90 protein-coding genes (1 of these 90 running past the window's edge) are annotated in these 114,344 nt (G+C 71.8%); 51 read left to right on the plus strand and 39 right to left on the minus strand.

Translation table 11 applies throughout. The features are described 5' to 3' along the window. Positions 1-121: 121 nt before the first annotated feature. Positions 122-685, minus strand: coding sequence for a dihydrofolate reductase family protein (locus ACGFYP_RS00005; protein WP_393484987.1), 564 nt, complete (start codon positions 683-685; stop codon positions 122-124). Positions 686-935: 250 nt separating this feature from the next. Between ACGFYP_RS00005 and ACGFYP_RS00010 the strand changes: the two genes are divergently transcribed. From ACGFYP_RS00010 to ACGFYP_RS00050, 9 genes are all read left to right on the plus strand, one after another. Then, positions 936-1,019, plus strand: coding sequence for a putative leader peptide (locus ACGFYP_RS00010; protein ID WP_361956324.1), 84 nt, complete (start codon positions 936-938; stop codon positions 1,017-1,019). 159 nt (positions 1,020-1,178) lie between these two features. Further along, on the plus strand, positions 1,179-2,246 hold the full coding sequence (locus tag ACGFYP_RS00015) for an ABC transporter substrate-binding protein (RefSeq protein ID WP_393484988.1): 1,068 nt from the start codon (positions 1,179-1,181) through the stop codon (positions 2,244-2,246). 4 nt (positions 2,247-2,250) lie between these two features. Next, complete coding sequence (locus ACGFYP_RS00020) at positions 2,251-3,114, plus strand: ABC transporter ATP-binding protein (RefSeq protein WP_393484989.1); 864 nt, start codon at positions 2,251-2,253, stop codon at positions 3,112-3,114. Next, positions 3,111-4,022, plus strand: coding sequence for an ABC transporter permease (locus ACGFYP_RS00025; RefSeq protein WP_393484990.1), 912 nt, complete (start codon positions 3,111-3,113; stop codon positions 4,020-4,022). The genes ACGFYP_RS00020 and ACGFYP_RS00025 overlap by 4 nt, the downstream gene beginning before the upstream one ends. Positions 4,023-4,118: 96 nt before the next feature. Then, entirely contained in the window at positions 4,119-5,504 is a 1,386-nt protein-coding gene (locus ACGFYP_RS00030) for an LLM class flavin-dependent oxidoreductase (RefSeq protein WP_393484991.1), read from the plus strand. A gap of 24 nt (positions 5,505-5,528) precedes the next feature. Continuing rightward, complete coding sequence (locus ACGFYP_RS00035; RefSeq protein WP_393484992.1) at positions 5,529-6,428, plus strand: TauD/TfdA dioxygenase family protein; 900 nt, start codon at positions 5,529-5,531, stop codon at positions 6,426-6,428. 222 nt (positions 6,429-6,650) lie between these two features. Further along, positions 6,651-7,208 carry a SigE family RNA polymerase sigma factor gene (locus ACGFYP_RS00040; RefSeq protein WP_393484993.1) on the plus strand — a complete coding sequence of 186 codons (558 nt, stop codon included), beginning with the start codon at positions 6,651-6,653 and terminating at the stop codon, positions 7,206-7,208. After that, positions 7,201-7,614, plus strand: coding sequence for a hypothetical protein (locus ACGFYP_RS00045; RefSeq protein WP_393484994.1), 414 nt, complete (start codon positions 7,201-7,203; stop codon positions 7,612-7,614). The genes ACGFYP_RS00040 and ACGFYP_RS00045 overlap by 8 nt, the downstream gene beginning before the upstream one ends. A gap of 92 nt (positions 7,615-7,706) precedes the next feature. Next, positions 7,707-8,954: a mannosyltransferase family protein gene (locus tag ACGFYP_RS00050; RefSeq protein ID WP_393484995.1), complete on the plus strand. Its 1,248-nt coding sequence runs from the start codon at positions 7,707-7,709 to the stop codon at positions 8,952-8,954. A gap of 29 nt (positions 8,955-8,983) precedes the next feature. Here the strand turns inward: ACGFYP_RS00050 and ACGFYP_RS00055 are convergent, their stop codons facing one another. Beyond that, complete coding sequence (locus ACGFYP_RS00055) at positions 8,984-10,024, minus strand: GlxA family transcriptional regulator (protein WP_393484996.1); 1,041 nt, start codon at positions 10,022-10,024, stop codon at positions 8,984-8,986. A 124-nt stretch (positions 10,025-10,148) separates the two neighbouring features. Between ACGFYP_RS00055 and ACGFYP_RS00060 the strand changes: the two genes are divergently transcribed. Continuing rightward, positions 10,149-11,072, plus strand: coding sequence for an NADP-dependent oxidoreductase (locus ACGFYP_RS00060; protein ID WP_393484997.1), 924 nt, complete (start codon positions 10,149-10,151; stop codon positions 11,070-11,072). A gap of 70 nt (positions 11,073-11,142) precedes the next feature. Here the strand turns inward: ACGFYP_RS00060 and ACGFYP_RS00065 are convergent, their stop codons facing one another. Beyond that, the gene (locus ACGFYP_RS00065; RefSeq protein WP_393484998.1) at positions 11,143-11,814 is read right to left on the minus strand and encodes an NUDIX domain-containing protein; all 672 of its coding nucleotides are present in this window, start codon (positions 11,812-11,814) and stop codon (positions 11,143-11,145) included. A 90-nt stretch (positions 11,815-11,904) separates the two neighbouring features. On the opposite strand from ACGFYP_RS00065, the gene ACGFYP_RS00070 reads away from it, so the two are divergent. The 4 genes from ACGFYP_RS00070 to ACGFYP_RS00085 all read left to right on the plus strand — a co-directional run bounded on the left by ACGFYP_RS00070 (position 11,905) and on the right by ACGFYP_RS00085 (position 15,766). Next, complete coding sequence (locus ACGFYP_RS00070) at positions 11,905-12,672, plus strand: DeoR/GlpR family DNA-binding transcription regulator (protein WP_393484999.1); 768 nt, start codon at positions 11,905-11,907, stop codon at positions 12,670-12,672. A 125-nt stretch (positions 12,673-12,797) separates the two neighbouring features. Beyond that, on the plus strand, positions 12,798-13,538 hold the full coding sequence (locus ACGFYP_RS00075; RefSeq protein WP_393485000.1) for a class I SAM-dependent DNA methyltransferase: 741 nt from the start codon (positions 12,798-12,800) through the stop codon (positions 13,536-13,538). A gap of 190 nt (positions 13,539-13,728) precedes the next feature. Next, a complete protein-coding gene (locus ACGFYP_RS00080) occupies positions 13,729-15,276 on the plus strand; it encodes an MFS transporter (RefSeq protein WP_393485971.1) in 1,548 nt (515 codons plus the stop codon). A gap of 70 nt (positions 15,277-15,346) precedes the next feature. Further along, entirely contained in the window at positions 15,347-15,766 is a 420-nt protein-coding gene (locus ACGFYP_RS00085; RefSeq protein WP_393485001.1) for a molybdopterin-binding protein, read from the plus strand. A gap of 102 nt (positions 15,767-15,868) precedes the next feature. Here ACGFYP_RS00085 and ACGFYP_RS00090 read toward each other — a convergent pair whose 3' ends face one another. Next, entirely contained in the window at positions 15,869-16,849 is a 981-nt protein-coding gene (locus ACGFYP_RS00090) for an Ig-like domain-containing protein (RefSeq protein ID WP_393485002.1), read from the minus strand. 339 nt (positions 16,850-17,188) lie between these two features. Between ACGFYP_RS00090 and ACGFYP_RS00095 the strand changes: the two genes are divergently transcribed. From ACGFYP_RS00095 to ACGFYP_RS00105, 3 genes are all read left to right on the plus strand, one after another. Then, positions 17,189-18,556, plus strand: a complete 1,368-nt coding sequence (locus tag ACGFYP_RS00095) for a ricin-type beta-trefoil lectin domain protein (protein WP_393485003.1) — start codon at positions 17,189-17,191, stop codon at positions 18,554-18,556. Between the two features lie 86 nt (positions 18,557-18,642). Further along, positions 18,643-20,904, plus strand: a complete 2,262-nt coding sequence (locus ACGFYP_RS00100) for an RICIN domain-containing protein (protein WP_393485004.1) — start codon at positions 18,643-18,645, stop codon at positions 20,902-20,904. A 38-nt stretch (positions 20,905-20,942) separates the two neighbouring features. After that, positions 20,943-22,175 (plus strand): ThuA domain-containing protein, encoded by a 1,233-nt coding sequence (locus tag ACGFYP_RS00105; protein WP_393485973.1) that lies wholly within the window; start codon positions 20,943-20,945, stop codon positions 22,173-22,175. A 66-nt stretch (positions 22,176-22,241) separates the two neighbouring features. Here ACGFYP_RS00105 and ACGFYP_RS00110 read toward each other — a convergent pair whose 3' ends face one another. The 7 genes from ACGFYP_RS00110 to ACGFYP_RS00140 all read right to left on the minus strand — a co-directional run bounded on the left by ACGFYP_RS00110 (position 22,242) and on the right by ACGFYP_RS00140 (position 29,698). After that, on the minus strand, positions 22,242-22,889 hold the full coding sequence (locus ACGFYP_RS00110; protein WP_393485005.1) for an alpha-ketoglutarate-dependent dioxygenase AlkB family protein: 648 nt from the start codon (positions 22,887-22,889) through the stop codon (positions 22,242-22,244). Positions 22,890-22,950: 61 nt separating this feature from the next. Next, positions 22,951-24,156 (minus strand): enoyl-[acyl-carrier-protein] reductase FabV, encoded by a 1,206-nt coding sequence (gene fabV / locus ACGFYP_RS00115; protein ID WP_393485006.1) that lies wholly within the window; start codon positions 24,154-24,156, stop codon positions 22,951-22,953. 141 nt (positions 24,157-24,297) lie between these two features. Further along, complete coding sequence (locus ACGFYP_RS00120; RefSeq protein ID WP_393485975.1) at positions 24,298-24,834, minus strand: AsnC family transcriptional regulator; 537 nt, start codon at positions 24,832-24,834, stop codon at positions 24,298-24,300. Beyond that, the gene (locus ACGFYP_RS00125) at positions 24,729-25,721 is read right to left on the minus strand and encodes a hypothetical protein (protein WP_393485007.1); all 993 of its coding nucleotides are present in this window, start codon (positions 25,719-25,721) and stop codon (positions 24,729-24,731) included. Before ACGFYP_RS00125 ends, ACGFYP_RS00120 begins: the two co-directional genes overlap by 106 nt. A gap of 228 nt (positions 25,722-25,949) precedes the next feature. Further along, positions 25,950-27,362 carry an amidase gene (locus ACGFYP_RS00130; protein WP_393485008.1) on the minus strand — a complete coding sequence of 471 codons (1,413 nt, stop codon included), beginning with the start codon at positions 27,360-27,362 and terminating at the stop codon, positions 25,950-25,952. A 79-nt stretch (positions 27,363-27,441) separates the two neighbouring features. Further along, positions 27,442-28,161, minus strand: coding sequence for a transcriptional regulator (locus tag ACGFYP_RS00135; protein WP_393485009.1), 720 nt, complete (start codon positions 28,159-28,161; stop codon positions 27,442-27,444). A gap of 112 nt (positions 28,162-28,273) precedes the next feature. Further along, the gene (locus tag ACGFYP_RS00140) at positions 28,274-29,698 is read right to left on the minus strand and encodes a nucleobase:cation symporter-2 family protein (protein ID WP_393485010.1); all 1,425 of its coding nucleotides are present in this window, start codon (positions 29,696-29,698) and stop codon (positions 28,274-28,276) included. Between the two features lie 536 nt (positions 29,699-30,234). Between ACGFYP_RS00140 and ACGFYP_RS00145 the strand changes: the two genes are divergently transcribed. The 3 genes from ACGFYP_RS00145 to ACGFYP_RS00155 are packed head-to-tail and all read left to right on the plus strand — an operon-like array spanning position 30,235 to position 34,758. Continuing rightward, the gene (locus tag ACGFYP_RS00145; RefSeq protein WP_393485011.1) at positions 30,235-31,062 is read left to right on the plus strand and encodes an FAD binding domain-containing protein; all 828 of its coding nucleotides are present in this window, start codon (positions 30,235-30,237) and stop codon (positions 31,060-31,062) included. Continuing rightward, positions 31,059-33,782, plus strand: a complete 2,724-nt coding sequence (locus ACGFYP_RS00150) for a molybdopterin-dependent oxidoreductase (RefSeq protein WP_393485012.1) — start codon at positions 31,059-31,061, stop codon at positions 33,780-33,782. Before ACGFYP_RS00145 ends, ACGFYP_RS00150 begins: the two co-directional genes overlap by 4 nt. Before the next feature lie 4 nt (positions 33,783-33,786). Beyond that, positions 33,787-34,758, plus strand: a complete 972-nt coding sequence (locus tag ACGFYP_RS00155) for an antibiotic biosynthesis monooxygenase (protein ID WP_393485013.1) — start codon at positions 33,787-33,789, stop codon at positions 34,756-34,758. A gap of 15 nt (positions 34,759-34,773) precedes the next feature. On the opposite strand, the gene ACGFYP_RS00160 is transcribed toward ACGFYP_RS00155, so the two are convergent. After that, the gene (locus ACGFYP_RS00160; RefSeq protein ID WP_393485014.1) at positions 34,774-36,039 is read right to left on the minus strand and encodes an NAD(P)/FAD-dependent oxidoreductase; all 1,266 of its coding nucleotides are present in this window, start codon (positions 36,037-36,039) and stop codon (positions 34,774-34,776) included. A 139-nt stretch (positions 36,040-36,178) separates the two neighbouring features. Then, positions 36,179-37,291 (minus strand): ABC transporter substrate-binding protein, encoded by a 1,113-nt coding sequence (locus tag ACGFYP_RS00165; protein ID WP_393485015.1) that lies wholly within the window; start codon positions 37,289-37,291, stop codon positions 36,179-36,181. 163 nt (positions 37,292-37,454) lie between these two features. On the opposite strand from ACGFYP_RS00165, the gene ACGFYP_RS00170 reads away from it, so the two are divergent. Continuing rightward, positions 37,455-40,028, plus strand: a complete 2,574-nt coding sequence (locus ACGFYP_RS00170; protein WP_393485016.1) for a PQQ-binding-like beta-propeller repeat protein — start codon at positions 37,455-37,457, stop codon at positions 40,026-40,028. A gap of 162 nt (positions 40,029-40,190) precedes the next feature. Then, positions 40,191-40,535 (plus strand): YkvA family protein, encoded by a 345-nt coding sequence (locus ACGFYP_RS00175; RefSeq protein WP_393485017.1) that lies wholly within the window; start codon positions 40,191-40,193, stop codon positions 40,533-40,535. Here the strand turns inward: ACGFYP_RS00175 and ACGFYP_RS00180 are convergent. Next, positions 40,529-41,554, minus strand: a complete 1,026-nt coding sequence (locus ACGFYP_RS00180; RefSeq protein WP_393485018.1) for a multicopper oxidase domain-containing protein — start codon at positions 41,552-41,554, stop codon at positions 40,529-40,531. The genes ACGFYP_RS00175 and ACGFYP_RS00180 overlap by 7 nt on opposite strands. 195 nt (positions 41,555-41,749) lie before the next feature. Between ACGFYP_RS00180 and ACGFYP_RS00185 the strand changes: the two genes are divergently transcribed. Together ACGFYP_RS00185 and ACGFYP_RS00190 are read left to right on the plus strand one after the other, a co-directional pair. Beyond that, positions 41,750-44,242: a ThuA domain-containing protein gene (locus ACGFYP_RS00185; RefSeq protein WP_393485019.1), complete on the plus strand. Its 2,493-nt coding sequence runs from the start codon at positions 41,750-41,752 to the stop codon at positions 44,240-44,242. Between the two features lie 14 nt (positions 44,243-44,256). After that, positions 44,257-46,476, plus strand: a complete 2,220-nt coding sequence (locus tag ACGFYP_RS00190) for an OmpL47-type beta-barrel domain-containing protein (protein ID WP_393485020.1) — start codon at positions 44,257-44,259, stop codon at positions 46,474-46,476. Positions 46,477-46,579: 103 nt separating this feature from the next. Here the strand turns inward: ACGFYP_RS00190 and ACGFYP_RS00195 are convergent, their stop codons facing one another. From ACGFYP_RS00195 to ACGFYP_RS00205, 3 genes are all read right to left on the minus strand, one after another. Further along, positions 46,580-48,379, minus strand: a complete 1,800-nt coding sequence (locus tag ACGFYP_RS00195) for a SpoIIE family protein phosphatase (RefSeq protein ID WP_393485021.1) — start codon at positions 48,377-48,379, stop codon at positions 46,580-46,582. 178 nt (positions 48,380-48,557) lie between these two features. Further along, positions 48,558-49,802, minus strand: coding sequence for a serine hydrolase domain-containing protein (locus ACGFYP_RS00200; protein WP_393485022.1), 1,245 nt, complete (start codon positions 49,800-49,802; stop codon positions 48,558-48,560). Between the two features lie 145 nt (positions 49,803-49,947). Then, positions 49,948-50,520 carry a dihydrofolate reductase family protein gene (locus tag ACGFYP_RS00205; RefSeq protein WP_393485023.1) on the minus strand — a complete coding sequence of 191 codons (573 nt, stop codon included), beginning with the start codon at positions 50,518-50,520 and terminating at the stop codon, positions 49,948-49,950. Between the two features lie 253 nt (positions 50,521-50,773). On the opposite strand from ACGFYP_RS00205, the gene ACGFYP_RS00210 reads away from it, so the two are divergent. From ACGFYP_RS00210 to ACGFYP_RS00230, 5 genes are all read left to right on the plus strand, one after another. Further along, complete coding sequence (locus tag ACGFYP_RS00210) at positions 50,774-52,129, plus strand: (2,3-dihydroxybenzoyl)adenylate synthase (protein WP_393485024.1); 1,356 nt, start codon at positions 50,774-50,776, stop codon at positions 52,127-52,129. Between the two features lie 48 nt (positions 52,130-52,177). Continuing rightward, positions 52,178-52,378, plus strand: a complete 201-nt coding sequence (locus ACGFYP_RS00215; protein WP_361955630.1) for a DUF5988 family protein — start codon at positions 52,178-52,180, stop codon at positions 52,376-52,378. A gap of 189 nt (positions 52,379-52,567) precedes the next feature. Next, complete coding sequence (locus ACGFYP_RS00220) at positions 52,568-54,466, plus strand: ATP-binding cassette domain-containing protein (protein ID WP_393485025.1); 1,899 nt, start codon at positions 52,568-52,570, stop codon at positions 54,464-54,466. Between the two features lie 52 nt (positions 54,467-54,518). After that, positions 54,519-55,073 (plus strand): GNAT family N-acetyltransferase, encoded by a 555-nt coding sequence (locus ACGFYP_RS00225; RefSeq protein ID WP_393485026.1) that lies wholly within the window; start codon positions 54,519-54,521, stop codon positions 55,071-55,073. Between the two features lie 60 nt (positions 55,074-55,133). After that, entirely contained in the window at positions 55,134-55,715 is a 582-nt protein-coding gene (locus ACGFYP_RS00230; RefSeq protein WP_393485027.1) for a GNAT family N-acetyltransferase, read from the plus strand. A gap of 90 nt (positions 55,716-55,805) precedes the next feature. Here ACGFYP_RS00230 and ACGFYP_RS00235 read toward each other — a convergent pair whose 3' ends face one another. Beyond that, complete coding sequence (locus ACGFYP_RS00235) at positions 55,806-57,179, minus strand: NAD(P)-binding domain-containing protein (protein ID WP_393485028.1); 1,374 nt, start codon at positions 57,177-57,179, stop codon at positions 55,806-55,808. Between the two features lie 135 nt (positions 57,180-57,314). Between ACGFYP_RS00235 and ACGFYP_RS00240 the strand changes: the two genes are divergently transcribed. Together ACGFYP_RS00240 and ACGFYP_RS00245 are read left to right on the plus strand one after the other, a co-directional pair. Then, complete coding sequence (locus ACGFYP_RS00240; protein WP_393485029.1) at positions 57,315-57,674, plus strand: ArsR/SmtB family transcription factor; 360 nt, start codon at positions 57,315-57,317, stop codon at positions 57,672-57,674. Next, positions 57,671-58,171, plus strand: a complete 501-nt coding sequence (locus ACGFYP_RS00245; protein WP_393485030.1) for a GNAT family N-acetyltransferase — start codon at positions 57,671-57,673, stop codon at positions 58,169-58,171. The genes ACGFYP_RS00240 and ACGFYP_RS00245 overlap by 4 nt, the downstream gene beginning before the upstream one ends. Positions 58,172-58,223: 52 nt before the next feature. Here the strand turns inward: ACGFYP_RS00245 and ACGFYP_RS00250 are convergent, their stop codons facing one another. Together ACGFYP_RS00250 and ACGFYP_RS00255 are read right to left on the minus strand one after the other, a co-directional pair. Next, positions 58,224-58,994, minus strand: coding sequence for an aquaporin (locus tag ACGFYP_RS00250; RefSeq protein ID WP_393485031.1), 771 nt, complete (start codon positions 58,992-58,994; stop codon positions 58,224-58,226). Positions 58,995-59,026: 32 nt separating this feature from the next. Continuing rightward, positions 59,027-59,335, minus strand: coding sequence for an ArsR/SmtB family transcription factor (locus ACGFYP_RS00255; protein ID WP_393485032.1), 309 nt, complete (start codon positions 59,333-59,335; stop codon positions 59,027-59,029). 84 nt (positions 59,336-59,419) lie between these two features. On the opposite strand from ACGFYP_RS00255, the gene ACGFYP_RS00260 reads away from it, so the two are divergent. After that, complete coding sequence (locus tag ACGFYP_RS00260; RefSeq protein WP_393485033.1) at positions 59,420-59,836, plus strand: arsenate reductase ArsC; 417 nt, start codon at positions 59,420-59,422, stop codon at positions 59,834-59,836. A gap of 239 nt (positions 59,837-60,075) precedes the next feature. Here ACGFYP_RS00260 and ACGFYP_RS00265 read toward each other — a convergent pair whose 3' ends face one another. From ACGFYP_RS00265 to ACGFYP_RS00275, 3 genes are all read right to left on the minus strand, one after another. Further along, positions 60,076-61,482: a M1 family metallopeptidase gene (locus ACGFYP_RS00265; RefSeq protein WP_393485034.1), complete on the minus strand. Its 1,407-nt coding sequence runs from the start codon at positions 61,480-61,482 to the stop codon at positions 60,076-60,078. Positions 61,483-61,525: 43 nt separating this feature from the next. Further along, positions 61,526-65,431 carry a Pls/PosA family non-ribosomal peptide synthetase gene (locus tag ACGFYP_RS00270; RefSeq protein WP_393485035.1) on the minus strand — a complete coding sequence of 1,302 codons (3,906 nt, stop codon included), beginning with the start codon at positions 65,429-65,431 and terminating at the stop codon, positions 61,526-61,528. A gap of 187 nt (positions 65,432-65,618) precedes the next feature. Next, positions 65,619-67,457 (minus strand): glycoside hydrolase family 15 protein, encoded by a 1,839-nt coding sequence (locus ACGFYP_RS00275; RefSeq protein WP_393485036.1) that lies wholly within the window; start codon positions 67,455-67,457, stop codon positions 65,619-65,621. 227 nt (positions 67,458-67,684) lie between these two features. On the opposite strand from ACGFYP_RS00275, the gene ACGFYP_RS00280 reads away from it, so the two are divergent. Both ACGFYP_RS00280 and ACGFYP_RS00285 read left to right on the plus strand, forming a co-directional pair. After that, positions 67,685-68,869, plus strand: a complete 1,185-nt coding sequence (locus ACGFYP_RS00280) for a serine hydrolase domain-containing protein (protein WP_393485037.1) — start codon at positions 67,685-67,687, stop codon at positions 68,867-68,869. Between the two features lie 100 nt (positions 68,870-68,969). Beyond that, positions 68,970-69,509, plus strand: coding sequence for a hypothetical protein (locus ACGFYP_RS00285; RefSeq protein ID WP_393485038.1), 540 nt, complete (start codon positions 68,970-68,972; stop codon positions 69,507-69,509). Positions 69,510-69,531: 22 nt separating this feature from the next. On the opposite strand, the gene ACGFYP_RS00290 is transcribed toward ACGFYP_RS00285, so the two are convergent. The 6 genes from ACGFYP_RS00290 to ACGFYP_RS00315 all read right to left on the minus strand — a co-directional run bounded on the left by ACGFYP_RS00290 (position 69,532) and on the right by ACGFYP_RS00315 (position 85,089). Beyond that, positions 69,532-69,660, minus strand: coding sequence for a hypothetical protein (locus tag ACGFYP_RS00290; RefSeq protein ID WP_393485039.1), 129 nt, complete (start codon positions 69,658-69,660; stop codon positions 69,532-69,534). A gap of 95 nt (positions 69,661-69,755) precedes the next feature. Next, positions 69,756-70,961, minus strand: coding sequence for a cytochrome P450 (locus ACGFYP_RS00295; protein ID WP_393485040.1), 1,206 nt, complete (start codon positions 70,959-70,961; stop codon positions 69,756-69,758). Then, the gene (locus ACGFYP_RS00300; RefSeq protein ID WP_393485977.1) at positions 70,958-72,640 is read right to left on the minus strand and encodes a phytoene desaturase family protein; all 1,683 of its coding nucleotides are present in this window, start codon (positions 72,638-72,640) and stop codon (positions 70,958-70,960) included. The genes ACGFYP_RS00295 and ACGFYP_RS00300 overlap by 4 nt, the downstream gene beginning before the upstream one ends. Before the next feature lie 47 nt (positions 72,641-72,687). Further along, positions 72,688-74,358 carry a phytoene desaturase family protein gene (locus ACGFYP_RS00305; RefSeq protein ID WP_393485041.1) on the minus strand — a complete coding sequence of 557 codons (1,671 nt, stop codon included), beginning with the start codon at positions 74,356-74,358 and terminating at the stop codon, positions 72,688-72,690. After that, positions 74,348-83,986 carry an amino acid adenylation domain-containing protein gene (locus ACGFYP_RS00310; protein ID WP_393485042.1) on the minus strand — a complete coding sequence of 3,213 codons (9,639 nt, stop codon included), beginning with the start codon at positions 83,984-83,986 and terminating at the stop codon, positions 74,348-74,350. Before ACGFYP_RS00310 ends, ACGFYP_RS00305 begins: the two co-directional genes overlap by 11 nt. A 233-nt stretch (positions 83,987-84,219) precedes the next feature. Further along, on the minus strand, positions 84,220-85,089 hold the full coding sequence (locus ACGFYP_RS00315; RefSeq protein WP_393485043.1) for a sterol desaturase family protein: 870 nt from the start codon (positions 85,087-85,089) through the stop codon (positions 84,220-84,222). Between the two features lie 344 nt (positions 85,090-85,433). Here ACGFYP_RS00315 and ACGFYP_RS00320 point away from each other — a divergent pair, with 344 nt between their 5' ends. The 3 genes from ACGFYP_RS00320 (at position 85,434) to ACGFYP_RS00330 (ending at position 88,525) form a co-directional block, all read left to right on the plus strand. Then, positions 85,434-85,604, plus strand: a complete 171-nt coding sequence (locus tag ACGFYP_RS00320) for a hypothetical protein (protein WP_393485044.1) — start codon at positions 85,434-85,436, stop codon at positions 85,602-85,604. A gap of 274 nt (positions 85,605-85,878) precedes the next feature. Then, positions 85,879-87,246: an FAD-binding protein gene (locus ACGFYP_RS00325; protein WP_393485045.1), complete on the plus strand. Its 1,368-nt coding sequence runs from the start codon at positions 85,879-85,881 to the stop codon at positions 87,244-87,246. A 163-nt stretch (positions 87,247-87,409) separates the two neighbouring features. After that, positions 87,410-88,525 (plus strand): substrate-binding domain-containing protein, encoded by a 1,116-nt coding sequence (locus tag ACGFYP_RS00330; RefSeq protein ID WP_393485046.1) that lies wholly within the window; start codon positions 87,410-87,412, stop codon positions 88,523-88,525. A 23-nt stretch (positions 88,526-88,548) separates the two neighbouring features. Here ACGFYP_RS00330 and ACGFYP_RS00335 read toward each other — a convergent pair whose 3' ends face one another. The 3 genes from ACGFYP_RS00335 to ACGFYP_RS00345 are packed head-to-tail and all read right to left on the minus strand — an operon-like array spanning position 88,549 to position 92,020. After that, entirely contained in the window at positions 88,549-89,259 is a 711-nt protein-coding gene (locus ACGFYP_RS00335; RefSeq protein WP_393485048.1) for a sulfite exporter TauE/SafE family protein, read from the minus strand. Beyond that, positions 89,256-90,734 carry an amidohydrolase family protein gene (locus ACGFYP_RS00340; protein WP_393485049.1) on the minus strand — a complete coding sequence of 493 codons (1,479 nt, stop codon included), beginning with the start codon at positions 90,732-90,734 and terminating at the stop codon, positions 89,256-89,258. Before ACGFYP_RS00340 ends, ACGFYP_RS00335 begins: the two co-directional genes overlap by 4 nt. Further along, positions 90,731-92,020: a uracil-xanthine permease family protein gene (locus tag ACGFYP_RS00345; RefSeq protein ID WP_393485979.1), complete on the minus strand. Its 1,290-nt coding sequence runs from the start codon at positions 92,018-92,020 to the stop codon at positions 90,731-90,733. The genes ACGFYP_RS00340 and ACGFYP_RS00345 overlap by 4 nt, the downstream gene beginning before the upstream one ends. A 388-nt stretch (positions 92,021-92,408) precedes the next feature. Between ACGFYP_RS00345 and ACGFYP_RS00350 the strand changes: the two genes are divergently transcribed. Next, on the plus strand, positions 92,409-93,104 hold the full coding sequence (locus ACGFYP_RS00350; RefSeq protein ID WP_393485050.1) for a 4'-phosphopantetheinyl transferase family protein: 696 nt from the start codon (positions 92,409-92,411) through the stop codon (positions 93,102-93,104). Between the two features lie 62 nt (positions 93,105-93,166). Then, on the plus strand, positions 93,167-94,342 hold the full coding sequence (locus tag ACGFYP_RS00355) for an ROK family protein (protein ID WP_393485051.1): 1,176 nt from the start codon (positions 93,167-93,169) through the stop codon (positions 94,340-94,342). Between the two features lie 77 nt (positions 94,343-94,419). Here the strand turns inward: ACGFYP_RS00355 and ACGFYP_RS00360 are convergent, their stop codons facing one another. Beyond that, complete coding sequence (locus ACGFYP_RS00360; RefSeq protein ID WP_393485052.1) at positions 94,420-94,818, minus strand: VOC family protein; 399 nt, start codon at positions 94,816-94,818, stop codon at positions 94,420-94,422. Continuing rightward, complete coding sequence (locus ACGFYP_RS00365) at positions 94,815-95,336, minus strand: cupin domain-containing protein (protein WP_393485053.1); 522 nt, start codon at positions 95,334-95,336, stop codon at positions 94,815-94,817. Before ACGFYP_RS00365 ends, ACGFYP_RS00360 begins: the two co-directional genes overlap by 4 nt. A gap of 367 nt (positions 95,337-95,703) precedes the next feature. Here ACGFYP_RS00365 and ACGFYP_RS00370 point away from each other — a divergent pair, with 367 nt between their 5' ends. The 6 genes from ACGFYP_RS00370 (at position 95,704) to ACGFYP_RS00395 (ending at position 100,888) form a co-directional block, all read left to right on the plus strand. Continuing rightward, the gene (locus ACGFYP_RS00370) at positions 95,704-96,873 is read left to right on the plus strand and encodes an ATP-binding protein (protein ID WP_393485054.1); all 1,170 of its coding nucleotides are present in this window, start codon (positions 95,704-95,706) and stop codon (positions 96,871-96,873) included. Then, a complete protein-coding gene (locus ACGFYP_RS00375; protein ID WP_361955569.1) occupies positions 96,870-97,271 on the plus strand; it encodes a roadblock/LC7 domain-containing protein in 402 nt (133 codons plus the stop codon). Before ACGFYP_RS00370 ends, ACGFYP_RS00375 begins: the two co-directional genes overlap by 4 nt. Further along, positions 97,268-97,645, plus strand: a complete 378-nt coding sequence (locus ACGFYP_RS00380) for a DUF742 domain-containing protein (RefSeq protein ID WP_361955567.1) — start codon at positions 97,268-97,270, stop codon at positions 97,643-97,645. The genes ACGFYP_RS00375 and ACGFYP_RS00380 overlap by 4 nt, the downstream gene beginning before the upstream one ends. Continuing rightward, positions 97,620-98,213 (plus strand): ATP/GTP-binding protein, encoded by a 594-nt coding sequence (locus tag ACGFYP_RS00385; RefSeq protein WP_393485055.1) that lies wholly within the window; start codon positions 97,620-97,622, stop codon positions 98,211-98,213. Before ACGFYP_RS00380 ends, ACGFYP_RS00385 begins: the two co-directional genes overlap by 26 nt. A gap of 15 nt (positions 98,214-98,228) precedes the next feature. Further along, positions 98,229-99,563: a cytochrome P450 gene (locus ACGFYP_RS00390; protein WP_393485056.1), complete on the plus strand. Its 1,335-nt coding sequence runs from the start codon at positions 98,229-98,231 to the stop codon at positions 99,561-99,563. Positions 99,564-99,667: 104 nt separating this feature from the next. Beyond that, positions 99,668-100,888: a tryptophan dimethylallyltransferase family protein gene (locus ACGFYP_RS00395; protein ID WP_393485057.1), complete on the plus strand. Its 1,221-nt coding sequence runs from the start codon at positions 99,668-99,670 to the stop codon at positions 100,886-100,888. Positions 100,889-100,964: 76 nt separating this feature from the next. On the opposite strand, the gene ACGFYP_RS00400 is transcribed toward ACGFYP_RS00395, so the two are convergent. Then, the gene (locus ACGFYP_RS00400) at positions 100,965-102,314 is read right to left on the minus strand and encodes a flavin-containing monooxygenase (RefSeq protein ID WP_393485058.1); all 1,350 of its coding nucleotides are present in this window, start codon (positions 102,312-102,314) and stop codon (positions 100,965-100,967) included. Between the two features lie 297 nt (positions 102,315-102,611). Here ACGFYP_RS00400 and ACGFYP_RS00405 point away from each other — a divergent pair, with 297 nt between their 5' ends. From ACGFYP_RS00405 to ACGFYP_RS00415, 3 genes are all read left to right on the plus strand, one after another. Then, positions 102,612-103,418 (plus strand): endonuclease I family protein, encoded by an 807-nt coding sequence (locus ACGFYP_RS00405; protein ID WP_393485059.1) that lies wholly within the window; start codon positions 102,612-102,614, stop codon positions 103,416-103,418. Between the two features lie 200 nt (positions 103,419-103,618). Continuing rightward, on the plus strand, positions 103,619-104,869 hold the full coding sequence (locus tag ACGFYP_RS00410) for a serine hydrolase domain-containing protein (RefSeq protein ID WP_393485061.1): 1,251 nt from the start codon (positions 103,619-103,621) through the stop codon (positions 104,867-104,869). A 275-nt stretch (positions 104,870-105,144) separates the two neighbouring features. Then, complete coding sequence (locus ACGFYP_RS00415; RefSeq protein ID WP_393485062.1) at positions 105,145-105,912, plus strand: hypothetical protein; 768 nt, start codon at positions 105,145-105,147, stop codon at positions 105,910-105,912. Between the two features lie 215 nt (positions 105,913-106,127). Here ACGFYP_RS00415 and ACGFYP_RS00420 read toward each other — a convergent pair whose 3' ends face one another. The 4 genes from ACGFYP_RS00420 to ACGFYP_RS00435 form a co-directional block, all read right to left on the minus strand. Next, positions 106,128-106,721, minus strand: coding sequence for a DUF998 domain-containing protein (locus ACGFYP_RS00420; protein WP_393485063.1), 594 nt, complete (start codon positions 106,719-106,721; stop codon positions 106,128-106,130). A 110-nt stretch (positions 106,722-106,831) separates the two neighbouring features. Continuing rightward, complete coding sequence (locus tag ACGFYP_RS00425) at positions 106,832-107,638, minus strand: pyridoxamine 5'-phosphate oxidase family protein (protein ID WP_393485064.1); 807 nt, start codon at positions 107,636-107,638, stop codon at positions 106,832-106,834. Further along, positions 107,635-109,125 (minus strand): globin domain-containing protein, encoded by a 1,491-nt coding sequence (locus tag ACGFYP_RS00430; protein ID WP_393485065.1) that lies wholly within the window; start codon positions 109,123-109,125, stop codon positions 107,635-107,637. The genes ACGFYP_RS00425 and ACGFYP_RS00430 overlap by 4 nt, the downstream gene beginning before the upstream one ends. Positions 109,126-109,382: 257 nt before the next feature. Beyond that, a complete protein-coding gene (locus ACGFYP_RS00435) occupies positions 109,383-111,422 on the minus strand; it encodes a prolyl oligopeptidase family protein (protein ID WP_393485066.1) in 2,040 nt (679 codons plus the stop codon). 357 nt (positions 111,423-111,779) lie between these two features. Between ACGFYP_RS00435 and ACGFYP_RS00440 the strand changes: the two genes are divergently transcribed. The 3 genes from ACGFYP_RS00440 to ACGFYP_RS00450 form a co-directional block, all read left to right on the plus strand. Then, positions 111,780-112,031 carry a hypothetical protein gene (locus tag ACGFYP_RS00440; protein ID WP_393485067.1) on the plus strand — a complete coding sequence of 84 codons (252 nt, stop codon included), beginning with the start codon at positions 111,780-111,782 and terminating at the stop codon, positions 112,029-112,031. A gap of 98 nt (positions 112,032-112,129) precedes the next feature. Continuing rightward, positions 112,130-112,936: an HlyD family efflux transporter periplasmic adaptor subunit gene (locus ACGFYP_RS00445; RefSeq protein ID WP_393485068.1), complete on the plus strand. Its 807-nt coding sequence runs from the start codon at positions 112,130-112,132 to the stop codon at positions 112,934-112,936. Then, on the plus strand, positions 112,933-114,344 hold the 5' portion of the coding sequence (locus ACGFYP_RS00450; RefSeq protein ID WP_393485069.1) for an NHLP family bacteriocin export ABC transporter peptidase/permease/ATPase subunit. The gene runs 859 nt beyond the window's last position; only the first 1,412 of its 2,271 coding nucleotides appear in the window; it begins with the start codon at positions 112,933-112,935; its stop codon lies off the right edge, out of view. The genes ACGFYP_RS00445 and ACGFYP_RS00450 overlap by 4 nt, the downstream gene beginning before the upstream one ends.

Raw genomic sequence — 114,344 nt, forward strand, 5'->3', positions numbered from 1 at the left:
CTCTGGTGCCGTGCATCGCAAGGCGGAGGAGGGCGTCATGGCGGAGCCATGGCAACCGACGACAACGCGGCGAGGCACGGCACCAGAGCCCGCGAGCCCGGCATGATCCAAACGAAAGACCCTAGCGGGTCACGCGGTAGCGGAGGTAGGCGAACTTCGAGCTGAAGGTGCGGGTCTCGACGAGTTCGAGATCCACCCGGCGCTCAGCTCGGGGAAAGAACGGAATGCCACCGCCGACCAGCACCGGGTAGACCACGGCCTGATACTCGTCGATCAGACCCGACGCGGCCGCCTCGGCGGCGAGAGTCGCACCGCCGATCGCGATGCCTCCCTCCCCCGGCTCGGCTCGCAACCGCTCGATCTCCTCAGCCACGCTGCCGGAAGCCAGGCGGGCGTTGCCCTGCACCGTCGACAGCGTGGTGGAGAACACCACCTTGGGAAGCGGATTCCAGATCTCGATCCACTCGCGCGTCGGGGCGTCGAGCGTCGGATCCTGGGCGGCGGTCTCCCAGTACAGCATCGTCTCGTACAGCCGCCGCCCCAAGAGGTGGACGTCGAGCTTTCGCGTCTCGTCGATCCAGAAGCGGAAGACCTCGTCGTCGGGGGCCGACCAGTCGAAGTCGCCGTCCGGCCCGACGATGTAGCCGTCGAGTGAGACGTTCATCGAATAAGTCACGCTGCGCATCAGAAGTCCTCCTCGGAAACGGGCTCGACAGTATGACCACCGGACGCCGCAGAACTCATCGCGGCTCGCGGGTTCCCCTGGGACGAACCACCCCACCTCGTGGAACGATCACCAGAAGAAAGGTTTCTCCGACCCTTTGACGGGCCGGTTGTGAACGCCGTACTTCACCCGTATGGCATGAGATTCAGTATGCGAGACGCAGCAGGACAAGCCGTTGACGTGTCCGGATTCCACTGCGAGTCTCTTGGTCGTGAGCAGTTCCGAGAACCTCGCCGCGCGGCTGCACGTCGATCTTCGACGTCAAGCCAGCGCCATCTGTGCTGTCGGTCGATAGACCCACCGGCAGGCCTCTTTCTCCTGCCCGCCGGAGCATTCCGGCCAGATTCCCTTTCCCGCCGTTCGGCGGTCCCCTTTCCCTTGCCCAGAACCCTGGCGCGCCCTTTTTCGCATGGGCGCCATCCAGCCGTTCCATCGAATGCGAACAGGACTCTCCATGACCACGATGGCGTCGACGCGACGACGGTTCCTCACCCTGCTCGGTCTCTCCGCGGTCGCGGTGAGCTGCGGCACGAGCGCCACAGGGACCGCCGGAAAGGGCCAGACCCGGACGCTGCGCTACCAGGGCTGGGCGGGACAGGTGACCTTGCCGGAGCTGGCCGATGACCTCGGCTATCTGGGGGATGTGAAGCTGGAGTGGGTCGGCAATACGATCAGTGGGCCGCAGGACATCCAGTCCGCGGCCACCGGGCAGACGGATTTCGGCGGCGCGTTCAACGGCGCGGTCGTCAAACTGGCCGCGAACAAGGCTCCCATCAAGGCCGTCGTCAGCTATTACGGATCCGACCAGTACGCCTACAGCGGCTATTACGTCCTCAAGGACAGCCCGATCCGTTCCGCCCGCGATCTGACCGGCAAGAAGGTCGGGATGAACACCCTCGGGGCCCACGCGGAGGCGATGCTCGACATCTATCTCCAGCGTGGCGGTCTGTCCGCGGCGGAGATCGACAAGGTCGAGCCGCTGGTCGTGCCTCCGGTGAACACCGAGCAGTCACTGCGCCAGAGACAGATCGAAGTGGCCGTACTCGGCGGCATTCTGCGGGACAAGGCCCTCGCGACCGGTGGAATACGGCCGCTCTTCACGGACTTCGAACTGCTCGGCGCGTTCAGCGCCGGCACCTACGTGATGACGGACCGCTTCCTCAAGCAGAACCCCGACACGGCCCGGACCTTCGTCACCGCGGTGGGACGGGCCATCGAGTGGTCGCGCACCACTCCGCGCGCGGAGGTCATCGCCCGGATGACGGACATCGTGAAGAAGCGCGGACGCAACGAGGACACCACACCCCTCAAGTACTGGCGGTCCTACGGCGTCGCCGAGACGGCGGGCCGGATCACCGGCAAGGAACTCCAGCTCTGGATCGACTGGTTGGCCGAGCGCGGCGACATCCAGAAAGGCCAGGTCACGGCGGACGACCTCTACACCAACGAGTTCAACACCGCCGGTGAGGGCGGCACAGCGCCCACCTCACCGGCCCCCTCCGCCTCGACGAGCGGGAGCTGATCCCATGCCGACGTCCACTCCGTCCCGTACATCGAGTACACCGACGACACCCACGACACCCAAGATCGTGTTCGAGGGCATACGGAAGGTCTTCACGGTCAAGGACTCCCCGAAATCAAGGGAGTTCACCGCCGTCGACGGCATCGACCTGGAGATGGCGGCGGGCGAGTTCGTCGTCCTGGTGGGCCCCAGCGGCTGCGGCAAGTCGACTCTCCTTGATCTGCTAGGCGGCCTCGCCCGGCCCACCGGCGGACGGATCCTGCTGGACGGCGAACCCGTCACAGGCCCCGGCCTGAACCGCGGCATCGTCTTCCAGCAGTACGCGCTGCTGCCCTGGCGTACGGCGCAGGGAAACGTCGAGTTCGGGCTGGAGGCCACGGGCGTACCACGCCGCGAACGGGGCGCGCGGGCACGGGAGTTCCTGGATCTGGTCGGCCTGACCGGGTTCGAGAACCGGCATCCGCACGAGCTGTCGGGCGGAATGCGGCAACGGGTGGCGATCGCCCGCAGCCTTGCCTACGACCCGGACGTGCTGCTCATGGACGAGCCCTTCGCCGCGCTCGACGCCCAGACCCGTGAGTCGTTGCAGGACGAGCTGCTCCGCATCTGGCAGCGAACAGGAAAGACCGTCGTCTTCATCACGCACAGCATCGACGAGGCCGTCTATCTGGGGCAGCGCGTCGCCGTGATGACGTCCAGGCCCGGTCGTATCAAGCAGGTCGTGCCGGTCGCCCTCGACTCCCGTACCAGCACGGACGACATCCGTTCCACTCCCGAGTTCGCACGCCACCGTCATGAGATCTGGTCGCTGCTGCACGACGAGGTCGCCAGGGCCCAGCAGTTGGAGAAGCAGGAGGCATCCGTATGAGCCTCACGACCCGCACCACCATCACGACCGAGAAGACTCCCCCACCGGTCCCGGCCGGCCTCGACGAAGGCGCCCGCTCCCCCGCCCTGTCGCCCCGAGCTCCCTCCCTGCCGGTCCCCGTCCGCCGGGCGCTCCGGCGGCTGACGTCCCTCCTGGCGACCGGGGTCACCAAGTCCGCCGCGATCGCGGCCCTCCTCCTGCTGTGGGAGACCGCGCCGCGGCTCGGCCTCGTCGACCGGACCTTCCTGCCCCCGTTCAGCGAGGTCGCCCTCGCCTGGTGGGCGCTGGCGGCCGACGGTCAGCTCGCCGACAACACCTCCGCCAGCCTGGTGCGTTCGTTCAGCGGATTCGGTCTGGCCGTGGCCGTCGCCGTACCCCTCGGTCTGCTGATCGGCTGGTACCGGCCCGTCGCCGATCTGCTCGGACCGCTCCTCGAGGTGTTCCGCAACACCGCCGCGCTGGCCCTCCTGCCCGTCTTCGTCCTGCTCCTGGGCATCGGGGAGACCTCGAAGATCTCCATCGTGGTGTACGCGTGCACCTGGCCGATCCTGCTCAACACGATCAGCGCCGTACGCAGTGTCGACCCCACACTCCTGAAGCTCGCGAAGTCGATGGACCTGTCCGCGCCCCGTCTGTTCCAGAAGGTCATCCTGCCGTCCGCGGTGCCCGTGATGTTCACCGGCATCCGGCTGGCCGGAGCGGGGTCGATCCTGGTCCTCGTCGCCGCCGAGATGATCGGGGCCAAGGCGGGGCTCGGCTATCTGATCAACGCCTCGCAGTACAACTTCGCGATCCCGCAGATGTACGCGGGGATCATCACGATCTCCGCCATCGGCGTGACCTTCAACCAGCTCCTGGTGGTCCTGGAGCGCCGGCTCAGCTCCTGGCGCGTGTCCCCCGGCGACTGATCCGGCCCCACCGTCCCCGCATCGCGACCCCATCGCCTTGTCCGCTGCCGCCTCGCAGCCCCGATCGCCTTCACCGCCCCCGATCCGAGGAACCTCATGCCCGCGACCAGCCCCCGCCGACTGCACCTCAACGCCTTCCTGATGAACGCCGGCCACCACGACGCCGCCTGGCGCCACCCCCGTACCCAGCCCGAACGGGTCACCGATCTGCGCTACTTCCAGCAGCTCGCGCAGACCGCCGAGCGCGGGCTGCTCGACTCGGTCTTCCTCGCCGACGGGCTCGCCCTGTGGGGGAACGCCCGGTACAACGCGCTCGGCGGCTTCGAACCGCTCACGCTGCTGTCCGCGCTCGCGGCGGTCACCGAGCGCGTCGGGCTGATCGCCACCGTCTCCACCACCTTCAACGAGCCCTTCCACACCGCCCGCAAGTTCGCCTCCCTGGACCACATCAGCGGCGGCCGGGCCGGCTGGAACATCGTCACCTCCGGCACCGTGAACGAGGCCCGCAACTTCGGCCGGGAGGAGCACCTGGAGCACCGGCTCCGCTACGAGCGGGCCCGGGAGTTCGTCGAGGTCACCACCAAGCTGTGGGACAGCTGGGAGGACGACGCGATCCTGCTCGACCGTGAGCGTGGTGTCTACGCGGACACCGACCGGGTGCGGGCGATCGATCACCGCGGGGAGCACTTCGGGGTACAGGGTCCGCTGAACGTTCCGCGGAGCCCTCAGGGCCACCCGCTGCTGGTGCAGGCCGGTTCGTCGGAGGACGGCAAGGAGTTCGCCGCGCGGTACGCCGAGGCCGTCTTCACCGCCCAACAGACGCTCGCCGACGGCCAGGCGTTCTACAAGGACCTCACGTCACGGCTCGCGCGCCACGGCCGTAGCGAGGACCAACTCCTCGTGCTGCCGGGCATCGCGCCGGTCATCGGCTCGACGGAGGCCGAGGCACGCGCCCTTGAGCAGGAGCTCACCGAGCTGCAGATCCCCGAGTACGGGCTCGCCCAGCTGTCCGGAATGCTCGGCACCGATCTGACGGGGCTGCCGCTGGACGGGCCGCTGCCCGAGCTTCCCGAGGAGCGGGACATCAACGGCAACAAGAGTCGTTTCACGCTCGTCGCCGAGCTCGCCCGCCGCGACGGCCTGACCGTACGCCAGCTCATCGCCCGCCTCGGCGCCGGACGCGGCCACCGCGTCTTCGCCGGCACTCCGGAGCAGATCGCCGACGAGCTCCAGGAGTGGTTCACCGAAGGCGCCGCCGACGGCTTCAACATCATGCCGCCCCTTCTGCCGGGCGGTCTGGAGGACTTCGTCGACCAGGTCGTCCCGATCCTGCAGGCCCGCGGCCTGTTCCGCACGGAGTACGAGGGCCGCACCCTGCGCGAGCACTACGGCCTCGCCCGCCCCACCAACCGGCTGCGAGCCGTCGGCCCGTCCCTCGGAACGGCCGGGGACACGCGCCCCTCACTGCCCATCACATCCTGACCGCCTCCCGAAAGGACCCTTCCCATGACCACCAGTACCGGCTTCGACGTCCGCAGGATCGGAGGGCGTATCGGCGCGGAGATCCTCGGTGTGGACCTCGGCGCCGACCTCGCCCCGGCCGTCGTCACCGAGATCAACTCCGCGCTCCTGGAGCACAAGGCGCTCGTCTTCCGCGACCAGCGCCTCGACGAGGCGGGCCAGCTCCGCTTCGCCTCCCTCTTCGGCGAACTCACCACCGCGCACCCGACCGTGCCGTCCGTCGACGGCCAGCCGCAGATCCTGCCGGTCGACGGCGACGAGGGCATCCGCGCCAACCAATGGCACACGGACGTCACCTTCGTCCGTACGCCGCCCAAGGCGTCCACGCTGCGCGGCATCGTGGTCCCGCCCTACGGCGGCAACACCCTCATCGCCAACACGGGCGCCGCCTACCGGGACCTGCCCGTGCCCCTGCGGGAGCTGGCCGACAAGCTGTGGGCGGAGCACACGAACGCCTACGACTACGCCGCTCCTAAGAGCGAGAAGGCGGCCGAGCACCGCAAGCAGTTCGTCTCCCGGAGGTACCGCACCGCCCACCCGGTCGTCCGGGTCCACCCCGAGACCGGGGAGCGGGGGCTGTTCATCGGCGGCTTCGCCCAGAGCATCGTCGGGCTCAGCCCCTCCGAATCCCGCGACCTGCTGCGCATCTTCCAGTCGTACGTCACCCGCCCCGAGAACATCGTGCGCGTGGCCTGGCAGCCGGGGGACCTCGTCCTGTTCGACAACCGCATCACCCAGCACTACGCCCCCGACGACTACGGCGACCTGCCGCGACTGCTGCACCGCGTGACCGTCGCGGGCGATGTCCCGGCCGGTGTCGACGGCACGCTCAGCCACGTCGTCGAGGGCGACGACGCCAGCCACTACACCCCCGCGGCGGCCTGAGCCCCGCAGGAGATCGGCTTCTGCCAGAAGCCATCCCGAGGCGCCTGACCTGGGCTTTTGCCCGTCAGGCGCCTCGTTGCCGTGTATCCGCGGCAACCGCGGACGCGTGTCCTCCGGGCTCGGTTGCGTGATCACGATCACTCTTGTTCCTGGGTTTCCGTGTCAACCGGCGGGCCCACGGCAGGCGTATGCGGGGTGTAGTCGGAGATCCGGGAGTGTTCGTTGACCGTCGAGGAGTTCGAAGAGTTCTACGCCCACGCGGTGGCGCGGCTCACGGGCCAGTTGTACGTGATGCTCGGCGACCTGCACGAGGCGCAGGACGTCGTGCAGGAGGCCTTCGTCAAGGGCTGGAACCGGCGGCGGCAGCTCGACCGGGACGGCCAGCCCGAGGCGTGGATCCGTACGGTCGCCTGGCGGCTCGCGGTGAGCCGCTGGCGGTTCCGTCGGCGTACGACCGAGGCGTGGCGGCGCGGTGGCGCGCCGCCGTGGGTCGAGGGCCCCGAGCCGGACCACCTCGTGCTCGTCGACGCGTTGCGCGGACTCCCTCCGCAGCAGCGGCGCACCCTCGCCCTGCACTACCTGTGCGACCTGAGCGTCGACCAGGTCGCCGCCGAGACCGGTCTGTCGACCGGCACCGTCAAGACCCATCTGTCCCGCGGCCGGGCGACTCTCGCCCACCGGATCGAGGACCCGCGGGGCGTACGACCCCGTACCGAAGACCAGCGGGGCGCACGCCCCCGTACCGACCACCCGTCCGGCGAGGAGGCATCCGGTGAATGAGTCCCGTGACCCGTCCCACGACGACCCGTCCCACGACCCGCTGAGGTCGCTCTTCGAGGCGGCCGCCGACGCGGGCCGGGCCCACGCCTCCTATGCGCCTGCCGCCGAGATCAGCGCCCGCGGGCGGCGCGTCCACCGCCGCCGCCTCGCGGCACTGGCCGTGGGCGCGTGCCTCGTCCTGGGCGGCGGCGGGGCGGCGCTCGCCACCCTGCTGCCCGGCTCCTCCCAGCCGGTCGTGCCCGCGACCAGCCCGTCGGTGAGCGGCCCGGCTCCGTCGAGTACGAGCACGAGCGCCACCCTCCCGCCCCCGATCGGCACCACCACCTCCCCGCCGCCGACCCCTCCCGGCTCCGTCGCGCCGGGCGCCACGACCACAGCGCCGCCCGGCGGCGCCGAAAGGCCCTAGGGCCGCACCCACCCCCGCCCTTCCGGGACCGCCACCGCACAACAGGCCGTCCCGCGCCCCGTCACGCCCTCCGAGAGAAGCAGACGCCCCCTATGACCCTCATAGACCGAGATGTCCCGAGCACCGCGCCGCCGGCGCCGACCGCTCTCCGCGACCCCGGCCGCCCGTCGACACGGCCACGCCGCCTCCGCCTCCGCCTCCGTCTCCGTCTCCGCCTCGACGCCGGTGACCGCGACGTCCTGACGCTCTATCTGTTCACGAGGGTCGCCCTCCTCCTCACCGCGTACTGCACCGCCTGGCTCTTCCCGCGCGATCCCGAGGCCCACCACCCCGAAACGTTCGGGGCCGTCGTCGGGCAGTGGGACTGGAACCACTACCTGCACATCGCGCGCGACGGCTACTTCCCGGACGACCCCGCGGCCCGGCCCGAACCATGGGACAACAGGGAGGCCTTCTTCCCCGGCTTCCCGCTCCTCCTGAGGGCGCTGCACCCCCTCGTGGGCGACTGGACCGCCGCGGGGCTGCTCATCTCCTTCGTCGCAGGAGCCGTCGCCGTCGTCGCGCTCGGCCGCATCGCCCGGCTCCACCTGCCCCAGGTGGCCGACGCCCGCCGGGCCGTCCTCCTGCTGCTCGTCTCGCCGTGCGCCCTCTTCCTCGCCGTCGGCTACACCGAGGCCCTCTTCCTCGCCTTCGCCCTGCCGGCCTGGCTCGCCGCGCTGCGCCACGACTGGCGGCTCGCCGCGCTCCTGGCGACCTGCGCGACCACCGTGCGCGTGAGCGGGCTCTTCCTCGTCGCCGCGCTCGTCGTCCACTTCGCCCTGACGGCCCATCGGCGCGGCGAGCTGCGCCGACTGCCGTGGCTGGCCCTGCCGGCGCTCCCACCGCTCCTCTACTCCTGGTACCTGTACGGGCACACCGGTGACCGGATGGCCTGGAAGCACGCCCAGGAACGCGGCTGGTACCGCGAGTTCCACACCCCCTGGGAGGCCTGGGGCACCACCTGGGAGGCCGCGTTCGGTCACGGCTACACCGCCCCGTACGCCCTGATGTGGCAGGCCGAGCTCGTCGCCATGGGCGTCGGCCTCGTCACGGTGGTCCTGCTCGCGCGCGCCCGGCGTTGGCCCGAGGCCGTCTACATCGCGCTCAACCTGTGGGCCCTGGGCACCTCGTACTGGTACATGTCCATCCCCCGCGCCACCCTCCTGTGGTGGCCGCTGTGGATCGGCCTCGCCTGCTGGACGCTCCGCAGGCCCCGGCTTTCGGCCGGCTGGCTCTGCCTGTCGGTCCCGCTCTCCGTCGTCCTCGCCGTGGCCTTCTTCTCGGGACGCTGGGCGGGCTGACCCGCCACCGCCGCCGGCGGACGTACCGCCTATCCGTTCCGCTTCGCCGCGCCCGTGCCGACGGGGTCGGACGCGCCGAACGTGCGCCGGTAGGCGGCCGGTGAGACGCCGAAGGCCGTCCGCATGTGCGCGCGCAGGGAGTTGCCGGAGCCGATGCCCGCCCGGTGTGCCACGAGGTCGACGGGGAGGTCGGTGGTCTCCAGGAGCTGTTTGGCCAGTTCCAGGCGCTGGGCCGTGAGCCACTGCACGGGCGTCATCCCGACCTCGTCCCGGAACCGGCGGGTGAACGACCGCAGGCTCATCCGCGCGTGCTCGGCGAGGCGGCCGAGGGTGAGGGGCTCCCCGAGGTGTTCGAGGGCCCAGGCGCGCGTCGCGGTCGTGCTGGCGAGGGTCGGCTCGGGCACGGGCCGGTCGATGAACTGGGCCTGCCCGCCGTCCCGCCACGGCGGTACGACGCACATGCGGGCCGCGCGGTTGGCCGCCGCGGCACCGTGGTCGCGGCGGATCATGTGCAGGCAGAGGTCGACCCCGGCGGCCACTCCGGCCGAGGTGAGCACGTCGCCGTCGTCGACGAAGAGCACGTCCTCGTCGAGCTTGACCGCGGGGTACGCCTGCCGGAACTCGGGGGCCAGATTCCAGTGGGTGGTGGCCGGCCGGCCGTCGAGCAGACCCGCGGCGGCGAGCACGTACGACCCGGTGCAGATGGACACCAGGCGGGTGCCCGGCCGGATCGCGGCGATGGCGGCGGCGACCTCGGGCGGCAGCGGGCCGCCGCGCCCCAGCTCCGGCATGGCGTGCGTCGGCGGGACGACGACGGTGTCGGCGGCGGCGAGCGCCTCGGGGCCCGCCGCCGGCTGGACGACGAAACCGGCGTCGCTCAGGACGGGCGCGCCGTCGGCGGTGCAGACGGTGACCTCGTACAGCGGGCCGCCGTCGGCGTCCTGGACGCTGCCGAAGACGCGGGAGGGGATGCCGAGCTCGAAGGGCGGCACTCCGGGCAGGGCGAGCACCGCGATGCGGTGGACGCGTGAGGAGGTCGCCGGGGTCGTCTCGTCCATGGCCAAGCTCATGGCCAAATCCTGTCACATAGTGGCCTGAGGGCCAATACCAGGAGGGGCCGGGAGACGGGATCGTGAACGGGTCGCCGCCGGAGGGGTTCCGGCGGACCGATCGAGAAGGAACGAGGCGGAGAGCATGCGCGCGGTGGTCGTGGAGCAGTGGGGCGGTCCGGAGCAGCTGGTGGAGCGCGAGGTGGAGCGCCCTGAGCCTGGCCTGAACGAGGTCCTTGTGCGGGTGCACGCCGCCGGTGTGAACCCGGTGGACTGGAAGACCCGCGCGAGCGGCGCCCTGATCGACTGGGACGCGCTGCCGATCGTCGGCTGGGACGTCTCCGGCACGGTCGAGGCGGTGGGGCCGGGCGTCGGGAACCTCCGCGCGGGCGACGAGGTCTTCGGGATGCCGCTGTTCCCCCGGCAGGCGGGCGGGTACGCCGAGTACGTCGTGGCGCCTGCGCGCCACCTCGCGCCGAAGCCGGCGTCCCTCACCCATGTGGAGGCCGCGGCTCTGCCGCTGGCCGCGCTGACCGCCTGGCAGGCCCTGGTCGACGCGGCGGACGTACAGCCCGGCGAGCGTGTGCTCGTGCACGCCGCCGCGGGCGGTGTGGGCCACCTCGCCGTCCAGATCGCCAAGGCGCGCGGGGCGTACGTCATCGGCACCGCCAGCGCCGCCAAGCACGAGCTGCTCCGGGAGCTGGGCGCGGACGAGGTGGTCGACTACCGCAAGGCCCGGTTCGAGGACGTCGTCTCCGACGTCGACATCGTCCTCGACGCGCTCGGCGGCGAGACGGCCGAGCGTTCCCTGAAGGTGCTGCGGACCGGGGGTCGACTGATCACCCTTCCCGGCCCCGACGACGTGCCCGCGGCCCCCGAGGGCGTACGGGCCGCATGGGTCCTGGTCGAGCCCGACCACCTGGGCCTGCGCGAGATCACGGCGCTGGTGGAGAGCGGCGCGCTGCGCCCGGTCGTCGACACCGTCCTGCCGCTGTCCGAGGCCGCGAAGGCCCACGAGCTCGGCGAGCGGGGCCGTACGACCGGCAAGATCGTCCTGTCGGTCGTCTGACGATCGTTCTGTCGGTCGTCTGACGATCGTTCTGTCGGTCGTCTGACGTCCGGCGCGGCGGCCGGGCGGTTCAGCGCTGGGCGGCGAAGGGCCCGCGGAGGGCGGCCCATTGCAGCAGCAGGACCGTCTTGCCGTCGACGATACGTCCGTCGAGGCTCATGGCGAGGGCTTCGGTGAAGGGGAGTTCGAGCACCTCGATGTCCTCGCCCTCGGCCTCGACTCCGCCGCCGGTTCCGGTCCGGTCGGCCGGGGTGTAGGGGGCGGCGAAGAAGTGGAGGCGTTCGGTGACGGAGCCGGGGCTCATGTAGGCGTCGAGGACGTGGGTGAGGGGCCCGAGGACGACACCGAGCTCCTCGGCGCTCTCGCGCCGGACGGCGGTTTGCGGGTCGTCGGCGTCGAGCAGCCCCGCGGCCGCCTCGACGAGCATGCCGTCGGGGTGGCCGTTGACGTAGGCGGGATAGCGGAACTGCCGGGTGAGCAGGACGCACCCGCGGTCGGTGTCGTACGGCAGGACGACCGCGCCGTTCCCCCGGTCGTACGTCTCCCGCTGCTGGGTCTCCCAGCGTCCGTCGCGGCGCCGGTGGTCGAAGGTGGTCCGCCGCAGGACGTGCCAGCCCTGCGAGGTGAGTTCGACGTCGCGGACGACGACGTCGGGGTTGCGGCGCAGGTCGCGTCCGGCCCGGTCGAGGCCGGTGCGGCCGCGGTGGTCGGGGGTGTCGACGCCGGGGCGGGGGGCGGTCACGCGGCCGCACCGATCGGGGTGGGCGTGGGCTTGTCGGTCATGAGGCGCTAGGGTACATGCAGAAACGTGCAAGAACAGGAGAGACCGTGCATGTTGGCTGCTGAGCGCCGCGACCACCTGCTCGCCCTGCTCGCCCGCGAGGGCAAGATCGTCGCCAAGGACGTCGCCGCCGACCTGGGGATCTCGGAGGACAGCGTGCGGCGCGACCTGCGCGACCTCGCCGCCGAGGGACTGTGCCAACGGGTGTACGGGGGTGCGCTGCCCGTCTCGCCCGCGGTGGTCGACTACGCGGCCCGGCGGACGGTCGCCCCGGACGGCAAACAGAAGGTCGCGTCGCTGGCCGCGGGCCTGGTGCGGCCGGGCGGTGCCGTGATCCTCGACGGCGGAACGACCGCCCTGGCCGTCGCCCGCGCCCTCCCGCAGGACCTCGACTGCACGGTGATCACCCACAGCCCCACGGTCGCCGCGGCCCTGCTCGACCACCCGCGGGCCGAGCTCTTCCTCCTCGGGGGCCGCGTCTTCAAGCATTCGGCGGTCACGTGCGGCGCCGCCGCCGTCGAAGCCGCGCAGTACGTCTCCGCCGACCTCTGCCTGCTCGGCGTCACGGGCGTCCACCCCGAGGCGGGCCTCACCACAGGCGACGCCGAGGAGGCGGCGATGAAGCGCGCCTTGTCCGCGCGGGCCGCGGAGACGTACGTCCTCGCCTCCTCCGAGAAGATCGGCACGGCGTCCCGCTTCCGTGTCCTGCCCTGGCGGAAGGTCACGGCCCTGATCACGGACGCGGCCCCGCACGATCCCGTGGTGGAGCAGGTCGAGGCGCTCGGCGTGGAGGTGCTGACCGCCGCCGATGACAGCTAGGGCCTTTCGTTTGGATCAGGCCGGGCTCGCGGGGTCTGGCCTGATCCAAACGAAAGACCCTAGAGCCCCCGAGGGACAGGAAATTGCGTCGACAGGCCCGCTCCGTGCCCGGCAGAGTGCCGCCCGTGACAAGCGGTGAGCTGTGGACCCGCGCGACCGCCGACCGCTACGACGCCGAGGAGACCGAGATGTCGTCGGCCGCCGTCCTCGGACCGACCCTCACCTTCCTCGCCGAACTCGCCGGAGACGGACGGGCGTTGGAATTCGCCATCGGAACCGGACGGGTCGGCGTCCCGCTCCGGGAACGCGGCGTGCCGGTGGCGGGCATCGAACTGTCCGAGCACATGGCAGCGGTGCTACGGCGCAAGGTCGACGAGGACACGCTCCCGGTGACCATCGGGGACATGGCGACGACCGTCGTCCCCGGCGAGTTCACCCTGGTCTACCTCGTCTACAACACCATCTCCAACCTGCTCACGCAGAACGAGCAGGTCGAGTGCTTCCGCAACGCCGCACGTCATCTGGCGCCCGGCGGCCGTTTCGTCGTCGAACTGGGCGTGCCGCCCCTCCGGTTCCTGCCGCCGGGCCAGGTCGCGGTGCCGTTCGACGTCTCCGCGCGACACATGGGCCTCGACACCTTCGACCTGGTCGAACAGATCCTCGTCTCGCACCACTTCACCCGCGACGGCGACGACGGCCGCTACCGCCGCGAGAACTCCCGGCACCGGTACGCCTGGCCGGCCGAGCTCGACCTGATGGCACGGATCGCCGGACTCGAACGGGAACGTCGCGTCGCGGACTGGGACGGGGCGCCGTTCACCCAGGACTCCGCGAAGCACATCTCCGTGTGGCGCAAGCCGGCGTGAGTCGGCGTGCCCTTCCGGGCACCCGTCGACTTGCCTGCCCGGGCACCGTCGACTCCCTCAGCTGGTGCGGAACAGCCCGGACGGGATCAAACTGGGCAGGGTGAGCAGCCGGACGGAACCAGGTCCGGGGCCGCGCGACGCGAGCAAGGCGTCCGCGCGGAGCCCGAACCAGACGGTGGCCCTCGCGGCGATGATGTTCGCGGTGGCGATGACCTTCATCGACCAGACCATCGTGTCCATCGCCGCCCCCGACATCGTGCGCGAGCTCGGCCTTTCGAGTTCGGGCATGCAGTGGGTCGTCAACGCGTACCTCCTCGCCCTCGCGGCGTTCTTCGCCCTGGGCGGCCGCCTTGCCGACCTCTACGGGCCCCGGCGCGTCGTCGTCGTCGGCACGCTCGTCTTCGTCATCGCCTCGGTCCTGTGCGGCTGCGTCCCCTCCGGCGACTACGCCCAGACCTGGCTCATCGCCTTCCGGGCCGTGCAGGGGTTCGGCGCGGCGCTGCTCTTCCCGGCCGCGCTCGCCGTGGTGGTGGCCGTGTTCCCCGTCGAGCGGCGCGGCCGGGCGCTCGCCCTGTTCTTCGGGATCTCCGGCGCGCTGACGGCCGTCGGGCCTCTGCTCGGCGGCTGGCTGACGGCCTCGTGGACCTGGCGCGCCGTCTTCTGGGTCAACGTGCCCGTGGCGATCGTGGCCCTGGTCCTCACCGCCTTCGCGCACATCGCGGACCGGCCGCGCTCCGGGACCCTGGACGTGCCGGGCGCGGTGCTCGTCGCCGTCGGCATGGGCCTGAGCGTCCTCGGCTTCCAGCAGGCCCAGTCGTGGGGGTGGGACAGCTGGGCGACATGGCTGTGCGTCGCGGGCGGCCTCGCGGTCCTCTACGTCTTCGTGCGGTACGAACGCGGCGTCCGCCATCCCCTGATCGACCTGCGGGTCTTCCGGGACAAGGCGTTCGCGGTGGACAACGCCGTGCTGTTCTTCGCGATGCTCGCGTTCGTCCCGGTGTTCTTCTTCTCCTCGGTCTACGCCCAGGTGTCCCTGAGCGCCTCGCCCAACCAGGCGGCCCTGTTCCTGCTGTACTTCTTCGCCGGCTTCGCCCTGGCCTCCCAGTGGGGCGGGCGGATCCTCGACAAGCGGGGCGCGCGCCCGGCGCTGAAGGCCGGAGCCGTCCTGGGCGCGGTGGGCTTCGCCCTGTGGGCGAACGAACTGACCAACCTGTCCATGCACGACCAATGGCCGTACGCGGCGCTCGCCGGCGCGGGCATCGGCTTCATCCTGGCCCCGGCCTCGACGGACGCGGTGAACCGCGCCATCGGGACCTCGTACGGCGAGGTCACCGGCATCACCCAGACCGTACGCAACTACGCGGCGAGCGTGGGCATGGCGGTGTTCGGCACCCTGCTGTCCCGGGCCATGACGGAGAACGTGACGGAGACCCTGCGGGAGCGGGGTTTCTCCCCCGGGGTGGCGGACCAGGTCGCGCGGGGCATCAGCGACTCGGTGTCGGGACACGGGGACTCCACCCCGCCCACGGGCAGTGGCCAGGTCGCCGAGGCGACGCGGGACGCCATGACCGCGATCCAGGCGGACTTCGCCCAGGCCAACCAGTGGGTCTTCTACGGCATGGCCATCGCCCTCGGCCTGGCCTTCCTGTGCGCCGTACGCCACCCGGGCGGCCGAAGCACCCCGGAAGAATCGCCGACGGACTCCGACGCCGACTCCGACGCCGGGAAGGCGGGTTGAGCGAGCATGTGCACCACATCAGGCGTTTGCCTGGTGAAACCGCACCGACTTTCCTGTGAGGCGTGTCTGCATGAGCCTGTCCATCCGCAACCAGATCGCCGGAACCGTCGTCGCCGTCTCCCCGGGCGAGGTCATGGCGACCGTCAAGGTCCGCCTCGCCGGCGGCCAGGACGTGACCGCCGCGATCACCCTGGAGGCCGTCAAGGAGCTCGGGATCACCGAAGGATCCGCGGTCAGGACCCTCGTGAAGTCCACCGAGGTCGCCCTCGCCACCGGCCCGGTCGAGGGCCTCTCGATCCGCAACCAGATCCCCGGCACCGTCGCAGGCGTCGCCACCGGAGGCGCCATGGCCTCGGTCAAGGTCAGCGTCGAGGGAGGCGAGCTGACCGCCGCGATCACCAAGGACGCCGTCGCCGATCTGGGCCTGGCCGAAGGCTCCTCCGTCGTCGCACTGATCAAGTCGACCGAGATCTCCCTCGCCTCAGCGTAGAACCTCCGACGGGCGCCCTCTCTTCGATGGCCGGCGCGGGCAGGGGTCGCGCTCCTGCCCGCGCCGGCGTTCACCGCCGTCGATCCGCCGCCGTCGCCGGAATCAGCGGCACTGGCCGAAGCGCGGACCGTGGACGGTGGTTCCCGGCAGCTCCGGGGCGGGGGTGTTGCCCTCGCACCTCAAGGGTCCTGTGACGGTGGCATCGGACAGCGTGGTGCCGCCCGTGTTGGACGCGAGGGTGACCGGGCCCGTGACCGAAGCGCCGTCGCACAGGGCGGCCGGGCCGACGGTGCCGCGCAGGGTCAGCGGGCCGGTGACGCGCGCATCGCACAGGGACAGGGCGAGGGCGCTGTCCGCGGAGAACGGTCCGGTGAACGCGGCGCCCGATGCCGCGAGCGCGCCGCCGGGCTCGATCCGTACCGGACCCGACTGCCGAGCTCCCTGTGCAAGGCAGAGCGACTCTCCGCCGGCCACCGTGAGCGGGCCCGCGTGGTGTCCGGTCAGGCAGGGACGGCTGAACCCGACGGTGACGGCGAGCGGTTGAGGGCTGCCGCTCGTGCTGTGCAGCGGGTCGCCCTCGTACCGGGCGGTGATGGCGTGGCTGCCCGGCCGCAGCACCGGCGTACGCAGCACGGCCCGCCCGTCCGTCAACGGCACGGTGCCGAGGGGCGTTTCACCGTCGAGGAGGACGACGCTGCCGGTCGGGGTACCTCCGGCGGGAGAGGTGACGTCCGCGGTGAGGGTCGTACGGTGCCCGTACAGCGGGGTGGTGGTGTCCGCGGTGAGGGCGAGGACGGTGTCGTACCGCCAGGTGATGACGGCCCGGCCGTTGCCCCGGTTGACGCCCGGGGTCAGGCCGGCTCCGGTCGCGGTGGGGGCGGCGTACCCGCTGTCACCGCCGCCCCCGGCGCCCGGCAGGTTGTCGGGGTTGCCGCCGCCGGAGCCTCCTCCGCCGGAGCCTCCTCCGCCGCCGAACCAGCCGCCGCCTCCGCCGCCGTTGCCGCCCCGCCCGCCGTTGCCGCCGGGGCCGCCGCTGCCGGGGTTGGGCAGGCCGGTCTGGGGGTCGGTGTCGCCGCCGGGCACTCCGGGGCCGCCCAGCCGGTCCTGTGCTCCGGGGGCGGCGTTGGCCGATCGGCCATGGACAGGGCCATGTCGACGCGGCGTCAAGGAATCAACAACGGCGCACACATGTCGTCAAGACTTCACGTCAACCGGGCGCGAATCCCAACTGGGGCCCTGCCCAGCGGCGTTGCGCGTTCAAGATCTGAATGTGTGGAGTATTGACGCGCTTGGTTCAGACCTTTACTTTCATCGCGCAGAAAGTCGGACGACGTTCACGCACCTGAACAGCGGTCGGCGGCGGGCACCGCCGACCGGCGCCCACGTCCCCCGACGAGCCACCCCCCACCGAGAGGACCCCCCATGCACCGGATCCGCCTGCCACTCACCGTGGCGGCACTCGCTCTCGCCGCCGGTGGAATCACCGTCGCCACCGACGTCCCCGCCCAAGCCGCCGCCGGTAGCATCACCGGGATCGGGGGCAAGTGCGTCGACGTGGCGGGAGCCAACACGGCGAACGGCACCGCCGTTCAGCTCTACGACTGCAACGGCACCGCCGCCCAGACCTGGGACGTGGGCGCCGACGGCACCGTCAAGGCACTCGGCAAGTGCCTGGACGTGACCTCGGGCGGTACGGCGAACGGGACGACGCTGCAGCTCTGGGAGTGCAACGGCTCCGCCGCCCAGCGCTGGACGGTGACCGCGGCCCGCGACATCGTCAACCCGCAGGCGGACAAGTGCCTGGACGCCACCGGCAACAGCTCGGCCAACGGCACCCGGCTACAGATCTGGACCTGCACCGGTGCGGCGAACCAGAAGTGGACGGCTCCCCCGCCCGGCGGGACCGACCCGGGCCCCGGCGGCAACATGGCCGTGGCGCCGTACCTCTACAACGGCTGGGGCAGCCCGCCGAGCCCGACGACGGTCATGAACGCCACCGGCGTCAAGTGGTTCACGCTCGCCTTCGTCCTCAGCAACGGCTACTGCAACCCGCAGTGGGACGGCAGCCGTCCGCTCCTCGGAGGCGTCGACCAGCAGACGGTCAACACCGTCCGCGCGGCCGGCGGCGACGTCATACCCTCCTTCGGCGGGTGGAGCGGCAACAAGCTGGAGAGCTCCTGCTCCAGCGCCGGTGAACTCGCCGCCGCCTACCAGAAGGTCATCAACGCGTACGGCCTGAAGGCCATCGACATCGACATCGAGGCCGCGGCCTACGACAGCCCCACCGTCCAGCAGCGCACGGTGGACGCCCTGAAGACCGTCAGGGCCGACAACCCCGGCCTGAAGGTGTACATCACCTTCGGCACCGGCCAGAACGGCCCCGACACCAGCCTCGTCAACCGCGCCGCCGCGGCCGGTCTGACGGTCGACAGCTGGACCATCATGCCGTTCAACTTCGGCGGCAACGGACAGAACATGGGCACCCTGAGCGTCCGCGCGGCCGAAGGACTCAAGACCGCCGTGAAGAACGCGTACGGATACAGCGACGACCAGGCCTACCGCCACACCGGCATCTCCTCGATGAACGGCGTCACGGACGTCGGCGAGACCATCACCCAGGCCGACTTCCGCACGATCCTCGCCTACGCGCAGCAGCGCCACCTGGCCCGTCTCACCTTCTGGTCCGTCAACCGCGACCGGCCCTGCACCGGCGGCGGCGCCGACACCTGCTCGGGCATCGGCCAGCAGGCGTGGGAGTTCACCCGGATCCTCGCGGCCTACAACGGCTGACCCGCTCGACCACCGCACTCCCCGTACGACTTCTCCCCCGCGGCGCTCCCCCGTGCGCCACCTCCCCACCCCCCACCAAGGAGCCCATGCCCATGCCCCTCACCCCACGGAGCGCCGGACCCCGGCGCCCCGCCCGTGCCCGCCCGCGCCCCCACCGTCTCGGCGCGGTCCTGGCCGCCGGAGCGGTGGTCTGCTCGGCCCTGGTCGCCCTCTCCCCCGGCTCCTCCGGCACGGCCTCGGCCGCGCCCATGGCGGCCGCGGCCGAGGTCCCCACCGGCATCGTCACCGTCGTGAACTCCGGCAGCGGCAAGTGCCTCGACGCCCGCGCGGCCGCGACCGTCAACGGCACCGCCGTCCAGCAGTACGCGTGCAACGGCACCACCGCGCAGCAGTGGAACATCGCGACGACCTCGGACGGCCACGTCAGGATCGGCAGCCGCGCCGACTCCGCCCAGGTCGTCGACGTCAGCGACGTCTCCACCGCCGACAACGCCGCCGTCCACCTGTGGACGTACGGCGGCGGCCTCAACCAGCAGTGGCGGGCCGTCGACGAGGGAGGCGGGGCCTTCCATCTCGTCAACCGCAACAGCGGGAAGTGCCTGGACGTCCCCTCGGCCTCCACGGCCGACAGCGTGCAGCTCGTCCAGTACACCTGCAACGGCACGGCCGCCCAGCGCTTCCAGATCGCCCCCGTCAGCACCGCGCCCGGCGACGTCGACCTCGGCCCCAATGTCGTCGTCCTCGACCCGTCGATGCCCTCGGCGACCATCCAGAGCCGCCTCAACACGATCTTCCAGCGCCAGGAGACCAACCAGTTCGGGTCGGACCGGTACGCCGTCCTGTTCAAGCCGGGGACGTACAACAACGATGTCAACGTCGGCTTCTACACCCAGGTCCTCGGGCTCGGCCAGTCGCCCGACTCCGTGACGATCAACGGCGCCGTACACGTGGAGGCCGACTGGTTCCCGCCGCAGAACGCGACGCACAACTTCTGGCGCGGCGCGGAGAACCTCTCCGTCAACCCCACCGGCGGCACGGACCGTTGGGCCGTCTCCCAGGCCTCGGCGTACCGCCGGATGCATGTGCGCGGAAACCTGGAGCTGAGCGACGGCGGCTGGTCCAGCGGCGGTTTCATGGCCGACTCCAAGATCGACGGCCAGGTGCGCTCCGGCACCCAGCAGCAGTGGCTGACCCGCAACTCGCAGCTCGGCTCCTGGACGGGGTCGAACTGGAACATGGTCTTCGTCGGCAGCCAGGGCGTCCCCGGCACGAGCTTCCCCAACCCGCCGTACACGACCGTGGACCGCTCGCCCGTCGTACGGGAGAAGCCCTTCCTGACCGTGGACGCCACGGGCGCCTACAAGGTCGTCGTGCCCGCCACGCGCACCGACTCCACGGGCACCTCGTGGGCCTCCGGCGTCCCCGCCGGGACCCAGCTCGGCATGGAACGCTTCCACGTCGTGAAGCCGGGCGCGACCGCGGCCGAGATCAACGCCGCGCTCGCCGCGGGCAAGGACCTGCTGGTCACGCCCGGGGTGTACCACCTGAACCAGACCCTCCGGGTCACCCGCCCCGACACCGTGATCCTCGGCCTCGGTCTCGCCACCTTCATCCCCGACAACGGTGTCACCGCCATGACCGTCGCCGACGTCGACGGGGTGAAGATCGCGGGCGTCCTCTTCGACGCCGGCACCGTCAACTCGCCCACCCTGCTGGAGCTCGGCCCCGCCGGTTCGTCCGCCTCCCATGCGGCGAACCCGACCTCGCTCCACGACGTGTACTTCCGGGTCGGCGGCGCGGCCGTCGGCAAGGCCACGACCAGCCTGGTCGTCAACAGCGACCACGTCATCGGCGACCACCTGTGGGTCTGGCGCGCGGACCACGGCACCGGCGTCGGCTGGAACACCAACACGGCCGACACCGGGCTGATCGTCAACGGCGAGGACGTCACCATGTACGGCCTGTTCGTCGAGCACTACCAGAAGCACCAGACCGTCTGGAACGGCAACCGCGGCCGCACGTACTTCTACCAGAACGAGATGCCGTACGACCCGCCCAACCAGGCCGCCTGGATGAACGGCACGACCCAGGGCTACGCCGCCTACAAGGTCGCCGACTCCGTCACCAGCCACGAGGCGTACGGGCTCGGCAGCTACTGCTTCTTCAACGTCAACCCCGGCGTCGCCGCCGAGCGCGCCATCGAGGCCCCCAACCGTCCCGACGTCCGCTTCCGGAACATGGTCACCGTCTCCCTCGGCGGCACCGGCACGATCCGGCACGTCGTCAACGACCGGGGCGGTCCGTCCAACTCCTCCACCAACGTCGCGAACCTGGTGAGCTACCCGTGAACCGACTCCGCCTCAGCCTTCTCAGACTCCTCGGCCTCATGGCGCTGGTCCTCGGCGCCGGGAGCCTCCCCGCCCAAGCGGCCCCGGCCGCACCGGAGTTCCGGGTGATCGCGTTCTACAACGGCACCTGGGACGCGGCCCACATCGACTTCGTCAAGGAGGCCAACGACTGGTTCCCCCGCACCGCCGCCGCCCACAACTTCGGCTACACGGCGACCACCGACTGGAACCTCCTCGCCAACGGCGGCGTGGACGCGTACGACGTCGTCGTCTTCCTCGACGACGCCCCGCAGAGCGCCGCCCAACGCGCCGGATTCGAGCGGTACATACGGGGCGGCGGCGCGTGGCTCGGCTTCCACGTGTCGGCGTTCACCACGAACGCCTCGGGCTGGAACTGGTACTACAACCAGTTCCTGGGCAGCGGGAACTTCCGCTCCAACACCTGGGGCCCGACCACCGCCGTCGTACGCACCGAGAACGCGTCCCACCCCGCGGCGGCCGGCCTGCCCGCGACGTGGACCTCGGCCGTCAGCGAGTGGTACAGCTGGAGCAACAACCTGCGGTCCAACCCGTCCATCAAGGTGCTCGCCTCGGTCGATCCGGTCAGCTTCCCGCTGGGCACCGACCCGAACCAGTCCTGGTACAGCGGCGACTACCCCCTCGTGTGGACGAATACGCAGTACCGCATGCTGTACGCCAACTTCGGCCACAACGCGATGAACTACGACACCAACACCCGGCTCTCGTCCACCTTCGCCAGCCCCACCCAGAACCGCCTCCTGCTCGATGGCCTCAAGTGGCTCGCGGGCACCGGCGACACCACGCCGCCGGGGTCCTTCCCCGGGGACTCCTGGTACACGCTGGCCGCAGAGGCGAACGGTCTGTGCGTCGACGCGCGGGCGGCGGGCACGGCCAACGGCACGGCCGTCCAGCAGTACACCTGCAACGGCACCCAGGCCCAGCAGTTCCGCTTCACCGCGACGACGGACGGCTATATGCGCGTCGGGGTCCGCAACGCTCCCCAGCAGGTCGTCGACGTCGCCGACCGTTCGACCGCCGACGGCGCACCGCTGCAGCTGTGGTCGTACGCGGGCGGCGGCAACCAGCAGTGGCTGCCGGTGAGCGAACCCTCCGGCCGCTACCACTTCGTCGCCCGCCACAGCGGCAAGTGCCTCACCGCCGGCGGCACCACGGCGACCGGCGTCCAGCTCGTCCAACGCCCCTGTGACAACACCCCGTCACAGAGCTTCCGCCCGACCGCGATGCCCTAGCGGCCGTACGCCATCGGTCGCACACCGTAGGCCGCCGTACGCCGTCGGCCCCCGCACCAGGCCGCCTCAGCGCACTCCGCGCGGGCGGAACTGGACGCTGATGCGGGGGCCGACGGCGCGGCTCGTCTTGGGGACGGCATGCTCCCACGTGCGCTGGCACGAGCCGCCCATCACCACCAGGTCACCGTGGCCGAGCGGAAGGCGAACGGCCGTCGGGCCGCCGGAGCGGGGACGGAAGGCCAGGTCACGGGGGTCTCCGAGGGAGAGGATGGCGACCATCGTGTCCTGGGTGGCGGAGCGGCCGGTGCGGTCGCCGTGCCAGGCGACGCTGTCGCGACCGTCCCGGTAGAGGCAGAGGCCGGCGGTGACGAAGGGTTCGCCGAGCTCGGGGGCGTAGTGGGAGCCGAGGGCGTCCCGGGCTTCGGTGAGGACGGGGTGCGGGAGGGGGACGCCGTCGCCGTAGTGGGCCAGGAGCCGGGGTACGGCGACGACGTTGTCGTACATCGGCCGCTCCTCGGCCCGCCAGGGCACCCGCCCGACCAGCTCTTCGAACAGCGCGTCGGCGCCGTGCAGCCAGCCGGGAAGGTGGTCGATCCACGCACCGCCGTCCAGCACCGTCCGGCGGAGCCCGTCCAGCGGGCCGAACCGGATGTCCTCTCCCTGGTCGAACAGGGAGCCCTGGAGTCCGGGCAGGGCGGGTCGTGATGCCGTCATGGGTCCAGCGTAAACCAATAACCGAACACATGAACGAATCGACCGCGTCAGGCGTTGTCCGTCAGGCGTCGGACGGCCGCGGCGCGGGCCACGGGACGGTGGTCTCGGCCGCGCTCTCGTAGTCGACGCCGGGAACGTCCCAGCCGTAGAGCCGGCCGACCTCGTCGCGGAACCAACCGGTGTCCGCGCCGGTGGCGATGGTGTCGGCGTCGACCTGGTCCCAGGCGGCGCGCACGGCGGCCTGGACCTCGGGGTTCATCTCCCAGTCGTCCAGCCGGACGCGGTCCTGGTCGTCAAGGTGGAGTTCGACGTCACCGACGAGCTGGTTCCACAGGGCCGCCGCCTGGTCGACGGTCGTCCGCCAGCCTTCACCGGTGACGCGGTGGAGGATGCTGGTGTAGAGCGCGATGCTCGGGATGGCGGTGGAGGCCTGGGTGACGGCCGCGCCCGCGACGACGGTGTGGGCGTGGCCCGCGCCCTTGAGCTGGGTGTTGATGGCGCGGGCGGTGTCCTCCAGGTCCTGCTTGGCGGCGCCGATGGTTCCGGCCCGGTAGATGGGGGCGGTGATGTCGGATCCGACGTACGAGAGGGCGACGGTCCGGAAGCCGTCGGCGAGCAGGCCCTTGGACTGCAGGGCGTCGATCCACAGCTGCCAGTCCGCGCCGCCCATGACCTGCACGGTCGCGTCGCGCTCGGCCTCGTCCGCGGCCTGCAGGTGCAGCTCGCCGATCCGCGGGGCGCCGTCCTCGAACACGAGGGTCTTGGCCCGGTAGTCGGCGTCGAGCGGCTTGATGACGGAGTGGTGGACCTCGCCGGTCAGCGGGTCCGTACGGCGGGGGGCCGCGATGCTGTAGATGAGCAGGTCGATCGCGCCGAAGCGCGCGGCGATCCGGTCGGCGGCCTCGTCCTTGACGCCGTCGGAGAAGGCGTCGCCGTTGAGGAAGGTGAAGTCGGCGCCGACCTCGGCGGCGAGTTCGGCGGTCCGCGCGGTGCGGTACCAGCCCGCGCCCGCGGTGCGGCGCTCGGTCTCGGCGGCCTCGAAGGCGATGCCGAGTCCGCGCATCCGGTGGGCGCGCAGGCCGACCAGGGTCGCGGCGAGTCCGTATCCGGCGCTGGACCCTATGACGAGAGCGACGGGGCCGGGCCGGTCGTGGGCGGGGTCCGGTGTCTGCTGCCACATGCGGTCTACCACCTCTTGGCAGCCGTTCGGATGGCTGTTGACGTACAGATAGCCGCGGTTGCCGGGCTTGATCTCGCGGAGGGTCACTCGTGGGGTCCTTCGGGTGCGGGGATCGTGGCTTGCCGAGGGCGCGACGACCGGGCGGGGCGGTGCACGCCCCGGGTCTCGCTCCGGACGGGCCCTGCTCCCATCCTCGGCGAGCGCGCCCCGACCCGGTGATGGTGATCTTCACCAGAAGTGGCCGCGCATTCTTGTCGGTGTCCTATCCGGGCCCCGGCCGGCCCGGCAGGGTCCGGGCTCGACGGGCTGCCGGCGGCCGTCGTCGCTCTGGATGAAGAAGACCGCCTGGACGTCCAGGCCGACCTGGCAACGGTCGACGAGGGTGGCGTTCTCGGCTCCGCCGGTCAGCCGCAGCCGGTGCAGGCGACGTTGGGCCGTGGCGGCGGAGGTGTGCGTACGCGAGGCGAGCCGCGAGAAGCCCATGCGGCCGTCCGCGCCGAGGGCCTCGACGAGACGGTGCTCCTCTGTGTCGAGTCGCGGACCGGGCGCCAGGTTCGGATCACCGCAGGGGTGACGGAAGCCGCGTGACGTCGAACGGGCGGGAAGGGGCCGACTGACCCCTTCCCGCCCGTTCGACGTGTCAGGCGCGGACCGTCGTGTCAGGCGCTGTCCGACGCGCCGGCCGTCTTCGCGTAGCGCAGCAGGGACGAGCCGGCGAGTACGACCACGGCCACGGCGCTCAGCAGCGCGGCCGCCTTCGCCCAGGTGACCGTGAAGGCGAGGCCGCTGTTCACCAGATCGACCGTGCCGGCGCTCTCCAGCGCGTGGAGCACGATGACGCCGACGGCGAGTCCGGTGGCGGCGGCCCAGGCGATCAGGGTGTCCGCCACCGCGAGCCACAGGCCGCACAGCAGGCACAGCAGGGTGACGACCACGGACAGCATCTCCGCCTGGTCGCCCGCGCGCAGACCCGCGAGGTCCGTGGGCACATGGACGAGGCCACAGACGAGCATGGCGACCGCGCCGGGCCAGCGGAGGGCCGACCGCAGCCCCGAGGTGGCGGTGTGGCTGCCGGGACCCGCGGCCAGTGCGCCGTCCAGGGCCGACCACGACTCCGATCCTCGCGACTGCTTCGGGGAGGCGGCGACGGCATCCGCATCGGCCGCGTCCTTGCCGACCTTGCCCTCCTTGCCGGCCTTGCCCTGCTTGGCGTCCGCGCCGGCGGGCCGCCAGTCGCTGCCGTCGGTTCCGAGGATGTTGACGAGCGCCACGACGTCCTCGATGGGCCGCCCCACGGCCGCGGCGCGCAGCGTGGTCTCGGCCTGGTGGAGGTCGTACCCCGACGCGTTGAGCAGCGCGACGAGCTGCCGCACCTCGTCCAGGGGACGGGAGACGGCGGCCGCGCGGAGCGCCACGTCCGCGGGGCTGGACAGCTCTCCGGTCTCCTGGAGGCGGGCCACCAGCGAGGCGACCTCCGCCACCGGACGCTCGGTCGCCGCAGTCGACAGGAGGGTGCGTATCGCCTCGTCGCCGCTCTCGGACGCGTCGGGCGCCTCCGAGACGGCGGTCTGGGGGGAGGGCGCGGAGATGGGCCCGGCGTTACGTTCCCTGTCGTCTTCGGCCACGTTGCTGTTGAAAGGGTCGGGGGTCATGTCGCGGGCTCCGTTCGTGGAACATCCGGTAGGCGTCCACCGTGTCTGTCTCGTGAGCACAGAAAGCGCCCACTCGATTACCACTAGTGCGCACCTCGCGACACTGCGCCATCCGGGAACGGTCCTGATAGGCCAACAGAGCGAATATGACACCGGCCCGCGACACCGGCACCGGGACCGCCACCGACACCTACCTCTCCCCCACCGCCCCCGACCGCCGCGCCGCCCTCAGTCCTGAATGCGCCGGAACGGGTGCTCGACCTCCAGCGCGAACGCGGCCTCAAGCAGCGTCCGTTCGCTGCCGGGGCGGCCGGACAGCATGACGCCGACGGGCAGCCCGTCCTCGGTCGCGTGCGGGGTGGGCACTGAGATCGACGGTGTGCCGACGACGTTGTCGACGGGTGTGAACGCGACGTACGCGAGGATCCGTTCGATCAAGGTCGCGTAGGGAACGGTGGGCCCGAGGTGACCGATCGGGGGCGTGGTGTGGGCGAGTACCGGCGAGAGCAGGAGGTCGATCCCGCGGAACGAGGCCGCGTACGCCTCCTTCGTGCGCTTGAGCCTGCGCAGCACGGCCGGGGTGCGCCGCCAGTTCTGGAGGTACGTATCGCGTAGCCCGCGGCTGAGGCCGTCCATGCGGTGCCGGTCGAAGTCGGTGCCCAGGGTCCTGCCCGTGGCGCCTATGAGGAACGACAGCAGGCCCCAGTAGGTGAGGAAGTCGTCGGTGAAGCGGGGGTCGATCGCCGGCTCCACCGGCTCCACGGTGTGCCCGAGCCGCTCGAACGTCGCCACGGTCTCCGTGACGGCGGCCCGGGTGACGGTGTCGGAGGCGACACCGTTCGGCGAGTCCAGCAGGAACCCGATGCGCAACCGCCGCTGCGAGGGGCCATCGACCCGGCCCACGGGCGGCAGCTTGGGGTTGCGCCAGTACGTCTCGGCGGCGGCGAGGAACGCGGCGGTGTCCCGCACGGAACGGCTCACGATGCCGTCGGACACGATGTCGAGCGGCAGTTGACGGCTCTGGGCGTTCGCGAGGACCCGGCCGCGGGTCGGCTTGAGACCGACGAGACCGCAGCAGGCGGCGGGGATACGTATCGAGCCGCCGCCGTCGTTGGCGTGGGCGATCGGCACCGCGCCGGCGGCGACGAGCGCCGCGCTGCCGCCCGACGAACCACCCGCCGAGTACCCCGTGTTCCACGGGTTGCGCACGGGCTCTGCGCCTTCGTACTCGGTGGTCGGGCTGAAGCCGAACTCGGGCAGCCGGGTCTTGCCGAGCACCGTGACGCCGCTGCCGAGGAACTGCCGGACGACCGGCGCGTGCCGGCGGGCCGCCTTCGGCGTGAAGGCCGTGCTGCCGTGGCCGGTGGGCAGCCCCAGGTACTCGGTGTTGTCCTTGACGAAGGTCGGTACTCCGGCGAAGGCACCGCGCCCGCCGATGACGTCCGCCGGGACGTCGACGGACGTCTGGACGGCGTTGAGCTCCGCCTCGACCGCCCGCACCCGCTCCGCCGCGTCCCTGGCGACCTCGGCGGCGCCGACCTCTCCGCGCCGGATCGCCGCGGCGAGACCGACGGCGTCATGATCTCCCAGGGCGTCGTCCCGGAAGGCGTGCACCCTGGTCCGCTCCTCGAACGTCGTCACCGTTGCCTCAGCCCCCGCGTGTGAGTGGTTGTGCCCACATCATTGCTTACCGATGAGTAACACGCGAGGGGTTCACCGATCAGGGCGAGGGTCGCTCGTCGGGCGGCGCCTGGTCGACGCCGGCGAGGTGGAGGAATCGGTCGCTGAGGCCGTGCAGCCACTCGGCGCGTTCCGTCGCGATCTCCTTCAGCCGTGCGTGATCGTTGCGGGCGACGAGGTGGCCCATGTAGCGCTCGTTGAAGTGGGCGTACTCCTGGTGCAGGGTGCGCAGCGCCTGCGCGACTCCGCGCTCGGGTGCGCCGACGAGCCGCGCGAGCGGGGCGGTGTGGTGTTTCCAGCGGCCTTCGACGGCCTGGCGGAGCAGGCCGTCGAGTTCACCGGCCCGACCGATGACACCGAGCAGTTCGGCCGGTTCGAGGCCGAGGGCGTCCGCCAGGAAGAGGGTCTGTCGGTCTGTTCCGTTCCAGTGGTGGTCGTTCTCGGCGCGGGCGTACGCCTGCAGGTCCATGCCGATGCGCCGGGCCAGCCGTTCCGCGGTGAAGTGCCGGGCCAGGCGGTGCTCGCGCAGGGATCTCGGCCGCAGGTCCATGAGCTCCGGCACGGTGCACCACAGGGCGTCGGCCAGCGCGAAGAGTTCGGTCTCCGAGGGCGCCGCCGCCCCCGTCTCCCAGGACATGACGGTCTGCGGCAGGCGGCACACCCCCAACTGGGCCATGGCCGCCACGACCTGTTCCGGGGTCAGGCCGATGCGGAGACGGGCGGCCCGGGCCTGGGCGGGGGAGAACGGGGGGTGGGACACGTACGGATCACCTCGGTGGGCGGCTCCGCGGAGGGGTGGGCCCCGCGGAGCGGAAACGGGGTCAGCGGGCCCAGGCGGTCAGCGGGCCCAGACGGTCAGCGGGCCCAGGCTGTCAGCGGGCCGTGGCGGTCTGCGGACCTGCCCCGTCGTCGTACGCGGCGAGACCGTCCCAGTCGATGTCCTCCCGTTTGCGGCGGCGCTCGAACACATGGAAGAACAGGTTCAGCAGGACCGCCGTCAGCGTGCCGAGCGTGATTCCGCTGCCCAGGACGGCCCGCACCTCGGTGGGCATGCGCTCGAAGAAGGGCGCGACGGCGGTCGGGAGCATGGCGGCGCCCAGACTGGCGGCCAGGATGATGGAGTTGCGTTCCTCCCGCAGGTCGACCTTGCCGAGGATCTGGATGCCGACGGTGGCGACCATGCCGAACATCACGACGGCGGCCGCGCCGAGTACGGGGTGGGGTACGGAGGCCACGACGGCGCCGGCCTTCGGGACCAGGCCGAGGAGGATCATGAAGACGCCGGCCGCGACCACGACGAAGCGGCTGGTGACGCGGGAGATCCGGACCAGACCGATGTTCTCGGCGAACGCCACGTACGGGAAGGAGTTGAACACTCCGCCGAGCACGGTGGCGACGCCGTCGGCCCGCAGCGCCCGGCTGACCGTGTCGCCGTCGACCTTCCGTCCGGTGATCTCGCCCATGGCGTACACGTCGCCGGTGGTCTCCACCATGGTGATGAGCATGACGACGACCATCGCCATCATGGGGAAGATCGAGAAGTGCGGCAGTCCGTAGTGGAAGGGCGTGCTGACACCGAGCCAGTCGGCCTGGTCGACCGCCCCGAGCTCGACGTCGCCGAGCAGCCAGGCGGTGGCGGTTCCGCCCACGAGTCCGAGCAGCACGGCGACGCTGCGCAGGAACGGGCCGCCGAAGCGCACCACCAGCAGGATGAACAGGAGGGTCCCGCCCGCGTAGGCGAGGTTGACGGGGTCCCCGAAGCCGGGTCCGCCGACCAGCGACGACCCGCCGCCGACGTCCTGGAGGGCCACCGGGATGAGGACGATGCCGATGACCGTGAGGAGGGTGCCGGTGACGATCGGGGGGAAGTACGCGGTCAGCCGCCCGGCGAACGGGGCGAAGAGGAAGGCCGCGAGGCCGCCGGTGATCACGGCGCCGTACACCACGAGCAGCCCGGCGGTGCCGCCGCCCGCGCCCTGACCGATGGCGATCATGGGAGAGACGGCCGTGAAGGTCGCGCCCTGGACGAGCGGCAGCCTGGCCCCGATCCGCCAGAAGCCCCACGCCTGGATGATGGTGGCGATGCCCGCGGTGAACAGGTCGGCGTTGATGAGGTAGACGAGCTCCTGCCGGGAGAGCCCGAGGCTGTTGCCGAGGATGACCGGGACGAGCACGGCACCGGCGTAGAAGGCCAGGACGTGCTGGAATCCGTAGAGCGCGAGGGTGGGGAGCGGAAGGACCTCGTCCACCGGGTGCGCGGTGGTGCGGGGTCGTCGGCGCGAGGCCAGTGGTGCCATCTCTGCCTTGCCTTGAGGTAGGTGAATGAGAGGGGGCGCGACGCGGGTCGCGCGGGGAGCCTCGACGGGTCGTCCGGGCGGCCGCGCGGATCAGGCGGTTCACCGGCTGGCGGCACGGGGTTGCCGGTGCGCGGCCAGGCGTCCAGACATGGAGGCGTGGGGGTGCCGGGGCGAAACGGCCCGGGCCGGACCGATACTTGCCGACGGGCAGGGCTCCACGCAACCCCGTGGGCCATGCTTTCTTAAGCAACACCCTTCGGTAACTTTTGATTCGATGCCTTTGGATCGCCTCAAGTGCGGATTTCGTTGCCTGCGAGATCCTCGGGCGCGCCCTGACTTGGCGGGTCCCGGCTCTTCGGCGATATCCTGGCAGGGAGTCTCCGTAGCCAACGGTCCCTCGTCGAGAGGTCGACCGGGGTGGGTCACCTTCGGTGCTGCAGCGGGCATTTGGGCTGCGCGCCGCGCCCCGGCGCGCAGGCGGCGCCGTTCGGCATCCTCTCGCCACACGATCGTCGTCGTGAGGGAGATCAGCTCCCATGGATCTCAACACCGTCACCGAAGTCGTCCGGCGCCCGTCCGACCGGCCCGGTGGGGACTGGCGCGAGGGCGACGCCTGGCTCGCGGGCGGAACGTGGCTGTACTCGGTCGAGCAGCCGGAGCTGCGCCGTCTGATCGATCTGACGGCGCTGCGGTGGGATCCCCTCGTCCCGGGCGGCAGCGGCCTCGAGATCGGCGCCACCTGCACCATCCGCGAGCTGTACGCCTACGTGCCGCCGCGCGACTGGACCGCGGGCCCGCTCATCGCGCAGAGCTGTGAGGCGTTCCTGTCCTCGTTCAAGGTCTGGAACGCCGCGACCGTCGGCGGGAACATCTGCATGTCCCTGCCCGCGGGGCCGATGATCACCCTCACCGTCGCGCTCGAAGCCCGGTACGGCCTCGATGCGCCCGACGGCTCCGCGCGCACCGTGGACGCCCTCGATTTCGTGACCGGGGACCATCGGAACGTACTGACCCCCGGGGAACTCCTGCGCCGCATCGACATTCCGGTGCACGCCCTGAGGAAGCACACCGCGCACCGCCGCTTCGCGCTGACGCACCTCGGCCGCTCCACGGTCTTCCTCGTCGGCACGCGGACGCCGGGGCGGAACGACCTGATGCTCACGATCACCGCCGGCACCACCCGGCCGGTACGCCTCGCCTTCGACGCCATGCCGGATGCCGGAACCCTTCAGCAGAGCGTCGACGCCGTCCCGCACGACGTCTGGTTCGCCGATCCCAACGGGACCCCCGATCACCGTCGCCACCTGTCCAAGCACTTCGCCGAGGAGATCCGGAGCGAGCTGATGGCTGAGAGTCCGTCATGACGTACGCCGTGAACGGCGAGAGCTTCGACGCGGAGCCCCGACCCGGCCAGTGCCTGCGCACGTTCCTCCGCTCACTCGGCCACTTCGGCGTCAAGAAGGGGTGCGACGCGGGCGATTGCGGCGCCTGCACGGTGTGGTTGGACGGCGAACCGGTCCACAGCTGCATCACCCCCGCCTTCCGCGCCGAGGGTCGTCAGGTGACGACGATCGAAGGGCTCGGCTCCCCCGGCGATCTGCATCCGATGCAGCGGCAGTTCCGCGATGCCCCCGGGTTCCAGTGCGGATTCTGCACCGCCGGGATGATCATGACGTCGGCGACCTTCACGGAGGCTCAGAAGGCGGACCTGCCGCGCGCCCTGAAGGGCAACCTGTGCCGCTGCACCGGCTATCGCGGGATCGAGGACGCCGTCAAAGGCGTCGTGGGCATCGAGACGGCCGCGCCGGGAAAGGCCGTCGGAACGAGCGTCGGAGCTCCGGCGGCCAACGACGTGGTGACCGGTCGCGCCGAGTTCACCATGGACACCCACATCGAGGGGATGCTGCACCTCAAGGTGGTGCACTCACCGCACGCCCACGCCCGGATCGTCTCGATCGACAAGGCCCCCGCGCTCGCCGTTCCCGGCGTGCAGCGCGTCTACACCTGGGAGGACGCCCCGCGCAGACGCTTCACCACGGCCATCCACACCGACCATCTCGTCGATCCGGACGACACCTACGTCCTCGACGACACCGTCCGCTTCGTCGGCCAGCGGGTCGCCGCGGTCCTCGCGGACACGGTCGGGGCCGCGGAGGAGGGCTGCCGTCGGCTCGTCGTCGAGTACGAGGTGCTCCCGGCGGTGTTCGACCCCGAAGAGGCGATGGCCGAGGGCGCGCCGCAGCTGCACGGCGCGGAGCACGATCCGTTCGCCCGCGATCCCGTCCACAACATCCTCCTGGAGATCCACTCGGAGGTCGGTGACGTCGAGGCGGGGTTCGCCGAGGCCGATGTGATCCACCGGGGCACGTACGTCTCACCGCGCGTGCAGCACGCGCATCTGGAGACCCACGGCTCGATCGCGTGGATGGAGAACGGCAGGCTCAACGTCCGTACCAGTTCACAGTCGCCGTCGATCGCGAAGGTGAAGCTGGCCTATCTGTTCGCGCTCCGCCCGGACCAGCTCCGGGTGTTCTGCAAGCGGGTCGGCGGCGGCTTCGGCGGCAAACAGGAAGTGATCTCGGAGGATCTGGTCGCGCTCGCCACCCTGGACACCGGCCGGCCCGTCCAGTTCGAGTACACCCGCGAGGAGGAGTTCACGACGGCTTCGCCCCGCCATCCGATGGCGCTCACGGTCACGCTGGGGGCGAAGGCGGACGGCACGCTCACGGCGTTCCAGGTCCGCAACGTCTCGAACACGGGCGCCTACGGCAACCACGGCGGCGAGACGCTGTACGCGGGCGGCGCGGCGGTCATGCAGTACCGCTGCCCCCACAAGAAGTACGACGCGTACTCCGTCTACACGAACACCGTGCCGAGCGGAGCGCTGCGCGGATACGGGATGACGCAGCCGGCGTTCGCCGTGGAATCGGCCATGGACGAACTGGCGCGCGCCCTGCACATCGATCCGTTCGAGCTGCGCCGACGCAACATCGTACGACCGGGCGACCCACTCGTGGCCATGCACGACGGACCGGACGACGTGATGTTCACCGAGGACGGACTCGGCCGCTGCATCGACCTCGTGGACGCGGCGATGGCCCGTACGGCCGGACAGCAGTCCCCCGGGCCGGAGTGGACCGTGGGGAGCGGCGTGGCGAGTTCCCTGCACGAGACCGCTCCCCCCACCGAGCACATCTCCGAGGCATGGGTCACGCTCGGCGACGACCTCGTCTACGAACTGGCCGTCGGTACGGTCGAGTTCGGGGAGGGGACGTCGACCGCTCATGTCCAGATCGCGGCCCAGCAGCTGGGCACGACGCCCTCGCGCATTCGACTCGTGCAGTCCGACACCGACCGCACCGGGTTCGACACCGGGGCCTTCGCGAGTGCGGGTCTCTTCGTGTCGGGCAACGCGGTCCTGCGCGCGGCCAGCGCCGTACGCGACCGCATCCTGGAATTCGCCGCCGCCCACACCGGGGTCCATCTCGTCATGTGCTCGATGGACGATGACGGTGTCGTCTGCGGCGACCGCCGCGTCTCGCTGGCCGAGCTCGTCGCCCTGGCCCGAGCACGCGGCATCCGCTTCACCGCCGCCCGCAAGGCGTACGGATCACCCCGGAGCGTCACCTCCAACGCGCAGGGGTTCCGCATCGCCGTCCACCGGGTGACGGGTGAGATGCGCGTCCTGTACAGCGTCCAGGCGACCGACGCCGCGGTGGTCATCAACCCCGCGCAGGTCCGGGGGCAGGTGGAAGGCGGTGTCGCCCAGGGAATCGGCTTCGCGTTGACCGAGAACTTCCAGGTCGACGAGGACGGCGTCATGGTCAACCCCAACCTCCGCAACTACCGCATCCCCACCTACGCCGACACCCCCAGGACCGACGTGCTCCTGGTGGACTCGACGGACTCCTACGGGCCGATGCGGGCGAAGGGGATGGCGGAATGCTGCATCAATCCGGTGGCACCCGCGCTGGCGAACGCGCTCCACGACGCCACGGGCGTCCGCCACCGCGCGCTGCCCCTGACTCCGGAACGCATCTACAGCCGGCTGAACGAGAGTCGGTCGGCGCAGTCGGCGGCCTGAGCACATGACCACCAAGAGGTTCGAAGACACCGCGGCGACGGCGATCATCGGCCAGAAGGTCCTCCCGGGAGCGGAGCGGGAGTACGAGATGTGGCAGGAGGACGTCAACGCGGCCGCCGCCCACTACGCCGGATTCCTGGGCGCGGAGAGCTCCCCGCCGACGCCCCTGCAGCCCGACTGGGTCGTCGTCTACCGGTTCGACTCGATCGCCCATCTGCAGGCGTGGATCAACAGCGCGACCCGGCAGAGCTTCCTCGACAGCGGACGGAAGTACTTCGACGGCCCCGCGACCCAGCAGGTGGTCAGCGGCGGTACGGAACCGACGGATCCGCTGGTGACCGTGGTGGTCACGCACCGCGTCCATCCGCACAGCGTCGACGACTTCCTCGCATGGCAGCGCCGCATGACCCAGGAGGAGAGCAGATTCGAGGGCTTCCGCGGGACCGAGCTCTTCCGTCCGATCGAGGGGCTCCAGGACGAATGGACCACGCTGTACCGGTACGACAACGCGGAGCACCTGGACGCCTGGCTGATGTCGGCCGAACGGCAGGAGCTGCTCGCGGAGGGCAAGCGGTTCGACGACTACAAACTGCGGACGATCGACAACTCCTTCGGCAGCTGGTTCGCCTTCGAGGAGAACGGCAAGGACGCCCCTCCGCCCTCGGAGACCAAGACGTCCATCGCGGTCTGGGTCGGTCTGTACCCGACCGTCGTGCTGCTCTCGCTCGCGCTCCACCCGGTGGGGATGCCGTTCTGGCTCGGGCTGCTCGTGGGCAATCTGCTGTCGAGCTTCCTCATGAGCTTCGTGACGATGCCCCACTACGTGAACCGACTGCTCGGGCGCTGGCTGCGGCCGCCACCCGAGGAGTCGCGGACGCGGACCCATCTGATCGGCCTCGGAATCGTCACCGTGGTGATGGCCTTCTGGGCGGGTCTCTTCTACCTCATCACCACCCAGATCTGGACGCTCCCTTGAGTACAGGAGCGCGGCTCAACCTGCGGGTGGCGCGGCCGGCTCGCGGTGCTTGATGTTGACGGCCGAGGCCTTCGCCACCGCCACGGGGTTCAGGAACCTCAGCGGACCGATCAGGCGTTGAGAGAACCGATGCATGTGCCGCGCCAGCGATGCGTCGCGCGCCGCCGCCGAGAACATCAGCCGTTCCATGGGGTTGAACGGACGGGACGTGGCGAAGTCGGCGGCCAGGTACTGGTGGCCGAGCAGTCGGCGCCGGTGGACGCGTCCGTACCGCGCGAGCGCCCTGTCGAGGTCGCCCTGACCGGTCGCGGCCGAGGCGACCGCCTCCGTCAGCCACTGGGCGGACTCGAGGGCCCACCCGCATCCCACTCCCCACAGCGGGTCGCCGGTCAGCGCCGCGTCGCCGATGAGCGCGATGCCCGATGCGGTCGGCCTGCGCGTGTGCAGCGGGTGGTCGACCATGCCGATGATCTTCGTGATGCGCTCGGCGGAGTCGATGGGCGGCGCCTCGGGCAGGGCGCGGACGAAGGCGGAGAAGCTGCCCTCCAGGTCTTCCCGGAAGGCCGGCAGCCGCTTCTTGTCCGGAACCACCGTGAGGACCGTCACGCCGTCGTCGTTGGGGAAGGCGTACGCCATGTCGGGCTCGAGGAACCAGGTGTGGATGATCCCGTCGCGCAGCGGCAGGTTGCGGAAGTGCGCGAGGTAGGCGAACCGCGCGTTCTCGTACTGCCGCGTGGGCACCCCGGCGGCCTTCGCCACGGCCGAGTCCTTGCCGTCGGCGCCGACCACCAGACGGGCCCGGATCTCACGCTCGCCCTGGGGCGTCGACGCGCGCACCCCGACGGTTCGCCCGGCTTCCTGGACGAGGCCCGTCACCTTGTGGCCGAGGAGCAGATCGACGCCAGGGGTCTCGGCCGCCCTGGACCTGATCAACGGATCGAGGGTGCTGCGCCGTATGTTGTACGCGTACGGCAGCTCGGGGCCGCCGGGCGCGGGCCTGGGCTCTATCCATCCCCAACGGGTGTACCAGCGGGCGTCGTTGCGGACGGCCCCCGCCTTCTCGATGGCGGGCACGAGGCCCAGTTCGTCGAGGACCGGGTAGGCGTTGGCGGTGATGGAGTGGGTGCACAGCACCTTGTACGCCTCGGGGTCCGAGCGGCGTTCCAGCAGGGCGACGCGGACACCGCGTCGAGCGAGCAGGGTCGCCGCGGCGCTGCCGGCGAGGCTGGCTCCGGCGATCACGACGTCGTAGTCGTGTCCCGTGCTCTCAGGCCTGGTCATGAGCTGATCGCTCCCTTCGTGGCGTGGTGCCGTTCGTCGGGGTGGTGCGGTGCCAGAGCTGTCAGGCGCATGACCAACTGTAGAGAGTCGCGGCTCGACTGACGTGTGATCGGGTTGTTTCCCGGGCCTCCGTGATCTCTCAGCCGGCGTGGAGGGGCCGAAAACGATCGGGGTCCGTCGGGTCACGATCGACGACCTGGATCGGTGCCCACGTCCACTGCCATACGCCGATGCCCGGCGTGCGGGAGAACCTGATGGGCCCTCGGGTGCCCTCGACCGCCGCCTTCGGCCACGCCTGGGCGATCGTCGTACGGTCCGTGCCGTGGGAACGCAGCACCTCGGCGAGGACGGTGACGGCGTCCCAGCCCTCGAAGGCGACGAAGGAGGGCGCTTCGCCCAGCCGCTCGCGGAGCTCCTTCCGGACGCGTTCCCCGAGCGGACCGAAACGCTCGGGCAGGTAGCGCAGGAAGGGGATCCCGGCGCCCTCCGGGCCAAGCGCCGCGGCCCACTCGCCGAACTCCGGTTGTCCGGCCGGGGCGCCGATCAGGAGGTCCGCGAGCCGGCGGTCGCCCCGGACGGCCCTGACGATCGGGACCGCGGGCTCCGGATGGCCGACCAGCAGGAGGAGCGCCGTCGCGCCGTGCTCGACGAGCGCGTCGCAGAGGGCCTCCGGGCCGAGCGCGTGCGCGTCGAGTTCGACGACGGTGCCGCCCCGGGAAGCGAGGTGGTCCCGCAGGACGCGGGTCCCGGACGCCCAGTAGACGCTCGGCTGCGTGGCCACCGCGATCCGGCGCCGGCCCTCTCCGAGCAGGAAGTCCGCGTAGATCCGCCAGCCGCGCGACTGGGCCGGGGCCAGGCGCGCGACCCACTCCGTGGGTTCCTCGGTGAGCGCGTCGAGCACCGCGGACGAGCAGAGGAACGGCGCGCCGAGGGCGTCGGCCCGAGCGGCGGCGGCGCGGGCGACGACGCTGTGGTACTCGCCCACCACGGCGGCCACGCCCAGGCCGGCCAGTTCGTCCACGGCCGCCGCGGCGCGCTCCGGATCGGCGGCGGTGTCCCGGACCAGCAGCTCCAGTGGCCTGCCGTCGATCCCGCCGGCGTCGTTGACCTCGCGGACGGCCAGGTCGAGTCCGGCGAGCAGGTGTCGCCCCGCCTCGGCCCAGCCGGGCCGCGTGAGGGGGACGAGAGCGCCCAGGAGTACGGACGGCCCGTCGGTGTGCTCGGCTGCCTGGCCCCAGGCTCGGGCGGTCATGCCGGTCATTGGATCCACGACCCTGACGACGAGGCAAGCGATTTGGGGCTGTCCGGCCCTGATCCGCCGGTCAGCCCCTGGTTGTCCGACGCCGCCTCCGTGCGCCTCGTCAGGGTCGGGATAGGGTGCCGCCGACGAAACGTACACGGGGGCGGGGCAGCACATGACACTGCGGGACGGGGATCCGCGGGCGATCGGCGGGTACGCCCTGATCGCCCGGCTGGGGTCCGGCGGGATGGGGACGGTGTACTCGGGGCGGGCCGCCTCGGGGCGGCTGGTCGCGGTGAAGCTGGTCCATCAGCAGTTCGCCGACGACCCGGAGTTCCGGATCCGGTTCCGGCAGGAGGTGGCGGCCGCTCGGCGCGTGAGCGGGGCCTTCACCGCCGCGGTGGTCGATGCCGACCCGGAGGCGGAGCGGCCCTGGATGGCCACCGAGCTGGTGCCCGGGCGGACGTTGGGCGCGCGCGTGAAGGCCGAGGGGCCCTTGCGTGGGCCCGCGCTGCGGGTGCTCGCGCTGGGACTTGTCGAGGCGCTGCGCGAACTGCACACCACCGGGGTGATCCACCGTGACCTGAAGCCGGACAACGTCCTCCTGACGGACGCCGGGCCGCGGGTCATCGACTTCGGGATCTCGCGGGCGGCGGGGCAGCAGACACTGACCTCGACCGGGCAGATCCTGGGGACGCCGCCGTACATGTCGCCGGAGCAGCTGTCGACTCCGGCACGGGTACGGGCGTCCTCGGACGTGTTCTCGCTGGGGTCGGTACTGGCGTTCGCGGCGACCGGCCGGGGGCCCTTCGACGCGGACTCGCACTACATGACGGCCTACCGCGTGGTGTCGGAGGCGCCGGACATCCGGGCGCTGACCGATTCGCTGCGGGACGTGGTCGGAGCCTGCCTGGCCAAGGAGGCGGAGGCCCGGCCGGGACCGGACGAGTTGCTGGCCACGCTGGTGAAGATCCCGGCGGACGACTGGGAGACGCCGGTCCGCGAGGGCGAGGAGCCGGGCGAGGACGCCGTCGGCCTGTCCGAGACCGGGACCGGCTCGCGGGACACCGCGGCCGGTGCCGCCGGGGCGGCCCGCGCCGCCCGGGTCCGTCCGGCGGAGTCCGAGGCCGAGGGTGAAGCGGAGGGTGAGCCGGCGGACGCCGGCCTGACGTCCGGCGGCCTGAAGTCCGGCGGCCCGGCAGGCCCGGCCACGTCCGGCGGGGGCGACGCAGCCGGTGGCGCGCCGGGATCGGCCGCCGCAGAAGGCGCGGGGCAGTCGGACGGAGTCGCAAACGGGTCGCTCGCCGGAGGTTCCGAGCCGCCGACGGGGCCCGTCGGCGAGGCGACGGCCGTGCGGCGTCGACGGTCCCGGCGGCGCTCCCTCCTCGCCGCGGCGCTCGCGGCTTCCCTCCTTGCCGGCGGCGGGGTCTACCTGCGGTTCTCCGCCGACGCTGCGAAGGACGACCCGAAGGCCCCTCGGGCCTCCGCCGGCCCGTCCGGGACCCCCAGCGGCTCCGCCCGTCCGCCCGCCCGGCCCGCGGTCACCGGGACCCTCGCCCCGTACGTGGCCACCGACGGCGGCAGCCCGGGCGGCAGTCGCGCCTACGCGGACCCGCGCGCCCGGCGCCCCGCCGACTGGCGTGCCTGGAACGGCGGGAACGACATGGGGTCCTGCGTGTACGCGGACTCCTCGCTGGTGTGTACGGCACCCGCCCCCGAAGCCGGTTCGGACGACACGCTCCAACGGTTCGACGCGGCGACCGGCGAGCACCTGTGGGGACAGCTGCTCCAGGACGTCGTGGACGGGCAGAGCCCGCTGGTGGCCCCCGGGGCGGTCACCGGAACGCACACGGTGATCGTGCTCGGCAGGGAGGGATTCACCGCCCACGACCTCGCCGACGGCGCCCCCCGGTGGGAGTTCCGTACCAAGGAGAGGCTCCGGCGGCCGGTCCTCGACGCGGACGGCAGCCGGGTGTTCGCGGTCGACGCGTCCGGCAGGGTCACCGCCCTGGAGACCCGGTACGGGAAGGTCCTGTGGCAGCAGACGGTGTCCGGCTCCGAGGCCGGCCACCCGGCGCTGCGGGTGGCCGCGGACCGGGTCTACGTACAAGGGCGGTCCCAGAACCCCGACACGGGGGTCCAGAGCTTCGTGACCGCCCTCGACGGGGCCACCGGGAAGAAGCTCCCGTTCGGGACCCCCGAGGACGGCACCCGGTTCGCCATGCCCGGACGGTGCGAGACGCGCGGGCTCGCGCTGGCCCAGGACGAGTTCGACGGGACCGTCTTCCTGTGCAACAACGAGGACGGGAAGGGTGTGCTGCGCGGTGATCCGGGGAGGCGGCGGACCATGGTCGTCCCCCACGGCGGGACGACGCTGTCCGGACCTGCCGCGGCCGGGGGCAGGCTGTACGTGATGGCGACCACGCCGGCCGGCGCACCGACCTTCATGGAACTCGACCAGCAGTCCGGCGGAGCCGTCTGGCAAGCTCCCCTGGCCGAGGAGTGCGCCGACCCGGAGCGCCCTCGGACGGCGAACGCGGTGGTGGTGACCGACGGCCTCGCGTACGTGCGGTGCCGCACCTCGGGCGTGGTGATCGACCTGGCCTCCCGCAAGCAGACCGGCCGGTTCACCGTCCCTGGCGGCGTCCGCACCGACCCGGACGGCCCGTCCGGCTTCCTGGTCGTGGGCGGGATCGTCTTCACCCCGACCTCCAAGGGCTGGTCGGCCGTCGAACCGGCCCGGGTCTAGGGTCTAGGACACCCACGCACCGTGAGGCCGGGCCCGCGCAAGCCCGCACACGCTCACGCGGGCCAGGCCGTACCCTTCGATGACGGTACGAAAGCCGCCTCCGCGCCCGGAATCATCCGATCGCGGAGCCGGCTTCCACGACGTGACGGGTAGGAGAGCAGCATGGACGGCGCCCTCTGGCTCACCGTGGCCGTGGTACTCCTGCTCGCGGTGGCCGGGGTCGCGGCCGTGCTGCTCGTACGCGTCTTCCGGGCTCGCAGGCTGCTGGTGGACGCCGGCGTCCCCTTGCAGTCCAAGGCCCTGTTCTGGGCGGCGGTGGTCTACACGGTCTCGCCGATCGACCTGATTCCCGACCCGGTCTACCTGGACGACATCGGCGTACTCCTGGTGGCCCTCAAGGCACTGCACTCGGCGGCGGCCAGGAGCGGGGCGGGCGGGAAGGGGCTGCCCGCGGCTTCGGAGACCCCGATCCGCGATGGCGGTCCTGCGGGGGCGCCGCCTCAGTGATGATGGGCACCGCCTGAGGTCTCCGCCGCCGGTTTCCCTATCTCCGCCCCCGCGCCGTGGGTTCCGTGGTCTCCGTGGCCAGGGACCGTTCCGTCCGGCTTCGCCACCAGGAAGAGGCCGGCCATGCCCATGTCGGAGTGGCTCTGGACGTGGCAGTGGTACATCCAGGCGCCGGCCCCGACGTGCTCCCCCGCGATGATCTGGAACCCGAAGGAGTCCGCGGGGCCGGTGATCTTGTTGTCGATGACCCGGCTCACGTCGTCCGGCCCTGCCAGGAGCCCGGTGCGGTTGTCCGCCCAGCGGTGACCGTGCATGTGGAACGTGTGGTAGTACTCGCCGTGCGTGATCATGACGATCTCCACCCGATCACCCACCGTGGCGAGGAAGTTGGGCGGATCGGCGGCCGGCCGGTTGTTGATCGTCATGTCGTTGAAGACGATGGTGAACTGCTTGTCCGGGAGGATGTCGCCCTTGCGGCGCACCACCAGGGCGCCGTACAGGCCCTTGCGGATACCTCCCGTGCCGTGGTCCGTGCCGACGACGTGGTCGTGGTAGTGCCAGTACCCCGCACTGCCGGGACGCCAGGTGCCGTCGGGGCGGCGGCCCGGGGCGTGGGTACGCCAGGTGTATGTGCGGGTGGCGCCCGGTTCGACGTGGCTTCCGCTCATCCTCGTACCGTCGTTGGCGATGTCGTAGTCCACGCCGTGCGGGTGGAGGCTGACGGGCACGTCCATCAGGTTCTCGAACTCGATGTGGAGGGTGTCGCCCTCGTTCATCTCGATCGGCGGTCCCGGCACGGTGGCCTTGCCCTTCTCCAGGCCGTACGCCATCCGTCCGTCGGCCAACTTCTCGGCGTACAGCTTGAGATGGCGTATCTGGCCGCCCGCGGGGGCAGTTCTCGGTGTGGCGGCCGTGCCGGGTGCGGCACTTGAGGCGGAGGTGAGTGACAACGATGTCACGCCGGTCGCGGCGACGGCCCCGCCCGCGAGCAGGCGACGGTTGAAGCTGCGTCTGTCCATGTCGAACTCTCCGGTCTTCGTTGGAGATTGACGGGTGCGGAGCCCCTGGGGACGGCCCACACGGTAGCGGGACGGCTGTCGTTTATCCACATCCAGGACAAAGTCGGTCCGGTTGCGGTCATAGCCCTTGGCGAACCGCGCAAAGAGGTCTAGCTTCAACGGCTGTTGTTGTGACCTCAGAGGGATGGGTGACCCATGAAGCGCACACCACATCGCCGGTCGAGATCAAGAACAGGCTTTGCCGTGGCGGCACTTGGGGCAGGAGCCCTGACGGCCTCACTGCTCGGCGGGGACCCCGCCTCGGCCAGACCGTATCCGGATCCACCGTCGACCATGGCGTCGACAACGTTGTCTCTCCCCAGCCCGCCGGGCGGCGCGAACGTACGCGTACTCGTCTTCCACGGGTCGGCGACCGCCGAGTCACCGACGGTCGACGCGGGCATCTCGGCCGTCGAGAGCATCGGCCTCACCGGGCCTGCCGCAGGCCGCTTCCGTACGGAAGCCACCGACGACCCCGGCGTCTTCACCGACGCGAAGCGGCTCGGCCGGTTCAACGCGGTGGTGTTCCTGACCGGGGGCGGCGATGTGCTCGACCCGGAACAGGAGGCGGGCCTCGAGGCCTACATGGAAGCGGGCGGCGGATTCGTCGGCGTCCACGAGGCCGCCCGCACCGAGCCGTACTCCACCTGGTTCACCGGTCTGATCGGCGCCAGGCCCACCGGCGCACCGAGCAGCACGCAGCGCGCGGTCGTGGAGGTCGGCGACCGGCAGCACCCGGCCACCAAGGCCCTTCCGCTGGAATGGAAGCGGCCCGACAAGTGGTTCAACTGGGACCGCAACCCGTCCGGCACCGTGCACACCGTGGCGCGGGTCCGGGAAGCCTCGTTCCAGCCGGCGGCCAAGCCGAACGGCTGGGACCATTCGGTGTCCTGGTGCCGTGACTACGACGGCGGCCGGTCCTTCTACACCGCCATGGGCGGCACCGTCGACAGCTACGCCGAGACGGACTTCCGCGACCATCTGCGCGGCGCGATCGCCTGGACCTCCCGTACCTCCCAGGCGGACTGCAAGGCGACCATCGACGCCAACTACACCGCGGAGCGCGTCACCAAGCCCAACCAGCCAGGCCGGAACGACCAGATCGGCGAGCCGCACGGCCTGGTCGCGGCTCCCGACGGGCGCATCCTGTACATCGGCCGCGGCGGCGCCGACGGGAGCGTGCCTGTGGTCACCGACTGGAGCAACCCGGACATCGGCAAGGGCAACGGCGAGATCCACGTCTACGACCCGAAGACCAAGCAGGTCACCAAGGCCGGTGCGCTCACCGTCTTCGGCAACAAGGGCGGCGGCGACGAGCTGATCAAGAACGAGGAGGGGCTGCTCGGCATCGAGCTCGACCCCGACTTCATGACCAACGGCTGGGTCTACCTCCACTACACGCCGCACTCCCGGATCGACCGGGACGCGCACATGGGCGAGCGTAGGGTCTCCCGCTTCACGCTCGACCTCGCGACGAACAGGCTGGACCTGGCGAGCGAGAAGGTGTTGCTGAGCTGGCCGGTCCAGATCCACAGCTGCTGCCACGCGGGCGGAGGGATGGCCTGGGACTCCAAGGGCAACCTCTACATCGCCACCGGAGACACCAACTCGTCCGGTTCCAGCGGCGGTTACTCCGGGAACAACCCGGCACCGAACTTCAAGGGCGTCTCCTTCGCGGACGCGCGCCGCACCTCGGGCAACACCAACAACCTCAACGGCAAGATCCTGCGGATCCACCCCGAGGACGACGGCACCTACACCCTCCCCGAAGGCAATCTCTTCACGGGCGAGGAGCCGGACGAGGGCGGCGGCAAGACCCGCGGCGAGATCTACGTGATGGGCGTGCGCAACCCCGCGCGCATCTCCGTCGACCAGAAGACCGACATCCTCTACGCGGGCTGGGTCGGCCCGGACGCGGGCGCGCCGTCGACGACATGGGGTCCGGCCAAGTACGACACGTTCGCCGCGATCACCAAGGCGGGGAACCACGGCTGGCCGTACTGCATGGGCAACAAGCAGCCCTACCGGGATCGGGGCCTGACCGATCCGAGCAAGCCGCTCGGCTGGTACGACTGCAACGCCCCGAAGAACGAGTCGCCGAACAACGACGGCCTCGTGAACCTGCCGCCGGTGACGTCGAACACGATCTGGTACTCGCCCCAGGGCGGCGGCGTGGACTATCCGAGGGACGCGAACGGCGTCCCGAGCTACAAGCAGGAGGAGCAGAAGCTGCTGCTGCCGTGGCTCAAGGGCGGCGGGCAGGCGACCATGAACGGCCCGCTCTACCGCTACGACGCGGCGAGCGAGTCGACCGTCAAGTGGCCGTCGTACTGGGACGGCAGGTGGTTCGTCGGTGACTTCTACGACGGGGACCAGCCGCGGCACGCCGTGCTGACCGACCCGAAGACGGTCGGCAAGGGTGGCCTGCCGGTGCACGCCGAGTCGTTGAAGAAGATCATCCCGGTCGGGCAGGGCGGAATCCGCAACCTGATGGACTGGAAGTTCGCCCCTGACGGTTCGCTGTACGTCCTCGACTACGGGCGGGGCTTCTTCACCTCGCACACCGAATCCGCGCTGTGGCGCGTGACCTACAAGGGCGGCGGGCCGACCCCGACCGCGGACCAGCTGGCACGGAAGGCGGCGCGGTGAGCAGGAGCCTGACGATGAGACAGAGAGGCCCGAGCCTGTGGGCGGCCCTGCTGGCCGCCGTGGCGATGGTCGTGGGGCTGACCTCGGCCCCGGCCTACGGCAGGACCGACGACAGAGTGCGCGGCGACGACGGGCCGCGGGCCGCCGCGGCCCAGGTGCTGACCTGGAAGGCGGGCGATCCGATCGACCGCTACCTGGAGTTCCCGACCACGGCGGTGGCCGGTCCGACGACGATCGTCTTCGAGAACAGCACGGCGAGCGGCAACACCACCGGCATGCCGCACACCCTGACGTTCGACGTCTCCGACCCCGAGTACAACAACGACGTACCGCTCAACATCCTGGCCAACCCGAACGACGCGAACGGCGGCCGGCACACGGCCGAGGTGACGCTGACCCCGGGCCGGTACCTCTTCAAGTGCACGATCCCAGGCCACGGTCAGATGCAGGGCATCCTCACGGTCACCGAGGGCGGCGGCGAGGACACCACCGCGCCGGAGACGACCGCGAAGGTCGAGGGAGACCGTAACTCCGACGGCGCCTACATCGGCCAGGCGACGGTCACGCTCGGTGCGACGGACGCCGGATCGGGCGTCGACAAGGTCGAGTACGCGGTCGGCGCCGACGGCCCCTGGCAGCCGTACACCGTCCCGGTCGTCGTCGACCAGGTCGGTGCGCACACGATCCGCTACCGGGCGAGCGACAAGGCCGGCAACACGGCCGCCGAGAAGACCGCCGCGTTCACGGTCGCTCCCCCGCCCACCGACGACACGACGGCGCCGGAGACCTCGGCGACCGTCACCGGCGAACGGGACGACCAGGGCCGCTATCTCGACATGGCCACGGTCACGGTGACCGCGTCCGACACCGGGTCGGGCGTCAACACCATCGAGTACGCGATCGGCGACGGCGCCTGGCAGCCGTACACGGCGCCCGTGATGGTGCATCAGGCGGGCAGCCACACCGTCCGCTACAAGGCGAGCGACAAGGCGGGCAACGCGGCCGCCGAGAAGTCCGTCGCGTTCACGGTCGTGACGCAGCCGGATCCCGACACCACCGCGCCTGAGGCCTCCGCCTCGGTCGCGGGCGTGCGGAACTCCGACGGCGCGTACATCACCAGCGCCACGGTCACGCTCTCGGCGACCGACGCGGACTCGGGCGTCGAGCGGATCGAGTACTCGCTCGACGGCGGCCCGTACCTCGCCTACACCAACCCGGTGATCGTCGATCGCGTCGACCACCACACGGTGCTGTACCGGGCGACGGACAAGGCGGGGAACACCTCCACGGCCAGGAGCGTGTCCTTCACCGTCGCCGAGGGCGGCGGGGTGCCGGCTCCCAACTGCCCCGAGTTCGACGAACGGTTGACGGTCATCGTCGGGACGGTCGACACCGGCATCCCGAACCGGATGACGAACAGCCGCTGCACCGTCAACGAACTCATCGAGGACGAGAAGGACTGGTCCTCGCACGCGCTGTTCCTCAAGCACGTGGACACGGTGATCGACCGGCTGCTCGCCGACGGCGTCATCGACACCCGCGAGCACAAGAAGATCTACCGCGCCGCCAAGCAGTCGGGCATCGGCAAGCCGGGCCAGACCGAGGGGTACCGCGATCTGTTCGACGGCACCGCCGCGAGCTTCTCGAAGTGGCAGCACGTCGGCGGCGGAAAGTTCGCGCTGAGCGGGGACGGGGCCATGACCAGCAGCACCACGGTGCCGGGCATGGGCATGCTGTGGTTCCCGCAGCGCCAGTACGGCGACTTCTCGCTCAAGCTCCAGTGGCGCGACGACGCCCCCGGCGCCGGCAACGCCAACGGCGGGGTGTTCGTGCGCTTCCCGAACGTCCACGACAACCCCGAGGAGACCCGTCCGGAGTGGGTCGCCATCAAGTACGGCCATGAGATCCAGGTCCTCGACCGGCCTGACGGCGACATGTACAAGTCCGGCTCGGTCTACGGCTTCGACCGGGTGGGCCTCGCGGGCGCGGGTGTGACGCCCAAGGGCACCTGGAACGACTACGAGATCCGTGTGGAGGGCCAGCACTACTCGATCTTCCGCAACGGCAAGCTCATCAACGAGTTCGACAACACCGGTGGCCAGCTCTTCCAGCCGCCGCGTGCCGACGACCCGGGCACCGACGGCCGGCGCTACGCCTCCGGCTACATCGGCCTCCAGGTCCACGGCACGACGGACGTCATCTCCTACCGCAACATCCGGGTGAAGGAGCTGTAGGTCCGCACACCTTGTAGGTCCGCACACCGCCCCCCCCACGGGTACGGCCCCTCCCCTCACCGGGGAGGGGCCTTGCGCGGTCCTCGGGGGCATCGCGGCTCTCTCAGGAGGGCAGGTTCTGCTCCGCCCAGACCACCTTGCCGGTCACGGTGCGGCAGGAACCCCACCTGCGGCAGAGCATGTTGATGAGCTGCAGGCCACGGCCGCCCTCGTCGCTGAGGTCCGCGTGCTGGATCTGGGGCAGGTCGGGTCCGGTGTCCGAGACCTCCACGACGAGGCGTTCGCCGCGCAGCAGCCGGAGCCGGCCGGGGCCGTTGCCGTACCGCAGGGCGTTGCCGACGAGTTCCGAGACGACGAGTTCGCAGACGTCGGCGAGCTCGGCCAGGTCCCACGCGGCCAGCTGGTCCGTGACGAGGCCCCGTGCGACGGACGCGGCGCGCCCTTCGTGCGGCAGCTGCCACTCGCGCAGCTCGGCCGGGGTGCCCTCGGCGGTCGTCGCGACGAGGAGCACGGCCTCGTCGAAGCGGGGGGCGTCGGCGGGGGCGCGCTCCGTCAGTCCCCCGCGTTCGAGCGCCTCGGGTCTCAGGCCGCGGGCTGCCGACCGCAGGCGCTCCAGCTGGTGGTCCAGGTCCGCCTGCCGGGACTTGACGAGGCCGTCGGTGTACATGACCAGATGGCCGCCCACGGGGACCTTCAGTCGGATGGGGTCGTACGGGATCACTCCCGCGCCGAGCGGGGCGCCGATCGGTACGTCGACGAACTCGGCGGCGCCCCGTCCGTCGAGGAGCAGCGGTGGCAGATGCCCGGCGCTGGCCAGCGTGTAGGTGGAGTCGGCCGGGTCGAAGACCGCGCAGAGGAAGGTGGCGACCTGCTCGTCCTCCAGGTCGCGCGTGGCCAGGTCGAGCCGGGCGAGGACGCGCTCCGGTGCCATGTCCAGGGTCATCAGGGTGCGGGCGACCGCCCGCAGGCGCCCCATGGTGGCGGCGGCGGGCAGCCCGTGGCCCATGACGTCGCCCACCATGAGGGCCGTACGTCCGCCGGGCAGGGCCATGACGTCGTACCAGTCCCCGCCGACCCCGTGGTGGGCCGTCGAGGGCGCGTACTCGGCGTGAACGCGCAGCCCCGGCGTCACCGGGGTCGCGCGGGGCAGCAGGCTGCGCTGCAACGACACGACGTGCGCGCGCTCACGCCCGTACAGCCGGGCGTTGTCGATGTTGACGGCGGCCTGGGAGGCGAGCTGCTCGGCGAGTGCGAGGTCGGTGGAGGAGAACGGCGGTGTTCCTCGGCCGCGGACGAAGTCGGCGCTGCCGAGCAGCAGTCCTCGGGCGATCAGGGGCACCGCCAGGTAGCTGTGCACGCCGGCGGCGCGCATCTTCGCGGCGGCGCTCTCCGTCGGCGCGACCCTGAGGTAGTCGGCGTCGCGCATCCGGCTCACCAGCACCGGCCTGCCCTGCCGCAGGCAGTAGCGGTGGAGCAGCGTCTCGTGGGCCTGCTCGGTGCGGACGAAGGTCTCGCCCACCGGCGTGGGCTCCAGGGAGGACAGCCCGTCGACGGCGCACAGGGCCGCGGCCCGCATGGGCGGGACGCCCGCGCCCGTCCACCGCGCGCCCTCGTCGCCTCTGAGGACGCTCTCCAGGATGTCGACGGCGGCCCCGTCGGCGAAGCCGGGCACGGTGAACTCGGCCAGCTCCTGGGCGGTGCGCTCCAGGTCAAGGGTGGTACCGATACTGGAGCCCGCGGAATTCAGCCAGGCGAGCCGGCCCCGTGTGGTGAGCCGGTCGAGGGGGACCTCGCCGCTGCCCGGGCCGAACCGTCCGCGGGCACGGGCGAAGCGGTGCGCCGCCGTCCCGCGCCCGGCCGAGGCGCGGCGCGTCAGGCGCCGCCTCCCGTTGCCGCCGTTCACTCTTTCGGCCTCCAGACAGGAATTCGACCGGTGTTGGTGCCCAGCATGCACCTCTTCCCGGCCGATGGGGATGATCTCGGCCGGGCAGCGGTCAGAACCTCGGCCCGTACGGCACGGGGAGGGCCGGTACGAGGCGGGTACGGGACGGGCACGAGGCGGGCACGAGGCGGAGTGAGGGTCAGCCGAAGTCGGGGATCGGGTGGCCGGGGGCGATGGCCGCCGCGATGCGCTGGGCGATCACGTGGGCGGTGTGGCCGTCCGTGGCCGTCGGGTCCTGCGTGGTCGAGACGGCGATGGCCAGGCGCTCGGACGGGAGGTAGTCCATGGAGGCGGAGTAGCCGAAGAAGAGGGGGTGCTGGGAGATCCAGTCGCCCAGCACGACCACGCCCATGCCGTAGTGGGTGGCTTCGGTGTTCGCGATACAGACGGTCGCGGGGCACTTGGGGGTGGCGTGGCCGAGGCCGACGGTTCCCGGGTTCAGCAGTTGCTCGTACGAGGCCGGGGACAGCAGCTCGCCCGAGCCGAGGCCGGCGGCCGAGCGCGCCAGGTCGCAGATGTCGGTGGTCTGGACGGCGCCGGGGGCGGTGGTCCACGAGGGGTTCCAGAAGGTGGACTCCTCGTACGTCCCCCGGTCGGCGGTGAAGGCGTGCAGGACGGGTTCGGGGATGTCGGGCGTGAAGCTGTTGCGGGTCTCGCGCAGTCCGAGCGGACCCGTGACCTGCTTGCGGAGCAGGACGTCGAGCCGGGTCCCGGTGATCTTCTCCAGGGCGGCGCCGAGGAGGACGAAGTTGGCGTGCGAGTAGCTCCAGTTCGTGCCCGGGTCGTACCAGCGCGGCTCGTCGGTCGACAGGGCCACCAGCTCGTCGGCCGTCCACCGGCGGAACGGGTCGGCGGAGACGGCCTGCTGGAACTCCGGCAGGGGGACGTAGTCGGCGAGGCCGGTGGTGGACGCGGCCAGCATGCGCAGGGTGATCTTCGCGCCGTTCGGCAGGTCGGGCAGCCAGCGCGCGACGGGGTCGTCGAGGCCGACCTTGCCCTGGTCGACGAGGCGCAGGAGCGCCGTGCCCATGTAGCTGATCGCCACGTTGCCGTTACGGAAGTGCATGGCGGGGTCGGCCGGCACGCCCGTCATCGACTCGCCGAGTGCGGTGGTGATGACGTCACGGCCGCCGACGGTGACCCGCAGGATCACCGACTTGAGGTCCATGTCGGTCATGGCCTGCTCGGCGACCCGCAGGACGTCACGTGCCGTGCCGTCACCGTTGCCGTGGTCGGGCAGACGGGAACCGGTGCACGCCCGGCGGTGGCCACCGTCGCCCGCCGCGCTGCCGGCGGCTGTGACCGAGGTGCTGAGGGCGACGAGTGCGGTGAGCGCGGCGACGACGGCGCGGCGCGACCGCCGGGGGGAACGGGCTGAGGTCATGGCCGGAGTATCGGCCGGGAGCGCCCGCGCGGCGGCCGACGGCCCGGCGACCCGCACGGACATCACCCGTCGGGTCGCACAGGGGACAGCGGGGACGGCGGGCCGGGAATCCGAGCGGTCCGCCGCTGTCCTGGTGGCGTCGTCGTCAGTGGACGACGTCGAAGACCTGCTTCTGCAGGCCGTTGGCGTAGGCCTCGTGCTCGACGAGCTTCAGCTTCTGGACGTCCTTGTCACTGGTACTGAAGAGCCGCTTGCCGGCGCCGAGCAGGAGCGGGAAGACGAGCAGGTGGTAGCGGTCGATCAGGCCCGCGTCCGACAGGGCCTGGTTCAGCGAGGCGCTGCCGTGCACGATGATCGGCCCACCCTCGGTCTCCTTGAGCGCGGCCACGTCGTCGATCGAGCGCAGGATCGTGGTGTCGCCCCAGTTGGTGACCAGCTGCTCGTCGGTGAGCGTGGTGGAGACGACGTACTTCGGCATCTCCTTGTAGTCGGCGAAGTCCTCCATGTCCGGCCACACCGGGCTGAACGCCTCGTAGCTGACGCGCCCCATCAGCATCGCGGTGACCTCCTTCTGCTCCCGCCCCTTGATCTCGAAGGACTCCGGGAGGAACTCGGTGTGCTTGAAGGTCCAGCCGGAGTTGCGGTAACCGGGCTCGCCGCCCGGTGCCTCCACGACGCCGTCGAGCGAGATGAAGGCCGTGCTGATCAGAGTGCGCATGAGAGCTTCCCTCGGGTGTCGGTTGCTCCGAGTCAACCAGGCCACGCCCCCTTTCGCAGCGGAGATCCGTCAGTCCTTGTGGTCCGGGAAGGTGCGGCTGGTCAGGGGCGTGCGTTGGATCTTCCGCCGAGGGGATTCGGCGTCCCTGGTCGGGAATGCGCATTGTTCGGAGAGGACTTGACCGTTTGGATTGCCGAGGTCAACCGACCCGCACGCGTGCGGGTCGTTCGGAAGCAGGCACGGAAAGAAGCGAATGGCACCCATGCTCGACGGTTGTACGCCCTGGCCCGAGGTCTTCGTCGACCGCTACTGGGCGGCCGGGCACTGGCGTGGCAACACGCTGGACAACCTCATGCGCGGCTGGGCCCTGCAGTACGGGCCTCGGACGGCGCTCGTCCACCGTGACACCCGCCTCACGTACGCGGCCCTGAACCGGCGCGTGGACCGCATGGCCGCCGGGTTCCGGCTGCGCGGCATCCGGCCGGGGCACCGGGTGGTCGTACAGCTGCCGAACGTTCCCGAGCTCGTCGTCACCGTCTTCGCGTTGATGCGCGCCGGCGCGGTCCCCGTGTTCTGTCCCCTCTCGCACCCCGCGTCCGGGGTTGCCGACCTCGTGCGGGCCACCCAGGCCGTCGGCTACGTCGCGGCCGCGGACCACCGGGGCTTCGACCACACGGCCCTCGCGGCGGACATCGCGGCCCGCTGGCCCTTCCTCCGGCGGGTGTTCACCCTCGATGCGCCGGGGGCCTCGTCCCCGTACGGCGGGCTGACGACGGACCCGTCGGGCTGCCAGTACAGCCCGCTGGGCGCCATCGACGCCGCGCCGGAGCCGGCGCTCATGCAGAGCGCCGACCAGGTGGCGTTCTTCCTGCTCTCCGGCGGTGGCACCGGCGCGCCCCTGCTCGTTCCGCGCACCCACAACGACTTCGCCTATCAGGCGCGGGCCGCCGCCGAGTCGGTGTCGCTGACCGAGGACGACGTGTACCTCGCCGTGCTGCCGGCCGATTCCCCGTTCGCCTTCGGCTCCCCCGGCATCGTCGGCACCCTTTCCGTCGGCGGGACCGTGGTCCTGGTCGAGAGCCCGGAAGCCGCCGAGTGTCTTCCGGTCGTCGAACGGGAGCGGGTCACGGTCACGTCGGTGGTGCCCGAGGTCGCCCGGCTCTGGCTCGACGCGCTTCCGACGGTCCGGGCCGACCTGAGCGGTCTGCGTCTCGTACAGATCGACGGCGCGCCCCTCGACCGGGCGACCGCCGACCGGATCGGCTCCGCTTGGGGCTGCCGTCCGCAGCAGGTCTTCGGTATGGCCGAGGGGCTGCTCGTTCTCCCCCGGCCCGACGATCCGGAGGAGACCGTGCTCACCACGCACGGCCGTCCGCTCTCGCCCGACGACCAGATCAGGATCGTCGACGCCGACGGCGGGAACGTGCCCGACGGGGAGCCCGGGGAGCTGCTGGCCCGTGGTCCGTACACCCTGCGCGGCTACTACCGGGCGCCCGAGCAGAACGCACGCTGCTTCACCCCCGACGGCTACTTCCGCACCGGCCACCTCGCGCGGCGCACGGCGGACGGCGACCTGGTGGTGACGGGCCGCCTCACAGACGTGCCGTAGCGGGCTCCCCGGCATGCGGGGCGGGGCAGGACTCGCGAAAATGGTGCCATGGAGCACAAGGCATTCCTGGAGGGCGGCCCGGCCGACCTGCCGGCCCGGGTCGTCCCGATCGAGACCCCCGGCCAGGACCTGAAGATCCCGCACCTGGGCGGGTACGAACACTTCAGGGAGACCCCCCGCCGGGAGGACACGGCGGAGGGCACCCTGCGGGTGTACGAGTGGTGGGAGCGTACGGAGATCGCCGAGTAGCGGTGTCGGCGATTCGGCCAGCACCGCGTCGGCGCATACCCGTTGCGGTATCGGGGTGGGTGCATCACCCACGCTCCGACACGCGTGTGATCCCGGGGTTCGACGTCCGGCTCAAACACAGGTGTTCGAAATCCAGAGGGGCTCGTTGAGCAGCGCGACCCAGTCGTTCTCGCGTTGCAGGGAGCCCCATTGACCTCGACAGACACACCTGACCAAGCAGGCAGCACCGCTCATGAGGAGGAGTTCCGGTACCGGGACGAGTCGCGGCTGCAGGCCGGTGCGCAGATGACGACCGGCACGATGGCCCGTCGACTCCCCTCCCTCGTGGCGCGGTCCTTGAGGATGGCCTGGAAGGTGGACCGCCTCGCGACGGCAGGGCTGCTGGTCTGCCAGATCGGCACGGGCGTCCTCGCCGCCCTGGGACTGCTCGCGGTCACCGGGACCATCACCGCACTGATCTCCTCGGGCGACATCACCGACCGGCTGCGGGAGGCCGCCCCGCAGCTGGCGGTCATCGCCGGCGCGACCGGGCTGCGGGCGCTGCTGGGGACCGCCGTGACGTGGCTGACCGGTCGGCTGCGGCCGGTCCTGGCCCGTGCGGCGGAGCTGACGATGATCGAGGCCGCGCTCGGCGCCGAGCTCGCGGCGAACAACAAGCCCGGGTACAACGACTTCTACGACATCGCCGACCGAGGCGCCCAGGTCACCCCCGACCTCGTCGCGGAGGCGCAGGACGTGCTGGCCGCCGCGGCCACGCTCGCCGCCGGGGCAACCGTACTCGCCGTACTGCACCCCGCGCTGCTCCCCCTGCTGCTCCTGGCGTGCCTGCCGCAGGCCGCCGCGTACGTGCGGGCCGCGCGCGTCCTGTACCTGGCGGGCCTGGAGACCTCGGGGCGGCGGCGCATGCTGCACAAGCTGCGCTGGCACACGGCGTACACGGAGGCCAGTGAGGAGATGCGGGCCTGTCTGGCCGGACCGTTCCTCGCCGAGCGCTACCGGCGCCTGGCCGCCTCCGTGAACGCCGCCGAACGCGGGGCGGCGGACACCGGCGCCTGGATGGGCCTGGCCGGCGCGACCGTCGGCGGGATCGCCTCGGCCACCGTCTGGGGCGTCCTCCTGTGGCTCCTGGCCTCCGGCCGCATGGACCTGGCAGCGGGCGGTGGGGCGGTCTTCGCGCTCCAGACGGCGACCGTATCCGTTCGCGGCATCATCAACGGCGGGGCGCGGCTCGTGCGCACCGGCTGGTACGTGCAGGACTGGCAGCGGTTCCTCGACAACGCCCACGGCCAGGCCATGACGGCCTCGCGCGGCGCGAAGGTGCTGTCGGCGCCGCCGGAACGGTTCGAGGCCCGGGACATCACCTACCGGTACGACGGCGCGACGAAGGACAGCATCGACTCGGTGTCCCTGCACGTGAAGCGCGGTGAGATCGTGGCGTTGATCGGCGAGAACGGCTCGGGCAAGAGCACGCTGTCGCGGCTGCTCTGCGGTCTGCTCCTGCCGACCCACGGTGCGGTGGCGTGGGACCACACGACCACGGAGGCGCTAGAGCCGTGGGAGGCGTGGAAGCATGTCGCTCTGGTGCCGCAGAAGTTCACGTACCTGCCCCTCACCCTGCGGGACAACATCACCTTCGGCCAAGGGGACACCGGTGACGCGGCGGTGCTCGCGGCCTGTGAGGCCTCCGGGGCGAGCGACATGCTGCCCGGCCTCCGGTCCGGTCTCGACACGCTGCTGACGGCGGAGTGGTTCGGCGGCCAGCAGCTGTCCGGGGGCCAGTGGCAGCGGGTCGTCCTCACCCGGGCGTTCCACCGCCGGGCGTCCCTGCTGGTGATGGACGAGCCGACGGCCGCGCTCGACGCCCGCGCCGAGCACCGCATCTTCTCCGGCCTGCGGGAACTGGCCAAGGACCGGGCGATCCTCCTCATCACCCACCGCCTCGCGAACGTGGCCGTCGCCGACAGAATCGTCGTCCTCGACCGGGGCAGGGTCGTCCAGGAAGGCACGTACGACCAGCTCACCCGACAACCGGGCCTGTTCCGGAACTTGTGGGAACTGCAACAGCGGATCGGCGGGGACAGGTCCTAGACGCCGGCATATTCATTTGCCGTCGTCGAGCTCGGTCGGATAGGAAACCTCCATGCTGCGAGGAACCAAGGTCGGGCTCAGGGCCCGGCACGAGGACGACATCCCGATCCTGCGGACCGAGCTCTACGACGACGTGGCCGGCTCCTCGCGGGCCGAGAGCCGGCCGTGGCGGCCGATCGCGCCCGGCTCGAAGGACTCACGGCTCGTGGTGGACGACAAGGAGGAAGGGCACGTCCCGTTCTCTGTCGTGGAGCTGGACGGCGGCACCCTGGTCGGCACGGCGACGCTGTGGGGCATCGACAACCACCACCGGTCCGCGCACGTCGGCCTCGGCCTGCTGCCGTCCGCTCGCGGCAAGGGCTACGGCACCGACGTGGTGGCGGTGCTGTGCCACTACGGCTTCGTCGTCCGCAGCCTGCAACGGCTGCAGATCGAGACCCTGATCGACAACACCGCCATGCTGCGCTCGGCCGAGCGCAACGGCTTCGTCCGCGAGGGCGTGCTGCGCTCCTCGGCCTGGGTGATGGGTGAGTTCCTCGACGAGGTCCTGCTCGGACTCCTCGTCCACGAATGGAAGGCGGAGGTCGGCGCCGCCGGTCGGGCGTAAAGCTGACGGTCGGGCATAAAGCTGTGGACAGGCCTGCGGCGCCGGGTGACCATCTCCGCGATGAGCAACGAACCTCTCTCCACGCCCCAGCACGTCCGTTTCGTCGAGTTGAGCGCGAAGGCGCTGCGGGCGCTTGCCGACGGTGACCTCGCCGGCGGCAGCGCCGAGGCCGGGGTCGACCTTGACGAACACTTCGTCAGTGACCGGGCCCGCTGGATCTTCGGCCATCGCGCCGACCAGCTCACCGAGGACCCGTCCGCCGCGCCCTGGACCACGCGGGCGGTCGTCTCCGAGCCGGACGGGGTCGTCGTCGGCGACGCCGGGTTCCACGGGCCGCCGGACGAGGCCGGGATGGTCGAGGTCGGCTACACCGTCGTGCCCCGGTACCGCCGCCAGGGCTATGCCCGCGCCATGTTGACGGCCCTGCTCGCCAGGGCCGCCGCCGAACCCGACGTCAGGACCGTGCGGGCCAGGATCAAGTCGGACAACAGCGCGTCCCTTGCCACCCTCGCGGGCTTCGGTTTCACGCGCGTCGGTGAGCAGGGGAACGAGCAGGACGGCATCGTGTTCGTCTTCGAGGTCCCGGCAGACGCGATCCAGGCCGAAGGGCGTCGGCAGAGCCCGCCCAGCCGCTCGTACTGACGCGGAAGGCCGGCCCCACACGTCTGCGATCTCTCTCGGGTAGAGCCCGACCATGTCCCGGCCGTGTCCCGGTCAGGTCGGTCAGATCGGTCACGCGCCGCAGGAGGGTGCCGGGGTGGTGGTGCCGAGCTGGACGAGGGCGGGAGCGGGGGCGCAGCAACCGCCGCCTTCGGCCGCCCCGTCGGTCTGCGGCTGGTCGAAGAGGCCGGCGCCGCCGCAGACCCCGGTCTCGGGCAGGGCGAGTTCCACGCGCTCCGCGGACGCGCGGTCACCCGCGATCGCGGCGACGACGGACCGGACCTGCTCGTAGCCGGTGAGCGCGAGGAAGGTCGGCGCGCGACCGTAGGACTTCATGCCGACCAGGTAGAGCCCCTCCTCCGGGTGGGACAGTTCCTTCACGCCGTGCGGATATACGGTGCCGCAGGAGTGCTGGTTCGGGTCGATCAGCGGAGCCAAGGCGACGGGTGCCTGCAGCCGCTCGTCAAGGCGCAGGCGGAGCTCGTCGAGGAAGGACAGGTCGGGGCGGAAGCCCGTCAGCACCACGACCTCGTCGACCGGGTCGAGGCGGTGGCCGTCCTCGGAGACCAGTACGAGCTGCTCGTCGACGCGCTCGATCGCCCGCGTGCGGAAGCCTGTGACGGCGTCGGCGTACCCCTCGTCGACCGCGGCCTTGGCGGCGAGGCCGAGCGCGCCGCGGGCAGGGAGCTGGTCGGCCGTGCCGCCGCCGAAGGTGGAGCCGGAGATGCCGCGGCGCAGGATCCAGGTGGCGTGCGTGCCGGTGCCGTCCTCGGACTTCGCGAGGTCGGCGAGGGAGGCCAGCGCGGTGAACGCGGAGGCGCCGGAGCCGATCACGGCGGTGCGCCTGCCCGCGTAACGTGCCCGCACGGCGGGGTCCTTGAGGTCCGGGACGCGGTAGGAGATCCGGTCGGCCGCCGCGCGCTCTCCGAGAGCCGGGAGGCCGTCGCCGCCGGCCGGGCTCGGGGTGGACCAGGTGCCGGAGGCGTCGATGACGGCACGGGCGAGGATCCGCTCCTCGCGACCGTCGGCGTGGGCGACGTGGACGGTGAAGGGCTGGGTGCCGCGGTCGGCGTCGACGATCCGGTCGCGGCCCGCTCGGGAGGCGCCGGTGACCCGGGCGCCGACACGCACGCCGAGGACGTCGGCGAGGGGCTGCAGGTACTGCGCCGCCCAGTCGCCGCCGGTCGGATACGTGCCCGCGTCCGGCTTCACCCAGCCCGTGGGAGCGAGGAGCTTCTCGGCCGCGGGGTCGGTGAGCTCGCCCCAGGTGGAGAAGAGCCGCACGTGCGACCACTCGCGCACCGCCGCACCCGCCTGCGCCCCGGCCTCCAGGACCAGCGCCTCAAGGCCCCGGTCGACCAGGTGCGCCGCGGCGGCCAGACCGACGGGCCCGGCCCCGATGACCACGACAGGCAGCTGGTCGGGGGTAGTGCGGGTGGCGTTCATGAGGCAGCTCCCGTGCTTCGACGTTTATCGATCTCTTGCGGCCCAGCATGGCACCCATATCGACAAGCGTCAACATAGACATTCATCTATTCAGGCACCCCAGATGCTTGGTTCGACATGTGCCAACATAGACGTATGTCGAATACGAAGGCGCTGCCCCTGCTGGAGCCCGAGGTCGAGGCCTGCTGCCCACCCCTGAACGAGCGTCAGCTGACGGCAGAGGAGGCCGAACGGACCGCGGCCATGTTCAAGGCACTGGGCGACCCCGTCCGACTGCGGCTCTTCTCGGCGATCGCCTCGCACGAGGGCGGCGAGGCGTGCGTCTGCGACATCTCCGACGTCGGCGTCTCCCAGCCGACCGTCTCCCACCACCTGAAGAAGCTGAAGGAAGCCGGCCTGCTCTCCTCCGAGCGGCGCGGCACCTGGGTCTACTACCGCGTCGAACCCGCCGTCCTCGCCGCCATGGGCGCCGTCCTCAGCAAGGCCGCCGCATGACCACCTCCACGATCGTGGTGCCCCTCACCGCCGACCACGCCGACGAGGTCGTCGCGATCTACCAGGCCGGCATCGACGAGGGCAACGCCACCTTCGAGACCACCGCCCCCACGTGGGAGCAGTTCGACGCGGCGAAACTGCCCGAGCACCGCTTCGCCGCCCTCGACGAGGGCGGGCACGTACTCGGCTGGGTAGCCGCCACCAAGGTCTCCGACCGGTGTGCGTACGCCGGCGTCGTCGAGCACTCGGTCTACGTACACCCCCGCGCCAGGGGCCGGGGCGTCGCCTCCGCGCTCCTGAAGGCGCTCGTCGAATCCACGGAGGCGGCGGGAATCTGGACCGTCCAGTCGGGCATCTTCCCGGAGAACACGGCCAGCCTCGCCGTCCACGAACGGGCCGGCTTCCGGGTCATCGGCACCCGTGAGCGCGTCGGCCGCCACCACGGCGTCTGGCGCGACACCGTCCTCGTCGAACGCCGCAGCCCCCACGTCGACTGATCATGGGGCGGCCCCGGGTTCACCCCCAGGCACCGCCCGTCCGAGCCGCGCGTCACTCGGCCTGCGTCTTGCCGCGCATGAAGATGACCGCGACCAGAGCAAGGCCCGCTGCCGCGCCGATCAGCTGCATGCCGACGAACGCCGGGACCGAGGCAGGCGCGATCCCCGCGAAGGTGTCGGTGAAGGCCCGACCCATCGTGACCGCCGGGTTGGCGAAGGACGTGGACGAGGTGAACCAGTAGGCCGCGCCGATGTACGAGGCGACCGCGACGGGTGCGAAGCGGAGCCGGTCGGTACGGGCCAGGCCGAAGATCAGCAGGATCAGGCCCGCCGTCGCGACGACCTCCCCGAGCAGCAGGTTCCCCGCCGAGCGGTCGTGCGTGGACCACTCCACGAGCGGCTCGCCGAACATCGCGTCCGCCAGCACGGCGCCCGCGATCGCGCCGAGGATCTGGGAGGGGACGTACGCGGCGAGCCCACGGGCGTTCACGCCCGCGCCTCCACGGCGGGCGGTCCACCACTCGGCCAGGGTGACCGCCGGGTTGAAATGCGCACCGGAGACCGGGCCGAGGAGGGCGATCAGGACGCCGAGTCCGAAGACGGTGGCGGTGGAGTTGGCGAGGAGCTGCAGCGCGACGTCGTCGGTGAGATCGGTGGCCTGGATGCCGGAGCCGACGACGATCGCCACCAGGGCGGCGGCGCCGACGAACTCGGCGGCGGCCCGGGCGACCAGCGGCGTACGGGGCGGGGTGGCGCCGGGCGCGGGCTGCGGCGACGTGTCGGTGGCTATGGCGTCGCTCGCGGCGGGCTCGGTGGCGGTCACGGGCAGGTACTCCTCGGCAGGTGGGCGAGAGGCTACGGGCAGGCTCTCTTGGCGGCGGCGTTGGCGCGCGCGGTCTCGGCGAGGGCGGCGAACTGCCCGGCCAGGGCTTCGATGACGTCCGGCTTCAGGCGGTAGTAGGTGAACCGGCCGCAGGGCTCGGTCTCGACCACCCCGGCCTCTCGGAGCACCTTCAGATGGTTGGAGAGGTTGGTCTGCCTGGCACCCGTCTCCTCCACGAGGTGGGTGGTGCACAGCGTCTCGCGGGCGAGCAGGGTCACGATCTGGAGGCGCAGAGGATCACCCAGCACCCGGATCAGATCAGTATCGACTGACGTCATCATGGACTGATACTGTCACATCACCCGACGCTGATACCAGCCTGGGCTGGCGGCAGCCCTGATCCATCCCTGCCCGAGGAAGAACCGATGACTGCTCCCCTCGCCTCCGTCCTCTTCGTCTGCGTCCACAACGCCGGCCGCTCCCAGATGGCCGCCGGATTCCTCTCCCACCTCGCCGGCGACCGCATCGAGGTCCGCTCCGCCGGATCCGTCCCGGGCGACCAGGTCAACCCGGCCGCCGTCGAGGCGATGAAGGAGGTCGGCGTCGACATCTCCGACCGGAAGCCGAAGGTCCTGACGACCGAGGCCGTCCAGGCGTCGGACTACGTCATCACCATGGGCTGCGGCGACGCCTGCCCGGTCTTCCCCGGCAAGAAGTACCTCGACTGGGTCCTCGAAGACCCGGCCGGCCAGGGCGTCGAGGCCGTCCGCCCGATCCGCGACGAGATCAAGAGCCTCATCGAGGGCCTCATCGCCGAGATCGACGCGCAGAAGCAGGCGTAACCCGGCGAGCGGACCACGACGGCCCGCGGGGGCTCCGTCCCTCCCCGTTGTGCGCGACGCACAAGGCACGCCCGGCCGGGTGGGAGTCGGCACCGGATCGTGGCGGATGGCCGAGCACGGCCCATCCCCGGCCGGTGGTCCTCGTCCACGGCGTGCTCGACCCCGCGAACGCCACCCGGACGGGCTGCCGCGTCCTCCCGTGACCCGCAGCCGACCCGCTGCCGGCCCGCCCCTGACCGCTACGCCGAAGCCGTCCCCCGGCCCGCCCGGCCGCCGTTCGTCGGTGGGTAGCCGGGGCGGGCCGGGATCGGCGCCGCGCCGTACGGGGAGGGCAGGGGCGGGAGGGCCCCCTCGTGCAGCCAGGCCCTCAGCAGGTCCTCCACCGGCTCGGTGGCGTAGCGGGCCACATGGGCGGTGAAGCCGCTCGTGGTGACGACGCCGTGGCGGTGGACGGTCGCCCAGTCGCGCAGCATGCGGAAGAACGCGCCGTCGCCGAGGGCGCAGCGGATCGCGTGCACGGCGAGGCCGCCGCGCTCGTAGAGGCGGTCGTCGAACATCAGCTTGCGGCCCGGGTCGGCGAGGATCAGGTCCTGTGGCTGGGTGGAGAGCAGCCGGTGCGCGGTGGCGGCGAGTTCCTGCGCCGAACGGCCGCCGGAGCGTTCCGACCAGAGCCACTCGGCGTACTTGGCGAGGCCCTCGTTCAGCCAGATGTGGCGCCAGTCGGCGATGGTCACGCTGTTGCCGAACCACTGGTGCGCGAGCTCGTGGGCGACCAGGCGCTCGGAACCGCGCGCGCCGTCGACGTGGTTGGCGCCGAACAGGGACAGGCCCTGGGCCTCCACGGGGACGTCGAGTTCCTCGTCGGCGACGACGACCGTGTACTCGCCGAAGGGGTACGGCCCGAACAACTCCTCGAACAGCTGCATCATCGCGGGCTGCCGGGCGAAGTCGCGGGAGAAGCGCGGCAGCAGGTGCGCCGGTACGTGGGCGCTCTGCGGCACTCCGCCGAGCCCGGGGTCGCCGAGCAGCACCGTCTGGTGCATGCCGATGGAGAGGCCGACGAGATAGCTGGAGGTCGGCGCGGACTGCTCGTAGACCCAGGTGGTCGTGCTGGCCTTGGTGGTACGGGTGAGCAGCCGGCCGCCCGCCACCACGGTGTACGCGGAGGGGGTGTTGACCGAGATCTGGTACGAGGCCTTGTCGGCAGGGCGGTCGTTGCAGGGGTACCAGGAGGGCGCGCCGACGGGCTGGCTGGCCACCAAGGCGCCGTCGGTCAGCTCCTCCCAGCCGAGGCCGCCCCAGGGGCTGCGTACCGGCTTGGGGTTGCCCGCGTAGTGCACCTCGACGGTGAAGGCGGCGCCTGCGGGCAGCGGCTTGGCCGGCCGGAGGCGGAGCTTGCCGGCGCGGTGGGTGTAGTGCGGCGCCCGGCCGTCCACGAGGATCCGGCCGACCTTGAACTCGCCCAGGTTCAGGTGGAACTCGGTGAGCGGGGCCCGTCCCGCTATGGCGCTGATCCGGGCCGTCCCGGCCAGCCGGTTGGGGCCCGGCCGGTATTCCAGCGCGAGTTCGTACCGGTGCGCGCGGTACCGGGAGTCGCCGTTGGCCGGAAAGTACGGGTCCGACGCCGTTGTCTGCTGGCCGCTCACTGCCGCTTACGCTCCCTGCCCTGTGCTGTGCTGGTACTGCCCGTCAGGGCCGCCACGCCTCGATCGGATTGCCCAGCCAGCGGGTGTCGGCGGGGACCGATTCCCCGGCCATCACGAGAGAGGCGGGCCCCAGCGTGCTGCGGGCCCCGACCGAGCTGCCGGGCAGGACGATTCCGCCCGGGCCCAGGGTGGCGCCCTCGCGGAGGACCACAGTATCCGTCCTCAAGATCCGGTCGTGGAAGAGGTGGGTCTGCAATACGCAGCCTCGATTCACGCTGACCGCGTCGCCGAGCACCACCAGGTCCGTCTCGGGCAGCCAGTAGCTCTCGCACCACACGCCCCGGCCGATCCGGGCACCGAGCCCGCGCAGCCACAGGGACATCACGGGGGTGCCGGGCACGGCGCCGATCAGCCACGGCACGGCGAGGACCTCGACGAAGGTGTCGGCCAGCTCGTTGCGCCAGACGAAGCCGCACCAGAGCGGGTGCTCGCCGGTCCGGTGGCGGCCGACCAGCAGCCACTTCGCCACTACCGAGGTCAGGCACGCGGCGACACCGGCGGCGAGGAGGACCGCCCCGGACAGCAGCGCGGTGCCGAGGACCCCGAGACCGCTCGTCGTGATCAGGGCGCAGAACGCCGCCACGGTGAGGACCGCGAGGGCGGCCGAGCAGAACACCGGCACGAGTCGGCACAGCTCCACGAGGCCGCGCGCCCACAGCAGCCGCGCGGGCGGGTCGTACGTGCGGCTCTGGTCGGAGTCGGCGGCGGAGCGCGGCAGCTTGACCGGCGGCAGGCCCAGGTACGAGCTGCCCTTCTTCGCCTTCTTCGGGGTCGCGGACAACACGCCGACCAGGCCGTCGTCCGGCACCGTGCGGCCGGGGGCGGTCATGCCGGAGTTGCCGAGGAACGCCCGGCGGCCGATCTCGGAGTGGCCGATCCGTACCCAGCCGCCACCCAGCTCGTAGGGCGCGGTGAGGGTGTCGTCGGCGAGGAACGCGCCCTCGCCGACGGTGGTCAGGCTCGGCAGGGCGAGCACCGTGGACACCTCGGCGCCCCGGCCGATCTTCATGCCGAGCAGGCGCAGCCAGACCGGGGTGATCAGTCCCGCGTAGAGCGGGAAGAGGGTCTCCCGCGCCAGGTCCATGAGCTGGGTGACCGTCCAGGCCTGCCAGGCGACCCTGCTGTGGGTCGGGTGGCTTCCGGTGCGCAGCCCGAGGCTGAGGAGCCGGACCGGGACCAGGACGAGCGCCGCGTACGCGAATCCGTAGGCGAGCGCCCCGGGCACCACGGCGAGCAGTGCTCCTCGCAGGGCATCGGCGAGTCCGGCGTCGGCGGGCACGAAGCGGCTGACGACGAGCAGCGCGGGCAGGGCGGCGAGCACGGGCAGGGCGGTCAGGCCGAAGCCCGTCGCTCCGTATATGGCCCGCCAGCCGACCGCGCGCGGCGGGCGCTCCTTGGGCCAGTTGCGCTTGGCCTTGCCGAGCTTGACTGCGGGGGCGCCGGCCCAGCGCTGGCCGGTCGGGATCGTGCCGACCACGGCGGATCCAGGGGCCACCTCGGACCGCTTGGCGACCCGGGCCCCGGGGAAGAGGATGCTGCGGGTGCCGACGACGGCGCCCGCGCCGACCTTGACCGGGCCGATCTCCAGGCGGTCGCCGTCGAGCCAGTACCCGGAGAGGTCCACCTCGGACTCGACGGCGCAGCCGCGGCCGAGCTTGAGCATGCCGGTGACCGGGGGCAGCGAGTGCAGGTCGACGTCGGGGCCGACCTTGGCGCCGAGCGCGCGGGCGTAGCGCTCCAGCCAGGAGCCGGTGAGGGAGGTCGCGCCGACGCACTCGGCCAGCCGCTCGGCCGTCCACAGCCGCAGGTGGACGCTGCCGCCGCGGGGGTGGCGGCCCGCCTTGACTCCGCGCAGCAGCAGCCGTGCGCCGCCCGCCGCGATGGCGAGTCGGCCGGGCGGGCTGAAGAGCAGTGCCGCGCCGGCGGCGACGAGCCACCAGGAGGCGGTCGGCGCCCACGGGTAGGGCCCGAGCCAGTGCAGGACGTTGCCCAGGGCGAGCAGCGCGACGGTCCAGCGCAGGCCGACCACGGTGAAGAGCGGGAGCAGCAGGACCGACTGCGTGATCTTGGCCCGGAGCGGGACCGGGGCGACGGTCCTGGCCGCGCCGTCGTCCTGGACGGACTTCTCCAGGCGCCGGGCCAGCTTGCGCAGGGTGGGCTGCTGGTAGATGTCGAGGACGGCGGCGCTCGGGTAGCGGGTGCGCAGCCGGGTGGTGAGCTGGGCGGCGGCGAGGCTGTTGCCGCCGATGGCGAAGAAGTCGTCGGTGGGTCCTGCGACGGTCACGCCGAGGGTCTCGCTCCACTGCTCGGCGAGCCAGGCCTCGGTGCCGTACAGCTGCTCGACGGGGCCGGTGGTCTCCAGGTCGGGCAGGGGCCAGGGCAGCGCGTCGCGGTCCACCTTGCCGGAGGTGCGGGTCGGCAGCTCGGCGACCGGGGCGAGCAGCGGTACGAGGGCGGCGGGCAGCTCGGCGCGCAGCCGCTCGACGGCGGCCGCGTGGTCCCAGCCGTCCTGCGTGACGAGATAGCCGACGAGCAGCTGGTTGCCGCCGCGCGCGGTGCGTACGGCGGCGGCCGCGCCGGCGACACCGGGCAGGCCCTGCAGGGCGGCGTCCACCTCGCCCAGCTCGATCCGGCGGCCGCCGAGCTTGATCTGCTCGTCGCCGCGGCCGAGGAAGACCAGGCCTTCCGGTTCGGCGCGGACGAGGTCGCCGCTGCGGTAGGCGCGCTCCCAGCCGAGGGATTCCAGCGGGGCGTACTTCTCGGCGTCCTTCTCGGGATCGAGGTAGCGGGCCAGGCCGACGCCGCCGATCACGAGCTGACCGCTGCCACCCATGGGCACCGGCTCGCCGGACTCGTCGACCACGGCCAGTTCCCAGCCGTTCAGCGGCAGGCCGATCCGAATCGGTTCCTCACCGGTCATGAGGGAGGCGCAGGCGACGACGGTGGCCTCGGTGGGGCCGTACGTGTTCCAGACCTCGCGGCCCTCGGTGACCAGCCGCTGGGTCAGCTCGGGCGGGCACGCCTCGCCGCCGAAGATCAGCAGCCGGACCTCGTCGAGGGTCTCCGGCTCCCAGAGCGCGGCCAGCGTGGGCACGGTCGAGACGACGGTGATCTCCTGCTCCACCAGCCAGGGACCGAGGTCGGCGCCGCTGCGGACCTGGGAGCGGGGTACGGGCACGAGGCAGGCGCCGTAGCGCCAGGCGAGCCACATCTCCTCGCAGGAGGCGTCGAAGGCGACGGAGAGCCCGGCCATGACCCGGTCGCCGGGCCCGATCGGCTCCTCGACGAGGAAGAGCGCGGCCTCGGCGTCCACGAAGGCGGCGGCGCTGCGGTGGCTGACGGCGACGCCCTTGGGCTTGCCGGTGGAGCCGGAGGTGAAGATGATCCAGGCGTCCTGCTCGGGTCCCGGGCGCGCGGCGGGGGCACGGTCCCCCGCTCCCCCGGTGACGTCGACGGACTGTCCTGCGCCGAGCACCGCGCGGACCCCGGCCTCGCCGAAGACGAGCTCGGCCCGCTCGTCCGGGTCCTCGGCGTCGACCGGCACGTAGGCGGCGCCCGCGGCGAGGACGGCGAGGATCGCCACGTACAGCTCGTTGGTCCCGGACGGCACGCGGACGCCGACCCGGTCGCCGAGGCCCACCCCGGCGGCCGCCAGGGCGCGCCGCCTGCGCTCGACCTCGACGGCCAGCGCGCGGTAGGTCAGCCGAGCGGTGCCGTCGTCCAGGGCCAGCTCGTCGGGGTGGGCCCGGACGGACTCCTCGAAGATGTCGATCAGGGTGCGCGCGGGCGCGGCGGGACCGGCCGAGAACCGGGCGTACTTCCCGGATTCCTCGCGCGTGTCCGCGTCGTCGAGGAGGGTGAGCTCACCGCTCTGAGGTGTGGCTGCCATCGGCCCTCACGTCTCGTTCCCGGCGTCATCCGGGTCGTCGGCGGAGCCCGGGTCCGCCCGGGTTGTTCCGTTCCGACGCCAAACAGCCCGCCAGTCTAGTCAGTCGAGGTGGAATTTCTCGTCGACGCCTTGCGCGTGGCCGGGAAGGGGCGGTAATAGGGGCGCGTCGTCGGGTGCGTCGGGGTGGTCATCGTGGCGGGTTCCAGGCGGCGGCGGCCTTGTCGAGTTCCTCGTCGAGGGCCATGGCCGCCGTGATCAGGGCGAGGTGGGTGAACGCCTGGGGGAAGTTCCCCAGTTGTTCGCCGGTCGGGCCGATCTCCTCGGCGAAGAGTCCGACGTGGTTGGCGTACGTGAGCATCTTGTCCATCGCGTACCGGGCCTGCTCGAGACGGCCCGCCCGGGCCAGCGCCTCGACGTAGAGGAAGCTGCAGAGGGAGAAGGTGCCCTCGGAGCCGCGGAGGCCGTCGGGGGACGCCTCCGGGTTGTAGCGGTAGACGAGACTGTCCGTGACGAGTTCCCGGTCCATCGCGTCCAGGGTGGCGAGCCAGGAGGGCGCCTTCGGCGAGATGAAGCCGACCAGGGGCATGAGCAGCAGCGACGCGTCGAGGACCTCGCTGTCGTAGTGCTGCACGAACGCCTGCCGCTCGGGGTTCCAGCCGCGTTCCATCACCTGGACGAGGATCGCGTCACGCTGCGCGATCCAGCGCGGCAGATCGGCGGGGCGGGCGTACTCGGTGGCGAGCCGGATGCCCCGGTCGAGGGCGACCCAGCACATCAGCCGGCTGTACGTGAAGTCCTTGCGGCCGCCGCGGGTCTCCCAGATCCCCTCGTCGGGTCGGTCCCAGTTGCCGGCGAGCCAGTCGAGGAGCGCGGCGAAGCCCTTCCATCCCTTGTATCCGGCGAGTTCGGCGAGGTCCGGGGAGTGGGTCATGGCGTAGGCGAACTCGCCGTAGATGTCGAGCTGGAGCTGGTCGGCCGCCCCGTTCCCGGCCCGTACGGGAGCGGAGTCGCGGTAGCCGGACAGGTGGTCCAGGATCTCCTCGGACAACTCGGGGTCACCGTCGATCCGGTACATGATCTGCATCGGTTCGCCGCCGGACGGGCGGGGCCCGCGGAAGCGGTCGCCGAGCCAGCGGCGGAAGGCGTCGGCCTCCTCGATGTAGCCGAGGTCGAGGAGGACGCGCACGGAGAGGGACGCGTCGCGGATCCAGGTGTAGCGGTAGTCCCAGTTCCGCTCGCCGCCGACCTGTTCCGGGAGGCCCATGGTGGCGGCGGCGACGGGGGCTCCGCTCGGGGCGTAGATGAGCAGTTTGAGGGTGATGGCCGAGCGGTTGACCATGTGCTGCCAGCGGCCCCGGTACCGGCAGCGACGGATCCACAGGTGCCAGTAGGCGTGGGTCTCGCGCAGCTCCTCCTCCAGCGTCGGCGCGGTGACGGGCGCGGGGCCGGCGGCGCCCGGGGAGGAGGTCTCCAGGACGATCCCGGCCCGCTCGCCCTGCCGGAGGGTGACGGTGGCGCGGACGTCCTGGCCGTCGGCCTCCAGGGGGACGGAGCTGCGCAGGTGCACGTCGAGGCCCGGGCCGTGGAAGGTGGCGGCGTCGCCGTCGAGGGTGAGGGTGTGCGGGGCGCGGCCGTAGTCGAAGCGGGGTCGACACTGGATGTCGAAGGTGAGGGTCCCACGCACGACGCGCAGGGCGCGGACCATGCGGTGCCGGTCGGTGGCCACGTCCGGCCGCTCGTCCACCGGCATGAAGTCGACGACTTCGCCGACGCCTTCCGGGGTGAGGAAGCGGGTGATGAGGACGGCCGTGTCGGGGAGGTAGAGCTGGCGGACGGTCACGTCGTCGCGGGCGGGGGCGATGGTGAAGTGGCCGCCGCGTTCCTGGTCGAGCAGGGCGGCGAAGATGCTCGGCGAGTCGAAGCGGGGTGCGCAGAACCAGTCGACCGCGCCGCCTGCGGAGATCAGGGCGGCGCTCTGGAGGTCGCCGATCAGTCCGTGGTCCGCGATCGGTGGGTAACGGGGCACGAAGGACCTCGCTTCCGCCGCACGCCGGCTCCGGGGGCCGGAGCGGCTCTTGGTCCTCGCTCCACGCAACGCCCCGTCGCCCGCTTCGGCAACACGTGTCGCCCGACCGGGCGAACGGCCGCGGCGGACGCGCGCGGGCGTGCGGGCATGCGGGCCGGTACGCGCCCCCTTCCCGCCGGTCCGACCAGTCGGTATGTTGCGGGCACTGCCGAGCCCTTGGAGGCCCCATGTCCGAGCCCGACCCGGCCGGTTCGCCGGTCCCCGCGATCGAGGGGCACTGCGACCCACGGTTCGCCGCCGTACGGGACGCCTTCGAGGCCAACTTCCGTACGAAGGACGAACTCGGCGCCGCGGTGACGGTCCAGGTCCACGGCGAGACCGTGGTCGACCTGTGGGGCGGCTGGGCGGACGCCGCCCGTACGCGCCGCTGGGAACGCGACACCGTCGTCAACGTCTGGTCGACCACCAAGGGCGTGACCGCGCTCTGCGCGCACCTCCTGGCGGACCGCGGTCTGCTCGACCTGGACGCGCCGGTCGCCGCGTACTGGCCCGAGTTCGGCGCGGCGGGCAAGGAGACGCTGCCCGTACGGTTCCTTCTCTCCCACCGCGCGGGGCTCTCCGGGCTTCGCGAGCCGCTCACCCTCGCGGAGTTCTACGACTGGGAGGTGACGACCGCCCGGCTCGCCGCGATGGAGCCGTGGTGGGAACCCGGCACGCGCTCCGGCTACCACGCGCTGACGTACGGCTTCCTGGTCGGCGAGGTGATCCGACGCGTGACCGGACAGCTGCCCGGTGCCTTCCTCCGCCAGGAGATCACCGGGCCGCTCGACATCGACTTCACCATCGGCCTGCCGGACAAGGAGGCGGACCGCGTGGCCGAGCTGGTGCATCCCCGGGTCTCTTCGGCGAGCGAACAGGCCGCGCTCTTCGCCCAGTTGGCTCCCGCCGCGCAGGCCGCCCTGGCCAATCCGCCGGTCGGTGTCACCGAGGCCAACAGCTCCGCGTGGCGCGCCGCCGAACTCCCCGCCGCCAACGGCCACGGAACGGCCCGCGCGGTCGCCGCGTTGTACGGCGTGTTCGCCGGGCGCGGCCGGTCGGACGGGCGCGTGATCCTCTCCGAAGCGGCCGCCGAACGGGCCCGCGAGGGCCAGGGGTCCTGCCGGGACCTGGTGCTCGGCGCGGGCTTCGCCCACGACACGGAGTGCGCCCTCGGCCTCTGGCTCAGCGGCCCCAACGCCTCCTACGGCCCCAACCCGCGCGCCTTCGGCCACGACGGCTTCGGGGGCTCCTTCGGCCTGGCGGACCCGGAGGCGGGGGTCTCCCTCGGCTACGTCATGAACCGCATGGGCCCTCACATCGCCGACGACCCGCGCAAGATGGCCCTGATCGAGGCGGTGTACGCGGCGCTCTGACGGGACTCCGACCCGGCTTCGGCTCGAGCCGACCACGGCGCTCGACGCGACATGAGAAATCCCCTCGCCCGATCCGGTCACCGGCTGGCACGGTGCCTCCATGACTCACGCAGAGGTGCTGCTCATCGGAGGACGTGCCGGTGTCGGCAAGACGACGGTCGGCTGGGAGGTCTCGGCGCGGCTGCGGGCGGCGACGGTCCCTCACTGCGTGCTGGAGGGGGACTACATGGGCCAGGCGCACCCCGCTCCGGAGGGGGATCCGCACCGCGTAGCGCTCGGCGAGCGCAACCTGACGGCGATCTGGTCGAACTTCGCCGAGCTGGGCTACCGCCGCCTGGTCTACACGAACACGGTGAGCGTGCTGCCGGGAAACACAGCCATGTTCCAGCGCGTCATGGGAGCGGACGTCAGGATCATCCGCGTCCTGCTCACCGCCTCCGACGTCACGGCGGGTGAGCGCCTGGCGGGCCGGGAGCTGGGCTCGGAGCTGGAGCAGGAGCTCGCCGGCAGCGCGCGTAAGGCGCGTCTTCTGGACGAGCAGGCGCCGGAGGGCACGGTGCGGGTGGCGACGGACGGGCGCTCCGTGCTCGACATCGCCGGCGAGGTGGTGGCGGCCACCTGCTGGCTGACCCGTACCTGAGCCTTGCGGCGCGACCTGACCCTTACGGCGCGTCGATGATCTTGCCGTCCTTGTCGAGGGTGTGGGTACGCCAGTACACGTCCCACTTGTCGGCGGCGAGGGCGAACCCCCGTGCGGTGGTGGGGCGGTGGGTGCTGCGGGGCGTGGACATCGTGGTCTCTCCTGTCGGTCGGCGTGGGCACCACCCTCGCCGACCGTGATCGCCGAGCCATGAGTACCCGTACTCAGAGACCCCGTGTCGTGCACTCACCAAGCAACCGGCAACGCCCGCAGTCCGCTGAAGAACTCCCGGGAGCGCCAGCGCAGTTCCTCCTCCGGGACCGCGAGGCGCAGGCCGGGGAGGCGGGTCGTGACGCGTTCCAGGGTGATCTGGAGTTCCAGGCGGGCCAGGTGGGCGCCCAGGCAGTAGTGGATGCCGTGGCCGAAGCTGATGTGCGCGGCGCCTGGGCGGTCCAGGACGAGCCGGTCGGGGTTCGGGAAGACGGCGGGGTCGTGGTTTGCGGCCGCCTGGGAGACGAGGACGGCCTCGCCCTCACGGACGAGGATGCCGCCCAGTTCCACGTCCTCCAGGGCGTAGCGGGGCAGGGTGAGGCCGTTGAGCAGGGGGACGTAGCGCAGGAGTTCCTCCACGGCCCGGGGGATGAGTTCGGGCCGGGAGCGCAGGGTGGTCAGCCACTCGGTTCCGTCGCCCCTGGCCTCCCCGGGGAGCAGGAGGACGGCGAAGAAGTTGGCGATCTGGTTGGTGGTCGTGACGAACCCGGCGATGAGCAACTCACCGAGGAGGCCGGTCAGTTCGTCCTCGGTGAGGCTGCCGTCGTCGTGGGCGCGGACCAGGAGCGTGAGCAGGTCGTCGGCGGGGGCCAGGCGGCGTTCCTCGATCCAGCCGTGCATGCGGGTGAAGAAGTCCTTCCCGCGCTGTTCGAGGGCTTCGGGGGTCTCGCTTCCGGAGCAGATGACGTCCGCCCACGCCCGTACGGAGGGCACGTCGGCGGCGGGGACGCCGACCAGCTCGCAGATGAGGGTCATGGGCAGCGGGAACGAGAGGTCCTCGACCAGGTCGGCGGGGGGTCCGGCGTCCTCGATCCGGTCGAGCAGTTCGTCGGCCACCTCGGCGATGCGGACGCGCAGGCCCTCCATGCGGCGGGCGGTGAACTCCCTGGCCAGCAGGGTGCGCAGATGGGTGTGGCGGGGTGTGTCGAGGGCGATGAGGCCGCCGCCTGCGCGGGGCATGGGGTCGATGCGGGGATGGTCGCGCCGTAGCGCCTCGCCCAGGGAGAACCGGCCGTCGGAGAGGACGGCGCGCACGTCCTCGTAGTCGGTGGCGAGCCAGGCCTCGTCGCCGTACGGCAGCCGGACCCGGGTCAGGGGCCCGCCGCGCAGCGGCGCGTACCCGGTGGAGACTCCGAGCCCGTGGTCGGTCCAGAAGGGGTACGACAGGGGGGTCGCGGTCATGAGGCGGTGCCTTTCTCGGCGGAGGCGGAAGGTGACTGCGGGCCCGGGCCCACGGGGACGAGGACGTGGGTGGGCGGGGGTGCGCTGGTGTCGATGTCGGCCGTGAAGTCCAGGCCGTCGTCCCGGCACACGAACTGCATGACCTGGCGTCCGGCCGCGGCCGCCCGGATCAGGCCGCCGGTGGTGGCCCACACCCCGGAGAGGTAGAAGTTCCGCAGGCCCGGCAGGACGGGGCCGTTCTTCTTGACCAGCTCCTCCATCGCCTCGCCGCTCTCGACGAAGGGCTGCCAGCCGAGGAACGTGCCCTCGTAGCTGCCCGTGTAGCGGATCTGGGTGAGGGGCGTGCTGGTGTCGCGTACGGCGATGGAGTCCTTCAGGCCGGGGTGGCGCGCGTCGAGGAAGTCGACGACGGCGTCCCTCGTCCGGCGTTTGGCCACGGCGTACGCCTTGCCCCGCCGTACCGGCAGGGTGTGCAGCTCCGTTCCCCTGCGGGGCCGGCTGAGCCGCTCCGGGCCTTCGGCGAGCTCCCGCCAGGGCGCGGTGTCGGAGAAGTACGTGGCGTAGATGACGGTGGTGTCCTGGGGGGACAGCTCGGGGTAGAAGCGGCTGCGGAACTGGACGTTGAGGCTCGGGTGCCGGATGCCGGTGAGCCGTCCGGCCGTCTCCTCGTCGAGGAGGTGGGTGGTGGTGGGGTCGGCGTCGGGGAAGGGGCGGCGAAGCCCCAGGAAGACGCTGACGTAGCCGGGGAAGACCATGCCGGGCCGGTGCAGGGTCTCCCGGTAGAGCCTCGCGTAGTCGCCGTCGAGGTAGCGGCCGTCGAGGAGCTTCAGGAGCGTGGCGGGGCCGTCGCACGCGGAGACGACGATGTCGGCGTAGTGCTCCTCGCCGTTGGCCAGCCGGACGCCGATCGCGCGGTCGTCCTTGACGAGGATCTCCTCGACGAGGGCGTTGTAGGTGATCTCGCCGCCGAGCCGCAGATAGCGCTGCTCGATGGAGTGGGCGAGCCCGAGGGAGCCGCCCTCGGGGACGCCGGCCGAGCGGTGGGCCTGCGCCGCCATCTGGAAGTAGAAGGGCAGGACGGGGAAGCCGGGGTGCTTCTCGTACAGGATGTAGTTGAACGCCTCCCGCAGGAGCGGGTCCTTGAAGCGCGTCGAGTACTCCGTCATCAGCACGGACATCGAGGTGCGGAAGAGGTTGAAGTACGGCACGAAGCCGGCCAGCATCCGCCAGCGCTCCCGGCGGGTCATCAGCGGCACGGGCTTGAGGAAGGGGTACGAGGGCAGGCAGGTGATGAACTTGCGCAGGCCCGCGCAAAAGGCCCTGATGGGGCGGGCGTCGGCGGGCGAGAGCTCCAGGAGGTGGGCTTCGAGCCGGTCGGGGTCGCAGTAGAAGTAGACGGCCCTACCGTCCGCGCCGCGCACGGTGTTGAAGACGTCGAAGTGGCGCATCTCCTTGCCCTGGAGCGCCCCGAGTTCGAGCCAGATCTGGTGCATCTCGTTGCCGGGCCCGTTGCCCAGGAGCCAGCTGATGCAGGCGTCGAAGGTGTAGTTGCCCCGGTCCCAGCCGGTGCAGCAGCCGCCGGGGATCTCGTGCATCTCGAAGATGCGGGTGCGGTAGCCGTTCATCCGGGCGTACGCGCCGGTGGAGAGGCCGCCGAGCCCCCCACCGATGATGATCATGGTTTCTCGGCGCTTCGGGCGCTGCGGTCGCGGATTCGTCACGGCGGTCACCTGACCCTGCGGGATTCGAGTTGGGGCAGTCGGCCGAGTCGGTCCGGGTGCCACGGGGTGGTGTCGGTGGACTCCCAGGCCCGGAACTGAAGGCCGAGGTCCCGGCACAGGTACTGGGTGACGAACCGGCCGCTCGCGGCGGCGCGGATCAGGCTGCCGCCGCCGAACCACTGGCCCGCGAGCGAGAGCCCGGCAAGGCCCGGCAGCCGCATCCGGTCCTTGTTGATCAGGGCGGTGATGACGTCGTCGGCCGGGGTGAAGGACTTCCAGCCGAGGATGCTGCCGCCGCGCACGCCGGTGTACCGCTCGGTCGTCACCGGGGACGCCACGTCGACGACCTCGATGGCCCGGCCGATGCCGGGATGGTGCCGTTCCAGGAAGTCCCGGACGAAGTCGGCGACCTCCTGTTTGCGGGCCCAGTACGCCCGCCGGTCGGTGCGCCGCAGCTCCTTCCAGGAGTCGTAGTCGCTGAAGTACGTGCAGTGGACGACGGACTTGCCCGGCGGGGCGAACCCGTCGGAGTAGCGGGAGCGCATCTGCACCACGAGGCTGTTCTGCAGGACGCCCGGCAGGGCCTTGCTGTCCTCGTCGGAGAGCAGATAGGTGGTGCTGTGCCGGGCGGCGGGGTCCAGCTCGTCCTTCAGGCCGACGAAGGCGGAGACGACGCCCGGGTAGAGCACGTCCGGGCTCTCCGTCATCTGCGCGAACAGCTGCTCGACCCGTGGGCTGGTGTAGCGGCCGCCGAGCAGGCCGTGGATCGTGGTGGCGCCGTCGCAGGCCGCCACCACGTGGTCGGCGAAGTGGCGTTCGCCGCCGCGCAGTTCGACACCGACCGCGCGATCGTTCTCCACCAGGATCCGTTCGACCCGGGCCCGGTAGTCGATCCGCCCGCCGAGGCCGGTGTAGCGGTCCTCGACCGAGCGGGCCAGCCCCAGCGAACCGCCCTGTGGGAAACCGGCGTTGAGGTGGTAGGCGCTGGCCATGTTGAACAGGTACGGCAGCAGCGGGAAGACCTCGTGGTCCTGGAAGAAGATGAACGGGAACGCGCGGCGCAGCAGCGGGTCCTGGAACCGTTCGCAGAAGGTCTCCATCCGCGTCACCGCCGTCCGCCACAGCAGCATGAAGGCGGGCAGGACCGTGCGGAGCGTCGCGAGGCGCTCGCGGGGGGACTGGAGCGGCGAGGGGGTCATGAACGGGTAGAGGTTGATCCGGGTGAAGCGCCGCAGGTCCCGGCAGAACGCCCGGATGGGGCGGGCGTCCGCGGGCGAGAGCTCCAGGAGGTGCGCTTCGAGCCGGTCGGGGTCGTTGTAGAAGGTGACCGAGCGGCCGGTCTCGTCGGTGACGGTGTTGAACATCTCGAAGTTCGCGATGCTCTTGCCGTCGAGCGCACCCAACTCCCGCCAGAGACGGGCGGCGTCGTTCCCCCGGCCCGTGCCGGTGAGCCACTCGATGCAGTAGTCGAAGACGTAGTCCTGGCGCGACCAGGCCGTGCAGCAGCCCCCTGGCAACACGTGCCGTTCGAAGATCCGCGTCTCGGCGCCGCTCATCTGCGCGTACACACCGGTGGAGAGCCCGCCGATGCCGCCGCCGATGACGATCACCCGGGGCGCCTCGCCCGGCGCCCTGGTCTCCCGCCGCTCCCACACGGCCCTCTTCTCACGCGACATCGGTCTCCCCCTCCGTGACGGACGTGACGGACGTGGCGGTGAGGAAGGTGACGCCTTCCCGTGCGGCGGCGGCGATGTCGTCGTCGAGGGCGGCCCTGGCGAGCGCCGCGTTGCGTGCCGCCGGCTTCTCGTCGAGCATCTCGGCGTGCAGCCCGGAGCCGCGCACGAGCCGGTTGCCGGTGGTGGAGGCGGCGGCCCAACTGCCGCGCTGCCCCGCCTCGTACAGCTCGGCCTTGGCCTCGTCGGCGATCACGGTGACGGCCGCGGTCACCGTCCCCAGGTTCGGGGTCCTGCCGCAGAACTCCAGGTAGTCCCTGGCCTGTCGGAGCGTCTGCGCGGTGACCGTCTCGGAGCCGGTGTGGCGGCGCAGGTGGTCGCGGAGTTCGTGCTCGAACGCCTCGACGTGCTCGGCGGCGATGCCGTACGCCTCCGTGATCCGGTACGAGTCCAGGATCACGACGTGGGACACCTCGCGGCCCCGCCGTTCCAGCTCCTTGGCGACCTCGAAGGCGAGGTTGCCGCCGAGGGAGTAGCCGAGGAGGGAGCAGGGGCCGGTGGGCCGGAGTTCCTCGACCAGATCGGCGTAGCGGCCGGTCTTGTCGCCGTCGACGTGGTTGAAGGCGATCAGCTCGTACGAGGGCAGGTGCGCGGCGAAGTGACGGTAGACGAGGCCGTGGCCGCCGGCCGGCGGGAAGCAGAACAGGGCGGGGCCCGCACCGGCGTTGAAGGTCAGATGGGCCAGGGTGCCGGAGACCCGGCCGGTGACGATGGACTCGACCGTGTGGGCCATGCCGTGCAATGTGGTGACCTTGAAGAGCAGGCCGACCGGGATGGCGATGCCGAACTCCTTCTGCAGGTGGTGGATGAGTTCGATGAGCGTGATGGAGCTGCCGCCGGCGGCGAAGAAGTCGGTGCGCAGGCCGATCCGTTCGATCCCGAGCACCGCCGTCCAATGGGCGGCGACCCGCTCCTCGTAGAGCGTCACGGGTGGTTCGTGGTCCTCCTCGGCGGCCTCGGCCAGGGGCGCGGGGAGCGCCGCCGGATCGACCTTGCCGTTCGAGGTCAGGGGCAGGGCGTCCAGGACCGTGAGATGGGCCGGGATGAGGTACGTGGGCAGCTGGGCGGCCAGGTGGCGGCGCAGGCTCGTCGGGTCCGGCGGAGCCTGGGCGCCGTCGGGTGCCCCGACGACGTACGCGCAGAGCGCCGCCTCGCCCGTCGCTCCGGCGCGGACGGTCACGAACGCCTCGGCGATACCGGGGACTTCGAGCAGCAGCGACTCGATCTCGCCCGGCTCGACGCGGTGGCCGCGCAGCTTGATCTGGGCGTCGGCGCGGCCGAGCAGGTGGATCCGGCCCCGGTCGTCCCTGCGGGCGAGGTCCCCGGTGCGGTAGAGCCGCTCGGGGACCGCGTCGGGCCCCTGGTCGAGGGTGAGGGTGACGAAGCGCCGGGCGGTCTGCTCCGGGTCGCCCGCGTAGTCGAGGGCGAGGCCGGGGCCGCCGACCCACAGTTCGCCGACGACTCCAGGCGGGACGGGCTCGTGGCGGGCGTCCAGGACGTGCAGGACGCAGTTGGGCAGGGGCGCTCCGACGGGGACGGGGCCGTTGGGGTCGAGACCGTCGGTGGGGCCGTCGAAGCAGGCGCTGTCGACGGTCGCCTCGGTCAGACCGTACGAGTTGATGACACGGGTCTCCGGTCCGCAGAGCCGCCGCAGCCGCTCGTACTCGGCGACCTTCCACGTGTCGGAGCCGACGATCATCAGGCGCAGGAAGTCGAGCCGGTGACCGCCCTCCTCGCAGTGGACCATCAGGGCGCGGGCCGTGGCGGGCACGAACTCGGCGCAGTCGACCCGCTCGGCGGTCATCGCCTCGTACAGCCTGGCCGTGTTGAGCAGCAGGTCGCGGTCGGCGAGGACCAGCCGGCCACCGGAGCACAGGGCGCGGACGAGGTCGCCGGTGAAGACGTCGAAGGAGACGGCGGCCAGCTGGAGATGGACGCCGGGCTCGGCGGCGAGGCCGTACTCCTCGCGCCAGGCGCCGTAGACGGTCGCGAGGGCGCGGTGGGAGACGCGGACGGCCTTGGGGCGGCCGGTGGAGCCGGAGGTGTGGATGACGTACGCGGGCGCGTCGGGGTCGTACGGCAGCTCGCCGAAGCCCTCGCCCGCACCCTCGCCCTCCTCCGCGAGGACGTCGGTGAGGAACTCCGTGTCGAGCGCCGCGAGCCGCTCCGGGCCGTCGGGTTCGGTGACGACCAGGCGGACCGCCGTGTGGCTCGTCATGGCCGCGAGCCGTTCGACCGGATGGCCGGGGTCCAGCGGAAGGTAGGCGGCCCCGGCGCGCCAGACCGCGAGGAGCGTGACGATCAGCTCGGGCGACTTCGGCAGGCAGACGGCGACCGCGTCACCGGCGCCGACCCCGCGCTCCCGGAGCCGTCCGGCCAGCGCTCCGGAGGCCCGGTCAAGATCGCCGTACGTGAGGTGGCGCGCCGCTCCCCCGGTCCCGGCGGCGGGCACGGTGACCGCGACCGCGTCCGGGGTGCGGGCGGCCGCCTCCGCGAACAGGTGGTGGACGGGACGGTCCTGGGCGACCAGCGGCCCCCTGGCTGCAGGACCGTGCAGGATCTCGTGGCGCTCGACCGCGCCGAGCATGTCGAGCGCGGTGACCGGCCGGTCGCCGGGGGCGCGGGTCAGGGCGTCCAGGAGCGTGCGGTAGTGATCGGCCAGGCGGCGGACGGTCCGGGGCCCGAACAGGTCGGTGTTGTACTTCAGGACGCAGTGGAAGCGGCGCTCGCCCTCGTCCTCGTAGGCGGAGAGGGTGACGTCGAACTGCCCTTCCTCCTCGGGGAGTTCGATGTAGTCGAGGTGGTAGCCGTACTGCTGCGAGGACACCTTGTGGGCCAGCAGGATGAACATCGCCTGGAAGACCGCCGAGCGGCTCGGGTCGTGCTGGAGGCCCAGCTTCTCGACGAGCAGCACGAAGGGGTACTCCTGGTGGTCGAGCCCGCCGAGGACGGTCCTGCGGACCTGGCCGAGCAGGTCGCCGACGGTCGGGTCGCCGGCCAGGTTCACGTGCAGCGGCAGCGGGTTGACGAAGTACCCGTAGACGGAGCCGAACTCCTCGTCGGTGCGGCCGGTCACCGGGCTGCCGACGATCAGGTCGTCCTGCCCGGAGTGCCGGTGCAGCAGGAGGTAGTACGCGCACAGCAGCACCATGAAGGCGGTGACGCCGTGCTCGCGGGCCAGGGCGTGCACCCGGGCGCTGAGCTCCTCGTCGAGGACGAAGAACTCGGAGGCGCCGTTGTGCGTCTGCACCGGCGGCCGCGGCCCGTCGGTGGGCAGGGCGAGCGGCGGGATCTCGGCGGGCAGGGCGCCGCGCCAGTACTCCAGCATGCGGTCGGCGTCCGGGGAGGCCAGGAAGCGGTTCTGCCGGTTGAGGAAGTCGAGGTACCGGGCCGGGACCGGCGGCAGCTCGACCGGTCGCCCGGCGCGCATCCCCTCGTAGAGCGCGAGCAGCTCCTCGATGAAGGTGAAGGTGGAGATGGCGTCCGAGACGATGTGGTGGACCGCCTTCATGATGACCCAGCGGTCGGGGCCGCGCCGGAAGAGTCGGAACCGCATCAGCGGGTCGTGGGCGAGGTCGTACGGCTTGCGGTACTCCGCGACGATCAGCTCGCGGATCTCGTCCCAGGGCAGCCCCTCGACGTCGAAGACCTCGAAGTCCGGCTCCATGGAGTCGGAGATGGTCTGCACCGGGCGGCCGTCCTCCAGGACGAAGTTGGCCCGCAGGACCGGGTGGCGGGCGACGAGCGTGCGGACGGCCGCCGCCATCAGCTCGGGCTCCACCACCGTACGGACCTCGACGGCGCCGCCGATGTTGTACGCGAACCCGTCGGGGTTGAGCTGCTTGAGGAACCAGAGCGCCTTCTGGTTCTGGGTGAGGGGGTGGCGGCCCGGGTCCTCGTACAGCTCGACGGTCACCCCGGCGCCTTCCGCCCCGGTCTCCTGCGCGGCGAGCGCCTCGGTGGCGGTGTACAGCTGGGCGATCAACTCCCGTACGGGGGCGCCGCTGAGGAGCGCGACGACGGGCAGCGCGACACCGGTCTCCGCCTGGATCCGTGCCCGCAGCTCCATGGCGAGGAGCGAGTCGAGTCCGAGCTCGCCGAGCCCGGCGTCCGGGTCGATCCGGTCGGCGCCCACCCGCAGGACGGTCGCGGCGGGGGCGAGGAAGTGGGCGGCGACGAGCCCGGTGCGCTCCTCCTCGTCGGCGGCGCCACGGAACCGGGCGAGGTAGTCGCCCTGTCCGTCGGCCCCGGTCGATCCGGCGGCGGACGCGGCGGCCTCGGCGGCCAGGCCCGCGACCAGCGGGGGCGAGGACGGGTACCAGGCGAGGAAGGTCTTCCAGTCGCTGATCGTGGCGATGAGCAGCTGCGCCCGGTCCTGCCCGAAGACCCGCTCCAGGACCGCCGTCCCGGCGGCCGGGGAGAGCGAGCTCATGCCCCGGACCACGCGGTAGTGCTCGACGAGGCTCAGCTCCTCGATCATGCCGGTCGCCCACGGGCCCCAGTTCAGGCTGAGCGCGGGCAGACCGCGGGCCCTGCGGTGGTGGGCGAGCGCGTCGAGGAACGCGTTGCCCGCCGCGTAGTTGGTCTGTCCTGTGGTGGTGAGCAGCGCGGCCACCGAGGAGAAGAGCACGAAGTGGTCGAGCGGCTCGTCGCGCAGATGGTGGTGCAGGAGCCAGGCGCCGGCGGCCTTCGGGGCGAGCACGGCGTCGAAGGAGGCGCGGTCCATGTCCTGGACCGGGATGTCCCGTACGTGCCCCGCGAGGTGGAACACCCCGCGTACGGGAGGGGCGTCCTGGTCCCAGTACGCGGCCAGCCACGCGGTGAGCGCGGGCTCGTCGGCGATGTCGAGGGCCGCGTGGACGGGGTGGGCTCCGAGTGCCTCGAGCTCCTTGACGAAACGCGCTCCCGAGCCGGCCGGGCTGTCCGGGGCGAGGGTCCGCCAGGTGGCGCGGTCGGGCAGCTCGGTACGGCCCACCAGGATCAGGTGCCGGGCGCCCTGGCGGACGAGGTAGCGGCAGAGCAGCCGGCCGAGGGCGCCGAAGGCCCCGGTCACCAGATAGGCGCCGTCCGGGCGGAGCCGGGGCGGCAGGGGGCGGGTGAGGCCCTCGGGCCGGACGAGGCCGCTGACGAGACGACGGCCCGCCCGCAGGGCGACCTCGTCCTCGGTGCGGTCGGGGGCGGGCGGGGCGAGGACCTCGCGGAGGAGGGCGTGGGCTTCGGCTTCGGGGTCCGGGCCGGTTCCCTCCCCCACGGCCTCCAGGTCGATCAACTTGCCCTGGTGGGCGGTCAGTTCCTGGTGACGCAGGACGCGGCCGATGCCCCAGACCGGGGCTCCGAGGGGCTCGACCGGGTCGTCGGGGGCCGCCGCCTGGGCGCCCCTGGTGACCAGATGCAGGGCCGCGGGCGCGGCGAGCTGTCCGGGGTCGTCCCGTAGGGCCTGCGCGAGCGCGACGACGGAGTAGGCGCCGAGGGCGCTGTGCCGGTCGAGGTGCTCGCGGGAGGAGGCGTCCAGCGCGGGGAGGTCCAGGTTCCACAGGTGCACGACCGCACCGACGGGACGCCCGTCGCGCGCGGTCAGGTCGGCGAGGAGCCGCCGCAGGTCGTCGGCGCTCCCGGGCACGACCTCGGAGCACGTCCCGTCGTCCGAGCCGAAGGAGTACGCGTCACCGGGCCGGACGAGGTGGCAGGCCTCGCCGCGCGCGGTGACGAGCCGCTCCAGGGCGTCCGCCACTCCCCCGCACCGGTCGGCGAACAGCAGCCAGCTGCCGGGGGCCTGCGTCTCGCCCTCCGGCAACGGCGCCTCGGTCCAGTCGAGTTCGGCGAGCCAGCCGTCGATCGTGGCGAGTCCGACCGTCGCCGAGGCCTGCTCGACGTCGGCGGCACGGAAGCCGTGGACGTGGCCGACGCGTTCGCCACCCTCCGTGTAGAGGGCGATGTCGCCGACGAGTTCGTCGTCCGCCCGCCGGGTGATCGTGGCGTGCGCCCACAGGGGACGGTCACCGATCGGCGTCGTCCGCACCTCGTCGATGGAGAGCGGCAGCAGGATGCCCGTACCGGATGTGTCACCGGACGTGCCTCGGTCCGGGAGCCCGGCCACCAGCAGGGCCTGGAAGCAGGCGTCGAGGAGAACCGGGTGCAGCTGGTGGCCCGCCGCGCCGCCGCCGACGGACCCGGGCGGCCGGATCAGCGCGAGCGCCTCGCCCTGTCCGTGCTGCCCGCGCCCCCGCCACACCTCGGCGATGCCCTGGAACGCGGGTCCGTAGTGGTAGCCGCGCGCGCCGAGGGTCTCGTAGCAGGCGGCGGAGTCGAGGAGCTGCTCCCCGAGCTTCCGGATCGCCTCCAGGTCCGCCGGCGACGTACGCCGTGTGGCGGGTGCTCCGCCGCGTACGACTCCGCAGGCGTGCACGGTGGTGGTGTCGCCGCCGCCGGTCGCGACCGTGAACGCGGCGGACTGGGCGGAGAGCGACAGTTGGACGGCCTTGGGAGCGTCGTCGGGCAGGAAGAGGGCCTTGCGCAGTTCGATGTCGCCGAGCACGACGTCCTCTGCACCGGTCACCGCCCGGACGGCCTGGGTGGCCATCTCGATGTATCCGGCGGCGGGGAACAGCGTGCGCCCCTGGATGCGGTGGTCGGCGAGGTAGGGCTGCGACTCGACGTCGAGCTCCACCTCCCAGGTGGGCTCGGCGGTGGCGAGGCGCCGGCCGAGCAGGGGGTGGTCCTGCCGGCCGAGGCGTACCTGCGCGACCGGCTCGGGTTCGACCCAGTAGCGGTCGCGCCGCCAGGGATAGCGCGGCAGGGGTACGGACCGGCCCCGTGGGTGGAGCGCGTGCCAGTCGACCGGGCAGCCGAGGGTGTGGAGCGCGGCGAGGGAGGTCGTGAAGCGGAGGGCCTCGTCCTCGGCGCGGCGGACGGAGGGCAGGGTGACGGCCTCGTACGGGGTGTGGGCAGCCGTGTGCTGCACGTGGGCCGACTGGGCGGACTGGGCCACCTGGGCCGTGTGGGCCGTGTGGTCGAAGCACTCCCTGATGGAGTGGCCGAGCACCGGGTGGGGTCCGATCTCCAGGAAGGTGCGGTATCCGTCGGCGGCGAGCGCGTCGACGGCCTCGCGGAAGCGCACGGTGTCGCGCACGTTGTGCCACCAGTACTCCGCGTCCAGCTCCGGCCCTTCGGCCCGGCCTTCCCGTCCCGTCAGGTAGAGCGGAAGGCGGGCGGGGCGGGGCTCGATGTCGGCGAGTTCGGCGAGCAGTTCGTCCTTGACCGCCTCCATCGCGACGGAGTGGTACGGCACTTGTACGTCGAGGAGCTTCGCGAAGACGCCGTCGGCGCGCAGGGCGGTGGCGTACGCGGTGAGCGCGGCCTCCTCGCCGGCCAGGGTCAGGGCGCCCGGGCTGTTCACGGCGGCGACGGAGAGCCGGTCGCCGAAGGGCGCGGCCCGGCGCAGCGCCTCCTCCTCGGGCAGGCCCACGGCGAGCATGGTGCCCGCGCCGGCGAGGCGGTGCTGGAGGCGGCTGCGGTGCAGGACGATCCGTACGGCGTCGCGGAGGCTGTACACCCCCGCCTCGTAGAACGCCGCGACCTCGCCCGTGCTGTGGCCGACGACGGCGGCGGGGTGGACTCCGTGGGCGCGCCAGAGCGCGGCCAGGCCCACCTGGACGGCGAAGTTGGCGGGCTGGGCCAGCCAGGTCTCCGCCATGCGCGAGACGCCCTCGGCCGCGTTCAACTCGGCCACGAGGGACCAGCCGGCCTGTGCGGCGATCTCCCGGTCGACGGCCTCGACGGCCTCGCGGTAGACGGGCCGGGTCGCGAACAACTGGCGCCCCATGGCCCACCATTGAGGGCCCATGCCGGTGAACACCCAGACGGGTTCGGCCTGTCGGCCCTCGCGCCGCCTGCCGCGCAGCACCCGGGGGTGTTCCTCGCCCCGGCCGAACGCGGCGAGAGCCTCGTCGAGCTCCTCGGGCGAGGCGTACACGGCGGCCAGCCGGACGTCGTGCTGCTGACGGCGGTGGGCGAGGGAGTACGCCAGGTCCGGGAGGGGCGCGCCCTCGTCCGGGGCGGCCAGTTCCGCGCGGACCGCCTCGGCGAGCGCGGGCAGGACGGCGGCGTCGCGCGTGCTGAGCGGCAGCACGGAGGGCACGGGCGCGGGGCTCTCGGCGGAGGAGGACCGGAGAACCGGGCACTCGGCTTCGGAGCGTGCCTCCTCCGGGGTGCCGGTGGCGACGGGCAGGGGCGGCGCTTCGAGCAGGACGTGGGCGTTGGTGCCGCCGAAGCCGAAGGAGTTGACCCCGGCGCGGGCGGGTCCGTCGTGCACCGGCCAGGGGGTGAGCCGGTCGGGGATCTCGTACGGCGCGGCAGCGAGGTCGATGGCGGGGTTGATCCGCTCCAGGTTGATGTGGGGCGGGATGAGCCGGTGCTTGAGGCTGAGCGCGGTCTTGATGAGCCCGGCGATGCCGGCGGCGGACTCGGTGTGCCCGATGTTCGTCTTGACCGATCCGACGTAGCAGGCGTCGCCCGCCTTGCGCCCGATGGCGAGGACCCGGGCCAGCGCACCCGCCTCCACGGGGTCGCCGACGGGCGTGGAGGTGCCGTGGGCCTCCACGTACTGGAGGTCGCCGGGCGTGATGCCGGCCCGTGCGCAGACCTGCTCGATCAGGGCGACCTGGGCGTCGGCGCTGGGGACGGTGATGCCGTTGGTGCGGCCGTCCTGGTTGACGCCGGTCTCCGTGACGACGGCGTGGATCCGGTCCCCGTCGCGTACCGCGTCCGAGAGCCGCTTGAGGACGACGATCCCGACGCCCTCGGCACGGACGTAGCCGTTCGCCTCGGCGTCGAACGTACGGGAACGGCCCTCCGGGGAGAGGAAGCCGCCCTTCGTCTCGGCGATCGTGTACTGCGGCGTCAGATGCAGCAGCGTGCCACCGGCCAGGGCGAGCGAGCTCTCGCCGCGCCGCAGGCTCTCGCAGGCGAGGTGGACGGCGACGAGGGAGGAGCTGCACGCGGAGTCGACGGAGAGGCTGGGCCCCCGGAAGTCGAAGCAGTGCGAGAGCCGGTTCGACACCATCGTCATCATCGTGCCGGTCGCGGTGTGCGCGCCGAGGGTGTCGAAGCGCAGATCGGCGAATTGCAGGATCTTGTAGTCGAGGGTGAACGCGCCGACGAACACGCCGACGTCCCGCCCCGCGAGTTCGGCCGGCTTCTGTCCGCCGTCCTCCAAGGCCTCCCAGCTCACCTCCAGGAGCTTGCGCTGCTGCGGGTCCATGGAGTGCGCCTCGCGGGGGCTGATCCCGAAGAACTCGGGGTCGAACTCGTCGAAGCCGTCGATGTACCCGCCGCGCCCGCCGACGAGCCGACCGGGTTTGGACTTGTCACGGCTGCCCAGTGAGGCGACGTCGTAGCGGTCGAGCGGCGTGGGCGTGATGCAGTCCTTCCCGTCGACCAGGTTGCGCCAGAAGCCGCGGTGGTCGTTCGCGCCGCCGGGGAAGCGGCAACCGATCCCGATGATCGCGATCTTCTCGGCGCGCGTGGGGAGGGCGGCCGAGGCGACATGGGCATGGCGAAGCGATTCAGGCATGAGCGGTCCCTTGATTCGCGTAGCGAGAGAAGAAGAAGAGACAGGACAAGGCGAGACGAGACGAGACGAGGGCAGTGGGACGGAGCGAGACGGCACAGGGCGCGGACGCGGGGACAGACGTGAGCGCGGACGCGGGCAGACAGCGGCCCGGGGAGGTCCGAGGTCCGGGTCCGAGGTACGGAGCTGAGGTTCGGGTCCGAGGTACGGAGCTGAGGTTCGGGCGTTCGGAGCCGTCAGCCGGCGGAGCGTCGCCAGGGGTGGACGAGTGTGGCCAGGACGGCGCCGGTGTCGGGGAAGGAGCCCGGGTCGGTCAGGCCGACGGACTCCGGTTCACGGCCGGGACGCCAGGTGAACGTGCCGAACACCCGGTCCCAGACGGACAGGTCGGAGGCGTAGTGCCCGGCTTCGGAGAGGTCGGTGCTGTGGTGCAGCCGGTGCTGCTCGGGCCCGGAGAGGACGTGGTTGAGCCGTCCGAGCCGTACGCGGATGTTGGCGTGCACGAAGTACCCCTGGGCCACGACGAAGAGACCGACCGCGAACACCGCCCGCTCGGAGAACCCGACCAGGGCCAGGGCCAGTTGGACGAAGCCCTGGGAGATGACGACGTCGAGGACGTGGTTCACCCCATTGTTGCCGGCGTTGACCTTCGTGGGGACGTGGTGGACGCCGTGCAGTCGCCAGAGCCAGGCGTAGGAGTGCCCCGCGCGGTGCACCGCGTAGCTCGCGAGCGAGCCCAGGAGCAGGGCCACGGGTATCTCGACCCACAAGGGCAGCCAGGGATCCCCGCTCGCGACCTTGCCCACGGCGTACAGGACGAGGTTCTGCCCCAGGGCGCCGCCGAGGGCGGTGAGGAGGTAGTACACGCCGTACCACCCCCACTCCCGGCGGTCGGGCTGCCAGGAACGGTCGTACGGGATGAGGAACTCCAGCAGCACGAGATAGCCGAGCACCGTGAACTGGAACAGCAACACGGCCCGCCCGGGCTCCCATCCGCGTCCTTCGGTGAGGAAGAAGACGGCGGCGACCGCGAGCAGCAGGACCGGCTGAGCGGTCACGGCCAGGACATCGCGCGCCGAGAACCGGGGCATGGCACTCCACTTCATGAGGACGACTTCGCTGCGGGTGACACACGGGAGCGCTCCCCGACGGGAGAGGGAGGCACCGGGGAGCTTGATGACAGTATGAATTTGTGTGACTACGTTCCGCAACGGGCCCCGACCGGCGCACGGTGTCGCGCGCGCCGGTGGCAGTGATCCACGCACCCCCCGTGCGCACCCCCGAAGATCGTCTCAACCAGGCTTAATTCCCCAGGCAGTTGATCGCTCCGGTTGGCGGATCGATTTGTCACCTGCCCGGCGCGACGAGGCCGCGGGACCAGGCGCGGGCGATCCTTCAAGCGCCCCTAGGACAGAGGGCGGACGCCGCGCAGGAACTGCTCGACCGCGCGATGGCCGTCTACGCGCAGTCCGAGTTCGCCAACCTGCTGGTCACCTCGGAGCTGCAGCGCCGGCTCACCGAGGCCGACTCCCCGGCGCCGGCGACCGCAGCGCACCCCGGCATGGCGGGGCCCGCGACCTCGCGTCGGCCCAGCGCCTGCGGGAGGCCTCCGAACAGCTGACGGGAGTCCCCTTCCCCCGGAACTCCCTCGCGGGCTCCAGGGACGCCTGACGGCGACCCGACGGTTCGGGCGCGGCGAGGGGAACGCCACGACCGGGGCGCCGAGTTGGGATAATCGGTGGACGATTCGACGGCCAAATGATCATAATGCGCAGGAAGTGTGGAGGCGACGGGCACGGGGGTCCGAGACCCGTGCCGCGTGTCGGCACACGGCGCCACCGACCGCGCACGAGGGTCGGAGGCGACTCCTGTACCCGAATCGATCTGGAGCCGGCGTGACGCCTCCCCCCGTTCCCATCCCGCAGTCGGACCCGGCCGCCGTCTTCGACGCGGTTCCCGCCCTGGACGGGGAGCTGCGCTTCGACGGCGCCACCCTGGAAGCGGCATCCGGCGACTTCGGGCGCATGGTCCGTCAGTCGCCCGCCGCCGTCCTCAGACCCGGCTCGGCCGAGGACGTGGCCACGATGGTCCGCTACTGCGGGGAGCGCGGGGTCAAGGTCGCCGGGCGCGGTCAGGGGCACTCCACCAACGGTCAGGCCCAGGTGCCGGCCGGACTCGTCATCGACCTCGGCTCCCTCGATTCCGTCGAGATCCGGGACAACACCGCCGTCGTGCGGAGCGGCGCACGGTGGAGCGCCGTGGTCAGGGCGTCCCTGCCCCTGGGCCTCACCCCGCCGGCCTTCACCGACTATCTGGAACTGTCCGTGGGCGGCACGCTGTCCGCAGGAGGCCTCGGCGGGCAGATCGGTCACCACGGCACGCAGGTCGACAACGTCCTCGAACTGGAGGTGGTCACCGGCGAGGGCGAACTCACGACCTGTTCACCCACCGAGCGTCCGGACCTGTTCCGGGCCGTCCTCGGCGGCCTCGGTCAGTGCGCGATCATCACCCGCGCCACCCTCGCGCTGGTCCCCGCGCCCCGCTCCGTACGGTTCTACGTCCTGACGTACCCGAGTGTCGCCGCGCTCACCGCGCGGGAGGCCGAGCTGATCAGGGAAGGCCGGTTCGACTACCTCATCGGTCAGGCCAGGCTCACCCCGGACGGCTGGACGTACTTCATCGAGGCCGCCGCCTACGACGCGTCGGCCGCCGACGACGCCCGGCTCACGGACGACCTTGGGCACACCTCGGCAGAGGTCCAGGACGTCGACTACTTCGACTTCCTCAACCGGATCGCCCCGACGATGGAGTTGTTCAAGTCCCTGGGCGAGTGGGCGCGGCCGCACCCCTGGTACGACAGCCTGCTCCCCGCGTCCACGGTGAACGACGTCGTCATGGAGACGCTCGCCGGTCTGAAGTCCGGCTCCCTCGGGGCGAGCGCGGTCATCCTGCTGTACCCGATCCTCACCGCCAAGTGCCGCACCCCGCTCCCGGTCATGCCGGACGAGGAGCTCGCGTACCTCTTCTCCCTCCTCAAGACCGCCTCCCCCGGAGCGGACTCCGCCGAGGAGATGGTCGCCGCGAACCGCGTCCAGTACGACGCCACGGTCGAGGCGGGCGGCCGCTGGTACCCGATCGGTTCCGTCCCGCTCACCACGGAGGACTGGGTCCACCACTTCGGCGCCTTCTGGCCCGAGTTCCGGGCCGCCCGCCACCGCTACGACCCCGACGGCATCCTCACTCCCGGGCAGCGCATCTTCTGACGGAGGGGCTCCCGGCCCGCCGCCGCCCGATCGACGGCCGGTCGACAGCCGGTCGACGGCCGGGCGACAGCCGGGAGCTCGGGCCGGGTCGCCACCGCGGCGCCTCGGTCGGCGAAGATGGTGGTGTCACCCCGTCCTCAGCACGCGAGGAGCGTCCGTCCTGATGTCCACCACCGGTTCCGGTCCCGGTACGAGGCCGCCGACGATCGCCGACGTCGCCAGGGTCGCCGGTGTGTCGCGTACGACGGTCTCGCACGCCCTCAACGGGCTCGGCAAGGTCGACCCCCGGACCCGTGAACGCATCAAGCAGGTCGCATCGGAACTCGGATACCGGCCCAACCTGCGGGCCCAGCGGCTGCGGCGCGGGGAGGCGAAGGCCATCGCGCTCGCCTCCTCCATGCCGTTCGCGGTGGCGGGCGGACCGTCCCGGCTCGGGTTCTACATGGAGGTCGCGGCCGCGGCCGCCGAGAGCGCCCTCCTGCACGACTACGCGCTGGTGCTCGTACCGCCCGTGCAGTCCGGGTCCGCGCTCTACTCCGTCGACATCGACGGCGCCATCGTCGTGGAACCCGACGCCGAGGACCCGGCGGTCGCCGCCCTGAAGGAGCGTGGGCTGCCATACGTGACCCTCGGCAGGCCCGTGTCGCCCGCCGAGGACGTACCGTACGTCGATCTGCGCGGCGGGCTCGTCGCCGAGCTGCTCCTCGCCCACCTGCACGAACAGGGGGCCCGCAGGCCCGCCCTGCTCATCGGCTCCGGTCAGCGGCACTCGGCCGTGGACGCGCGTGCCGCCTACGAGCGGGTCGCGGAGGAACACGGCTGGGAGCCCCTCGTGGCGACCGCGCCCGAGGCGGGCGGGGAGCAGGCCGGGTACGAACGGTGTGCGGCCCTGCTCGCCGAGCACCCCGGGATCGACGCGGTCTGCGCGATGGTGGACGCCTTCGCGGTGGGCGCGGTCCGGGCGGTCCGGGACAGCGGCCGCGCCGTACCGGACGACGTCATGGTCGTCACACGGTACGACGGTCTGCGCGCCAGGACCTGCGAACCGCCCCTGACCGCCGTCGACCTGCACCTGGACCGGGCGGCGGCCGACGCGGTGACGCTGCTCCTGGGCCGGCTGCGCGGGAGCGAGGACCGCGCGAGCGAGGGCCACGGGGACGACGACCGCGCGGGCGGGGACACGGGCACCGGCACCGGCGCGCTCGTGACGACGGTTCCGGAGCCCCGGGTCATCGCCCGCGCGTCCTCGCTGCGGGGCACGGCGGGGGCGGGGACGTAAGGCGTCCGTAGCGGTACGGGTGGTCAGATGCCCACGATCAGCAGCGCCCCCGAGACGAGAGCGAAGACGAGCACGAACAGCCGCATCCGCCGCGCGTCGAACCGGTGGTGCACCAATCGGCTCAGCCACGCCCCCACGGCGATCCCGGGTGCCAGGGCGAGGGCCCACCCGAGGTCGGCCGGTCGCCCCTCCCCCGTCGCGAACAGCAGCAGCAGCGAGGCGACTTCGCCGACGAGGAAGCACACGGCGACGGTGGAACGCAGCTCCGCCGGTGGCCGGTGCTGGTAGACGAGCGCGAGGGGCGGTCCGCCGACCCCCGTCGCCGTCTCCGTCAGGCCCGTCACCGCGCCCGCGCCCACATAGGCGGCCCGACCCGGCGTGAACGCGGGCGCGGCCAGGCTCACGACGGCCGCGAGGACGGTGGCGAGGCCCACGAAGAGACCGAGGTCGCGCTCCGGTATCAGCCAGAGCAGCGCGAGCCCGCCGGGGGTGGCCGCGAGGCGTGCGGCGGTGATCCAGCCCGCGCCGCGCAGGTCGAGCGAGGAGCGCTCGCGCCAGGCGACGTACAGATTGAGGGGCACCATCGACGCCAGGACGAACACCGGGAGCAGGCGGGGATCAAGGATGCCGGCGACCGGGGCGACGATGAGGGCGAAGCCGAGCCCGCTGCTGCCCTGGACGAACGCGGCGGCCGTCACGGTGACGGCGAGGACCGCCAGTGTCGCGACGGTCACCTCGCCGTCCTCTCCGCACGCGCCGTCCCATCCGCACGCGCTGTCCTCTCCGCACGCGCCGTCCCATCCGCACGCGCCGCCGTCGACGTCGGGTGGACGCGGGTGATGGCGGCGCCCCCCACGGCCGTACGGGCCAGTTCGACAGCCCGGCGTACGAGGGCGGCGCCGTCCCACTCGACGGGCTCGCCGCACCACAGGCGCGGCCGGCCCGCGACGAACACGGCGGTGATCTGGTCGCGGTTGCCGCGCCGTACCAGCTCCCACGGCAGGTCCCAGGAGAGCGCGAGTTCCGGGGTGGTGACGTCGACGAGGAGGAAGTCGGCGGCCAGGCCCTCGGCGATCGTGCCGGTCCGCGCGCCGAGGCCGACGGCGTCGGCTCCGCCGCGCGTGGCGTGCTCCAGCCAGGTCCAGCCGGCGCCGCAGGACGAGTCGCCCGTGGCGAGCCCGTACGCGAGACGCTGGGCGAACTCGGCCGCCTCGGCGAGCCGGAACCCGTCGCCGCGCGTTCCGTCGGTGCCGAGCCCGAAGCGGACGCCCCGTTCGGCCATGGCGGTGGCGGGCGCGACGGCGTTGCCCTTCCATGCGCTGGCGACGGGGTTGTAGCTGACGGCGGTCGCTGTGTCCGCGAGCAGGGTGAGTTCGCGCGGGGTGAGGAGGGTGGCGTGCGCGGCGAGCAGGTGGGGGCCGAGCACGCCGATCCTGTGGAGGTGCTCCAGGGGGCGCAGTCCATGGCGTACGAGGGAGCGTTCGACCCCCGCCAGGTGCTCGTTGACGTGGATCTGGAGGACCGCTCCTGACTCGGCCGCGAGACGGGCGGTGAGTCGGAGGGTCTCCTCGGTGGCGGCCTCGGGGATGGAGACGGCGAGGGAGGGGTGGATCAGCGGGTCGCCGTCGTAGCGGGCGAGGTGCTTCTCCGCATTGTCCGGGACCGACGGGGTCTCGTTCTCGGCGTCGTTGCAGACGAGACCCAGGACGCACCGGATCCCGGCGTCACGCGCCGCGGAGGCCACCACGTCCACGTCGACATCGGCGCGGGTCCCCGCGTCGGCGACGGTGGTGAACCCGCCGCGCAGGGCTTCGAAGGCGGCCAACTTGGCCGCGACGTAGGCCGATTCCTCGTCCAGCGCGCCTTCGAGGGGTACCCACACCCGGCGGAAGATCTCCGACGGCTCGCCGAAGGCGAGCGCGGCGCCGAAGCTCTGGGTGAGGTGGTGGTGGGCGTCGACGAAGCCGGGCATCAGGACGTGTCCTGGGAGACGGATCGCGTCGAGGTGGGGGTGGGTCCGCGTCAGTTCGGCGAGGGGACCGACGCGCAGGAAGGATCCTTCGGCGACGACGACCGCGTGACCTTCGGCGGGCCCCTCGGGCAGCAGGACGGCATCCGGTACGAGGAGGAGCGGGCGGTCGGAGCGGGCCAGGGCGTCCCGGTTCAGGGCGTCGCGGGTCAAGGCGTCGCGGGTGAGCTGGTTGTTCATCGATCGCTTTCCGTACGAGGGGCGCCCGGGCGGGCTCCGACGGGGCGGGCAGAGGTCAGGCGGGCGGCGAGGCCCGGCCGGACGTGGTGGAAGAGGACGTTGAGGACCGCGGCGACGAACGCGCCGACGGCGACGCCGCTTTCGAGGAGGATGCGGAGGTTCGGCGGGAAGCCGCCGTACACGCCCGGCACCAGGATCGGCAGCAACCCGAGCGCGAGGGCGACGGCGCAGATGAAGGTGCTCGTGTGCGTACCGAGGTCGGAACGGCCGAGCATCTGGACGCCGAGCACGGTGATCACGGCGAAGACGACCATCGCCGTGCCGCCGACGACCGCGGACGGGATGACGCTGATCGCCCGGGTCACGGGGGCGAGGAACCCGATGGCGATGAGGACGACTCCGGCTGCGGCGGTCACGAATCGGCTGCGGACGCCGGTGACGCGGACGATGCCGATGTTCTCGCCGCTGGTGACCATGAGCGGCAGGCCGAAGAACCCGCCGAAGAGCGAGGTGAGGGCGTCGCCACGGACGGTCTTGGGGACGTCGGAGCGGGTGTCGATCTCCTTGCCGACGGCTTCCGCGTTGATGACGGTCTGCCCGGTGGCCTCCGCCATGGAGGCGAGGCTGTAGAGCATCAGCGGCAGCGCGGCGACCAGGTTGAACTGGGGCGAGCCGAACGGCATCAGCTCCGGCAGGGTGAGCAGACCGCCGTCGGCGGCGCGGCCGAGGTCGACGGTGCCGAGGGCGGCGGCGAGGCCGGTGCCGGCGAGCAGGCCGAGCATGACGGCGAGCTGGCGCAGGATGCCGCTGAAGAGCAGGTAGAAGCCGACCGTGAAGCCGATGGTGGCCAGGCCGAGACCGAGATTGAGGGGATCGGCGAAGCCCGGCGTGCCGGGACGTCCGGTGACGAGGACCGCGCCGACCTTCACCAGGTTGACGCCGACGATGACGATCATCGTGCCGATGACGAGCGCGGGGAAGAAGGCCAACAGCCGTGAGAAGAGCGGCAGCACGACGAAGCAGAAGCCGGCGGTGAGGATCACCGCGCCCGTGGCCGTGGGCAGACCGTGCTGTTCGGCGATGGCGAGGAAGAGGATGAGCGGCGCGCCGCCCGGCAGCATCACGAAGGGCAGCCGAGGCCCGAACTTCCAGGGGCCGAGGGACTGGATGAGGGATCCGACCCCGGAGAGCACGAAGGCCGCCGAGAGCAGGTTCACGGTCAGGCCTGGGTCGAGGCGGAGGGTCGCGCTCATCAGGAAGATCGCCGAGATGGGAGTGGCGGCCATGACGAGCACGTGCTGGATCCCGAAGAGCAGGATCTTGCCCAGGGGGCGGGACTGGTCGACGGGGTGGGGCGTCTCGGGGGCGGGTGCGGGTCCGGAGGCGGGGGTAGGGGCTTCTCCGGATTGGGAGTCGTCGGCGGAGTGGGGAGCATCGGTGGGGCGGGAGGCTTCGGCGGAGTGGGGCGTCTCGGGGGCGGGGGATGGGCGTTCCGTGCCGGGAAGGTGCTGGTGGGGACTGGACACGTTCGGGCTCCGTTCGGGCGTCGCTGCACGCTCGGATTTCAGCCGCGATCCGGCCCCGGACGGAGGGCCAAATCGATTTGGCCAAATCGATTTGGCCGCCAGTATCCGAGGGCCTCGGCCCAGCGTCAAGGCCTCTTAGACTGTCTCCATGAAGATCGTGCCGCGCCCGCTCCCCCACGTCCCCTGGCAGGAGCCGCCGGCGCCGCCCGCTCCCGACGAGGTGCCGCACGTCTGGCTCGTCAGGGCGCCCGATGTGGACGTGCCCGCCGAGCGGATGGGCGTGCTCGACGCCGGCGAGCTGGAGACGGCGCGCGGGTTCCGGAGCGCCGCGGACCGGCGTACGTACGTCGAGGTGCACGTGGGGCTGCGCGTGCTGCTGGGTGCCTACCTCGGGATGAAGCCCGGGGACGTGCCGCTCGTACGGCGGCCGTGTCCTGAGTGCGGGGAGCCGCACGGGCGGCCCGCCGTCGACGGGGATCCGATCCACTTCTCCCTGTCGCACAGCGACGGGCTCGGCCTGCTCGCCTTCGCGGCGACCCCGGTCGGGGTGGACGTCGAGCGGCTCCCCACGCCGGAGACGGTCGACGAGGTCGCGCCGATGCTGCACCCGCGCGAGGCGGAGGAGCTGGCCGGGTACACGGCGGCCGACCGGCCTCGCGCCTTCGCGCGGACCTGGGCGCGCAAGGAGGCGTATCTGAAGGGGCTCGGTACGGGGCTCGGGCGCGGGCTCGCCCTCGACCACGTGGGCGCGGCCGAGCCCTGCGCCGCCCGGCTGCCGAACTGGCGGATCGCCGACGTCCCCGTCGACCCCACGCACGCGGGAGCCGTGGCCGTACGGACCTGAGCCCCCGGCCGGGCTCGGGAACCGGCTGCGGGCAGACGGGTGCCATACGCCAGAATGTCCGGATGACCAGCGACGACGAGGGTGGAGCGCAGATCTGGAACCCGCAGCGCCTGCGCAGTGGGAACGAACGGTTGCTGCTCGGCCTGCTGCGCTCCGGCGGGCCCGCCTCCAGAGCTCAGCTCGCCCGGACCACGGGGCTGTCCAAACCCACGGTCTCCAGCGCCCTGGCCTCGCTCGAACTGGCAGGACTGGTCCGGGAGGCAGGTGTCCACACGCCCGAGCGCGGCCGGACGGCGGTGCTCTACGCGCCCGATCCGACGGCCGGCTACGCGCTCGGCATCGACATCGGCCGCGCCTGGCTGCGCGTCGCCCTCGCCGACCTCGACGGCACGATCGTGGCCCGTACGGAGGTCCGTAACCAGGCCCGTACGTCCGGCCCCATGGCGGACCTGGTGGTCGCCACCGCCCGGCAGCTCGTGGGGAGTTCGGGCGTCGCGCCGGACACGATCGTGCAGGCGGTCGTGGGCACGCCCGGCGTGTACGACGAGGAACTCCGGCGGGTCCGGTTCGCGGGCAATCTGCCCGGCTGGGGGCGTCCGGGGCTCTTCGACCGGATGCGCGAGGGGCTCGGCCTGCCGCTGGCCGTCCACAACGACGCGAACCTCGCGGCGCTCGGCGAGTACACCGTCGGGGTCGGCGCGGGCAGCAGGCTCTTCGTCTACGTGATGATCGGCACCGGCCTGGGCATGGGCGTCGTGAGCGAGGGCCGCCTCTTCACCGGCGCCCACGGCGGCGCGGGCGAGATCGGTTACCTGCCGTGGCCGGAGCGCCAGGGCCCGGGCACCCTGGAGGGGCTCGTCTCCGGCGACGCGGTGGTCGCGGCCGCGCGAGCGCACGGCATGACCGGCGACCTCAGCGCGAAGGACGTCTTCGACGCGGCCCGGTCGGGCGACCCGGCCGGGGTCAAGGCGGTCGAACTGGAGGGCGAGCGCCTCGCGCACGCGGTGGCTGCCGTGTCGGCGGTCCTCGACCCCGACCTCGTCGTCCTCGGCGGCGGCGTCGGCCACAGCGCGGATCTGCTGCTGCCTACGGTACGAACCACCCTGCGGGCCATCACCCCGATCCGCCCCAGGGTCGCCGCGAGCACCCTCGGCGAGGACGCAGTGCTCCACGGCGCCCTCGCCATCGCTCTGGACACCGCGCGGGACGTCGTCTTCGAACGGCGGCCGCACCCCTAGGGCCTCTCCGGCCCAGGGGCCCGGCCCTCCAAAGCGCCCGGCCCGCCGGCCCGTCCGCCCGTCCGCCCGTCGGCCCGTCAGCCCCAGGTGCGGGAGGAGAGCACCAGGCGATAGCCGTCCGGGTCGGCGACGGTCACTCCGTGCTCGTCCCAGTAGGGGTTGTGCGCCGGGACCCGCGTACCGCCGGACGCCGTCAGGCGGTCGATCAGCGAGGCGTCCGCCGGTGCGCCGAGGTAGAGCACGAACAGGTCGTCCACCGTGGGGGTCGGATCCAGCGGGTGTTCCGGGTCGCGCGTCAGCTCGAAGTGCCAGGTACCGTCCTTCGGGCCGACCATCAGCAGGTCGTGCTTGCCGGGGACGCGTTCGGTCGTCCGCCACAGCACGTCGAGGCCGAGGCCGTCGACGTAGAAGCGCTCGGCGGCGGCGAGGTCCCGTGAGGGCCGGGCCAGGCGGACGTGGACGGTGGGGTCGATCATGCCGAGGCCTCCAGCGCCGCGCGCCAGACCGGGCTGTCGACGTAGTGGTTGTCGTACCGCTCGGCGGACGCGGCGATCTCCTTCGGGTCGGCCTCGCCCCGCATCACCCGGCCGAGCAGACGCAGGTAGTCGAAGCGGCCCATGCCCGGCGTGAAGACGAACAGGACGTCCGCCTCGCAGCCGGGCGCGGCGGCGAAGGCGTGCGGGGTGCGGGGCGGCACGGCGAGGAAGTCGCCCGCCTCCAGGACGGTGACCTCCTCCTGCACCAGCACCTGCAGGGAGCCGCTGATCACGAAGAACAGCTCGGTCGCCTTCGTGTGGAAGTGCGCGGGTGCGCCCACGGCGCCCTTCGCGAAGCTCGACCGGTAGCTGGTGAAACCGTCCGCGGTGCTGTCCGAGTCGGCGAGCAGCGTCATGACGCTGCTGGGGTCGGCACAGGTCTCGGCCTCGGCATGACGGGTCAAGACCGGCGGGAAGGGCGAGGCGGACGGAGCTTCGTGGGGCACGTTCTGAGTCATGATCCGGACTTTACGATCATGAAGAGGCTCCTGGCCAGGGCTTTTGTGGCCGAGCCGGGCCGACAGCCGCGCTCGTCGTCAACTCGCCTCACCAGCAGTCGAGATGGCGGGGCGTCGGCGAACGGCAGATGTACTCCCGGCGTACACCGGCGCACCCAGGGGGCGCACTGGGGGCGCACGCTGACGATCGGTCACCTGTTCGTGCCCGGTGCTAAGATCACTACGCTTGCGGAGCGGTGGATGGGTGCAAGACGACATCTCCGACCACGGCGACCCTCCGGACGGTACCCCGGCCCCGGAAGGCCTGCCGGTCCACCCGTATTGACGGAATTCAGCAACTGACCGTCAGTCGCCTGAAGAGAGTCTTATGACGTATTACGCACAGAACCCAGTCCTCTGGGTCCTCCTGGCCGCCACCCTGGGCGCCGTTGCCGTAATTGTTCGCCAGCGCAAAGCGATACGGACTTTACGGCAGGGGACCGAGGAGCTCAAGGCCCACTACTCCGAGTTGGAGAACAGCTACTCGAAATCCGTCGAGGACGAGAAGGACCGCGCCCAGGAATCGACGAAGTCGGTCCTCAAGTCCGCCATGCGCACGCTCCAAGGCCTCGCCGCAGAGCAGCAGTTGGTCATTTCCGGACTGCAGAGCAAGTACGGTGACTCCGTCATTCTCCGGGACCTTCTGGAGATCGACCACACCAACTCCCAGTTCGGACGGCGCGCCCAGTCCATCGCCGTGCTGTGCGACGGCTGGCTCGGGCGGCACCGCGAGATCGCGTCGGTCTACGACGTGGTCCGCAGCGCCCAGGGCCGGATCCGTCACTTCCGGCGCGTGGAGATCCTCTCCCAGGTCGACTTCGGCATCACCAGCCGCGCCGTCGAACCGGTGGCGCTCGCGCTCGCCGAGCTCCTCGACAACGCCACGAGCTATTCCAGCCCGGACACCGTGGTCGAGATCAACATTCGCACCGTGCCCAAGGGTATTTGCATCGTCGTCGACGACGCGGGTGTCGGTATGAACGACGAGGAGCGGGTCAGGGCGGAGAAGCTGCTGTCCACCGAGCGCGTGTCCGGCGTCTCCGGGCTCGGCAGCCCGCCGCAATTCGGTTTCGCCGTCATCGGTGTGCTCTGTGAGCGCTTCGGATTCGAGGTGTCCGTGGATTCCAGTTCGCCGTACGGAGGCGTCCGCGGCGTTCTCCTGCTGCCGCACGACCTGCTCACCGGCATGCCGGAGAGGAAGGCCCCCGCCCCGGTCGCCCCCGGCGTCTTGGCGCCGGAGCCGAGCGGTCCCGCGCCCGTGGTCACCACGGCCACCACCGACGACGGTCTGCCGAAGCGCCGCCGCAAGCGGCCGATGGCCATCGTGACCGGCGGCGAGCAGTCCGCGCCCGCTCCGTCGCGCTCCGGCGCGGAGACCGCCGCGATCATGGGGGCCTTCCAGCGGGGCACGCAGTCCGGACGGGCCGCCCGCTCGGACTCGGCGGACCAATCGAGCAGCACACGTGATGCGAGCAGCGAAGGGCATGAGGTCTCGTGAACGACGATCTGTCATGGATGCTTGACAGCGCCTTGGAGATACCCGGGGCGCTGCACGCGGTCCTGGTCTCCGCGGACGGTCTGCTGATGGCCCGGACGAAGGAGTTCGGGAAGGACAACGCGGACACGGTCGCCGCCGCGATGAGCGGCATGCAGTCGCTCAGCCGCTCCCTCGGCTTCTTCGTGGAGCCCGGGCGCCTGCAGTGGCGTCAGACGCTGGTCGAGTTCGACGGCGGCTGGGTCTTCCTGATCTCCGCAGGCGAGGGTGCCTATCTCGGTGTCTCGGCCTCGCCCGACGTCGACATGCAGGACATCACCTTCCGGATGCAGCAGCTCGTCGGCCAGCTGGGCAAGGCGCTGACGACACCGCCGCGCGAGAACCTCGGCGTCCGCTCATGAGCCGCTTCGACGAACGGGAGCCGGAGTCGGCGGAGTTAGTCCGCCCGTACGTCATCACCAAGGGGCGCGGCCTGCCGGACGAGGAGCAGCTGTCCCTGGTGACGCTCGTCACCGCGTCGGCCGACCACGCGCAGCGCCCGACGAGGCTCTCTCCCGAGGAGCAGAGCCTGTTGGAGCTGTGCACCGCCGGCTATCTCTCGGTCGCCGAGGTCGCGGGGCACACCCGGCTGCCCATCGGCGTGGTGAGGATCCTCCTCTCCGCCCTCACCGAGGGCGGATACCTCATCACCCGCCCTCCCGTGCAGCGTGCCGCGCTCGCGGACCGAGACATCCTCGAGGAGGTACTGAATGGTCTCCGCGCCAAGTTTGGGTGAGCAGGCGTACGTGCGCGACGGCGCCACGCAGACCGCCGTCAAGATCCTCGTCGTCGGCCACTTCGCCGTCGGCAAGACCACGTTCATCGGTGCGATCTCGGAGATCCCTCCGCTGACCACCGAGGAGACGATGACCCGCGCGGGCGAGTCGTTCGACGACCTCAAGGGAGTCCGGAGCAAGACCACCACCACGGTGGCCATGGACTTCGGCCGGCTGACGATCAGCGAGCGGGTCGTGCTGTACCTGTTCGGCACCCCCGGTCAGCAGCGCTTCGTCCAGATGTGGGAGGACATGGCGCGCGGCGCGCTCGGCGCCCTCGTCCTCGTCGACCCCGAGCGTCTGGCGGACTCCTTCGGCGTGATCGACCTGATCGAGCAGTACGACCTCGACTACGCGATCGCCGTGAACCACTTCGACGGCACGCAGGACCGCGAAGAGCGGGCCCTGCGCGAGGCGTTGGACCTCCTCGACGACACCCCGATCGTCACCTGCGACGCACGGGACGAGAAGTCGTCCGCCGACGCGCTGATCACGCTCGTCCGCTACTTGCTGGACCGCGCTCACTAGAAGCAGAGAGAAATCATGGACGCTCGATCCACCGCACCCGTCCCCCCGCCCGGGTGCCCCGCCCACGCCGACGGCGGCCGGGTGCCGCTGTACGGACCGGGGTTCCAGTCGGACCCGCAGGCGTACTACGAGTACCTGCGCCACTTCGGCCCGACCGCGCCCGTGGAGCTCTCGCCGGGCGTGGACGCCACCCTCGTCACTGACTACGCGACGGCGCTGCAGCTCCTGCAGGACCCCGCCTCCTTCCGCAAGGACGCCCGGCGCTGGCGCGACCTCAACGAGGGGCGGATCAGCCCGGACAACCCGGCCGTTCCCCCGCTCGCGTACCGGCCCAACGCCATGTTCAGCGACGGCGCCGAGCACCTGCGGCTGCGGCAGGCGATCACGGACAGCATGGCCCGTGTCGACGCGCGCAAGCTCAGCCGGACCACGGGGCAGGTCTCCGAGTACCTCATCTCGCGGTTCGGCTCGCGCGGCTCCGCCGATCTGCTCGGTGACTACGCGAAGCAGCTGCCGCTCTTCGTCTTCAACGAACTCTTCGGCTGCCCCGCCGACATCGGCGACCGCGTGCTCTTCGGCATCACCGGCATGTTCGACGGCGTGAACGCCGAGCGGGCGGTCGAGGTGCTGTTCGGCGCGGTCGGTGAACTGGTGGCGCTGAAGCGCGCCAAGCCGGGCGAGGACGTCACCTCCTGGCTGTTGCAGCATCAGGCGCGGCTGACCGACGAGGAGATGGTCCACCAGGTCGCCCTTCTCCTGGGAGCGGGCACCGATCCGCTGAGCAATCTGATCGGCAACACCCTGCACCGGCTGCTCACCCAGGACCGGTACGCCGACGGCGGCGGCCTGATCGACGAGGCCCTCGACGACACCCTCTGGGACAACCCGCCGATGCCCAACTACGCGCCGCACTACCCGGCCACCGACATGGAGTTCGGCGGTACGACGTTCCGGGCGGGCGATCTCGTGCTCGTCGGCTTCGCGGCCGCCAACACGGGGCCGAAGCTGTCCGCCGCGCGCGAGGCCGGCAGCAACCGGTCGCATCTGGCGTGGAGCGCGGGTCCGCACGCCTGCCCGTCGAAGGAGCCCGCCCGGCAGATCACCGTCACCGCCATCGAGAACCTGTTCAACCAGCTTCCCGATGTCGACCTGGCCGTGCCGGAGGAGAGCCTGGTCTGGCGTCCGGGCCCGTTCACCCGGGGTCTCACCTCGCTGCCCGCCCGGTTCACGCCGGTCGAGCCGGTGCGCCGGAACGTCCCTCAAGCCCGCCCGGAGCAGGCCGAGTCGGCCGATCCCGGCCGCAAGCGCGGTGGGATGTGGAGCCAGTTCCTCACCTGGTTGGCGAAGTGATCGAGACAACACTCTCCGAATTCGCCACCTCCGCATGAACGTTCTGCCGTGGGGGTAGTGAGCACCGCGTTGTTCAGGCGTGCTCATGAGGCTAAGGAGGTGTCGTGGAACAGATATCCACCGACCCCGATTTCATGCGTCACCTCACGGCGTTCGGCCCCTTCGATACCCGCCCCTCGGGGCGGGTATCTTCTTGGGCGCCCACACCCGGGGAGACGCTCGGCGGTCACGCGGCGAGACAGGTCCTGCGGCTGTGCGAGGCCGCGGGACTGAGCGGGTCCGACTCGGCGGAGTACGCGCGGACGCTGCTCACGGCGCTCGGACCGGTCGCCGAGCGACCGCTCGATCTGCCGCCGCCCTACGACTCCTTCCTCTCCGACGACCACTCGCCGGTCGAGTACTCGCTCGCCTTCACGCCCGACGCGAGGCCGACCTTGCGGGTGCTGCTCGAACCGGGGTGCGGCGCCGAGAGCCTGGCGGATAACGGGCGCGTGGGCCTGCGGGCCGTCCGCGCGATGGCGCGGCGCTGGGGATTCGACACCCAGCGGCTGGACGAGCTGGAGGACCTGTTCTTCCCGCCGGACCCCGAGGGTCCGCTGGCGCTCTGGTGCGCACTCGAGCTGCTCCCCGGCGGAGTGCCCAAGGTCAAGGTGTACCTGAACCCCGCCGCGTCCGGGGAGGAACGTTCCGTCGCGACGGTGCGCGAGGCTCTGGGGCGGCTCGGCCACGGCCGGGCGTTCGCGTCGCTCCCGCCGAGCGAGCGCCCGCTCTTCCTCGCCCTTGACCTGGGTGACTGGGAAGAGCCCCGGGCGAAGGTCTACCTCGTGCACCGCGACCTCCGCGCCCCGGAGGCGGCCGGTCTGTCGCGTACGGCCGGTGGCCCGGCGCAGGCGGAGATCGCGCGGTTCTTCCGTACGGCGGCCGGGCACGACGTCGACGGCCTCGGCTCCCCGGACGGGCGGGACGCCCCGCTCGACCGCCGCCCGGGCCTGAGCTGCCACGCCTTCACCGAGACCGGGACGGCCCTGCCCAGCGGCTTCACGCTGCACGTCCCCGTCCGCGACTACGCCCGCCACGACGGGGAGGCCCTCGACCGGGCGGTGACACTGCTCCGCCGCCACGGCATGGACCCGGCCCCTCTCGTCCAGGCCCTGCGCGCCGTCACCACGCGAAGGCCCGAGGACGGGGTCGGCCTGATCGCGTACCTGGCACTGGTCCACCAGGAGGGCAGGCCGGCGCGGGTGACCGTCTACATCTCCTCGGAGGCGTACGAGGTCAGGCCCCCGGCCCCCGCACCACGCGCCCGGGCCGAAGCCGTCCACTGACGCCCCACGGCGGACCGCCCCGGGGCCTGTCTCTTGCATCGGGCCGCGGCCCCGGCCATGATCCAGACGAAAGGCCCTAGGCGTCCTGCAGCTCCCGCAGTTCGCGCAGGTAGGGGCCGACGTCCACCTGGATGGAGGAGCCGCCGGTCCGCCCGTAGCGCTCCTCGATGCTCTTCAGGTACGTGCCGATCTCCTCGCGCATGACGTCCGCGGGTGGCAGGGTGACGTCGCCGTCGACGATCCCCGCCACCCACCGGGACTGGGCCTCCACGAGGCGCGTGATCGAACCGACGGGGCGGATCAGGCCGACGAAGTACAGACCGGGCAGGTCCGGGGCCACCACGCGCTTGTACAGCTCGACGACCCCTTGGCGGGCGCCCGCCGGACAACCGGCGGGCAGGAAGGGGAAGTCCATCCGGAACCCGGTGCAGTAGACGATCGCGTCGGCCTCCTCCACGGTTCCGTCGGTGAAGGTCACCTTGGCCCCGTCCAGGGAGTCGATCGCGGGCCTGGGGACCACTCCGCCGTGCCGTATCCGGCTGAGTATCTCGTCGGAGATGGTCACGGCGGAGGAGAAGATCGGGTGGTCGGGCTCGGGCAGGCCGTAGTCCGAGAGCTTCCCCCTGGCCACGAAGAGGGCCTGGTCGACGAAGCGCCGCTGGTCGGTGAAGGACATGTCGTTCCACCACGGCGCGTCGGCGATCAGGTCCACGGACATGCCGAAGAGCTGCTTGGGCACGATGTGCAGCCCCCGGCGGACGGAGAGCACGGTCCTGGCGGCATGCCGGGAGAGGTCCGAGGCGATGTCCACGCCCGACGCCCCCATCCCCACGACGACGACCCGCTGCCCGGCGAAGTCGCCGCCGTCGCGGAAGTCCATCGAGTGCAGGATCGTTCCGGTGAAGGACTCGGCGCCCGGCGGCAGTGGATTCGGCAGCGTCGCCCGCGTGTTGTGGCCGGAGGCGACGAGCACGTGCTCGAAGCGCCGTTCCGTCACCTCTCCGCGGGCGTCCCTGCTGGTGACGGTCCAGGTGCCGTCGCCGTCCTGTCGTACGGCGAGAACCTCCGTACGCAGCTCGACGCGCGGCAGCAGCCCCGCCCACTCGGCGAACGCGCGCAGATAGGCGGCGACATCGGCGTGCCCGGGGTAGAGCGGCAGCTCCGCCGGCATGGGGAAGTCGGAGTATCCGGTCAGCTGCTTGGCGGTGTTCAGGTGCAGGGACCGATAGCCGGGTCCCCGCTCGCCGGCTCCCGGACCGCGCCAGATCCCTCCGACGTCCGGCGCCTTCTCCAGGCAGACGAAGTCGATTCCCCGGGCCGACAGGGCGTGCGCGGCCGCGAGACCCGACAGGCCCGCGCCGATGACGCACGCGGTCGCCGCGTGGGGGGCGCCGCCTGCCCGCGAGCCGTCCAAGGATGCCTCCACAGAACACCATCCGTCCTCGCACCGGCAGCGGCCACCGCCGCCGTCCCCCGGGCGGGCGCCCGGCGGGATCACGATACCGATCAGGCGTACGGGGCGAGTTGCCGAGGTCGCGGGGAGGAGGCGAGGGCGGTCGTGCCGTATGCGAGAACGTCATGGAAAAGCCTCCTGCGGGTTACACGGCCGCCGCCTCACCCGTGCGACGCTCCCGCTTGCACGATGTCAACACGCGTAGATCGTCGCGGCGTCGAGCGTTCGCGGCGGCACCCGCGCGTGCCCGTCCCCCACGAAAGGTCCCCCATGTCCGTTGTACACATCGGCAGATGGAAGGCCGTGGCCGCGGCGATATCCGCCGTCCTCGTCGGCCTCACCCTTCCGACGGTCGCCGCGACCCCGGCGAGCGCCACCACCACCGCGTACGACAGCACGTACTACAAGAACGCGATCGGCAAGACCGGTACGAACCTGAAGTCCTCGCTGCACACGATCATCAGCGGCGGCACGAAGAAGATCTCGTACGACGCCGTCTGGAACGCGCTCAAGGTCACCGACCAGGACCCGAACAACAGCGCCAACGTGGTCCTGCTGTACAGCGGCACCTCGCGCAGCAAGTCCCTCAACGGCGGCGACGTGGGTGACTGGAACCGTGAGCACGTGTGGGCCCAGTCGCACGGCAACTTCGGCACCTCTGCGGGCCCCGGCACCGACCTGCACCACCTGCGCCCCGCCGACGTCCAGGTCAACAGCATCCGCGGCAACAAGGACTTCGAGAACGGCGGCAGCGCGGTCAGCGGCGCGCCCGGCAGCTACACGGACGCCAACTCCTTCGAGCCGCGCGACGCGGACAAGGGTGACGTGGCCCGCATGATCCTCTACATGGCCGTCCGCTACGAGGGTGACGACGCCTGGGCGGACCTGGAGCCCAACGAGTCGGTCTCCAACGGCAGCGTCCCGCTGCACGGCCGGCTCTCGGTCCTGAAGCAGTGGAACGAGCAGGACCCGCCGAGCGCCTTCGAGGAGCGGCGCAACGACATCATCTTCGGGACCTACCAGAGCAACCGGAACCCGTTCATCGACCACCCGGAGTGGGTCGAGGCGATCTGGTAGGCACTTCGTAGAGCGCCTTTCGGCGGACTGAGCCCCGCCCCGGGGCGCAGGCCGAGCCCCGCCCCACGGCCAGGACGAGCCCCTGCCCGGGGCGGGGGCTCGGCCCCCTGGTGGACGCACCCTGCCCCACATGGGCGCGTCTCACCCCTTTTGCGGAGTGTTCGTCCAGTTCGTGCCGTGGTTCCGGCCATAGTGCGGGCATGACACACACCCCCTCCCCGAGGCGTCGGCGCGCCCGTGCGGCCGCCCGCACGGCTCTCCTCTGCGCCGCCCTCCTCGGCCTCACGGCCCCGACCACCGTCGCCGTGCCCGCGACGGACAAGGGCCCTGACGGTCGCGGCGGACGCGACTGCGTGCGGACCGAGCGTCCGCACGACCCGCGGGCCCGTCAGGTCCTGGACATCGCCCGCAAGGCCAAGGACGAGTTCCGTCTGAACTCCGTGGAACTACGGGTCACCGTCGACGGGCGCGAGGTCGTCACCGACGCGCTCGGCGAGTCCATGACCGGTGTCCCCGCCGAGCCCGACATGCAGTTCCGGGCCGGTTCGGTGGCCTTCGCCCACATCGCCACGGGCCTCCTGCAGCTGGTCGAGGAGCGGAAGGTCCGTCTCGACGACACCGTGGAGCGCTGGCTGCCGGACCTCCCCAAGGCCGACAAGATCACCCTGCGGATGCTGGCCACCAACACCACAGGACTCCACGACTACGTCACCGACCCGGCGTTCCTGGCCGAGCTGGTGGCTCATCCGTTCCGCCACTGGACGCCGCAGGACCTGCTCGCGTTCCCCCTCAAGCACTCGTTCTGGTACGAGCCGGGGACCAACTGGAGCTACTCGCACGCCAACTACCTGCTGCTGTCCCAGGCCCTGGAGAAGATCACCGGCACCGGGATCGACCAGTTCATGAAGGAGCGGGTGTGGAAGCCCCTGGGGCTCCGTCACACGCAGAACAACTTCACCCCGGAGATCCCGCGCCCGGCCCTGCACGCCTTCACCTCCGACCGCGGCTTCTACGAGGAGTCCACCTTCTGGAACCCGTCGTGGACCACGGCGCCCGGCGCGGTGATCACCACCGACGTGTGCGACCTGGCCCGCTCGGCGCAGGCCGTCGGCAGCGGCGAACTCCTCTCGCCCCGCTCCTACCGCACCCTGCTCAACCCGGGCACGGTCGGCCTCGGTCACGCGACCGCCACGTGCCCCGCCACGATCTGCCTGACGCAGACGGAGGCCGCGCACTTCGGTCTCGGCGTGCTCGTGGTCAACGGCTGGGTGGTCCAGAACCCGTCGTTCTCCGGGTACGCGGCGATCCAGGCGTACCTCCCGTCGAAGCGGCTCGCGATCGCGGTCTCCAGCACCAAGACCGCGAACTCGCCCGAAGGCAACAACGCCGAGGTGATCGCCGAGCGCATCGCGGCGAAGCTCGCCCCGGGCACTCCCCTGTCGCTCGACTGAGACTCGACCCACCCACACCCGCACGGGACGTCATGCGCTGACTCCGACCATGGAGAGTTGGCGCATGCCCCGTGGCCGACGCCCGTCCGTCGCCCGGCGATGGCCGCCGACCTGGCCGAGGTGGAGGGGCGTTCCGTCCGGCGCGACACCGGGCCCGGGACGCCCCGGGCCCGGTGCCCTGGTAGGACCCGCCGAACCTCGGGACCGGAATTCCGGTGGATCCGGTCCCGACGGCGTTCACCTGACGGAGGGTCCCGTCGTGCAGCATGGGCATCATGAACTCGGAGCAGCCGCCGCCTCACGAACTGAAGGTCGCCCACCCGGCCACCCTGTTGCACTCGGCCGACGTACTGAACGCGAAGACGACCCTCTTCGAACTCCTCGGGCGCACCGGCGTGCCCGCGGACGAGGCCGGGCAACTGCTCGCGCTCGTCGAGGCGGGCGCCCTCGCGCAGGCGTACGGCGACATCGCCGGGATCGAGGCCGGCGCCCCGGCGGGCAAGGGGCAGCGTTACGCCTCCGGGTGGCTCGACGGCGCCCGGACGGCCGGCGACGCGCTGCTCCGCAGGGCCGACTCCGCCGTGCGGGAGGCCCTCGGCCCCGAGGCGCCCGTCCCCGACACCGCGTACGTCCACCCTCCGGTGAGCGGGGTGGACGTGGAGCGGGCGAAGGTGGCGGTGGCCCCGCTCTACCTCACGTTCACGCACCTCTCGGACCTCGACCCCGAGGTCTCGGACGACGTCCTCGTCGCCGTCCTCGGCACGATGAGCACCGCCGAGCGGGCCGGATACGCGGGCCGCCTCGACGAGTTCGCCGAGGAGCGGCGCGAACGGCTGACCCGGTTGTACGCGGAGTACGGTCCGGGCAGTGACGTCTCCATCCACGGCCGGTACTCCCTGCTCCACTCCCCCAGCAGCGTCGCCGTGCTCGAACGCCTCGTCGCGGCACCGTCCGCGCTGCGTGAGGAGTGGGACCGCGTGGAGCTGCCCCCCGTCTGGCTGGAGGGGCTCGCGAAGGCCTGGGAGGCCCAGCCCGGCGACTGACCGGCTCCGGGCCCTCCGCCCCGACACCGCTACCTCCGTACGTTCTCGGCGGTCGACTCCGGGGCCGGGTCATGGTCCGTCGCCCGGCGCTCCGCGCCTGCCTCGGTAGGGAGCTTTGTTCAGGGCTCCTTCAGGTTGTCCCCGCGAGATCAGGGCCGGGTCGGGGGAAGGTCATAGTTCATGGGTTCAGAGGTAGGTCGGGGTTCAGGGGTAGGTCAGGGGCGGTCGTCGGTGGGGAGGCGGAGGCAGGAGGCGACGACCAGGAAGGGCCACAGGGACTGCATGCAGGTGACGAGACGTTCGGCGGCGCCGGGGGCGCCCTGACGGTACGTCTCGATCAGGTACCAGACCGCCCCGAGGCCCATCAGGGCGGTCGCGGCGAGCGCGGGCGCGGGCCGTAGGCCCCAGGGGGCGGCGCGGCCGCGGTGGGCGGCCAGGACCGGCCACAGCGCCAGGAGGGCGAAGCCGACCGCGGCGGCCGAGCCGTGGCGCAGGGAGCCTCCGCTGCTGGGTGTCGGGAGCAGGGCCACCGCCAGGGACGCCACCCCACCGGCCGCGAGGGCGACCCGTCCGGCGGGCGCGGCCGGGCGCAGCCCCCAGGCGGTGAGCAGATGACAGACGCCCAGGGCGAGCAGTGCGCCGGTCATCACCCAGAAGCCCTCGGCCCCGTAGGCGGCCAGGACGCTGATCGTCTGGGTGGCGGGGTCGTAGCCGGGTCCCTCCAGCCGGCCCGCGACCACCCAGCCCGAGGCCAGCAGGACAGGGGCACACCCCGAGGAGACCAGGGCCCACCGTGGAACAGCTCGCATCGGCCCACCGTAAGCCGATCGGTCGCCGCCGCCCTGCGGACGCGGGCGGGCCGGAGTCCGAATGGGTGGCGCGGCGACCGCGACCGTGGAGCCCCTGGGGCCGGGGGGCGTCAGGCGTTCACGTTTCTGCGGAACCAGCCGTGGAACTCCTCGTTCTCGGCTCCGGCGGCCCCCGGGCGCAGCTCGGCCCGCTCGAGGGCCTTCTCCGCCTCCGCCCGCCAGGTCTCGGCGTCCGCGCGCGGCGGGGGCAGGTACGGGCCCCGCTCGGGCGCGTCGGCGGCTGCGCCGAAGAAGTCGCCGCCCTTGCGCCTGACGTCGTCCGTCCCCCAGGCGCGGCCCGAGCCGTTCCGCTCCACCTTCTGCAGGTGGGGGATGTGCTTGGCGCAGTGGATGTACGCCTCCTCGACGGTGACCTCCACCCACGCCTGCGCACGCCGGCCCGGTACGGGGTCGACGGGGAGCCCGGCGTGGGCGCGGCGCATGGCGTCGTCCGGCACGATCCGGGCCCGGCCGTTGACGTGGAGGCCGATGCGGTCCCGCAGGAAGTCCATCATGAGGATGCCGACGTGGGCGTTCTCCTCGATGTTGCCGAGGCTGGCGTGCACGCCGTTGCCCCGGTACTCCGGGTAGGCGAGGGTCCGGTCGTCCAGGACGTGGAGGAAGCCGGGCGGTCCGGCCCGGAAGGTGTTGTCGCACTCCCCGTGCCGGTCGGCGGTGGCCAGGAAGAACATCTCCTGGCGCGCCACGAACTCCCGCATGCGCGGGTTGAGCCGGTCGAGGACCTGCTCGTCGTAGAACTTGTCGGCGCGCTCGCCGGTCCCCATGCGCTGCTGGACCTGGTGTTCGCCGGCGCTGCCCGGGCGGGTGGTGCGGACCGGAGTCGGCTGCCGGTACCCGGTCTGTTCGAAAGTGCTCAATTGCGTGCCCCGACCAGTTCCTCGATGGAGTCGTGCCGTATGCGGTGGGTGGGGATGCCGATGCCGAGCAGCGTGTCGACGCCGCGCCGGATCATGCCGGGCGGTCCCGAGAGATACGCGTCGTAGGTGTGCCAGGGGCCGTACTGGCAGACCGCGTCGGGGAGTTGCCCGCACAGCTGCCCTTCGAGGCCGTCGTCGACGACCGGCCGGACCGACAGCCACGGGTGCGACTGCTGCAGCCGGAGCATGGTGTCGATGTCGTACAGATCGTGGTCGTACCGGGCCCCGTAGAAGACCTGGACGGAGCGCCGTCTGCCGTGCTGGGCGACGTCCTCGACCAGGGCCTTGATGGGCGCTATGCCGGTGCCGCCGCCGAGGCAGAGCAGGCCGTTGTCGGTGCTGTGGTCCACGGTCATGGATCCCGTGGGTGCGCCGAGGCGGATGACATGGCCCGGCCGGGCCCGGTGCACGAGGGCGTTGGAGACCCAGCCCGCGGGGACGGCCTTGACGTGGAAGGAGAGCAGTCCGTCGGAGCGGGGCGCCGAGGCGAAGGAGTAGTGCCGCCAGACGCGCGGCCACCAGGGGGTCTCCAGGGCGGTGTACTGCCCGGCGAGGAAGGGGTAGGGCTGGTCGGGGCGGACCGTGACGACCGCGACGTCCGGCGTGCGCATCTCGTGGGCGACCACCTCGGCCTGCCACCAGGCGGGGGCGCGCAGTTCGTCCACGGCCGCCGCGTCGATCATGATCTGGGAGATCGCGGTGTAGGCGCCGATCCAGGCCGCCTCGGTCCGTGGTCCCCAGCTGCGCGGGGCGTAGCGGGAGAGGGCGCCGATGAGGCACTCGCCGACGGCCGGGTAGTGCTCGGGCAGGGTGCCGTACTTCCGGTGTCCCCGGCCGAGGCCTGAAAGGTACGCGGTGAGGGTGTCGGCGTCGTCCACATGGGTCGCGGCGGTGAGCAGCGCCCCGAAGAGGCGGTCGCGCTGGGTGTCCATCGCGGCGGGGAAGAGGGCGCGCAGGTCCGGGTGCTTGAGGAAGAGCAGGGCGTAGAAGTGCCCGGTGACGGTGTGGGCGATCGGCTCGATCTCGGCGAGTGTCCGGCGCAGCAGCGCGGCGTCCGAGGTGTCCTCGGGCGGTTCTGGGGCCGGACGGGCCGGGGCACCGTTCGTTGCGCCGCTCGGGCGGCTGCTCGATGCGCCGCTCGGCCGGGTGCTCGCCGCAGGGCTCGGTATGCCGCTCGGCCGGCTGCTCGGAGCGCCGCCCGGTATCCCGCTCGTCGCACCGCCCGGCCGGCCGTTCGGTGCGCCGCTCGGTGCGCCGCTGGGTGCGCCGCTCGGTCGGGCGGCCGGTGTGCCGGCGGGTGCGCCACTCGGTCGGGCGGCCGGTGTGCCGGCGGGTGCGCCGCCCGGGCTTCGCCCGAACCAGCCGCCGCCCCGGCCCGTATCGCCTGAGCTCTCGTTGTCGGCCGACGTGTGGGTCGGACCATCCATCGGTTTGCCTCGCCTCGAACGTCTTTCGGTCGGACTTCGCGCGTGGGGTCCGAGTGTGCCCCGCTTTACCTCTCCCTTTCGGAATTCCTGACGAACACACCCGTCCGTTCGAAAGTGCTGCTATGCCGCACTCAACAAGGGCACGGGTGTGCGAACGCGGTCGACCATACCTCGGGGGCGGGATTCCATAAAGGCACTCCGCGCCCCCTCGCCACCACCCCGAGTTCCCCGCGACCTGCAATACCTCGCGGAAATTCTCACCGTTTGTTCGCGGTCTCTTCACCTGCCGCGAGCCGCTGCCACAGGAATGTGTGCATCAGGGCGCTGTTGTGCGCGGCCTGTTCGTTGTCGCTCGCGCCCGCGTGGCCTCCGCCGGTGTTCTCGTGGAGCAGCACCGGGTGCCCGAGCTCGCGCAGCCGTGCGGCCGTCTTGCGGGCGTGGCCCGGGTGGACGCGGTCGTCGCGGGTGGAGGTCATCAGCAGGACCGGCGGGTAGCCGCGGTCCGCGGCGAGTTGGTGGTAGGGGGAGAGCGCGCGCAGGTGGGGCAGGTCGGCCTCGTCGTCCGGGTCGCCGTACTCGGCGATCCAGGACGCGCCGGCGAGGAGCCGGTGGAAGCGGGTCATGTCGAGCAGCGGTACCTGGGCGACGATCGCCCCGAACAGCTCGGGGTGGCGGGTGAGCATCGCGCCCATGAGCAGACCGCCGTTGCTGCCTCCGGCGGCTCCGAGCATCGCCGGGGTGGTGATGCCGCGTGCGACGAGGTCCTCGGCGACGGCCGCGAAGTCCTCGAAGGCCCGCGGCCTGTTCGCGCCCAGGGCTGCCTGGTGCCAGTCCGGTCCGTACTCCCCGCCGCCCCGGATGTTCGCGATCACGTACGTGCCGCCCCGCTCCAGCCAGGCCCGGCCGCGCACCGATCCGTAGCCGGGGGTGAGGGAGACCTCGAAGCCGCCGTAGCCGTAGAGGAGCGTGGGCCCGGGGCCGGTGGAGGTGCGGTCCGGGCCGATGACGAAGTACGGCACCCGGGTGCCGTCCGGGGAGGTGGCGAAGAACTGGTCCACCGCGAGGCCGGCCGTCTCGAAGCGCGCCGGGGCCTGCTTGAGGATCTCCGTGTCCCCGCCGATGCGTCCCCGGTAGAGGGTGGAGGGCTGCAGGAACCCGGACACGTCCAGGAAGTACTCGTCGGAGACGTCGGGGTCCGTGTCCACGACGGTGACGGCGGACAGCGGCGGTACGTCGGTGAGCGGCCGGCGCGTCCAGCCGCCGCCTCCGGCGCCGGGGGTGAGGACCTCGATACGGGCGCTGACGTCGCGCATCGTCTCCAGGAGGAGGTGATGGCGGGTCCACGAGTGCCCGGCGAGGGCGGTCCGCTCGTCCGGGGTGAAGAGCACCTCGTGGGTGCGGTCGCCCGCCAGGAAGGCGTCGAAGTCGAAGGCGAGGAGGGAGCCGGCAGGCCGGCCGAGCCAGTCGGACTTCAGGGTGACGATCAGGTGCCGGCGGTGGGCGTACGCCCGGGCGTCGTCGGGGACGTCGATCTTCACGAGTCCGTCGTCGGCGGTCAGGAGGTACGTCTCGCTGCGGTAGAAGTCCCGCGCGCGGCCGACGAAGTCCCGCTCGAATCCGGGTGTCGTGTCGCGCAGCCCCCAGGCCGACACGTCCCCCGGCTCGGCCTCGTAGACCACGGCGGCGGACTCCAGGGGGGTGCCCCGGCGCCATCTGCGTACCGTACGGGGATAGCCCGATTCGGTCAGCGAGCCGGGCCCGAGGTCCGTGCCGACGAAGACGGTGTCGGCGTCGATCCATCCGATCCGCGTCTTCGCCTCCGCGACCGTGAATCCGTCCTCGACGAAGGCCCGGGCGGCGAGGTCGAATTCGCGGACCTCCACGGCGTCCCCGCCGTCGCGCGAGAGGCACACCAGGGCGAGGTCGTCCTCGGGGCGGCGCACCCGGGCTCCGGCCCACACCCACTTCTCGCCCTCGGCGGCCGCGAGCGCGTCGACGTCGAGGAGGACCTCCCACTCCGGGTCGTCCTTGCGGTACCGCTCCAGCGTCGTGCGCCGCCACAGTCCCCGCACATGGTCGGCGTCCCGCCAGAAGTTGTAGAGGAACGCGCCGCGCCGGGTGGTGTACGGAATGCGGTCCGACGCGTCCAGCGCCTCCCGCAGCCGTTCCTTGAGGGCGGCGAAGCCGTCGTCGGCGGCGAGGGCTGCCGCGGTCTCGGCGTTCCGCTCGGCCACCCACGCCAGAGCGGCCTCGCCCTCGACATCTTCGAGCCACAGGTACGGGTCTTCATCGGTCATCCCCGCATTGTGCAGGCGTTCGCCCCCGCGCACCTGCCGAAAACCTGCACAACGTGCGTGTGTTGACGTCGACCGCCTTCACCGTTCCTCGACCCGGACGGTTCGGGACGCGTCGGGTCGGCGTCGATCTGTCCGTTTGGTTCCCCGCCCGCGCAGGACCCTCGGAATGTGTTACTCGATCCTGCGGAGAAGATGTCGGCGTTCCGTGAATATGGCCGCACGGCCGTTTCCCCAGCAACACAACCGTTCACGTGGCGGCGTCAAGGGAATTGGTCCACTCACCCGTTCGCGTGCTTTGATCGGCCCGCTGCGGCCGCAGAGAAACGGATTCCCCCCAACAAATGAAGGGTGCGCATCATGCGTCACGACCTTGAGACCGTTGAGATCTCCGACGCCGACCTGGACGCCGTGTCCGGCGGTCTGGTCTCCGTCTCCGGTGGCCTCGGCGGCGCCGTGACCAGCGACGTCACCGGCCTGCTCGGCACCGTCGGCTCGCTCCAGACGGTCCAGGGCGTCCAGGCCATCGCCACCGGCGTCCCCGGCCTGGCCCAGGGCCTCACCGGCGTCTCGGTGAACGCGTCCGGCATCACCGGTGTCGCCGGCCTCTGAGCCGAATACCGCCCACGAACCCCGGAGCCTTCCCGGTTCCGGGGTTCGTGGGCACCCCCGTGCCCGCCCCGTCCGAAATGCAGTCGAGGGAATAGTCCGTGCAGTTCCGCCAGAAGGCGCTTTCCAAGCTGCAATCGCCCGAAGAGCTCGATGTGCCCGTGCGCTTCGCACGCCCGCCGGGCCGTCTGGTGCTGGCCGTCACGGTCGTCGTCATGGCCGTCGCCGGCTATTGGGCCCTCACCGGCACGGTGACCTCCAAGCTGAGCGCGCCCGGCGTCCTCACCCACGCCGAGGGCAGTTACCTGCTGCAGAGTCCGATCTCCGGGCAGGTCACCGACGTCCTCGTCGAGGAGGGCCGGCCCGTCTCCCCCGGCGCACCGGTGCTGACCGTCCGTACGGACCAGGGGGACCGGCCCGTGCGCGCGGTGGCGGGCGGACGGGTGACCACGCTCTTCGCCAGGACCGGACAGGTCGTCACCACCGGGGCGGACGTGGCGACGGTGGAGCGCGTGACCGACCAGGACGCCCCGTTGGTCGCCGTCCTGTACCTCCCGGGCGAGAGCGCCGCGACGGTCCGGGTGGGCGCGTCGGTCGACCTCGGTGTCCAGTCAGCCCCGCGCGACCGTTTCGGCGTCCTGCGGGGCCACGTCAAGGCGGTGAGCCGCATCCCGCAGACGCGGGAGCAGATCGGCTCCTTCCTCGGTGACAGCGGCCTCGCCGCGCAGTTCGCCCAGCAGGGCAACCCGGTCGCGGTCCTGATCTCCCTCGACCGCTCTGCCGCGACCGCCTCCGGTTACGCCTGGTCCTCCACGGACGGCCCGCCGCACGCGATCGACTCCGGTACGCCCGTCACGGGCGCCGTCCATCTCTCCGCGCAGCGGCCCGTCGACTGGCTGCTGCCGTGAGCGCGCCGCCGGAGTCCGCGCAGGGCCGCTCGCGCTCCCGGTCCGGGACGCGGGCCTCGTCACGCCGGCTCCCGCCCGCCCGGCGCCGACGCGCGCCCGTCCCCACGGGCCGCCGCACCCGGACCGTGCGCACCCCGACCGTGCTCCAGATGGAGGCCGTCGAGTGCGGCGCGGCCGCCCTGGCGATGGTGCTCGGCCACCACGGTCGCTTCGTCGCGCTCGAGGAGCTGCGCATCGCCTGCGGGGTCTCGCGCGACGGTTCCCGGGCGAGCAACCTCCTGAAGGCGGCGCGCGGTTACGGCCTCCAGGCCAAGGGCATGCAGATGGACCTGGCCGCCCTCGCCGAGGTGGCCGCCCCGGCCGTCCTGTTCTGGGAGTTCAACCACTACGTCGTCTACGACGGCATGGGGCGCCGCTTCGGCCGCAGGGGCGTGTACGTCAACGACCCCGGCAAGGGACGCCGGTTCGTCCCCATGGAGGAGTTCGACACGAGCTTCACCGGGATCGTGCTCACCTTCGAGCCGGGGCCGGGGTTCCGGCGCGGCGGGCGCAGGCCGGGTGTCATGGGCGGGCTGCCGGCCCGGCTGCGCGGCACGTCCGGCACCATGGCCGCCGCCGTCGTCTCCAGCCTGCTGCTCGTGGTCGTCGGCGCGTGGGTGCCCGCGCTGAGCCGTACGTACATCGACATGTTCCTCATCGGGAACCAGACCTCGCTGCTCGGCGTGCTGTTCGCGGCGATGGCGACCACACTCGTCCTCACCGCGACACTCACCGCGCTGCAGCAGGCCAATCTGCTGCGCGGGCGGATCATCTCCTCCACCCTGGGCAGCGCCCGCTTCCTCCGGCACCTGCTCAGACTCCCCCTCACGTTCTACGCCCAGCGCAACCCGGCCGACCTGGTGCAGCGGCTGCAGTCCAACGACGCGGTCGCCGAGACCCTCGCCCGCGACCTGGCCGCGGCGGGCGTGGACGCCGTCGTGGTGCTGCTCTACGCGGTGCTGCTGTGGACGTACGACCCGCAACTCACCGTCGTCGGGGTGCTGATCGCGCTGCTCAACGTGGTGGCCATGCGGATCGTGCTCCATCTGCGGGCCACCGGCACGCAGAAGCTGCGCGCCGAGAGCGCCCGGCTGACCAACACCGCGTACAGCGGCCTGCAGCTGATCGAGACGATGAAGGCCACCGGCGGCGAGAACGGCTTCTTCCGCCGCTGGGCCGGGCAGCACGCGACCACCCTCGACGTGCAGCAGCGGCTCGGTGTGCCGAGCGCCTGGCTGGCGGTCGTCGCGCCCACCCTGGCCGCGCTCAACAGCGCGCTGATCCTGATGATCGGCGGCCTGCGGGCGGTGGAGGGCCATCTCACCGTCGGTCTCCTCGTCGCCTTCCAGGCCCTGGTGACCAGCTTCAC

This window comes from Streptomyces sp. NPDC048370 (genome assembly GCF_043200825.1).
Classification (GTDB): domain Bacteria; phylum Actinomycetota; class Actinomycetes; order Streptomycetales; family Streptomycetaceae; genus Streptomyces.

What these genes read in the sequence shown, in the direction of transcription:
- ACGFYP_RS00005 (WP_393484987.1), bottom strand. Translation starts at nt 685, where the DNA reads ATGCGCAGCGTGACTTATTCGATGAACGTCTCACTCGACGGCTACATC.
- ACGFYP_RS00015 (WP_393484988.1), top strand. Translation starts at nt 1,179, where the DNA reads ATGACCACGATGGCGTCGACGCGACGACGGTTCCTCACCCTGCTCGGT.
- ACGFYP_RS00020 (WP_393484989.1), top strand. Translation starts at nt 2,251, where the DNA reads ATGCCGACGTCCACTCCGTCCCGTACATCGAGTACACCGACGACACCC.
- ACGFYP_RS00025 (WP_393484990.1), top strand. Translation starts at nt 3,111, where the DNA reads ATGAGCCTCACGACCCGCACCACCATCACGACCGAGAAGACTCCCCCA.
- ACGFYP_RS00030 (WP_393484991.1), top strand. Translation starts at nt 4,119, where the DNA reads ATGCCCGCGACCAGCCCCCGCCGACTGCACCTCAACGCCTTCCTGATG.
- ACGFYP_RS00035 (WP_393484992.1), top strand. Translation starts at nt 5,529, where the DNA reads ATGACCACCAGTACCGGCTTCGACGTCCGCAGGATCGGAGGGCGTATC.
- ACGFYP_RS00050 (WP_393484995.1), top strand. Translation starts at nt 7,707, where the DNA reads ATGACCCTCATAGACCGAGATGTCCCGAGCACCGCGCCGCCGGCGCCG.
- ACGFYP_RS00055 (WP_393484996.1), bottom strand. Translation starts at nt 10,024, where the DNA reads ATGAGCTTGGCCATGGACGAGACGACCCCGGCGACCTCCTCACGCGTC.
- ACGFYP_RS00060 (WP_393484997.1), top strand. Translation starts at nt 10,149, where the DNA reads ATGCGCGCGGTGGTCGTGGAGCAGTGGGGCGGTCCGGAGCAGCTGGTG.
- ACGFYP_RS00070 (WP_393484999.1), top strand. Translation starts at nt 11,905, where the DNA reads ATGTTGGCTGCTGAGCGCCGCGACCACCTGCTCGCCCTGCTCGCCCGC.
- ACGFYP_RS00080 (WP_393485971.1), top strand. Translation starts at nt 13,729, where the DNA reads ATGATGTTCGCGGTGGCGATGACCTTCATCGACCAGACCATCGTGTCC.
- ACGFYP_RS00085 (WP_393485001.1), top strand. Translation starts at nt 15,347, where the DNA reads ATGAGCCTGTCCATCCGCAACCAGATCGCCGGAACCGTCGTCGCCGTC.
- ACGFYP_RS00095 (WP_393485003.1), top strand. Translation starts at nt 17,189, where the DNA reads ATGCACCGGATCCGCCTGCCACTCACCGTGGCGGCACTCGCTCTCGCC.
- ACGFYP_RS00100 (WP_393485004.1), top strand. Translation starts at nt 18,643, where the DNA reads ATGCCCATGCCCCTCACCCCACGGAGCGCCGGACCCCGGCGCCCCGCC.
- ACGFYP_RS00105 (WP_393485973.1), top strand. Translation starts at nt 20,943, where the DNA reads ATGGCGCTGGTCCTCGGCGCCGGGAGCCTCCCCGCCCAAGCGGCCCCG.
- ACGFYP_RS00110 (WP_393485005.1), bottom strand. Translation starts at nt 22,889, where the DNA reads ATGACGGCATCACGACCCGCCCTGCCCGGACTCCAGGGCTCCCTGTTC.
- ACGFYP_RS00125 (WP_393485007.1), bottom strand. Translation starts at nt 25,721, where the DNA reads ATGACCCCCGACCCTTTCAACAGCAACGTGGCCGAAGACGACAGGGAA.
- ACGFYP_RS00140 (WP_393485010.1), bottom strand. Translation starts at nt 29,698, where the DNA reads ATGGCACCACTGGCCTCGCGCCGACGACCCCGCACCACCGCGCACCCG.
- ACGFYP_RS00145 (WP_393485011.1), top strand. Translation starts at nt 30,235, where the DNA reads ATGGATCTCAACACCGTCACCGAAGTCGTCCGGCGCCCGTCCGACCGG.
- ACGFYP_RS00150 (WP_393485012.1), top strand. Translation starts at nt 31,059, where the DNA reads ATGACGTACGCCGTGAACGGCGAGAGCTTCGACGCGGAGCCCCGACCC.
- ACGFYP_RS00155 (WP_393485013.1), top strand. Translation starts at nt 33,787, where the DNA reads ATGACCACCAAGAGGTTCGAAGACACCGCGGCGACGGCGATCATCGGC.
- ACGFYP_RS00160 (WP_393485014.1), bottom strand. Translation starts at nt 36,039, where the DNA reads ATGACCAGGCCTGAGAGCACGGGACACGACTACGACGTCGTGATCGCC.
- ACGFYP_RS00165 (WP_393485015.1), bottom strand. Translation starts at nt 37,291, where the DNA reads ATGACCGCCCGAGCCTGGGGCCAGGCAGCCGAGCACACCGACGGGCCG.
- ACGFYP_RS00170 (WP_393485016.1), top strand. Translation starts at nt 37,455, where the DNA reads ATGACACTGCGGGACGGGGATCCGCGGGCGATCGGCGGGTACGCCCTG.
- ACGFYP_RS00175 (WP_393485017.1), top strand. Translation starts at nt 40,191, where the DNA reads ATGGACGGCGCCCTCTGGCTCACCGTGGCCGTGGTACTCCTGCTCGCG.
- ACGFYP_RS00180 (WP_393485018.1), bottom strand. Translation starts at nt 41,554, where the DNA reads ATGGACAGACGCAGCTTCAACCGTCGCCTGCTCGCGGGCGGGGCCGTC.
- ACGFYP_RS00185 (WP_393485019.1), top strand. Translation starts at nt 41,750, where the DNA reads ATGAAGCGCACACCACATCGCCGGTCGAGATCAAGAACAGGCTTTGCC.
- ACGFYP_RS00190 (WP_393485020.1), top strand. Translation starts at nt 44,257, where the DNA reads ATGAGACAGAGAGGCCCGAGCCTGTGGGCGGCCCTGCTGGCCGCCGTG.
- ACGFYP_RS00200 (WP_393485022.1), bottom strand. Translation starts at nt 49,802, where the DNA reads ATGACCTCAGCCCGTTCCCCCCGGCGGTCGCGCCGCGCCGTCGTCGCC.
- ACGFYP_RS00205 (WP_393485023.1), bottom strand. Translation starts at nt 50,520, where the DNA reads ATGCGCACTCTGATCAGCACGGCCTTCATCTCGCTCGACGGCGTCGTG.
- ACGFYP_RS00210 (WP_393485024.1), top strand. Translation starts at nt 50,774, where the DNA reads ATGGCACCCATGCTCGACGGTTGTACGCCCTGGCCCGAGGTCTTCGTC.
- ACGFYP_RS00215 (WP_361955630.1), top strand. Translation starts at nt 52,178, where the DNA reads ATGGAGCACAAGGCATTCCTGGAGGGCGGCCCGGCCGACCTGCCGGCC.
- ACGFYP_RS00225 (WP_393485026.1), top strand. Translation starts at nt 54,519, where the DNA reads ATGCTGCGAGGAACCAAGGTCGGGCTCAGGGCCCGGCACGAGGACGAC.
- ACGFYP_RS00230 (WP_393485027.1), top strand. Translation starts at nt 55,134, where the DNA reads ATGAGCAACGAACCTCTCTCCACGCCCCAGCACGTCCGTTTCGTCGAG.
- ACGFYP_RS00235 (WP_393485028.1), bottom strand. Translation starts at nt 57,179, where the DNA reads ATGAACGCCACCCGCACTACCCCCGACCAGCTGCCTGTCGTGGTCATC.
- ACGFYP_RS00240 (WP_393485029.1), top strand. Translation starts at nt 57,315, where the DNA reads ATGTCGAATACGAAGGCGCTGCCCCTGCTGGAGCCCGAGGTCGAGGCC.
- ACGFYP_RS00245 (WP_393485030.1), top strand. Translation starts at nt 57,671, where the DNA reads ATGACCACCTCCACGATCGTGGTGCCCCTCACCGCCGACCACGCCGAC.
- ACGFYP_RS00255 (WP_393485032.1), bottom strand. Translation starts at nt 59,335, where the DNA reads ATGATGACGTCAGTCGATACTGATCTGATCCGGGTGCTGGGTGATCCT.
- ACGFYP_RS00260 (WP_393485033.1), top strand. Translation starts at nt 59,420, where the DNA reads ATGACTGCTCCCCTCGCCTCCGTCCTCTTCGTCTGCGTCCACAACGCC.
- ACGFYP_RS00270 (WP_393485035.1), bottom strand. Translation starts at nt 65,431, where the DNA reads ATGGCAGCCACACCTCAGAGCGGTGAGCTCACCCTCCTCGACGACGCG.
- ACGFYP_RS00280 (WP_393485037.1), top strand. Translation starts at nt 67,685, where the DNA reads ATGTCCGAGCCCGACCCGGCCGGTTCGCCGGTCCCCGCGATCGAGGGG.
- ACGFYP_RS00285 (WP_393485038.1), top strand. Translation starts at nt 68,970, where the DNA reads ATGACTCACGCAGAGGTGCTGCTCATCGGAGGACGTGCCGGTGTCGGC.
- ACGFYP_RS00290 (WP_393485039.1), bottom strand. Translation starts at nt 69,660, where the DNA reads ATGTCCACGCCCCGCAGCACCCACCGCCCCACCACCGCACGGGGGTTC.
- ACGFYP_RS00295 (WP_393485040.1), bottom strand. Translation starts at nt 70,961, where the DNA reads ATGACCGCGACCCCCCTGTCGTACCCCTTCTGGACCGACCACGGGCTC.
- ACGFYP_RS00300 (WP_393485977.1), bottom strand. Translation starts at nt 72,640, where the DNA reads ATGATCATCATCGGTGGGGGGCTCGGCGGCCTCTCCACCGGCGCGTAC.
- ACGFYP_RS00305 (WP_393485041.1), bottom strand. Translation starts at nt 74,358, where the DNA reads ATGTCGCGTGAGAAGAGGGCCGTGTGGGAGCGGCGGGAGACCAGGGCG.
- ACGFYP_RS00310 (WP_393485042.1), bottom strand. Translation starts at nt 83,986, where the DNA reads ATGCCTGAATCGCTTCGCCATGCCCATGTCGCCTCGGCCGCCCTCCCC.
- ACGFYP_RS00315 (WP_393485043.1), bottom strand. Translation starts at nt 85,089, where the DNA reads ATGAAGTGGAGTGCCATGCCCCGGTTCTCGGCGCGCGATGTCCTGGCC.
- ACGFYP_RS00320 (WP_393485044.1), top strand. Translation starts at nt 85,434, where the DNA reads ATGGCCGTCTACGCGCAGTCCGAGTTCGCCAACCTGCTGGTCACCTCG.
- ACGFYP_RS00330 (WP_393485046.1), top strand. Translation starts at nt 87,410, where the DNA reads ATGTCCACCACCGGTTCCGGTCCCGGTACGAGGCCGCCGACGATCGCC.
- ACGFYP_RS00340 (WP_393485049.1), bottom strand. Translation starts at nt 90,734, where the DNA reads ATGAACAACCAGCTCACCCGCGACGCCTTGACCCGCGACGCCCTGAAC.
- ACGFYP_RS00345 (WP_393485979.1), bottom strand. Translation starts at nt 92,020, where the DNA reads ATGGCCGCCACTCCCATCTCGGCGATCTTCCTGATGAGCGCGACCCTC.
- ACGFYP_RS00350 (WP_393485050.1), top strand. Translation starts at nt 92,409, where the DNA reads ATGAAGATCGTGCCGCGCCCGCTCCCCCACGTCCCCTGGCAGGAGCCG.
- ACGFYP_RS00355 (WP_393485051.1), top strand. Translation starts at nt 93,167, where the DNA reads ATGACCAGCGACGACGAGGGTGGAGCGCAGATCTGGAACCCGCAGCGC.
- ACGFYP_RS00360 (WP_393485052.1), bottom strand. Translation starts at nt 94,818, where the DNA reads ATGATCGACCCCACCGTCCACGTCCGCCTGGCCCGGCCCTCACGGGAC.
- ACGFYP_RS00365 (WP_393485053.1), bottom strand. Translation starts at nt 95,336, where the DNA reads ATGACTCAGAACGTGCCCCACGAAGCTCCGTCCGCCTCGCCCTTCCCG.
- ACGFYP_RS00370 (WP_393485054.1), top strand. Translation starts at nt 95,704, where the DNA reads ATGACGTATTACGCACAGAACCCAGTCCTCTGGGTCCTCCTGGCCGCC.
- ACGFYP_RS00380 (WP_361955567.1), top strand. Translation starts at nt 97,268, where the DNA reads ATGAGCCGCTTCGACGAACGGGAGCCGGAGTCGGCGGAGTTAGTCCGC.
- ACGFYP_RS00385 (WP_393485055.1), top strand. Translation starts at nt 97,620, where the DNA reads ATGGTCTCCGCGCCAAGTTTGGGTGAGCAGGCGTACGTGCGCGACGGC.
- ACGFYP_RS00390 (WP_393485056.1), top strand. Translation starts at nt 98,229, where the DNA reads ATGGACGCTCGATCCACCGCACCCGTCCCCCCGCCCGGGTGCCCCGCC.
- ACGFYP_RS00405 (WP_393485059.1), top strand. Translation starts at nt 102,612, where the DNA reads ATGTCCGTTGTACACATCGGCAGATGGAAGGCCGTGGCCGCGGCGATA.
- ACGFYP_RS00410 (WP_393485061.1), top strand. Translation starts at nt 103,619, where the DNA reads ATGACACACACCCCCTCCCCGAGGCGTCGGCGCGCCCGTGCGGCCGCC.
- ACGFYP_RS00415 (WP_393485062.1), top strand. Translation starts at nt 105,145, where the DNA reads ATGAACTCGGAGCAGCCGCCGCCTCACGAACTGAAGGTCGCCCACCCG.
- ACGFYP_RS00420 (WP_393485063.1), bottom strand. Translation starts at nt 106,721, where the DNA reads ATGCGAGCTGTTCCACGGTGGGCCCTGGTCTCCTCGGGGTGTGCCCCT.
- ACGFYP_RS00430 (WP_393485065.1), bottom strand. Translation starts at nt 109,125, where the DNA reads ATGGATGGTCCGACCCACACGTCGGCCGACAACGAGAGCTCAGGCGAT.
- ACGFYP_RS00435 (WP_393485066.1), bottom strand. Translation starts at nt 111,422, where the DNA reads ATGACCGATGAAGACCCGTACCTGTGGCTCGAAGATGTCGAGGGCGAG.
- ACGFYP_RS00440 (WP_393485067.1), top strand. Translation starts at nt 111,780, where the DNA reads ATGCGTCACGACCTTGAGACCGTTGAGATCTCCGACGCCGACCTGGAC.